The organism is Paenibacillus sp. alder61 (assembly GCF_020179875.1).
GTDB lineage: Bacteria > Bacillota > Bacilli > Paenibacillales > Paenibacillaceae > Fontibacillus > Fontibacillus faecis.
In genome coordinates, this window is record NZ_JAIUDG010000017.1 from 1 (window position 1) to 114,788 (window position 114,788).

Sequence of the window (114,788 nt, forward strand, 5' to 3'; positions counted from 1 at the left end):
TAGATGCATGGGTGACGCTCCTCTCATGAATTGGATTAACTTACCTTTTTGACAAAAGAGTTATAAACCCTTTTTTATAGAAAAAAAAACTTCCCGCACTTAAGCAGGAAGTCCTAAGTAGTAACCAAATCTGCAGGAATTTTCGGCGAAACCGGCTTGTTTCTCTAAAATCGCTAGAAAAACCTGCAGATTTGCATCTTTTTTCGCATACGCTCGTGAACCGGCTTAAATACCTGCAGATCTGCAGGAACTACACGGTGTAAGAGGAGCAAAGGAGATGATCATCACAAAAACCCCCGTCCCTCGGATTTGCTCCGGTAGACAAGGGGCTTTTTCAGCGGAATCAGCGGAAAAGTGGAACCGTGGACTCCCTGACAACCAGCTCCGCAGGGAAGGTTTTATGGGCATGCGTCGTCTTTTTATGGATCAGATCGAACAGGATTTTGATCGTCTCTTCGGCGATTTCTTCGACCGGCTGGCGGATCGTGGTGATCGACGGATTATAGTAATAGGCGATATCCAGCCCGTCGAAGCCGGCTACCGAATAATCACCGGGAACCGATTTGCCGCTCTCGAAGATCGCCTTGCAGGCGCCCACGGCCAAGCTGTCCGACACGGCAAACAGCGCGGTGAAATCCTCCCCGGAGGCAAGCAGTTCCTTGGTAACGACGTAACCGTTCTCCATGGAATAGCTTTCGATGTCTTCTTTCATAGAAAACACCAGCTTGTCATTCACTTGCAGACCGTGATCCTCCAACGCCTTCTTGTATCCTTCATACCGGAGTTTTCCGATGCTCACGTCATCCATGGACGCCGTAAGGATGGCGATTTGCCGGTGTCCCAGCTTGCACAGATAATCCACCATCTTATAGCTTTCTTTGAAGTCATCGACCGAAACGGAGGAATATTCGTGCGGATCGTACTCCGCGGCCATACCAATCGTGCTCAGCACGAAAGGAACCGTCAACTGCTCCAGCTTCTCCTTCGCATGCGAAAAATTACCGCCGAGAAAGACGATCCCTTTTAACCGCTTCTCCTTCTCCAACTCAATCGCCACATCGATCTCATCCTGGTTTTCGTCTACCCGTTGAAGGATGAAAGAGTACTTCTTGCGCTGAATTTCTTTCTCAAACACCTGAATCATCCGGTTGAAAAAAGGGTTGGTAATCCCCTTGATCAGCACGGCGATCGTCTTGGAAGCGGAACGCTTCAAATTCCGGGCGCTGTTGTTCGGAACGTAATGATTCTCTTTGATGACCTTCATAATCATCGCTTTCGTCTCTTCGCTGATATCGGGATGATTATTTATGGCCCGGGAAACCGTCGTCACGCCAACCCCACACATCTTCGCGATATCGATAATTGTCATTGAAGCCATATCCGATCTTCCCTTACTCCGTAATCTGTCTTCTAAAAATATATCAATACCGGTAACTGAAGACAAGAGGATCTATATAGAGTAAGGTTTTTAAATGAAATATAAAATAATATCATAATTCGAGGATTTTTAATATGCTAAAAATGTTTAAAAATCAGGAAGCAGGGGGGGAATAGGAACGTTACAAGCTTTTGAGGCCTTGGGACTCATCAACAAGGTTTACAACCGCTACAAGGGGAAATACGTCTACCGTCAGCTTCAGCTGTTTGTATGGCAGGATGAGGGCGTGTCGATGAACCACAAGAAGGTGATGCGTCTATGCAAACTCTCGGACTTCTAGCTAGAATTCGCCGGAGAAGCCGGTTTAACATGCAGTATAAGGCTGAAGAGCGTGTGGCTGAGAATCTCCTAAAACGCGACTTTAAAACTCAATATCGGGTAGGCAAGCGCTGGCTATATCTTTCTGCCGTAAAAGACTTTATTCAATAATGAAATTTTCGCTTACCAGTTCGGTGAGCGTAATGACAATGAACTTGTTCTGCAGACATTCGCAAAGACTTTTGCCAAACATAAAGATGTGACGGACTCGTCGTTCACAGTGACCAGGGATTCCAGTACACGTCTCATGCATACCACGACACGCGGCCAAAGGTTGGCGCCCAAATCAGCATGTCTCGTCAAGAAAATTGTCTAAATAACGCCTCAATGGAGAGCTTCTTCTCGCATCTCAAGACGGAAGCGCTCTAATCTTATGATATCCGAAGGTCTTCTGAAGCACAAAGCCGAATCGAAGTATATATACAATTTTATAACCAACGACGACCACAGCATGAATTAAATAAACTGACGCTGGTAGAGTACCGGCGTCAGTTTATAGCCTAGGTGTTTTTTTCAGTGTCTACTAAATTGGGGCTTGACCAAATTACAGCAATTACAGGAGTTCTTTTTAAAAATATATTATACAAGCTCATGGTAGGAATGAGTAAGTTTGGTATCCGACATCAATGCCTAGGTTATTATAGTTTACTTTAACAACTACAACATCCCCGGTGGCTTTAGTAATTTCGCAATTACCACGATAATAATCACGTGTAAAAACAACTGAAGCTTGTACAACATCAAATTGTGGTCGACCGCTAGCATTTGTAAACTTTGTATATGTCAGGTCTACATAACCTATTAATTCACCTGTTATTTTGCTATAAACTTCTTTAGATTGAATATATGAAGAACTACTTGTTGCCGCTGCTATCTTAGGAGTAGAGTAATCAGAATTAGATGCAAATGCTGCTGTCCCCATCGAGCAAACAAAAATTACAGTTATTAAGGCTGAAATAAATAATTTGCTTTTTTTCATAATATATACCTCCTCTAAAAATAAGTAATAGTATAAGACTTTTTATGACTCTACTTTAAAAAACCATAGAATGCCCCCCTTTTTAATAGTTATATAGATATATCATCGAAAACATTACCGGTATCATTTTCGGTAACGTTTTCGATTATAGAATACCATGTAACTCCTCGTAAGTAAATATTTTCTATTTGTAAAAAAATAATTTAAATTTTCAATTTACTGTTTCTGAAAGATTAACTACATTGAATGTTTTTGAAAAGAACAATTAAATCTCCCCCACTAAGAAGGTATCTATAAATGTAAGACGCTCTCTCAATATTTTCACATCTATGAATCTACCATATCCACTAACCAAAAATAATCCGAGAGAAGAGATGTCGTTGAGAAACCAAAACTATTTCGCAAACTACCTGACCTTATCTGGCTGTTGATTTAGTTCGGGTGGGTTGTCAAGGTTACTACCGCTACAAGCCCATGCCATTCTTACCCTGATCGAGCATCCTATTCTTAGGGTAAAGTCTTCTGGAAATCTGGCTCCTGACAAGTAGTAGCCAGAGTAGAAAACCGAGCATTTTACCGCTGATTAACACAATATCCATCCCAATGTGCGTGTCATCCTTCAGTTGGAAGGTCAACCCGAAACGTCGGAAAATACGTCAAAAGAATAAGTAACTCTGCCTTGGCTACCGAAGCCAGCGAAACCCCAGTGAAGTAAAAAAACAGAAGATATTCCTATCCAAGTCTCTATTGAACCTTAAGGTCAATTGCCAGTGCAATAAGGTATTGAATGGCTTCAAAATCATATTTCCCGCATATCAATATAAAATTTGTTTGAGCTTTCAAAAATATTAAAAAAGCAGATTCCCTGCACTGTCAGAGAATCTGCTTGAGAGACTGCTTTAAATATAATAACTACACGCCCAACCAACGTTTGAACATATGCTTGGTCGTCGCTTTGTTCATTTCGGCGATGGAGGTCGTCAACGGGATGCCCTTCGGACAAGCGCGTACGCAGTTCTGCGAGTTGCCGCAGCCTTCGATGCCCCCGTCCTCCATCAGCGCCTCCAGCCGTTCCTCGGCGTTCATTTCGCCGGTTGGGTGCGCGTTGAACAAGCGCACCTGGGAAATCGCGGCCGGGCCGATAAAATCGGTCTTCTCGTTGACGTTCGGGCACGCCTCCAGGCAGACCCCGCAGGTCATGCACTTGGACAGCTCGTAAGCCCACTGGCGTTTCTTCTCCGCCATACGCGGCCCCGGCCCCAGATCGTACGTGCCGTCGATGGGAATCCAGGCCTTCACGCGCTTCAGCGCATTGAACATCCGGCTACGGTCAATGACCAGGTCGCGAACGACCGGGAAGGTCCGCATCGGTTCGACCCGGATCGGCTGCTCCAGGTTGTCGACCAGCGCGGCGCATGCCTGCCGCGGCTTGCCGTTGATCACCATGGAGCAGGCTCCGCACACTTCTTCCAGACAGTTGGACTCCCAGCAGACGGGAGCGGTCGATTCTCCCTTCACGTTGACCGGGTTCCGCTGAATTTCCATCAAAGCGCTGATCACGTTCATGCCGGGACGGTAATCCAGTTCGAATTCTTCCGTATAAGATGCGGAGTTCGGGTCATCCTGGCGTGTAATGATGAACTTGACTCTTTTCGCTGTTAATTTCGGTTCCGCTGTAGCCATGGTTTCTCCCCTCCTATTTATCCTTCGAGTAATCGCGAATCCGCGGCGGAATCAGCGAGACGTCCACTTCTTCATAGGAAATCTGCGGTCCGTCCGGCGTCCAAGCCGCCTTGGTCGTCTTGAGAAACTCCTCGTCATTCCGCGTCGGGAAATCCGGCTTGTAGTGCGCGCCGCGGCTTTCGTTGCGCAGCAGCGCCCCCAGCGTCATCGCTTCGGCCAGCTCCAGCATGTTCCACAGCTGACGGGTAAATGAGGCGCCGGTATTGTTCCAACGGGACGTATCGTTGATGTTGATGTTTTTGTAACGCTGCTTCAGTTCCTTGATTTTGCCGATCGTCGCTTCCAGTTTGCTATTGTAGCGGACCACCGTCATATTGTCGGTCATCCACTCGCCAAGCTCTTTGTGAAGCACGTACGGATTCTCCGTGCCGTTCATGGCCAGCAGCCCCTCGTACTTCTCCTCCTGTTGTTTGCGGTAGCGGTCGTAAACCGCCGGATTGATGTCTTCCGCCGACTTCTTCAGGCCGCGGATGTATTCCACCGCCTTCGGTCCGGCCACCATCCCGCCGTAAATGGCGGACACCAGGGAGTTGGCGCCGAGCCGGTTCGCCCCGTGGTACTGATACTCGCATTCCCCCGCCGCAAACAGGCCGGGAATGTTGGTCATCTGGTTATAATCCACCCACATGCCGCCCATGGAATAATGGACCGCCGGGAAAATTTTCATCGGAATTTTGCGCGGATCGTCGCCCATGAATTTTTCATAGATTTCAATGATGCCGCCGAGCTTCACGTCCAGCTCCTTCGGGTCTTTGTGGGAAAGGTCGAGATATACCATGTTCTCCCCGTTGATCCCCAGCTTCATATCGACGCACACGTGGAAAATTTCCCGCGTGGCGATATCGCGCGGCACCAGATTGCCGTAAGCCGGGTATTTTTCCTCGAGGAAGTACCAAGGCTTCCCGTCCTTGTACGTCCAGATTCGGCCGCCTTCCCCGCGCGCGGATTCGGACATCAGCCGGAGCTTGTCGTCCCCCGGAATCGCCGTCGGGTGAATTTGGATAAACTCGCCGTTCGCGTAATGGACGCCCTGTTGGTATACGGCGCTGGCCGCCGTTCCCGTATTGATAACCGAGTTGGTCGTTTTGCCGAAAATGATCCCGGGGCCGCCCGTCGCCAAAATCACCGCGTCGGAAGCGAACGTGACGACTTCCATGGAGCGCAGGTTTTGGGCGCAAATGCCGCGGCAAGCTCCTTCGTCGTCCAGCACCGCGGACAAGAACTCCCAGTTCTCGTACTTGGTCACGAGACCTTCGGCTTCATAGCGCCGTACCTGTTCGTCCAGCGCGTACAGGAGCTGCTGCCCCGTCGTCGCTCCCGCGAACGCGGTCCGGTGATGCTTCGTTCCTCCGAAACGGCGGAAGTCCAGCAGACCCTCCGGCGTCCGGTTAAACATGACTCCCATGCGGTCCATGAGGTGGATGATGCCCGGGGCCGCCTCGCACATCGCTTTGACCGGCGGCTGGTTGGCGAGAAAATCGCCCCCGTAGACCGTATCGTCGAAGTGCTCCCAAGGGGAGTCGCCTTCGCCTTTGGTGTTGACGGCTCCGTTAATCCCGCCTTGGGCGCAAACGGAGTGGGATCTTTTGACCGGAACGAGCGAGAACAGTTGAACCTGTACTCCGGCTTCGGCCGCCTTGATCGTGGCCATGAGCCCCGCCAGACCGCCGCCGACGATAATGATGCTTTGTTTAGCCATCTCTATTTCAACTCCTAAACGTAGTGTATAGCGTGATTTTTTTAGCCGATCAAGATTCTGAACGTTTCCAGCAGCGCGGTGCCTTCAGCCTGGAACTCCGACCCGCGGAACGCAAACATCGACCAGGTGAACAACACGGCCGTGATGACGAACAACCCCATGCAGATATAGGAGGAGACCCGCTGTGCCCGCGGTCCGACCGTAATTCCCCAGCTGACCATGAACGACCACAATCCGTTCGCGAAATGGAATGCCGAGGCGATGACGCCGATCAAATACAGTACGAAAAACACCGGGGTGGTCAAAATATGATGCATGACGCCGCCCAGTTCCTCGTGTGTCACATTGCCGAGCGCCACCTGAACCCGGGTTTCGTACAGATGCCAAATCACGAAGACAAACACGATAACCCCCGTCACCCGCTGAAGCAGGTAGCGCAGGTTCCGTTCATTCGGGAACCGCTTGTTGTTCGGCTTCGCCTGAAACGCGATGTACATGCCGTACACCCCGTGATACAGAAGGGGAAGCCAAATCCCGAAGGTTTCCAATACGATCACCAGCGGCAAGCCGTTCAAGAAAGCGACCGAATCCTTAAACCCTTGCGGCCCGCCCTCTACGGCGGAAAAGTTCGTCAGCATGTGTTCCAGAATAAAAAAGCCGAGCGGAATGACACCCAGAAGCGAGTGCAGTTTTCTGGAATAAAACCCTTTCATAAGTCCATATACCCCTTTCCCGTTTCCAACGTTCCTCAATTCTCATTCAATTTCGTCATGCTTCGACTGCTGGACGTATATGATAAATTACACGTTATTGCAGCCGATTCCCCTTGTTACAAAAGTAACATGTGAACAACTTGTGTCACTTTTCATGTTACTCCTTTTTATCTTATAATGGAATTGCAATATACTTATTAATTGTTATAACTTTTTCGCATAAGAGGAGGAAAGCGGCAATGCTGGAAGATTTGCTGGTTTTCACAACGGTCGTCGAACAATCCAGCCTGAACAAAGCGTCCAAACTGCTGAATTTGTCTCAGCCCGCCCTGTCCCGAAAAATCACCAAACTGGAGGAAGAATGGGGCGTATCCTTGTTTACGCGAAAAGGAAAACGGCTCGAGTTGACCCGCGTCGGGCACGAGGCATACATCTATGCCCTGGAGCAGCGTCAGCGACATCAAAATTTCCTCCGGTCCGTCTCCCGCTTCAAGGCTTCCGAACGCAGCGTCGTTACGCTCGGGGCGAGTCTGACGACCATCCAAACGACGCTTCCGCCGCTCGTCAAAGCCCTGATGGAGAAGTTTCCCGACATCGAGCTTAAGCTTGTAACCGGCAAGACGCATGAGATTGTGGCTCACATCCGCGACCGCAAGGTCGATTTGGGCGTGGTCGCCTCCTCCATCAGCGAAGCGGGCCTCCGCTGCATCCCGCTGTTTCAGGATCATCTGGAGCTCGTCGTCCCCCGGGGACACGAATTGGCCGAAAACCGCCACCCCGGCATGGAGGATCTGAACGGACGGTCCATGATCGTCTTTTCGAAGGGGACCTGGTACCGGAAACTGATCGACGATTTGTTCGGCCGCTACGGGATCATCCCCGACATCCGCATGGAAATCGACTCGTTCGAAGCGATCGTCCGGCTGCTGCCTACCTGCAAGGCCGCGGCGTTGCTGCCCAAATCGTATCTCCGCAAGCAGATGCTGCAGGATAACGGGCTCGTCTCGCTTCAAATGAAAGAATTGGACCAGACCCGGCGGGAAACCTGCCTGGTATACGGCGACAAATCCGAGCTAAGCATGGAAACGCAAGAGTGGATTTCGAAGATCAAAGAAAGCGTCGTGGAAACCCTCGCCTTGTAGTCGCATGCGTGAGTGCTGTGTGGCGTGCGCTGTGTGCGTGCGCTGTATGGCGTGCGATGTGTGCGTGGGCTGTATGGGTGCGCTGTATGGCGTGCGTTGTGTCGTGTGGGTTGTGGCATAGGCTGTATGGCGTGCGCTGTGGGGCGTGACCACTTGATGTGCGGCTTTGCGTGGATAAGCCGAGAGATTAACGGAGCGGGAGAAAAGCCGAAGAAAGCAAGCATGGCCGATAGGAAGCCTGCGGGGCTGGTCCCCCGTCAGACAACCTTGATAATCTAGAATTCCTGCAAATATGCATGTTTTTTTCTTGTTCGGGGTCAAAATTTCAAAATACCTGCGATTCTGCAGGAATTTTCGACGGAATCGGCTCGTCTCTCTTCAATCACGAGAAATTCCTGCAGATTTGCATCTTTTTTGCGCGTCCCCTCGTGGATCGGCCGAAATACCTGCAAATTTGCATCTTTTTGGAGTTGAAAGTGTTGGAAGGGTTGAAAGTGTTGGAAGTACGCTAGGCTCCTTAATCACCGTGGGCTAAATACGATTGGTATATAACGGGAAAGGCTCCGGGTAATTGCCCAGCAAACGCTCATCCCCCTGTTTTAGCCCTTCGGGGCCCGGTTCGCATCCTTCCGGCTACCCCCGAGTCGAGTACGGTATGGCCGCGGCTTCCTCCCGGACCTCCAATCCCAGCTTTCGCGCCACCCATGCGGTCGTGCTGGCTTGAACGACGATGGTCAGGACGATCGCCATGAACGTTATCGCCGATATAATTCCGGCATGCGGCAACCCCATGCCGACGATCATCCCGGACAGCGCGGCCGGAATGACGCCGGTCTCGCGGACCCAGCACATAAACAGCAGCTCCCGCCAACTCCATCGTACGCCCCGATCCGGCAGGGCACAGAGCAGCACCGTTAGCGGCCGGGCCACAAACATGAGCACCAGAACGGCCCCGAGGCTTGGCCAGAAATAATGGCCGAGCGTTCCGAAATCAACCTGACTCCCCAGCAGTACGAAAATTAGCATACGCATCATGACGGTCGTATTTTCGGCAAATGACCCGACCTCCAGCTGTTTATCGCTCATGGATAAGCGGAACAGTTCGGAGTTCCCCCAGATCAACCCGGCGACAAATGTAGCCATAAATCCGCTGACATGCAAAAGGTCGGCTACAAGGTAGCTGGACAAGGCGCAGACGATCATTACGATCGTCGTGTACTCCCTGACAAGGCCATATTTCACATGTGCCGTAAAAAAAGTCAGCACACCGGAGACCACCAGTCCGACGGCGATCCCGCCGAGTGAGGTCGTTAGAAACGCCCCGGCCATCCCGGCAAAATCCAGAGTGCCGGTTCCTGCGGCCGCGGCCAGCAAAGCAAACGTGACGATCGAGCCCGTCGCATCATTAAAGGCTGACTCGCTCTCCACCGTTTCCCGCACGCGCTCCTTGATCTTGACCTGCTTGAACACGGGGATGATCGAAGCCGGATCCGTGGAGGCGATGACCGCCGCCGCCAAGAAGGCGAGGGTCCAATCGACGCCGAACAGAACGTGAACGCCCAGGCCGACGACAAGGACGGAAATCAGCACACCCAGTACGCTCAGCATAGTCAGAGTGATCCAAACCTTTCGCAGTCCGCCCAGATTCAGATTTCTCCCGCCATCGAACAAGATCAGCACGGAACCGACCGTCAAAATAAGCTGATTGATCAGCGAGCCGCTGGATTCGTGAATCAAACCGAAACCGGGCCCCATGAGCATACCGGCCGCGATAAACACGGCGACGTCGGGCAGCTTGAGCAGGGAGGCCAGCTTCCCCGCCGCCATCCCTATACTGATTACAACTATGACTAAGATAAGAAAATGCCGGATCGCTTCCGTCGCCGCCGATTCCATGCCAATTCACACTCCAGATTATGCGTAATCTCTGTACCTTATAAAAAAGGAATTAGTCGTTAATGACAGCTTCGAATTCCTCGATGTTCTTGTTGGCACCGATAATGACCATAATATCGCCGGCGGCCAAATAATCCATCGCCGTCGGGGCGATGATGATGCCGCTTTCCCGGTGGATCGCCACGATGCTGCAGCCGAACTTAGCACGCGGATTCAACTCGCCCACATTTTTTCCATTCAGACACTCGGGCACTTTCAATTCCACGATGCTGAACTCCTTGGACAGCTCGAGATAATCGAGCAGGTTGGGGGTCACAAGTTGATGGGCTACGCGAATCCCCATATCGCGCTCCGGAAAAATCACCCGGTCCACCCCCAGTTTTTCCAAGGCCCGGCCGTGCAATACCGAAATTGCTTTGGCTACGACCGTTTTGATGCCAAGATCCTTCAGAAGAATCGCGCTCAATATACTCATCTGAATGTCGTTGCCAATGGCGACGATCCCGCAGTCAAAGTTGCGTACGCCGAGGGATTTCAACACTTCCTCATCGGTGGCGTCGGCAACCACGGCATGCGTCAACAGATGGCTCCATTCTTCGACGACGTCTTCATTCCGGTCTATGCCCAATACCTCGTACCCGAGTTCCATCAGCTCCAGCGCCAGACTGGAGCCGAAGCGTCCCAATCCGATCACGACAAACTGCTGTGTCTTCATCTTTTCTTTCCCCTTATCCGATAATCATTTTGCCTTCAGGGTGTCTGTATAGTTCTTTACCCTTCTTCGGCCCCAGTGCATAAGCCAAGGTCAGCGGTCCGAGCCGACCGGCGAACATCGTAAAACTGATGAGAATCTTACCCAGGACGGTAAGTTTTCCGGTCAGGCCCATCGTCAGACCTACCGTGCTGAATGCCGAAGTCGTCTCAAACAGGATGCTCAGAAAGCTCGCGTCCTCCGTGGTAGACAACACCATGGCCACCGCGATGACCAGAAACAGCGCCAGCATCGTGATCGTCACGGCCTTAAAAATACGCTCTTGGGCCAGCCGATACCGGAACAGCACGAGATCCGAACGACCGCGGATCATGGAGATCACCGCGCCCACAAGAATCGTGAACGTCGTCGTCTTGATGCCGCCCCCCGTCGAACTCGGAGACGCGCCGATAAACATGAGAATAATGATAAAAAACTGGGTGGCCTGCCGCAGCGCGCCGATATCCAGCGTATTGGCCCCCGCCGTTCTCGGCGTCACCGACTGGAAGAAGGAGGCCCAGAACTTCCCTCCCCACCCCAACGGCTCGAGCGTTCTCGGGTTGGTAAATTCGAACACGAATATCACCACAGCCCCGATCACGATCAAAGCGCCGGTCATCGAGAGCACGACTTTGGTATGCAGTGAGAATTTGCGGCGGCTTCGAAACTCGATCAAGTCCGACAGCACAATAAAGCCGATCCCTCCCGATACGATCAGAAACATCGCCACGAAGTTGACGATCGGGTCGTTAACGTACTGGGTGAGGCTCCGGTATTCCCCGAACAGATCGAACCCGGCGTTGTTGAACATGGAGACGCCATGGAAAATTCCGTAATAAATCGCCCGTCCGAGCGGCATATCGAAAGCCCAGCGAATCGCGAAAACGAGGGCGGCGCCGGACTCGATAATCAGCGAGTACAACAGAACTTTGCGAATTAGCCGGACGATGCCTTCCATCGTGTTCTGGTTCATCGCCTCCTGAAGCAGCAGCCGGTCCTTCAGCGAGATTTTACGTTTGAACACTAAGGAGAATAATGTGGCCATCGTCATGAACCCCAGCCCCCCCACCTGAATCAGCAGCATGATGACCACCTGTCCGAACGTGGAGAAATAAGCGCCCGTGTCCACGACCACTAGCCCGGTCACACAGGTTGCCGAAGTCGCCGTAAAAAATGCATCAATCCAGGGGAGCGTTTGCCCGGTCACACTGGAAATCGGCAGCATCAGCAGAAAAGACCCGAACAGGATGATGGCCGCGAAGCCCAGCACCAGAATCTGCGGCGGTGAAAACTTAAACCAGTTGGAACGCAAAGGCGGTTCACCTCGTTTGTGTATTGGCCAAAAATGAAAAAAAGAAAAAAGCACTGGAAATCCAATGCCTTTTGATTGGTCCCTGCAGCAAAGGCCTACGAGGTTAGCTGACGGATTCGGGCTTGCTAGGTCTGCCCTATTCGCCTTTCGCACCAAGCGGTCCGCTTGCTGCCGGCGAAATTCACCCCTAAAGATCGGTTCCCCCGTTTTCAATTGAAATTCGGCCAACATATTAGTTTCATTATTTTTCATTTCATTTTCGTCAAATGGATTATAAGCCTTATTCGAGCGTACTACAAAGTGATAATTGGATGAAATAATGCGATAAACCCTCAAAAGGGAGGAAACAGGCTTCCGGGTGTCGTCTTATCTAAGCCTTGCTTTTCTTTGCCGTCGTTATTGCGGTTTCTCATGTTTTCCCCCGCTTCTGTGGCGAAGAACCGCCCCCTGTGTTATCTTTTACAGTGACAATCGATTTGTTCTGTCATACGGATTCAAAAAAATCAAAAAGGAGTTTTGACATGTATTCCGACCCAAAACCGCAGCGCCGGATGAAGACCGGAACCTTGTGGGGACTTGCCGCTCTGGGATTAGTCTTGTTTGTCCTGCTCCAAATCCTCCCCTCAACGGCTTCCGAAACCCTGCAGTTGGAACAATCGGCACAAGTGCTCACCAAGGAGCAGGCCAAGGCGGCGGCCTTTAAGTTTGCGGAGGACGAACTGGGGCTTTCTCCCGGACCAGACGCTGTCGTCACTTATCAAACCCAATCCGACGTATACGGATATTTGGCCAAAGAAAAATTAACGGACGATTATCTCCAAAAATATGAAAAGCAATTTCCTTATGATGTGTTCCGCGTTTACTTCAGCCTGTCAGAAGAAGGATGGGACGGGGTCACCATCGACGTACATATGACGACGGGGAAGGCGGTCGGCTTCAAAAAAATCCCGGCGACCGATTTGCTTGTCCCGCCGGATGAATTGCTGAGCAGCCAAGGGCTCGCGCTCAACCTGGACGAGAAAATCAAGCTGGCCGAGCCCTATCTTAAAGCTCTCGGCTATGGAGAGCAAGGTTCCCCTGCCGTCAAGGAAACCGCCTCCGGCCTCCGGTTAACGTTTCAAGAATACAACATCGGCGATGCCGGAGCCCGGTTGGATATCCGTTACAAAGACGGGCAGGTTGCCGAGATCGTCGGCTCTTTTGAGGTGCCGCAAAGCTATACGGATTACGTGAAGCGGCAGAAAACGATCGCCAATTGGCTGACCTATGCGGGGTATGCCTTGTTCACGTTCGTGCTCGGGATTCTGGCCATTGTATACAGCGCCCTTACGCGGGCCTTTACTTCCTTTAAACGCGGGATCGCGCTCGCTGCCGTCTATTTTCTGATTTCGATGGGCTCGGCTTTGAATATGCTGCCGTATCTGGAATCGGAAGGGGTTAACGGCACGCTCCTGATGTTCGGATTCGTTGTTCAGGGACTCGTCACGCTGATCCTGGCCTCGTCGATCTACTTCTCGCTCGTCGGCGGCGACGGACTCTGGCGCAAGCAGGGGATCAATCTGTGGGCAAGAGCCAAAGAGCGCGGATACGGGCGGCATGTGCTGTCATCCATGGCGGACGGCTACGCCTGGGCCTTGATCCTGCTCGGTGTGCAATCGGTCATCTTCTTCATCCTGGAACGCACGATTCATACGTGGTCCACCACCGATGCTACCCAGTCGCCTTATAATATGCTTTATCCGGCCCTGCTCCCGCTGCTGGCTTGGGTGGCCGGCATCGGCGAGGAAGCGGTTTACCGGTTGTTCGGCATCCCGATGCTGAAGAAAATGTTCCGCAGCACGCTTGCCGCCAGCATCATCACCACGTTGATCTGGGCCTTCGGCCATACGCTGTATCCGATCTATCCGGTGATTTCCCGGCCGATCGAGCTGTTGTTCATCGGCTTGCTGTTCAGCTATATTTTCCTGAGATACGGTTTTATCGCCGTCATGTTCGCCCATGTCGTCTTCGACAGCATTCTCATGTCGCTCAGCGTCATGTTTATGGGCGGAACTTTAAACATGGTGTCCGGTTTGTTCTTTATTGTTCTCCCGGCCCTCGTGGCTTATGTGGTTTATCTGTTCAACCCTCCGGGCAAAGAGCGGCCTTCCGCTCCTGCAACCATAAAAGAGGAGCCGCTATAGCGACTCCTCATCCCGAAGGGCTTGAATGATTTGATGGGCGAGCTTGTCGCCGATGGAAAGAGGCCGGAAGTCTTCGACGGAGGCCTCTTTTATTTTTTTGAGCGAACCGAAGTGCTTAAGCAGCGCTTTCCGCCGCTTCTCCCCGATGCCGGGAATGGCGTCCAGCTTCGAGACGACCATCGATTTGCCGCGCTGCTCCCGATGGAACGAGATCGCGAAGCGATGGACCTCGTCCTGAATCCGCTGCAGCAGATAGAACTCCTGGCTGTCGCGCGGCAGATGGACCGGCTCGGGCGGCTCGCCCACCATGAGCTGGGCCGTCCGGTGCTTGGCGTCCTTAACCAGACCGCCCACCGGAATAAACAGGCCGAGCTCGTTCTCCAGCACGTCGATCGCCGCGGAAATCTGCCCTCTGCCGCCGTCCACGATAATGAGGTCGGGCTGGGGCAGATTTTCCTTCAGGACGCGCTCGTACCGGCGGCGAATAACCTCGCGCATCGTTTCATAATCGTCCGGACCCTGAACGGTCCGGATTTTGTATTTCCGGTATTCCTTTTTGGCCGGTTTCCCGTCGATAAAAACCACCATGGCGGATACCGGGTTCGTCCCCTGGATATTCGAGTTATCGAACGCCTCGATCCGCGACAGCCGCTCTAGACCGACCGCCTGGCCGAGGTTCATGGCCGCTCCCATGGTGCGCTCCTCGTCCCGCTCGATCAGGCGGAACTTCTCTTCCAGCGCCACGCGCGCGTTCTCTTCCGCCATCGTCACCATCTGACGCTTGAGCCCGCGCTGCGGAACGAGCGTCTTCACGCCGAGCCATTCCTGCAGGGCGGTGGCCCCGCTGGCCGCATCCAACAGCGTTTCCGCGCCGCCTTCGCCATCGTCCGGGGCGCTTCTCCGCGTCCCGGTTTCCTCTCCGGCGTCCGCGGACTCCGCCTTGTCGGGAAGCAGAATTTCTTTGGGCAGCGCCGGGTTATCGCTGTAATACTGCGTCACGTAGGACAGAAAATCGCTGTACGCCTCCCCGTAAAAAGGAAACACCGACGCATGGCGCTCGATCATTTTCCCCTGGCGCATATAAAGAATTTGCACGCACATCCAGCCTTTGTCCACCGCATATCCGAATACGTCGCGGTCCTTGGCGTCGGCCGTGGTGATCTTCTGCTTTTCCATCAGGGCGTCGATATTCTGAATCTGGTCCCGCAATTCCTTGGCCCGTTCAAAATACAGTTCCTCCGCGGCCTCATGCATTTTCCGCTCCAAGTCTTTGCGGATTTCCTCATGACCGCCGCTTAAGAACGAAGTGATCTCTTGCGTCATCTTCTCATATTCCGATTGCGGAACTTCTTTTTCACAGGGCGCCAGACACTGGCCCATATGGTAATACAGGCAAACTTCCTTCGGCATGACGTTGCATTTGCGCAGCGGATACATCCGGTCAAGCAGCTTCTTGGTTTGTTGGGCCGCATAAGCGTTCGGATACGGGCCGAAGTATTTGGCTTTATCTTTAACCACCCGGCGGGTGACTTCCAGACGCGGATGGGTTTCATTCGTTATTTTGATATAAGGAAACGTCTTGTCGTCTTTTAGCAGTACGTTATAACGCGGATAATGGGTTTTGATCAGGTTGCACTCCAGAATGAGCGCCTCCATGTTGCTGCCGGTCACAATGTATTCAAAGTCCCGGATTTCGGAAACCAGACGCTGGGTCTTGCCGTCATGGCTCCCGGTAAAATAGGAACGGACCCGGTTCTTCAGCACCTTCGCCTTGCCGACATAGATAATCTTCCCGTCTTTGTTCTTCATCAAGTAACAGCCGGGCAAATCCGGCAGCAAAGCGAGCTTATGGCGGATGTTCTCCATCGCCTTCTCCCTGTCCTGTTCCCGCTCCTTCTCCTGCTCCGGAGCCTCATTCGATACGGAATCCATGCTTTAAAGCCTCCTCCCCCACATGGAACAAATTGCCTACTTCTACGCAGAAAGCGCCCCCGGGACATGCCGGAGGCGCAGACCAAGCGTTCAAGGATGAATTCTTCTTGACCTTATTGATGTTTGGCGATCAGATTCTTCAGCGTGTCCTTCGGATTCAAGCCCACGACTTTATCCACGGGTTGACCGTCCTTGAAGAGAATCAAGGTAGGAATGCTCATCACGCCGAAACGGGAAGCGGACTCGGGATTTTCGTCCACATTGACCTTGGCGATTTTAACGGAATCGCCTACTTCCCCGTCCAATTCCTCTAGGATCGGAGCGATCATTTTGCAAGGACCGCACCAAGGAGCCCAGAAGTCCACCAATACGACGCCTTGCCCTTCGACTTCGTTATTGAAAGTTTGATCGGATACGTTAACAATTGCCATTTGCAATCTCCTCCTTATATTTGTGTCCGGTAGTCACAGCGGCTTCCGAACAAATTTGTCAGAATGGTTAGCACAATAAAATCTCCGCACCAAACAGGCGTGCGTGTTGTCAATTATACCACATTTTTTTAGTAAAAGAAAAATCGTAATGAAGACGCCTTCTTTACAAATTTCAAGGCGATTGGTTATACTAATAATAACCCAAAAACGGATTGTCTATGATGTTTATTATTGACAACGAGTTTATTTTGCGAGGAGGCCTCGTCGCCATGGATGCAAATACGCATGTGAACGATCCCCGGGAGCATATCAATGAAGAACCCCGCAACGATCTTTTCGATCTGATGAACGGTTTCTTCGGCATGCTCACGTTTATGGCCGTCGTGTTCTTCGGTATGGTCATCGTGAAATTTATTGCCGGCTAACAGCGCGTAAGAACGAACAGAGCCGGGTTCTCCTTTGGATGGAGAGCCCGGCTCTTCGTTATATAGTTAATCGCGACCGCGTTTATTCGTTCCTCTGACGGTGACGACGTCCACAAACGGGGCGATCCGGTCCATCAGCCGCTGACCCTTGTGCAGCTCCTCGCCGTCTTTGCTGGTGAAGCTAAGATGTTTCTCGAGTACGCTTAAGGAATAGTTCGAGGTGTAGAACGTGGGCTTGCGGTTCATCCGATAATTCAAAATCGAGCCCATCACATGGTCCCGCACCCAGGGATTCAAATTTTCCGCTCCGATATCGTCAAATATCAGCAAATCCGCCTGCTTCATCACTTCGGTCGTCTCTTTCAACTTCTGGCTGTCCTGCAGCATGGACTTCAAATCCTCCACGAATTCGGGCATATAGACGATCACGCCGGAATAGCCTTCCTTCGCCAGTTCATGCAGCAAATAACACATCAAAAAGGTCTTGCCCGTACCGAAATGACCTTCCAGGTACAGCCCTCTCGTTTTCAGGCCCGACTCTTTCGTCTCGTTGATATATTTAAACACCTGGCTCACGGCCGGAGCCCGCATACTGTCTTTGGCCATAATCTCGACTTCGTCGTACCCTTGCTGCAGAGCTCTCTCATCGACATAAAAACTGTGAATCCGTTTCTTGACGGAAACTTCATGCTCGTGACGAAGCTGTTTCGGGCAGGGGACCTGATGGTCCACCAGCTGGGGGCCGGCCCCGATCCGCTCGACGGTTAGTTTGGTGAAATGTCCGGGAAAATCGTTCGGGCAGCGCTCCAGCCCCGGGCAATTCGCACACCGCCGGCTGTCGTTCACATATTGATACAGCTTGGCCATCCCGCGAATCAGGTCTTCTTCCTGCAGTTCGGGATGACGGATGCATAAATCCCGCACCAAAGGTTCGTTCAGCATCCTTGCGTTTAATTCCTCCGACCGGCGCCGCAACTGCGGATTTTTGATCTGCGACAGCAATTCCCCGAGGGATTCCATGGTTGTTCACCTTCTTCCTTCCGTGAGTTTTAAACACATACAGCTCCCGCGATAATAAACGAGGGGAGTCTGGTACACTATCAGCCATTGTAGCAGGAGAAAACTATCATTTGGAGTGAGATTCTCGATAAGTACGCTGTCTCATGTCCGCAGACATCCGAATCGTATTGGGCACAGGGGCTTTCAATGTGCCTAGTGCACTTGCACTTCCAACATTTCGGAATTCTTCCGGCTCCAAAAGATGCAAATCTGCAGGTTTTTAGACCGATTTCCGAGGAATGCGAAAAAAAGATGCAAATCTGCAGGCTTTTCTAGCGATTTTAGAGAAACGAGCCGGTTTCGCCGGAAATTCATGCAGATTTGCAGGAATTTTGAAATTTGTGTTCCGAACAAGAAAAAAACATGCAGATTTGCAGGAATTCGATGATTCGATGTTATCAAGCTTGTCTGGTGAGACAACCGATAACCTGGCGCGATTACCCCTTCTTCTTGCTCGCCTTCATTTGTTCGGCCATTTTCAATAGCTCGGCAAATTCCTCTTCCGATACGGCCTGTTCCGCCCCCGTACTCTGGACGATGGGAATGTCCGGCTTCGGCTTGCCTCCGCGGCTTCCATAAGCTCTTCCGCGGCCTCCGGCGGCTGCGGCGGACGAAGCGGCGGCTTTATCCTTCACCTTCGCCTGATCGCGAATATACTGCACCGCTTTCTCGTAGGTGTCGATTTGTTTCAACAACATATTCGAGGCGATCGCATCGACAAAATTGCGGTTGATCCGCTGTTCTCCTCCCGACGTCAGCAGGGACATCAGATAATGGATCAGCACGTTGATGACTTCGCCCGGCAGCTTGTAGTTCAAATCGATTTTCTCGAAAATATCGAGCAGGTTATCGGGAACCGCCCCGGGGAAAAAGGTCTTCAGCAGGCGGGTGTAAGGCTCGTTCCTCAGCATCATATTGTACTGATGCACATCGCATTTGCTCTGAAACTGCGGCGGAACTTCCACATAGTACTCCATCTGCACGGCGACTTCCTCCTGGGCGTGCACCGCTTCGGAGCCTTTCAGCTCTTCGCCGCGCAGGCTTACCACCTTGGCGAAGGCCACCTCCCGTTCCTCCCGGCGGCGTTTGCCTTGCCGGAAATGCAGGTTGGCCTTATGCTGAAGCTCATCCAGCAGCAAATTGCCGCTCACGGGGTCGAAGACCCCGTCTTCATCCAGCAGGCGGGACAAATCCTGCACGCTGAGGTCGTATTTGTGGGCGACGTAATTGACGACGCCCATCCCCTCGGGATCAAACCGAAGCTTCTCCACATAGGCGCGGTTGATGGACTCCCGCGGAAAACGCAGGATGATATCGGCGTAATTGATCGCCGCTTCCTCCTCGACGGCCTTAAGGCCGGGCTGTCTCGCGATGGACGTCTCCGCGATCGCCTGCTCCAGTTCATAATCTATCGAATGGGCGTTCAGTTCAAAAATTTCATAGAACGGAACGGAAATATTTTCTTTGTTGTAAGTCAGGCCGTACATGTCGCCGGGCTCCATGCGGAAGAAACGCTCCCGTAGGGACAACACCGCGAACTTGCCGATTTTGTCGCGCAGCAGCAGCGTCAGGTGCTGGGTCCGGAAAAATTCGGCCGGGGACAGCGGAGCCTGAAGCTCGTATTCATACAGATAATCGTCGCTGTCCGGTATGTACAGACGGCTTGTTTGCAGCAATCCGACCGCTTCCAGCTTGGAAGCCTGCTCGATCAAACACGCGCGCCCTTTATCACCGGGTTCCAGGCCCATCGTCAAAAAAAGGCCCCTCTGCTGCTCCACCGCAGAGTACCCCACTTGATCGATCGGAACCTGCTCCGCCAGCAGCCGGTAGAACGCGATGGCCAGCGCTCCGACCATCGGCTGGTAAATCAATCCGAGCATTTTATCATCCACGGGACTGAGAGAGAAGTCACGGTAAACGCAATATCGGTGATTTTCGGTAAAATGCAGCATGTTGTTCATGCGCACGGCTTCATCGCTCCTTCCCTGTTCTCGTACTTTGAGACTTTTTCTATTCTATCATAAATCGGGACGACCCGAATCGTTAAAACTTTACAAAAAACGCGAAAAAATCCCCTCCTTCACCTCGGCAGGCGGGCATGCTTTCTTTTTGGCTAATTCTAGCGAATTGTCCATCGAACCAAAAAAGCTCCGGGCCGAAGCCCGGAGCCTACTTGCGGTCCAATTCCGCAAGAATGGACTTAAAACATTTTATATCCGCCCAAACGCAGCTTGCGGATCGTCCACCCGCTCAAAATCGCGCCCGCCAATCCCGCCAAGGCGGTCAGATAATCGACGAGCCGGAAGGAGGCCAGATACGCCCCGAAGGTCTGATCATGCTCCCAAAGGCTGTACACCACGATCGGCAGAATGACTAGAATGAAGATATATGCAGGAAACCAGGTTGTTTTCATTAGCATATTTAAAATAAATCCGATGCCGAACATCATAACAAAGAACAGAACCATCAGCACCAATACAATGAGCCAACCCACCTATGTTCCCACCCTTTCAGAATCGCACTATAATTTAGATCACATCTTTAAGAACTAGTAGATAGTTTACTAAAAAATATGTTGCGAATCAATGAACTTTCCCTAAAACCACACGGAATTCGTTTGCCCCGCTCCTCCACGTTAGGATACAATAAAGAAAGTGCATCCGGTTTTTTAGATGATGAACAATTTGACGATACAGGAGTGATCCCATATGAATGAAGCCGCCTTGACTTTGGAGGGATGGTACGCCTTACACGATTTTCGTTCCATCGATTGGTCGGCCTGGAAAGCGGCGGATGACGAGGAACGGGCGGGTGCGCTGGAGGACCTGCACCAATTCCTTCAGGATTGGAATGCTTTTGAACAAGAGGGGAAAGGCAGCACGGCGGTGTATTCCATCGTCGGTCAGAAAGCCGATTTCGTCTTTATGCATCTGCGCGAGACGTTGGAGGAATTGAACGCGCTGGAGAACGCTTTTAACAAGACGACGTTCGCCCAGTATACGACGAAAGCCTATTCTTACGTCAGCATCGTGGAGTTGAGCAATTACATGGGTTCGGGGGACGGCGATCCGAAAGCAAATCCGGAGGTAATGGCCCGTCTGCAGCCGATCTTGCCGAAATCGAAGCATATCTGCTTCTACCCGATGAACAAGAAGCGCGACCTGAGCGATAACTGGTACATGTTGTCCATGGAAGAGCGGCGGAGCATGATGCGCAGCCACGGAATGATCGGACGCGGGTACGCCGGTAAAGTCAAACAAATCATTACCGGCTCCGTCGGACTGGATGATTGGGAGTGGGGCGTCACCTTGTTCTCTGACGATGCCCTGCATTTCAAGAAACTGGTTTATGAAATGCGTTTCGACGAAGTCAGCGCCCGATTCGGCGAATTCGGCTCTTTCTATGTCGGCAATCTGTTGAACGAGCAGCGGTTTGAAGAGATGCTGAAACTGTAATTTAACACGAAGAAGCGCGAGCCGCGGGATCTCCCGCCCGGCTCGCGCTTTTTAACGTTAACCTCTACTCGTCGTCATCATCCTGCTGCTTCCGCAGGGACTCCAGAAACTCCGCCGTGGCCCGGTCCCGGTCCCGGCTCTTCTCCTTCAACCGCTCGATCGCCGGAAGAATCAAAATATCCACTTCCCGCTGTACGGTATAGGCCAGATCATATTTCCCCTGGGATTCCAGGTAAGAACCTACCTCCATCAGGGCGTTATACCGCTCGAGCTCGTCCCGCGTCAGCAAGCCCCTGACTTGTACGCTGCAGTGGCGCATGTTACAGGAATCTGCCTTTCTTCAGAACGAGGGGGATGCCCCCGATCGTGAACAGATAGCGGATATCCACCAGCTTCTTGAGCTGCGCGGCCACCCAGCCTTTGTACTTCTTACCGAAAGCGGAGGCGATGGCCTCGCCTTTACCCAAAGAAGCTACCGTTCCTTTGTTGCTGAAGACGAATTTCTTCATCTCCTTGCCGCGAATCGCCGAGACGACGTTCTGCGCGCAGGTGACTCCCTGCTGCATGGCGATTTGGGCTGTCGGCGGATAAGGGCGGCCCTCCGGGTTAAACATCAGCGAATTGTCGCCGATAATAAAGACATTATCGTAACCGGGGGCACGCAGATAATCGTCTACCTTGACCCGGCCTCTCGCCGTTTCGAATCCGGCGGCTTCCACCAGCCGGTTTCCGCGGATGCCTCCGGTCCAGATGACCGTGGCGGATTTGATTTCTTCGCCGGTGGCCAGCAATACGCCGTCCGGCGTGCATTCCTTGATGGCGACGCCGATCTTGAACTGTACGCCCTTCTTGCGCAGCACATCCATCGCATAGTCGACCAGTTCCGGATCAAATCCCGGGAGGACGGTAGGCGCCGCTTCCACGTTATACACGTTCACCATATTCGGGTCGACGTCATATTCCTTGCACAGCTTAGGGATCCGGTCCGCCAGTTCGGCCACGAACTCGATGCCGCTGAATCCGGCGCCGCCGACCACGAAGTTCAAGCGGTCCGTGCGGCTTTCGTCCGCTTTAAACAGCGCGAACTGGTACTCGATATGCTGCCGGATGAGACGTACGGAGTTGATGCTCCGGATCGTCATGGCGTATTCGGACAGTCCCGGAATGCCGAAGGACTCCGGCTCGCCGCCAAGAGCGATCACCAAATAATCATAGGACAGGGTCCCGTCCTGGAGAACAACCTTTTTGTCCGACAAACGAATTTCCTGAACATTCGATTTGACAAGGTCGATCTTGAATTCGTCGATCAGCTTGGAGATCGAAACGCGCGTATGCTCGATCGAATCCGTCCCCGCGGCAGGCATATGTAGATGGGTCGTGAAGTAATGGTAATCATGCCGGTTGACGAGAGTGACGTCGGCCTCATTGTAATTTAGTTCTTTCTGCAGCCTCTGTGCTGTCAAAATGCCGCCATAACCCGCTCCAAGTATGACGATCTTAGGTATGGTACTCATCTGGCTTGTTCTCCTTCCAGGGTTAAAGCTCTATATTTAGTATTAACACCAAAAACTTCAATGTGAAAATATACACATAAAAAAATAGTCTCTGGTAAAAATAACATATTTAAAAGCGGTTTGCGATTGTGCGATATTTGTCACAGTTATTTTAAACCGAACCTGAATATTTATCAAAAATAATACACAGGATCTACACTAGTTCATCATAAATGTACCGGTTTCGTCACAAATTCGGGTACATACATTTGAATAATATCGGCTTTTGTATAAAAGATCAAGTCTTATTTTACGCCACTTTCCGCGGTTTTACAGGGGTTTTCAGGGTTCGACATCCCCCGTCCGCTTCAACTTTGCAAGACGGAAAGTGAGGGCTATAATAAAGTAGAAATGACAATATAAGCTTGTTTGAAATTATTCGGAGGTGTTTGCCAGTGTCATCCCAAACTGCAAGCGGCGAGTTTACCGACCTGCTCATTATCGGAGGCGGGCCGGCTGGCATGTTTGCCGCTTTTTACGGCGGAATGCGGAAAGCGTCCGTTAAATTAATCGAAAGTATGCCTCAGCTGGGAGGACAGGTTGCCGCCCTTTACCCAGAGAAATATATTTACGATATCGCCGGATTTCCCAAGATTACGGGCCAGGAATTGGTCCACAACCTGAATGAGCAACTGAAACGGTTCGATCCGGACATACGTCTTGAAGAAAAAGTACTGCGTATCGAGAAGAAGGATGAGCGTCATTTTGTCGTCACCACCGACAAGGAAGTCCACTACGCACGGGCCCTGATCATTACGGCGGGGGTCGGCGCTTTTGAACCACGGCGGCTTGAGCTGGAGAACGCGGCCAAATTCGAGAAGAGCAACCTGCACTATTTCGTCAGCGATCTCAGCCGCTTCCAAGGCCGCCGGGTCTTGATCAGCGGCGGAGGCGATTCCGCGGTGGACTGGGCGCTCATGCTGGAGCCGATCGCCGAGCAGGTCACGCTGATTCACCGCCGCGACAAGTTCCGCGCCCATGAGCACAGCGTCGAGAACCTGATGGCCTCCAGCGTGCAGGTCATCACCCCGACGGAAATTACCGCCCTGCACGGCGACGACCGGATCGAGCGCGTCACGCTTTCGCACACGAAGACGAAGGAGACCCAAGACATCGAGGTCGACGACGTGATCGTCAATTTCGGCTTCGTCTCCTCGCTCGGCCCGATCGCGGAATGGGGGCTTGAGATCGAGTCCAACTCGATCGTCGTCGACTCCCGCATGGAGAGCTCGATTCCCGGCATCTTCGCGGCCGGAGACATCACGACCTATCCCGGCAAGCTCGATTTGATTGCCGTCGGCTTCGGGGAAGCGCCGACCGCGGTCAATAACGCCAAGGTGTATATCGATCCGGAAGCCAAGCTGTCCCCGGGACACAGCAGTAATCTTAAGCTTTAATTACATGAGTTGACACAAAAAGGGGTATCTTAACTTTACGCAGGAAACCTTGCTGTAAAGGAGAGATACCCCTTGTCCTATATTTGTCCGTTATGCAACGGTATAGCTCCGTTGACCGCAACATGTCCCGATTGCGGGCATGTCCTTGAAAATGCCGGTAAGAAACAGGACTACGTCGGTCCTTACAGCCCTTACGGGTCGGCCGATCAGTACACCTCTGCATCCACGGCTCAAGCTCCTTCCGGCTGTGAACATGTCGTCCTGTGTCCGCACTGTCACGAAGCTTATATTTATCATGTCAACGCTTGGAAAGCGCCTTAACTTCATCGACATCAGCTTGTCCATCCTTCAGCGACAACTCGTTCCCTAATGTAAAATCGGCGAGTCGGTTATCAGATCTCGTCTATGGATCTCTGCCAACAGCAATGCGATGAAATCCCGGTCCAAGTCGAGCATAGTGGCCAAGTGATAGGATTCAAGCAGCATCTCGTCTGTCAACATCGCCATTAATAACACATCCCTTCTATTTTTTTCCTCATCATAACAAGAAACCCTAATCAGAACAAGCGTTCCTCTTATCCACAAAACACTGTGGAAATCCTGTGAATAACGTGTTAGCAAAACCTGGAACACATTGTAGAATATCATTGGATAATGTGGATAAAAGTTATTCACAGGATGGTAAGCCCCATTTTTTGACGAAATTTTTTTTTACTTGCGCTTAAAAGACTGGTTATAAATTCATTAACCTGTAAAACACTGGAATAAACCGCCTGACTTTGGTTATTGCGGGCGGGTATTTACCTCGAATATCCACAGCTTTCCGCTTTGGTCGATCCCATAGTCAAATCCAAGCTGGTCGATCCCCGGGAAAGCCGCCTCCATAATCGCGATGCACGTATTCGTAAGATTCCGCATCTCCTTGCGTTTCTTGATCCCGGCTCCGCGGCGGCGAAGCGAAAGCTCCAGTCCCTTGCGGGCCGTCAGTTGGGTTCCCCCTTTGCAAAGATTGGTAACGAACAAACCGGGTCTGGCCAGACGTCCGACCATGGAACGGTACACCCAACCCCCGTCCTGCTTGACTACCTTGACTCTGTAGTCGATCGGACGCCCGCCGATCCGGGCCAAATGAATCCCCTGCTGGATCATGTACCGACGGCCGACTTTGGCACGGTTTAAAGCCCTGAACATGGCCTCGAAGCTGGAGAATGATCTTTTGGAGGACATATAGGTAAAGGAGTAGATCCCCCTTGCGCAGGATACCTTGATCACTCCGTACCCGCCCCCGCCCCGCAGCGGCTTGATCACCACCATGCCAAACTGGTGCAGCATGCTCCTTAACGACTCCGCACTGAACATTCGGGTTTGCGGTATGTGGGCGGCCACGTCCGCGTTTCTGAGTAGCGCTTCCGTTTTCAGCCATTTATTGGCCAGTTGTCTTCCCGCCATGACACCATCCCCTTTCCGTTATACGATATTCATACTCAATCGGCAGAAGGGGTTCTTGTATGTTTGTCCGAGGCGTGAGCCTCTTTTCCTCTTCTCGCATTTTTGTTCAAATATGCTAAACTAACGTTAGTATGGGCTAGCAAGATTTTTAGTGAAGGAGGATTCCTTTGGAAACCGAAGCCGCTTTATTCGAAATCCTGTATTGGATCGCCATGATCGCCATGTCTCTGGTGCTTGCCGGTATTACTGTGCTTTTGTTCATCACCGGCCTTAAATTCGCCAAAGGCTCGCGTAAAGGGCTTGGCGCGGGCTGCATCCTCTTCTCGCTGGTGGCGGCCGGCATGGTCGTGCTTATGGTCGACCGGCAGTTTTTTTGAACCCGCGATCGGGCCGGGATTCATACGCTTCGCACTTCGAAGCGGCATGAATCCTTTTGTTTTTTGAAAATGTCTGAAACCAAATGGATTTTTTACGTAATATAACTATAGTAAAAATTTGATTCATCGACAGGAGGTTCATTGCTTTCATGGGGGGCACGCACATCTGGAGTGAACGATTCAAAAAGTTTTTCCTTGGCAACCGCTTTGTCATTTTTCTGCTGATTTTGCTGCTGATCGGACTTAATATTTTTGTGCTGGACAAAATATCTTTTATCTTTACCCCGGTCGCGGTCCTATTAAAAACGGTACTGCTTCCGATCCTGCTGACGGGCGCGATCTACTACCTGCTTAACCCGCTGGTGGACTGGCTTGAGCGCAAAGGGATTCCTCGGGTCTACACGATCGTCGCGCTCTACCTGCTCATCGTCGGTCTGATAACGATCGTCATCCTGTCTATCGTACCGGTAGTTCGGGAGCAGATTATGAGCTTGATCGAGAACTTTCCGAAATACAGCTATGAAGTGCAGCTGCAGTTCGAAGGCTTGATCGGCAGCGACTTCTTTCATCAGATTCAGGAATCGACGGGCTTTAATCCGACTCAGCTCGCGCAGACCGTCTCGGAGAGAGCGACCTCGCTTTTGGAGAACGCCTGGTCGGGCCTCGGTGGATTTTTGGGCGCCTTGAAGGACATTATTCTGGCGATCGTTACGGTGCCGTTCATTCTGTTCTATTTGCTGAAAGACGGGAAGAAGCTTCCTAACTTTATTTTGCGTTACGTCCCTATCCGTTTCCGTACCCAAACCAATCGGGTGATGTCGGAAATGAACGGACAGATCAGCTCCTATATCCGGGGGCAGATTATCGTCAGCTTTTGCATTGGGGTATTGCTGTACATCGGGTTTCTGATTATCGGGATGGATTACTCCCTCATTCTGGCCATTATCGCCGCATGTACGAGCATCGTGCCGTACCTGGGCCCGGCTATCGCCATTACGCCGGCTTTGATCATCGCCATCGTCACCTCGCCGCTCATGCTGCTGAAATTGATCGTCGTCTGGACCGTCGTTCAATTGGTGGAGGGGAAATTTATCTCCCCGCAAATCATGGGCAAATCCCTGCGGATTCATCCGATCACGATCATCTTCGTGATTCTTACCGCCGGGAACCTGTTCGGCGTCCTGGGCATCATTCTCGCCGTTCCGGGATACGCCGTGCTCAAAGTCATCTTCACGCACCTGTTCAAATGGTTCGAAAATCGTTCCAAGCTGTATGAACCGGTGGCCGCGGAATCGGCGGCGCCGGAACATGACGCGGAGCGCTTGGACGGGGACAGCAAGTAATCGAGTAAACGGGCCGCTCCGTAAGGAGTGGCCCGTTTGTGGTTGGGCGGGGGCTCAATCTACTTTACGGAGCGTAAACAGCCGCGAAGCAAAATCGCCTTTATCCATCACATTGTAGCTCACGCCTTCCTTCCAGGGCGGGGTCAACAGCAAGCCCACATGCATCAATTCGCCGCCCGAGTAGGATTGCCCCAACTCCTCGACATGGTAGACAGCCTCCGGGATCAGCCCTTTTAGTTTAAGGCGCTTATAGGCTTCGTTCGGGACGGACAGCACCTGATACCAACCGACGATCGCTTCGCCTCTCTCGGCATTCACCGTCATCCAGGCGGTTTCGTTCTCCTCAAACGGACTTTGCAAGCGGAAGAAGTCCCCTCCGGTCAGAAGCTTTCTGTACCGTTTGTAAAAACGGATTTGCGTCTTGATCGCCTCCCGCTCCTCCGCCGTCAATGCGACGGGGTCCAATTCGTAACCGAACACGCCGAAGTAAGCGGTGTTCGCCCGGGTGTGCAGCGGTGTTATCCGGCCTACCTGGTGATTGGGAACACTGGATACATGGGCCCCCATACTGCTTAACGGATAAGCCATCGACGTGCCGTACTGGATTTTTAGCCGTTCCACGGCGTCGCTGTCGTCGCTGGTCCAGGTTTGCGGGGCATAGTACAGCATGCCGGGATCAAAACGCCCTCCTCCCGAGGCGCAGGACTCAAACAAGATATGCGGGTATTGGCGGACCAGCTTGTCATAGAGGCGGTACACCCCTATGATATAGCGGTGAAAAAACTCCCCCTGACGGTCGCTTCCCAAGCTGAGCGAATAGGCTTCGGAAATGTTGCGGTTCATATCCCATTTCACGTATTCGATATTGGCCGACGACAGCACCCGGTCCATTTGTTCAAAAATACCTTCCACCACCTCGGGCCGGGAAAAATCGAGCACATACTGGTGGCGTCCCTGTTTCCGCTTCCGGTTCGGCGTGCCGACGACCCAGTCGGGATGGGCTTGCATCAACCGCGAAGCCTCATTCACCATCTCGGGTTCGAACCATAAACCGAATTTCATGCCGAGCTTGTTGATCTCCCCAGCCAAGTACTTCAGCCCGTTGGGAAGCTTGTCCCCGTTCACGAACCAATCCCCCAGCGAGGTGGTGTCGTCGTTGCGCGTTCCGAACCAGCCATCGTCCAGAACCAGCAGTTCTATGCCGAGTTCCGCGGCCGCTTTGGCGATGGCGAGTATTTTCTCCTCATTAAAGTCAAAATAAGTCCCTTCCCAATTGTTCAACAACACAGGCCGTTCCTTTCGGGCCGCCTCGCCGCGGATCAGATGGTTGTTATACAGTTTGTGGTAAGTCTGGCTCATGGCGTTCAGCCCGCTTGAAGAGTACACCATCACGGCTTCAGGGGCGTGGAAGGTTTCTCCTGGATGGAGCAGCCAACAAAATTTGTCGGGATGGATTCCGATCATAAACCGGGAAGTTCCGTAGTTATCCACTTCAACTTGCGCCAAAAAATTACCGCTGTATACGAGATTCAGGCTGTACACCTCCCCCCCGTGCTCCGTCGTGTCCGGCTTGGCCAGCATCACCATCGGATTGTGAAAATGGCCGCTGGCCCCCCGGGTGCTTCCGACCGCCTGAACGCCGGGGCGAAGCGGGGTCCGGTAAAGATGGCGCTCTCTTCCCCACGCGCCCGACAGTTGAATAAACTCAAAGAGGTCCTCCGGCAGATCGAAGCTGGCGCTCATCAACCGGTTGATCTTCAAGCCTTGATCGCCGCCGTTCGTAACCGCCACCGAGCGGGTGATCACTGGCAGGTCCCGGTAAATCGTATACTTTAGGGCCGCTTCAGCCTGTGTCAGGCGATCGACCAGCTTAACGATTAAAGTCTCCGCTTCCCCGGGATCGGTAACGAACGTGGCGGGAAGCTCGGGAAGCGGCGGTTTGCCGCTCTGAATTTCATAGCCCGCATACTGAAATTCCATAATATGTGAACCGTCCCCCTGCAAAATTTCGAGGGCCGCTTCCCGAAAATCGCCGCTCCCGGAGGAGGGAAATTCCTGTTTGATGCTGTCCAGCGAGGTAACGAGGTCGCCGGTAAACTCGCCTACCGACACCGGCCGGTAGCTGCGTTCAACGAAACGGCCCGCGTTTCCAAGATAGCGGAGGGCCGGCCCGTAATATAAGTGTTCCAACTGACCGTTCTCCATCACGCGAAACAAGTAACTGATCGCTTCGTTGCGCAAATGAAAAGTTCGTTCCTGCTCGTTAATCTGAATCTCTGCCTTGGCTTGTCTGTATGAATTCAATGCGTATGTCTCCTTTGTCTCAAATCGTGGTTTCGGCGTTTTTCGAGATCAGAATACCATGTCCGGCGGCCGATCTACATGCTATTTTCCCAGCGTTATATAGCAAAACTTAATATGATTCAGACAAGGTCTTCAAAAAAACGAAAGAATGCGTTCATTTGTGCCGCCCCTTTGTTTTCGCTATATTGAAGTCAAGGGAAGGAGCGATGAAATGAATGGCCAGATGATTCAATATGTAGATACGACGACCAGCATTCAGCATAAAAATACCGCCGATTTGATTTTATACAACTGCGGAACCGAGAACTGCGCGCCCGGCCATGCGTTCGGCCCGATTGCGCGGGAATTTAACCTGATCCATTTTGTCATCGGCGGGCGGGGCCGTTTGGAAATTCGGCAAAAGGAATTTGGGATCGGTCCCGGCCAGGCCTTCCTGATCCCGGCGAACGAAGTCGCCTACTATCAGGCCGACCGGACCGATCCCTGGGAATACTGCTGGGTCGGCTTTATGGGGATTCGATCCCAGACGTACCTGAGGAGTATGTTCCCGAGCCGGGATCAGCCTTTCGTTCTCGACGTCGAGGATATCTCCTATTTTCAAGCGACCATTCTGGAAATGCTGCGGATCGGAGACCATCGACTGACGTCCTCCCTCGCCATCCAGGGATATTTGTACCACATGCTTGCCAGACTGGTGAAAGATTCCGGGGATGTCCGGGAGGGAGACCGGCGAGTCCCTTATTCGACCCAGGCGATGAACTATATCGAGAAAAACTACAACAGCGGCCTGCAGATTCACGACGTGGCCAGCTATCTTGGGCTGCACCCGAACTATCTGTCCGCCGTATTCAAACAGGAAACCGGAAAAACCCCAAAACAATACATGATGGAACTACGGATTCGGAAAGCTTCCGAACTGCTCCGGCAAACGGATTATCCGATTCTGGTCATTTCCAAATCGGTGGGCTATGCCGATCAACTGACCTTTTCGCGCGCCTTCAAAAGCATGACGGGGATGTCCCCAACGGACTACAGACAGCAATTCCTTTGATTTTGCCATAAAGATCATAAACCCGGCTCTATTTGACCCCGCTCCGATCTGTTATCGTTTTGCTGTTACATAGTCAAGATCTATAGGATTTTGACAGAAACAGAAAACCGCAACGAGAGAGAGGGGTTTATTCAACATGTGGATTGCTTTTGTTTCGGCTTTGGGCTGGGGCGTTATGCCCATTCTGGCCCAATGGACGAAAGCCGGACCGCGGGAGCAGCTTTTGGGCACGTCCGCCGGCGCCGTGCTGTTCGCAGCCGGGCTGTACGCGGCCTCGCCGACGGTCTTCTCCCCCGGCCCCTACATGATCAGCCTTATATCCGGGATTCTGTGGGCGGTCGGCCAATGGCTGCAATTCGAAGCGTTTCAACGGATTCGCGTATCCGTCGCTATTCCTTTTATCTGCGGGCTGCAGTTGACCGGCACCACCTTATTTGCCGCCCTGGCCTTGGGCGAATGGTCCACCCGGTTCCAGTTGCTCTTAGGAACCGCCGCGCTGGCGCTTGTATTGGCCGGTGTGCTCCTGACCAGCCTGCAGGAACGGAGCGCGGGGACGAAACATGGGCTAACGCCGGGGCAGCTGTCCATTCTTCTCTGCTCCGCCTTGGCCTTAACCGGCTATGTCGTGATCAATCAGTGGTTCGACATCAGCGGCCTGGCGGTCATCCTCCCGCAATCGGCCGGCATGTTCCTTGCGGCCATCACCATTGGCCTGTTGGCCGGAAAGCGGCCGAGCCCCCGGATGGTTATTCGGAATCTCGCCACCGGACTCGCCTGGAGCGTCGCCAATCTGGCGTTGTTTGTCGCGAACGGCCGCATCGGCGTAGCGGCCTCGTTCCCGGTTTCCCAGGTCAGCATCGTGATCGCCACTGTCGGAAGCATTCTGATCTTTAAAGAGAAGAAAAGCGCTGCGGTATGGATGCGAGTGCTGCTGGGCAGCACGGTGCTTATGGCGGGCGTGTTCCTGATCGGACTCACCAAATCTTAGATTGCATCACAAAAGCCGCTGACCTTCGGTTCAGCGGCTTTTGTGCGGCATGCGGCCATGCTTGAGCCGCTCCGCCATCAAATTAACAGGCTTTTTTCCAGTTCACGAAACGCTCGCTTCGTTACCGGTGACACAAAGAACCCTCCACGACGATTCTCGCGGAGGGTTCTTTTTTACGCGTACAAGTTTGCTCCGATTTCGGACTCTATCCTTTTACGGCCGAGCCTACCGTCATCGCATTTTCCACCTGTTCGCTGAAGAAGAGATAGATGATCACGAGCGGCAAGCTGGCGATCGTCATCACCGCTCCCATCCCGCCCCAGTCGGTGCTGTATTGTCCTTGGAAGAACAGGAGACCGAGCGGCAGGGTTTTCATCGTTTCGTCCGAGATCAGAATATAGGCAAGCATGAATTCGTTCCAGTTGTTCAAAAATTGGAAAATGGCAACCGTCGCGATGGCCGGGGTCACGATCGGTACGATAATCTGGAGAAACATCCGGTAAATGTTGGCTCCGTCCATGCAAGCCGATTCTTCCAGCTCGCCGGGAATGCCCTTCATAAATCCGTAAAAAACCAGACAGGAAAAGGGAAGTCCGATCGCGACGTACGGAACGATCAGCGCGCCGTACGTATTGGTCAAGTGAAAGTCCCGAACCAGGATCGCGAGCGGGATCATGATGACCTGAAGGGGCATAAACATCCCCACCGTCATATACAACCGGGCACTTTCCCGGAACTTCCAGCGCATGCGGGCGATCGCAAACGAGAACATCAGCGACAACACCAGAATCAGCAGCGTGGAAATCGAGGACACGACCAGACTGTTCAAGAAATATTTGGGGATATTGAACTGGGACCAAGCGGCGATATAGTTCTCGATGCGAAAATGGGTCGGTAAGCCGAACGGGTTGGTCACGAAAATTTCTTCATTATTTTTAAGCGAATAAGAGATCATCCACACTAACGGATAGACGGAAATCACAAAATAGATCCATAATGGCAACTGCAGCAATGCCGTTTTGATTTGCTTCATCCTTTAAGCACTCCTTCTTACCGCGACCGGCCTTGGCTTACGCTTCATTCCGGTCAAACGTCTTATTAATAACGATCGTCGCCAGCAGCGATAAGCTCACCAGCACGACGGATACGGCGCAAGCGTAGCCATAATTGCTCTCCAGGAAAGCATATCTGTAGATCATGAAGGTCAGCGTATAGTTGCTTGTGCCGGGACCGCCGTTGGTCATAATCAGCATCTGGACGAAGGCCCCGATTCCCGAGGTAATCGCAACGATGAAACAGAACTTGTAGGTTTCCTTCATTAAAGGAAGCGTTACCTTGAGATGGGCCATCCACTTGGAGCAGCCGTCAATGGTGGCCGCCTCCATATATTGCTCGGGAATCGATTTGACGCCGGCATACAGCAAGCTGAACTGGTATCCCATAAACTGCCAGGCGTTGACGAAAGCGATCGCGATAATGGAGGCGGTCGGGGAGGTCAGCCAGTTTTGCTGATAGGGAATGTGCAGGAGGCTGAACAACCGGTTGATCAACCCGTTCGTCGGGTCATACATGGCGATCCAAAGCTGACAGACGACCGTAACGGAAAGAACTACGGGGATGAAGTAAGCTGTTTTCAGCAATTTCCGGGCCTTGATTCGCGGGTCCGCGCAGGCGAGCGCCAGAATCGTCCCCAGCCCGATCTGAAAGACAACGAGTACCACGGCAAAAATAAGGCCGTTGCGTAAGGACGTGATCAACAGCGGATCGTGAAACAAATCCAGATAGTTGGCGATGCCGTTCCAGGTAGCCGCGCTGAGGCCGTCCCAATTGAAAAAACTGCGGTAAAACGTTTGAAGCACCGGATAAATGATCACCACGCTGTATATAAGCAGCGCCGGCAGCAAGAACAGGATGATGGCTTTTTTATTGCTCAGGTATCTGTTCATAGGTTCAATCCACTCCTTTGGGTGAAAGGATACCGACCCGCGGGAGGTCGGTATCTTTCGGCTGCTAACTCATCTATTTGTTTTCTCTTGCCATAACGCGATTGATATTGTCGACGAACTGCTGAACCGTATATCCTTTGACCAGCATGTTCTGCGTGCTGTCGTCGATCGCGTTCTTGATCTGCACATTATTGATAGGCGTCATATACTGCGTCGCGTTCGGAAGAACCTCTTCCGCGATCCGCTTCATCATTGGCGGAACCTCTACCGTTATCGGTTTGTCTACTTTAATCGCAGTAATCGGGCTTCCCAGCTGAGTGTACTTGTATTCGCCGTATTTTTGCGCCAGGAAACTCGCGACTTTGACCGCAACATCTTTATGCTTGCTGCTAGGCGAAACCGCAAATCCGCCGGGAGCACCCGAGCCGTTGATGAAGCCTTTCCCGCTCTCGTAAGCGGCCTCATCCTTAGCCGGCCAGTACATCCAGTCCACCTTGTCGCCCAGCTTTTCGGTGCTGCTGTAGATCTCCCACTGTCCGTTCACGAACATCGCCGCTTTGCCGGAGTAGAATTGGGCCGAAGCCTGATCGTAGTTCGTATTCGTGGCGTTGGCGTCGAACAGGTTGGCCTCCTTCAGCTTGTACATCTCTTCGGCCGCCCGCACAAAGGGATCGGGCATGGCGGTCGTGCCTTTGGCCTCCAAGTCGCCGTAGCCCGTTGTCCCCTGCTCGCGAGTCACAAGCCCGGCGTAGAATGCCGTTGTGATCCATTTTTCCTTGGCGAAAATCGCCATTGGAATATACCCCGCCGCGGAGAGCTTGTTGGAAGCCTCGATCATCTGGTCGTACGTTTTGATCGGCGTTTGAATCCCTACTTTTTCGAAAATCTCTTTGTTGTAATAAATCAGCTGGAATTCGATGCCCGGATAAGGAAAGGCGTACACGTGCCCATCGGGAGCGACCAGTTTGGATTCCACCCCTTTGTTCAGCTTCGCTTTAAATTCGGCGGTTTCCGGATAGTCGTCGAGTACCTCAACATTTTGCGCCTTGGCAAAGGTCTGCAGCGTCGCCCAGTCGGTATCGTAAATATCCGGCATATTTCCGGTGGCTGCATACGTTTTCAATTTTTGATATCCGTCCTGTACCGCCTCGTCGAGAATGATCTCCACATTCGGCATCTCTTTCTTCAACTCAGCGACCGCGTAATCGAAGGGCTTGGCCGTATCTTCATCAAAATGCTGGGCGTACACCTTCAGCTGAATCTTCTCTTCTCCGCCGGAGGCTCCGGTATTTCCGGATTTCGGAGCCTTGTCACTCCCTCCGCCTCCGCATCCCGCGAGAGAAAGCGCCAGGACCGTCGCCGTCAGCAGACTCAATGCCTTTCGATAATTTTTCCCCATGATAGATCCCCTTTCTTTGTATGAAACGAACCTTAGGATTCACTTCCCGCGCTCATTGACAGCGTTTTCAGAAGTGGTGTTTTTATTATAAAAAAAGCCCGCCACGACCGGTTAGGGCTAAAGCGGGCATGATCGGTAATATTCGGGACAAATGAAGGGGCGGCCTAACGGCGGGTGCTGCGGACCCGGATCTCCCGCTGTTCAAATTCGGAAGGCGGCATGCCGTAGTATTTTTTGAAGCACTTGCCAAAATAACCCGGATCGGTATACCCCACCTTTTCCGCGATGTCCGCCAGCTTAACGTTCCCTTCGGCCAATAACTCCTTGGCGCGCCTCATTCGGGTATACATAATGTAGTCCAGCACGGAAATATCCCCTTCTTTGCGGAATACCTTCCGCAAGTAACTGGCGTCCACAAACATCCCCCCGGCCACCCGCTCGACCGTCAAATCGGGGTCGGAATAATGTTGATGGATGTACCGCTTCGCCGCAAAGTATAAGTTATAGGATTTGGACGGACGGCGATCTTCCTTGTATTCGATGACTTGTTCATACAGGCTGATCAACCATGCCTCGACCTCCTTCCAGGAGGACAGTTGGCGTAAATAATCCTCCGGCGAACCCGCCGGTTTCCATAAGGATTCAGGGTTCATCCCCCGCTTGCTTGCATAGGACAGACAGAGGGAGACATATCCCATCAATACGGTAAAAGCGAAACGCCCCCCGGTCCGATGCGGGCTGAATAGCGCCACGGTGCGCCGGATTTCAGTCTGGGCCGCTTCGGGATCGCGCATTTTCAAGGCCGAAAGCAGCATTTCGTGCGCCCCGGGATGCAGTTCATACGAAACCGGCGCTTCATTTGGATCACGTCCTTGAGCTTCGGCCGGCTCGGCGAACAGCCCGGCTCCGTCCAAGCTCCCTGCCGGTTTGTTCGCGCCGTCCTGCCGGGTTAGGTCCCTGACGTTCGGATGGAGCATCCCCACCTCTTTTTTCCCGAGCTCCAGCTTCTTCTTCACTTTGGTCAACACCGCGGCGAACTCTTCCTGATTAAAGGGCTTGAGCAAATAGTCGAACACGCCGAGCCGAAGCGCCGCCTGGGCATATTCGAATTCGTTGTGACCGGTGACAAAAACGACGACCATCCCCGGCAGATTCAGATTCAGCTTCTCGGTCAACTCAAGCCCGTTGAGATAAGGCATGCTGATATCCACCATCGCCAGATCGGGATGGCTGCGTTTCGCTTCCTCCAGCGCCTCCGCGCCATTGGCCGCCTCGCCGCAGATGGTAAAACCGTGGCTGCTCCAGTCCAGCTTCGTACGCATATAATAACGGAAAAGCGGTTCATCATCGACGATAAGCACTTTATACATCGTTGTCATCTCCCTCCTTGCCGGGTACTTTCATCTCGATGGCGGTGCCCTCTCCGAGGCAGCTTCGGACCGTCAGACCGTAAGCTTCGCCGAAATAAAGCTTGATTCGCTCGTGAACGTTATAGAGGCCAATCGACGTCTGCCGCCCCTTTCCGGATAGGGATGCTTCCACACGCTGAAGCTGTTCTTCGGACATCCCAACGCCGTTATCTTCCACCGTGATCATTACATTCTTATCCGACCTTGCCGCCCGGATCGATACACTCCCCTGCTCCCCTTTGGTCTTTAACCCGTGATAGATCGCGTTCTCGACCAGGGGTTGAAGCGATAATTTCGGTACGTTCACCGACGCCAGCTCCTCCGGAATTTCGATGGAATAGCGCAGAACATCGGGGTTACGGACCTGCATAATGTTCAAATAATCACGTACATTGCTGATTTCCGCCCCCAAGGGAATGATCTCGCTTCCTTTGCTGAGCACCGCCCGGTAAAAATCCGCGAGCGCTTTGGTAGTGTCCCTCGCCTCCTCGTTCATCCCCAAATCATTGAGCACATAGATCGTATCGAGCGTATTGTACAAAAAATGAGGCTTGATCTGGGCATGCATCAACGCCAATTCATAAGCCCTCTTGCGGGCCTGGTCCTCGGTCACGGTACGAAGCAGTTCCTTAATTTGTCTGACCATGGAGTTGAATACCGAGGAGATCAATCCGACTTCATCCTCCGTGGCCACGTTGGACGTTGCATCCAAGTCCCCTTCCTTTACCCGGCGCATCGCTTTGGTAACTTGAAGCAGCGGGCCGACGATAATCTGCGCCAGTTTTCGGGTCAACAGCAGGGCCAGAAGCAAACCGAGAAACCCTACCGTAAACGTAAGCACAAAATTGCGATAAATGATGCCGTTCAGTTCCTTCAAAGAAACGATACTGACCAGTTTCCAGCCCAACTTGTCATATGGCGTAAGAGTGGTGAGTTGTGTCTGCTTGCCCCGGCCGATGATGTCGGAAACGGTCCCCTTCCGCTCCAGCAGCCGAGGCGAAGACAGATCGGAAAAGGGGGTCAGCAGCCGCTCCGAAACAGGGCTGGACACAATTTGACCCCGGCTGTCCACGATGTAATACTCCTTGGAAAAAGAGTTCTCCGGCGTCATCTGCAAAAATGAGGCGAAGGTCGTTTCTTTTACATTTACAAACAGCGTCCCCAGCGTCTTGCCTGTGTCCAGGTCGAACACCATTTTCCCGAGGGTGAGTACGGGAACCGCGGGATCCGTCACCATAAAGTTCCGCCGTTCCATCGGAAACCAGCGGTTGACCCCGTAACTGCCCTGGGACTGCACCATTTCGGGCATGGGGCTGTTCAGCACTTCCCGATCCCGTTCCCCCTTCTGGGGATACGAGGAATAGATCCTGCCCGAAACATCCAAAAACACGGCGGAGTCTACGTCGGGGAACATTAACAAGTCGATGGAAAGCCGGCTCTCCATTAAATTTTGGAATCTCTTGTCGTCCACATCCGTAACCCTTGCCGAGTACTCTTTATATAATTCATGGATATCCGCCGTCATGATATTAGTGCAGCTCTCCGTATTCTGGATGATGCTGTCCAGTTGTGAAAGAATGAGCCGCGACTCGTCCCGGATATTGATCTTCTCTTTTTCCACTACGGTATCGCCGAACATCTTACTGGAAATCAAGCCAAGCGCGATAAGCGGAATTAGGCTGAGCGGCAAAAAAGTGTACATAATTTTGCTATGAATCTGCAGTCGTCCGAACCAACTTTTGAAACTTCGGGTTATCCGCAACCGGGGCAGCCTCCTCTCGCCGTAATTCTCCATCGCCGGACTTTTACTATTGCTCAACAGACAACGTTGATCACATTGAATTCCTGCATATCTGCATACTTTTTTCTTGTACGGAATAAAAATTTCAAAATGCCTGCAATTCTGCAGGAATTTTCGACGAGATCGGCTCGTTTCTCTTAAATCGCCAGAAAAACCTGCAGATTTGCATCTTTTTTCGCATCCCCTCGGAAATCAGCCTAAAATACTTGCAGATTTGCATCTTTTGGAGATGGAAGGGGTGGAAAGTGTAGCAGGCACCTTGATCGCCGTGGGCCCCATAACTTGCCTTAACGTTGATCATAGATGTAAACGCTGTATTCTGACAAGCCATAAATCCCAAAATCCACGATTTTACAGGCGGTCATGCGAGGGAGGCAAGCAAAAAGCCACCCTCTTTCGGGTGGCTTTGGCAGGGGAGCCGAACCTTTTACGGCTCAAGCAGCAGATCAAATTTCACTTCGGGATAGGCGGGACTCGGCCCGTTTAGCAGCTTCGGTCGGCTGCCTTTCAAATACGTATCGAAGAAATCCAGCACGTAGGCATTTACGATTTCCGCACCGCGAGCCCCGTCCAGTTCCCCCGTCAATCCGGTCAGCTTCACCAGGGGAGAGTAGAATTGCAAATCCGTAAAATTGTAGTGCTCACTCCGCTCCACATACAGCGCCTTTCCGTGATGCTTCGCGGCGGCTTCCATTAGAGCGAGCTCATTGGAGACGATGCGCCGCCCCACTTCGCTTTGGATTTCCCCTTGTCTGAGCTTGTCGGCGGATGCTTTGAAATCCGCCGACTCCAGAAACAGAAACGGCTTCTTCATCACGGTCTTCGCGTCAAACTTATCGAACTGGGTACCATCCATGTTGATTCCCGCCTTAATCCGCTCTTCCGTCAAAACAGCGTGGTAAGCGGTAGCCCCGCCGAACGAGTGCCCCATCATCCCGATCCGATCCAGATCCAGTTTCCCCTGAAACGCGCTCCTCTCTTGTCCGGCATTTATCGCTTCCAGCCAATCGATGACCTCCGAAACATCACCCGACCAAATTTTTCCCGTGCGCGGCGCCGCCATGAAGAAGTCTTCTTCCCCATTCGGTTCGCTCACCAGTCCGGTCATTTTCCCGTCCGGAAATACGGTCGCCGTCGTGTTATACGTATGGTCGATCGTCACAACCACATAACCGTGGCTGGCCAGATGCTCGGCTTGGGAGACATGCAGCATCCGGCTTGTCCCCATACCGTGGCTCAGGAGAATGACCGGGTAAGGCGTGCCGGATGCCAGCACATCCGCGTTTTCAAAGCTGTTGCCCCGGAAGTCTTTCCAGTAGTCCAGCGCAAACGAAGGAAGGCGGAAAGTCTGGGCAAAAGCCCGGGTAAAAGGGGCCGCCATGTCGGATTGCCCCGCAACCGGAACTACCTCTGCTAGACTCCGCCCTTCGGTGTTGTCCGCCGGGTACCATATTTGAACCATCAATTCCCGGGTGTCCTGCGGATCTTTCGTGAACGGCTCCGGACGGTCCGTACCGGAAATCCGTGCGGTTTGCGTTCCCACCGCATAAACCCCATCCGGCTCAGGGAGCCGAACGACCGGCAGCAGAACGGACAGGGCCGCCGAAACGGCAACCCCGGCCGCCATGATCAGAAGCAGCATCCCCTTCCCGGCTATTCGCCGCCAGCTTCGGGACGGGCTTCCCTTGGGCTTTTTCAAGAGGCTCCAAAGAACAAGCCCCCCGGTAGCGACGCAAGCCGGAAGCAACTGCCAGCGGTAATCCCCGGCCAGCAGACAGCCGGCTACGCCCCCTGCGCCGATAAGCGCCGCAACTCCATTCCCCGTTCTGCCAAGCTTTCGCCCGGTCAACACGTAAATCCATAAAGCCGTTCCCGCCAAAATCAAAAATAGTTCGCTAACTCTCATACTAGTCTTCGTTCTCCCTTCGCTAAAAACAAACCGGTTTATGCTAACAGCATAAACCGGCCAGTTTAAAACCCGGGGGGGTGCGTGTTTAAAAAGGGGTTAATTTTAATTCGTAACTATAACGCTAACGATTACGTCTTTCTTCACGTCTTCCGCTCCTTAGTCCGACTAATCCGCGCCATAGCTTAGTCAATCTGCGCCTGGTTTGCCAGTCTTGAGACTCTTCTTCTGCGATTCTTCGTCCAAAGGACATCTCACTCAAAATCTGGCGCTTAGTAATCATAGTTCCCTCCTAGTATGAACCGTCCACTCTCAACATTAATTGACTCTAATGACCTATATTCAATTTACGATCTTATCGACCGATACACCTAAATTTTACCATATTATGATTCGTGACTATTTTACTAGATATTTGACCAACAACAAAATCAATAGACACGCTTATCAACACGTGTTTTTCTTATTTACACGTATTTTAATACGTGTTAAAATGTTAATGTAAGGACGGTGGCGCCATGAAGGGTGTATCTTCGCGGGAAGTGATAAAAATAATCGAGGCCGACGGATGGTACTACATAAGAGCAACTGGCGACCGCTACCAATTCAAACACCCCCGCCGAAGGAGGCTTATATATGAAAGATCGTTATATATATCCGGCTATTTTCGACTATGTAGACGACGGCATCTCCGTAGAGTTTCCGGACCTTCCCGGCGCATTAACCAGCGGCGACTCCGATGAAGAGGCGCTGCATATGGCGAAAGACTGTCTCGCGCTGCATTTATACGGAATGGAACAGGACGGCGATTCGATTCCCGACCCCACTCCTATTTCGGAACTGCCGCAAATGCCAAAGAAAGTAGTCGTCTTAATCGACGTGTGGATGCCGCCTTTTCGCGACAATATGGCGCAACGCGCCGTTAAAAAGACGCTGACTATTCCGAAGTGGCTCGACGATATTGCCGCGGAGAACAAAGTTAACTACTCGCATATCCTGCAGGATGCCTTAAAGGATTATCTCGGCGTCAGCGAGCGGAAGAAATTAAGATGAGGGTACCACCAGCCCTCCTTTTGACCATTCTTCTTCATTAAACGAAAAAGAACCCCTCATCATAGTCTTTAAGACCTGACGAGGGGTTCCGTTGTTTTGCCCTATTCTGTTAAGCGAACGTCTCGCCTTCGCTTCTGTACAACAGACCCTATCGTTGCCCTCGAGGTCGTGATCCTCACCCGCAAACGGCGTTTTAAGGGTAACTCAATCGCAGACTTCCGGCCGGCCCTCTTCGTCGCGCATACGGAACGATTGGCCGCAGCCGCAGGAAGCGATCGCGTTCGGGTTATGGATCGTAAAACCGCCGGACATGCCGGATTCCTGGAAGTCGATCTCCAGTCCGTTGAGATAGCGTACGCTATCTTTTCCGACGACCACTTTAATTCCCTTCACGTCCAGGTAGACATCCTCTTCGCTTTCCTGATCGTCCAGTCCCATACTATATGAAAAGCCGCTGCATCCGCCGGGGTTTACGCCTAGGCGGAGAAACATATTCGGGGTTTCCTCCCCGGCAATCATGTCCTTGATTCGCTTAGCAGCACTATCCGAGATTTCAATCATAATCAACCCTCCTTATATACAAAAAGTATACTCCACATCGAAGTTCCCCTCAAGCGGTGTGATTTTTATAGCAGCAAACTTGGAAGATCCCCGTTCCGCTTGTTGTCCCTTTCTCCATCGAGGTTTATAATAGGGAAGGTGGTTAATCAGCCTGCCGGGATGAATGCGGTTCGGATTCTCCCCAGGGAAACGGAGGTATTATCATGTTCACTGCAGTAACGCCAAGCACGGATAAAAGAATGGCCGAAATCGTAGAGAAGGTAAGACAAGGTGAGCGCTTAACCCTCGAAGACGGGGTGTATCTATATGAAAGCGACGATTTGTTGACCATTGGTCAGTTGGCGAACGAAGTCAACTTGCGCAAGAATGGCAAGAAGGTTTATTTCATAGAAAATATGAGCTTGTATTTTACCAATGTGTGCGAATCCCACTGCGCCTTCTGCAATTTCCGCAAGGATCAGGGGGAGGAAGGGGCCTACACGCTGTCGGGCGAAGAAATGGTCGCCTATGTCGAGCAGCATATTACCCCTGGCGTCCGGGAATTTCATATTGTCGGCGGACATAACCAGCATGTTCCTTTCCAGTATTATGTCGACTCCCTCAAAGCCCTGAACGAGAGATTCCCCGACATTACGCTGAAAGCCTACACGGCGGCGGAAATCGAGTTCTTCACCCGAATCAGCGGGCTCAGTACCAAAGAAGTACTGACGGAACTGCAAAAAGCAGGCTTAAAAACGCTGACCGGCGGCGGAGCGGAAATTTTGTCCGATCAATACCGGCAAAAAATGAAAGTGGAAAAAGCCAATGTCGACCAGTACCTGGATGTTCACCGGACAGCGCACCAACTGGGAATGAAAACGCATACAACCATGCTTTACGGATCGATCGAATCGCATGAGGACCGGATTCGCCACATGCTGCAAATCCGCGGACTTCAGGACGAAACGAACGGCTTCATGGTGTTCATCCCGCTGTCCATGCAGCCGCGGAACAAGAACGCCGGCATTATGCGCCGGAACTCGGCGTACGAAGACTTGAAGACGATCGCGATCAGCCGGCTGATGCTGGACAACATTCAGCATATCAAGGCTTATTTTATCAATATCGGGGTACAGTTGACCCAGGTCGCTTTAACTTTCGGAGCGTCCGATGTGCACGGCACGATTCTGAAGGAGCAAATCAGCCACGCCGCGGGGGCGCTTACGCCGGATGGCTTGACCCGGAAAGAGTTAATCTGGCTCGTGAAGGGAGCGGGGCGCATCCCGGTTGAACGGGACACGTTCTATAACGAAATCGAAGTTTACGAATAAGAAGCCTCATACGAGGTTCAGTTATTTAAAAAAGGCTTTACGGCGGGCGGCAAGCCCCCTGGCAGAAGGGGAACGATAGCGATGAGACAACTTGTCATTCTGGGTGGCGGCTATGGTGGAACAATGATTGTGCACGAGCTCTTCAAAGGAGGGATTCCGGCGGATGTCCGAGTCGTCCTGGTGGATCGGCTCCCGTTCCAAAGCTTAAAGACCGAATATTACGCGCTGGCGGCCGGAACGGCATCGGATTATGAACTTCGCGTTCCCTACCCCCACCATGAAGGACTGACGATGAAATACGGGGAGGCCGCTTCGATCGACCTGGATCGGCGGATCCTATATTTTGCGGACGAGGCGGAGGAACCGCTGTTTTACGATCAGCTCGTCATCGCTCTGGGCTGCACCGACAACTATCACAATATCCCGGGCGCTAAGGAGTTCTCCTGCAGCATCCAGTCTTTTGCCTCGGTACGGGAATCCTACATGCTTTTGAACAATGCGAAGCCCTACAGCAAAATCAACATCGTCGGCGGGGGACTCAGCGGGGTCGAGCTCGCCGCCGAACTGCGGGAAAGCCGCCCCGATCTGAATATCGCCCTCATCGACCGGGGGGCGCGTCTGCTGTCGGCCTTCCCGCAAAAAGTGTCCGCCTATGTGACCAACTGGTTCCACGAACATGAGGTCGAGACCCGCTCTCATATTTCGATTACTTCTCTGGAGCAGGGCGTGATTCATTACGAAGGCGGAGACATTGCGTCCGATGTCACCGTCTGGACCGCGGGAATCCGCCCGGTGGAGCTCGTTCAGAACTTGAACGTGCCCAAGGACCGGCAGGGCCGGGTCGTCATCAACCCGTACCATCAGATTCCCGATTACCCGGAGGTATTCGTCTGCGGCGACTGCGCCAGCCTCCCGTTCGCTCCCAGCGCTCAGGCGGCCGGAAGCCAGGGGCACCAGATCGCGGAAGTCCTCACCGCGCTTTGGCGCGGCGAGACGCCGAAACTGCAGCCAATTAAGCTGCGGGGCACGCTCGGCTCGCTCGGCAAGAAGGCCGGATTCGGCCTGATGGGCAAAACCCAGGTGACCGGCCGGGTGCCGCGGCTGTTGAAGAGCGGCGTGCTCTGGAAATCGAAGCATCATTGGGGCTGAGGCTGATGAATAGGCTGATGATTGGGTTGATTATCGGGGCGGCTCATTCCGCGTTCCCATCCATCTCGGCGATGAGTTCTATGATTCGCCGATACAGCCCTTCGGCCGTCTCCGCTTCAACGGTTTCCCCGTCGAGCAGACAGTATGGGGACATATAACACATGCCGCACCCCGTAAGGCAGCCGTATTCATAAACTTCACAGTGCTGCTCCTCCTTCAGCCGGTTCATGATTTGATCGGTGCCGAAGGCGGCGTTGTTCGCACAAAATTCAACAATATGTTTCAAGCTGGTCCTCCCCGTCAGCGAAGCATTTAAATTTAAAGTTTTTTGTAATATAATATATAGGAAAGGAAAGGAGTTGAAAACCATGAGTGAGAACGTACAAGATAAATTGTATGACGAAGTTCTGGAAGTTTTGGATAAACTGCGCCCCTTCCTGCAGCGCGACGGCGGTGACGTCGAACTGGTTGACGTGGAAGACGGTATCGTGAAGCTGAAACTGATGGGGGCCTGCGGCAGCTGCCCAAGCTCTACCATTACCCTCAAAGCAGGGATCGAACGCGCCCTGTTTGAAGAAGTGGAAGGCGTGCAAGAGGTCGTACAAGTATTTTAATGATATACAACGCAAACATAAAACACGGTCCCCCGGAGTATCCGGCGAGACCGTGTTTTTTTTATGGTATATGGAAGGGGTGTCAGGAGGGCTTCACCCAAGGCCGAATCGGGTCCAGGCCCCCGGAGATGTCCATAATGTTGCCGGTAATGAAATCGGAGTCATGATGGCAGAGAAACGAGATCACCCGCGCGATATCCTCGCCGCTCCCCGGGCGGCCCAGCGGGGTTTCCCCGTCGGATAATCCGCGCGCTTCCCGGATGGAAATCTCCTTGTTCCGGCCCCGGATGTCCCCGGGACAGACCATATTCACCGTAATGCCGAACGAAGCCTCTTCCACCGCCAGCGTCTTGGTGAAGGAGACCAGCCCGGTTTTGGCGGCGGCGTAGACCGCACGATGCGGCCAAGCCCGCGATTCCGCGGCGTGACCGAAGCCGAAATGAATGATCCGCCCCCAGCCTTTTCTCCGCATGTCCGGCAGCACGAGATGGTCCAGCAGCATCGTGCCGACCAGATTGCCGTCGATCATGGCCAGAATCTCCTGCTGGCTATAGTCCGCAAACAGCTTGCGCTCCCGGATAAACGGCCCGGCGTTATTCACCAGAATATCGACCGGACCCAGCGAGCCGCGGATTTCTTCCACCAGCGCCTCGATCTCCTCCCGCCGGGAGACATCGGCCCTCACGGCAATACAGCGCACTCCCGTCGCTGCGATTTCGGTACGAAGCGCTTCCGCCTCCGCCTCGCTATGTACATAGTTCAGCGCGATATGGCATCCCTGCTCTGCCAGCATCAGGGCGGTCTTCTTCCCCAGCCCTTTCGCACTGCCCGTAATCAGGGCGACTTTTCCCACCAACGTCGTTTCCTCCTCACGTAAGGCCTTCCATTTCAGTATAAAAGATTTGCACCGTTCCCACAAACCGGGGAATGTGACCTGAACCGGCACTAGCGGTGCATTAAAACTGATATGGGTGCTAACATTGCCGGCCTTAATGGGATTTATTCGCCGATTTCAGCGGCGGCGTGACGAACTGGGTCTGATACCCGCAGCTTCTAGCTTTTCCAGCCGCCCGCCGAATAACGGCCTTTTGGGCCGCTATTTCGCCCCGATTTGCGTTTTCGGGAAAAATAGCGGCCAAAAAGGGCCTTATTTCATTGATGGGGGTCCCAAAATCAGGTTTCGGCCCGACTTTCTCTAAAATAAGGCCCCAAAAGACCGCTATTTCACGCCAAAGAGCCAAATTCGACAAAATAGCGCCTCAAAACGCCGCTATCGCACTGGTCGGCCCGCCCCCCAAAGCTCAGCTGCAACAAAAAATCCGCTGCCGGATGGCAGCGGGACGAAGCTAAAGCTTTTTTATTAGAATACAGGAACCAAAGCGCCTTTATAGGTGTCTTCGATAAATTTCTTCACATCCGGCGAAGTCAGCGCCTTGGCCAATTTTTGGATGGCTTCGGAATCTTTGTTGTCCGGACGGGATACCAGAATGTTGGTGTACGGCGAATCTTTGTCCTCGATGAAGAGCGCGTCGGTCATCGGGTTAAGCCCGGCTTCAAGCGCATAGTTCGTGTTGATCAGCGCCAGGTCCACTTCTTCCAGTTGGCGAGGCAGCATAGCCGCATCCGCTTCCTGGAACTTCAGGTTCTTCGGATTTTCCACGATATCCGCTTTCGTCGCCGTGATGCCCGCTTCTTCTTTCAGCTTGATCAAGCCTTGCTTTTGAAGCAGCAGCAGCGCGCGTCCGCCGTTCGTCGGGTCGTTCGGGATCGCCACTTTGGCGCCGTCCTTGATTTCGTCGGCCGATTTCAGCGTTTTGGAGTAAGCGCCGAAAGGTTCAACGTGAACGCCTACGACCGGAACGAGGTTAAAGTTGTTTTGTTTGTTTTGCTCGTCCAGGTACGGCTGATGTTGGAAATAGTTCGCATCCAGCTGCTTCTCGAAAACTTGCACGTTCGGTTGCACATAGTCGGTGAATTCTCTGACTTCGAGCTCAACGCCTTCTTCTTTCAGCTTAGGCGCGACGAATTTCAGAATGTCGGCATGAGGCACGGTAGCGCCAACCACCAGTTTGACCGGCTCGGAAGCCGCCGGAGTGTTCTCCGCCCCTTTGTCCGCCGCGGGTGCGTTGCCCCCGTTGCCGGCAGCGGCGTCGTTCTTGGCCGCGTTGTTTCCGCAGGCTGCCAAAACCAGCACCAAAGCCAGCGTCAGCAGCGAAAATGTCCATTTCTTCATCACAGTATGACCTCCCAAAATGTTTTTGAATAAGGATGAATCTATATTTAATGTTCCTTATTTCCGGGTAAAATAAATCACCAGCCGGTCGCCCAGCATTTGCAGCACCTGCACCAGGACGACCATGAAAATTACGGAGACGATCATGACTTCCTTCTCGTAGCGGTAATAACCGTATCGGATCGCCAGGTCACCGAGCCCCCCGCCGCCGACCATCCCGGACATCGCCGTGTAGGATACGAGCGTCACCGCGGTAATCGTCATCCCGGCGATCAGGCCGGGCAGCGATTCCGGCAGCAGGACCTTGCGGATCACCTGGAAGCTCGTCGCGCCCATGGCATGCGAGGCTTCGATTACCCCGCGGTCCACCTCGCGGAGCGCCGTCTCCACCAGCCGGGCGAAGAACGGAGCGGCTCCGATCACGAGCGGCGGAATCGTGCCTTCCACCCCGGAGGAAACGCCCATGATCGCCCGCGTCAGCGGAATCAGTGCGACGATCAGGATGATGAACGGCACCGAGCGGATAATGTTCACGATGAGCGACAGAATCCGGTACACCCAGCCGAGAACCGGCGAAGCCGATCGCGAAAAACTGTACAACAGCACCCCGAGCGGCAGCCCGATCAGGAACGTGAACAGGGTGGCGTAACCCATCATTTGCAGCGTGTCCGTGGACGCCGTGCCCATTTCGGACCAGTCGATTTTGGAAAAGTCCAAGCCCCACATTACCCGATCACCTCCACATCAAGATCCCGTTCTTTAAGCAGGGACAGCGTACGTTCCACCTGCCCGTCGTCCCCCTCGAAGGAAACGGTGAGCTTGCCGTACGGCACATCTTTGATCGTCGAGATCGTTCCCTGCAAAATCGCGAAGTTGACCCCGGTTTCCCGGACCACCTGCGACAGCACCGATTCGTACGTCTTCGCGCCGAGGAAGGTGATCTTCACCAGCTTCGACCAGGCCGGATGAGGAACGGAGCCGGCGAGCTTCAATCCTTCCTCGCCCTCGCCGCCGGTTGCGTCCCGGTTGATAAACTCCCGGGTTACAAAATGCCGCGGCTTGAGGAACACTTCGGTCACCGGCCCTTCCTCGACGATACCGCCCTGGTGGATGACCGCCACCCGGTCGCAGATGCTTTGAATAACATGCATCTCATGCGTAATGAGCAGGATGGTGAGCCCGAATTTCCGATTGATGTCCAGCAGCAGGCGCAGGATCGAGTCCGTAGTCTGCGGGTCCAGCGCGGAGGTCGCCTCGTCGCAGAGCAGAACATCCGGATCGCTGGCCAGAGCCCGGGCGATACCGACACGCTGCTTCTGTCCGCCGGACAGCTGGGCGGGGTATTTCCCCCGGTGCGCCTCCAACCCGACCAAAGCAAGCAGCTCATCCACTTTTTTCTGGATCTCCGCCTTCGGCGTCCCGATCAGCGTGAGCGGAAAAGCGACATTGTCGTAAACCGTGGCGGAAGACAGCAGGTTGAAATGCTGAAAGATCATTCCGATTTTACGGCGCTTCTGCTGCAATTCCCGCTTGCCCAGCTTGGTCAGGTCGACACCGCCGACCCAGACCTCGCCTTCCGTCGGCCGTTCGAGCAAATTGATGCAGCGGATGAGCGTACTCTTACCCGCCCCGGAGTGCCCGATGACCCCGAAGATTTCCCCCTTGTTCACCTTCAGGTTCAAGCCGGACAAGGCGGTGGTCGTCTTTCTCTTGGTGCCGTATATTTTAGTCAACTGTTTGAGTTCGATCAAACCGATTAGCCTCCCGCTCTCGAAGTTTCATAATAAAAAGATAAAAAATAAAAGAGCCCGACAGATTCCGAGGGCTCTCTTTACGTAAAGACAATGCCTTCTCATCTGCCAAAACCGTCTCATGCATATCATGCACGGTTTTGAAGGATTTAGCACCATGACACTCGCCCGCGGCTGCGCTAAGGATGCGTCTTACTGCCGGGTACGAATCGGTTGCTGGGCTTCATCGGGCCTTTCCCTCCGCCTCTCTCGATAAGAAAAATATGAAATTAAGGATGAACATTTGCTGTAAGATCCTGAAACTATTTTTGAGTATAGAAGCTTTCCGTACTTTTGTCAAAGGAAAAATAGAAAAAAGATTTTCCAGCCTTCCCGCTACTTGGCCGAGACTTTTTTCCAGCGCTCATTGGTGTAGTTGAACACCGTTTCCAGCGTCTCGCACACCATAAGGTACCCGTTCTCCAAATCGCGGAGATGCCGGTCCAGGTCTTCAAGCTCGATTTTGCCGTGAAGGGCCTGGTGCCGCTGCCATAGATCATCCTGCATTTCCGAGTTCATATAGTGAATCTCCGTGTTTCTGCGCTTTCTCAGCACGGCCATGGCTTCCTTATGCCTTTCTTTAATGGCGACCAGCCGGTTGCCGAGGTCGGGATGCACCTTTAAATATCGGAACTGCCGCAGCACCGTGAAATAGGAAAAATGCGCCTTCACCTTGGACGTTTTCAGGTCATACAGCTCGTTCAGCACCGTTCCCAGCTTGTCCAAAGTGGAAAACACGCGAATAAATCCGTCTTTATAAAAGAAAACATATCGCGCGTAGTCGCTCCGTTCGGCGGGATCCATGTCCTCCACAAAGTTATGCCGTACTTTGCGGCGGAAAAAACCGGCCGCGTGCAAGCACTGCTCCAGCTCATCCAGAGAAGAGATCAGCCCCAGCGTCCAGATTTCCAGCTTCCGAAAGTCATGCGTCGGATCTTTGGAAAGCTCCGTCTGTTTTTGCAGCAGCTTCGTCGTCTGCAGCATGGCGTTCATCGTATTGGCGAGCAATCCCTCATTTTCCCTTGGTGGTTCGCCCAGCAAGCTTCGCAGCATTCATAATCCCCCGCTTCTATCGTTGTTCCCGAGCATGTCCAGAGAAAACATGAGGTTCTCTTGACCTGTAGATTATATCTTTTCCCTCCCCCGCAACCGTTCATCCCAAGCGGAAGATGAATTACGGGGCATTCCGGTGGACTGTTGAGGCCGAGCCCAAATCGTTGTTCGGATCCCCGGCTTCCCTGGTCTTTCGGCTGCCGGCCAGTTGCCACGTTCGGACGCTCATATAGCTGAGCACCCCGAAAAGCGCGGCCAAAACGAGGATATGGGCCAGCGAAGTGAACAAATAGACCTCGTAATTGGTCAACGTAAACACGATGCTTGCCCCGGTCAGCACCTGCACCACGACCAGCACGGCCGCCGCAATGCCGAGCGAACGCATTTCCCTGTTGCCGGGATGCTTCCAGAAGGCGATATGGCCCAGCGCGGCGACCATCACCAGCAGCACGGCCGCGGCCACCCGGTGAATGAAGGCGATTCCAACACCGCCCGAGAGCTCGGGAATCAACGCGCCGTTACAGAGGGGCCAACCCGAGCAGCCCCCGGCCGAATCGGTATGGCTGACATAGGCGCCGATATACACCACGATATACGTGTAGGCGGTGGTGAACCACGTAAAATTGCGGAACCGCCGCGACACGGTATAGTTTGGCGCCGATTTTCCCTGCTTCTCCCGCGTTTCGTCCTCGCGGATCCCCAGCACGAGCATCACGGAGCTGGCGAACGCGATCAGCGAAAAGCCGAAATGCAGGGCCATCACGGGCGAAGAGGTCGGATAAATTACCGCCATCGCTCCCATAAACGCCTGCACCATAACAAAGACGAGCGCGAGGAAGGCGTAAAACTGCAAATCCCGCCGCTGTTTACGGTAAAGCCAGAAAGCCACGAATGCGGCTACGGACAAGAGACCCGCCGCCCCGCTCACCGCGCGGTGCGAGTATTCGATCAGCGAAGCGATCGTATGGGCCGGGACAAACTTACCGTGACATAAAGGCCATTCGTTGCCGCAGCCCAGCCCCGATTCCGTCTTGGTCACGACGCTTCCGCCCAGGGTGGCCAGAAACATCACCAGGCAGGAGATGTAGCTGAGCCATTTCAATTGTTTCGTATTCAAGGCTTCTCACCCGCTAGATCGTATTGGAGTTAAACACAAGCGAACACACTTTAGACTTCCGTGTACAAATCATACCCATTATACCCGAAAGGGCGGGTGGAATCATAGAGGTCTGTTACAGATTGTTCACCAAACAAGCAAACCCCCGGTTATTTTCCCGGGGGTTTGTGATATTCCGCATTTCATTTAAGTCGCTTATTCTTCTTTTCGTTCCGCCGTATCGTTCAGGGTACGGTAGACATCGATCGCCTTGTTCAGGAAATCTTCGATTTCTTCCCGCGATTTGCGCAGCTTGTTGACGAAGCGGACCAATTCCCGACCGTCCGCGTAGGCCACGAAGCTGGGAATGCCCAGAATGTTCTGTTCCTGACTGACATCTCCCACCTTGTCCACATCGACTTCGATCAAAGTCAAACGGTCCTTGTACTTCTCCTCCACGTCCGGCATAAACGGATCGATAAACTTGCAATCCCCGCACCAGTCGGCTTTAAATACCGCCACGACCAGATTTCTCGATTGAATGCTCACCTGAAATTCGGCAGCACTTTGCACCTGTTTCATGCTTCTTCCCTCCTGGTTCAATTCAAAATGGATTTTTCGCGTTCTATGTAAAGTCAACCAAAAGCGCGAGTGGAAGTCAAATTTCATGGCCATACTGGAAACAGAGCTTTTTTAAGGTACGTGAACAAGAAAGCGAGGAGTCCCATGAAGCAACTGCCTGGAGACCCGGACAGACCGTTCAAGGCCCCGGGGATCATGGAGTTTATCCGCCGGCTGCCGTCGGCGATCGGCGAGGCGGTCAAAGGCAAAGCGGCCGGGATTGCCGACTCCAGCCGGATGCGGGAAGAGCGGATTCCGCTCGGCTGGAACGAAATCGCGGCCCGGACCGTCGCCGGGGAGATCGAGGAGCTGCTGCGCCGCGGACCGGCCGACCGGGCCGGGCAGGAGAGCGAATGGAGCGAAGCGGACCGGGCGCTCGCGGAGGAGATCGCTCAGGAGACCGGACGGGCCGGCATCAGCAATATCACCCGCACCGAAGCTTACCTTGCCTGCTATCAGGCCTATCCGGAGCTGCATTGGGCGTTTCTCGCCCATATGGTATCCCGGAATGCCGGCTGGAATATGACGGATTTGCGAGGGCGTGCGGCCGATCTGTTGGACGAGCAGCGGAAGCGGTCCTATTACCGTTTCTTGGAGCGGAGCAATGCGTTGATTTTTCAGGATGCCTATCCGCAGCTCCTGCTCTATATGAAAAGCCGGGAGCTGGGGGCCAGCCATTTTCACCTGCTTCCTTATTTTCATGTATCCCGGTTTATGCGGCCGTTCTGGGAACGGTTCTGGATCGACCGGGGGAGCGCGCTCTTGACGGTCGGTCTGATTGTCAACGAGCAGAATTACATTGAGAAACGGGTCATCCGCCATCCGTTCTACCGCAAGCATGTCACCGGGCAGCCGGCCTTCCATGTGAACAGTCTGGCCGGGTTGAACCAGGTCGTCTTCCCGCTCCTGGAAGAAGACGACGGGGAGGGCCGCCGGGAGATGGGAGCGGAAGCGGTGCGCCGGCTGGCCGGGCGCGTCGTGTCCGACTTCAGCGGCCTCGCGGACCGCATCGCGTTAGGCAAAAGCCTGTACGCGATGCTGATGGGCCTGCGCGCCGTGCGCCGCGGCGCGGAGCGCTTCGCCGCGCGCGTGCCGCACAGCGGCTCGCGCGCGGACTATTGGCCGGAATGCTTCACGGCCAATAGAGAAGAAGCGCTGACCTCCGCGGCGCAGGGGTCAGCGCTTCTGGCCGGCGGGGCGCTGCCGCCCGGCCGGCGTCTTTACAGCCCCAAGCTGCTCGACGCTTGGGGCGACACGCCCTATGAGCCAATTTCCCGTGAGGATTGGCTCAGGGACACGAGCGCGCTGAACGCCATCAGCGCGCCGCAGCCGCCGTTTCTGTGCGACATCAGTCGCGAACATCGCGGCGGCATTCTCAAGGTCGCCCTCGCGCATGACGCGGCGGGCGACCCGAACGAAAGGCCGCACTAGCCAAACGGCTGTGCGGCCCCCCGCCCCCGCCCGTCCGCGGATGCTTAGTCCGCGGACCCGGCGCGCCCTTGGCGCTGCAGCCGCATCAGCGGCGACAGCAGCTTGCGCAGCGGGCCGGGATAGCTGGACAGCTCGTCCCGGCGGACCACCCGCAGCAGCACCAGCATGACCGGATACAGCGCCACTACGGCGAGACCGACGATCGCGCAGGTCAGGAAGAAGGCCACCCGGTCGGGCAGGATCGAAACCATTTGTATGCCGGCCTGGTTCAGCCCGTAGCCGACGGCCGCCAGCACGACCAGGGTCGGCAGGAAGCCCGTCCAGCGGCTGCCCATAATGGAGAACGGCACGATCTTCTTCATCGCCCGGACATTCAAGAGCGTAATCAGGAAGAAGCCGAGTCCCGTGGCAAGGATGATGCCGTAAATACCCCAGAATGGAGCCAGCGCATAGCTGGCGGCGAGTTTTACGGCAATCCCGATCATGACATGAACCATCGACAGGTTCGCTTTGCTGATGCCGAGCAGAATCGAGTTACTGGTCATCATCGTAATCTGGAAGATGGTCATCAATGTCAGCAGCGCCACGATGCTGCTGCCGTCCCGCGTACTGAACAGCAGGCCGTTGACGGAATAAGCGGCGGTGCTGAGGGCCAGGATAATCGGCATCCCCGTCAGGATAGACACGCGCATCGCCAGCGTCACCTGTCTTTTCAAGTGCTCGCTGTCTCCGCGGGCATACGCCGCCGAGATGATCGGCACAAGGGACTGGCTCAGCGCGATGGCCAGGATCGGCGGAATGCCCGCGATCATTTGCGCCCGCGCGCTGAGGATGGCGAGAACATTCGTCGCTTCTTCCGCACCCAGTTGACCGTTCAGCAAAGGCTTAAGAATCGAGGTGTCGATAAAGTTCACGGCCGGCACGGCCAGCGCCGTCAGTACGATCGGAATCGACAGCTTGAAAATCTCTTTGTAGATCCGGGACAGCGGCAGCCGATTCTCCCGCGCTTCCTTGGAAACGAGGCGTTCCGCGCGGTCGCTCTTCCGCACCTTCGCGTTGAAATAGATCATGACGATCAGGGCGGCAACTCCGCCGAGAACCGCGCCAAACGTCGCGCCGGCGGCGATTTTCTCCCCGGAAAAGCCCCAATGGTAGAACAAGAACGCCAGAAGAATCCCTGTGATGACGCGGACGATCTGCTCGATAACCTGGGATACCCCGCCCGCGATCATAATGTTGCGGCCCTGCAAATAACCCCGGATAATCGCGATCAGCGGGAAAAGCAGGAGCGCCGGCGCCAAGGCGCGAATCGCCACGGCCGATTCCGGCAATTTCGTCAAGGCGGCATAATAAGGTGCCATCACATACAGTAGAGTAAACATCACTACACCGGCAAATGCGGCGAAAATCAGGGCCGCCTGATAGACCCGGCCGGCTTCTTCGGGACGGTCCAGCGCATGGCGTTCGGACACCATTTTACTGAGGGTGCTGGGAATGCCCGCCGTCGCCAGGGTAAGCAGCATAAAGTAAGCCGTGTTAGCCTGACCATAAACGGCATTCCCGACATCGCCCAGAATATGCTCCAGCGGAACGCGCTGAAACAGCCCGAGCAGCCTGGCGATCAGGGCGGCCCCGGCCAGAATCAGCGTGCCTTTTATAAAAGACTCTTTCTTCGACAACCAAAACGCCTTCTTTCTAGAACGAAATGACCCAGATAAAGAAAATGATGATCATGGCCAATTGGAGCACGATTTTGACGACGATGCTGCTGAACAGGCCGACGACGGAGCCCACCCCGACTTTAAAAGCCTGCTTGGGCGACTCCCCTCTGATCAGCTCCCCGATCATGGCGCCCAGCAAAGGCCCCAGAATCAGCCCGAACGCGGGAATCAGAAACGGGCCGACGATAATGCCGATCGTGCTAAGCCAGACGGAAAGCTTGCTGCCGCCGAACTTTTTGACGCCCCAGGCCCCGACCGCATAGTCCGCGATCAGCAGCGCCACGACGATCAGGGTTTGGATGGTCCAGAACAGCCAGCCGAACGGCTCGAACGAGAAGAACCACCCGTAGACGAAAAAAGCAAAGTATACGGCGAGGACCCCCGGCAATACGGGATACACCGCCCCGGCCATGCCGATGACAAACAGGGCGATGACCAAAATCCAACCGAGCACAGCCATCCTTTACGCTCACTCCTCCGTCAAAATATAGTCGCGGATAATCCAGGCGATGCCATCGTCATTATTCGAAGCGGTGACGACGTCCGCGTTCTCCTTGACCGCAAGCTGCGCGTTGCCCATCGCTACGCCGAGCCCGGCCGCCTGAATGGCCGCCAGGTCGTTCAGGCTGTCGCCGATCGCCACGGTCTCCGACATCTCCAGTCCCAGCAGATCGCATACGATCCGAATGCCGGTGGCTTTATTCACTCCGGCCGGATTGATCTCCAAATTGTACGGGGAGGAGTTGGTAATTTCCAATCCGCCCAGGTCCTGCAACCGCACGATAATGTCGTGGCGAATCGCGTCGTCTTCCGTATGGTACCCGAATTTCATCCACTGGTTGAGATCCAGCAGCGCCGGGTCCCAATTTTTCTCGTTATAGCTGCCTTCCACGGCATAAGCCCAGAACCACACGCCATACTCCACCGCGATCGCGTGCATGTTGGCGATCAGCGCTTTATCTAGCAGCTCCCGACGATATAATTCGGTCGGCGATTTCCAGACTTCGCTCCCGTTCACCGTGATCATCGGCGTATTGAGACCCAACTGCTTGCCGAACGGCGCGGCTTCGTCGTAACCTCTCCCCGTGGAGAAACAAACATGAACCCCGGCTTCCGCCGCACGATGAATCCATTTTTCCGTCTCCGGCGAAATTTGGTGGTTATCGTTCAACAGCGTTCCGTCCATATCCAGCGCCAGCAATTTATACTTCAACTTCAACAGTACTCCTCCATTCCGCTTTTACGACTCTGTTCTTTTTATTTATCGGTTCTCATAGCATAACGCCATTTTATCACAAACGGCAGGACCCAACAAAGACGGTAGCGCGGCGGAAGGGTGGTATTGGCACATTCGCGGCGTTGGTGGCGTTGGTGGCGTTGGTGGCATCCGTGGCATTGGCCGCATCCGTGGCATCCGTGGCATTCGCTACATTCGCGGCATTGGCGCATCCGTGGCATTAAGACATTTGGTGCATACTGACGAATCAGGCAATAAGCAGCTGTAGGGGCGTGATTTTGTCGAAAAAGACGACTTTCCGCGAATTAACGGACGTATGGGACTTTATTTTACGAAGCTGACGTTAGAATAGCGGCCCGAACTACACTAGGGGTTGCATTAAACCTGACACCATCCCGCCGATCCGCGATCTCGCTTGCCCCCCGTTATAATAACGGCCTTTTGGGCCGTTATTTCGCCCCGATTTGCGTTTTCGGGGAAAATAGCGGCCAAAAAGGGCCTTATTTCACTGATACGGGTCCCAAAATCAGGTTTCGGACCGATTTTTCCTAAAATAAGGCCTCAAATGACCGCTATTTCTCACCGAAGGGACAAATTCGACAAAATAGCGCCGCAAATGGCCCTTATCCACCCGCCCGGCTTCAAAGGGAGGCGATTACGGCGGGAGGGAAATGAAATGGGTATAATAAAGACAACAACCATGTAGAAAAGGAAGTTTGTTAACGATGACGCATGACGTATTTGATCAAATTTTCGCCATCATGGAGGCTTCTTTTCCGGAAAGCGAACGAAGAACCTATGCCGGGCAAAAGAACTTGCTGGCCGATCCGCATTACCGCCTCATCACGGAAAGGACTGAACAAAACCGAATCATCGCCTTCATGGCCGTCTGGGAGTTCTCGTCGTTTCGCTTTGTGGAGCATATCGCCGTGGATTCGGCCATCCGGGGAGGCGGCCTGGGTCGAAAATTAATGGAGGCCTATATCGGAGAGTCTCCCAAACCGATCCTGCTGGAAGTGGAGCCGCCCGACACGGAGCTGGCGCAGCGGAGAATCGGCTTTTACGAGCGGTTGGGCTTTTGCCTCAATCCGTTTGAATACGTACAGCCCCCGCTTCAGGAGGGGCAACCCGATTTGCCGCTTCAAATCATGAGCTACCCGGAACCGCTCACAGAGGCGGCGTTTAGTTTGTATAAAGAAGTCCTATATGAAAAGGTTTATAAACTGGCGAAGCGGGCGTAAAGCCCACGGCTATCAAGGTGACGAGCGCGCGTACTTTCAACATTCCCGCACTATCCAACACTTCCAACTCCAAAAAGATGCAAATCTACAGGTATTTTTGACCGATTTAGGAGCGTATGCGAAAAAAGATGCAAATCTGCAGGTATTTCTAGCGATTTCCGAGATATGAGCCTATTTCGTCGAAAATTCCTGCAGATTTGCAGGAATTTTGAAATTTCCGTTCCGGGCAGGAAAAAAACCTGCAGATTTGCAGGAATTCTAAGTAGGGGGGGATTTCCTTACTTCCTAAAGCCCGCAAGTTCCTCTTCCCAGAATCCCCCCTCTATTAAACACGCTTGATCCACTTGACGAAGACGATCGCAAACCCAATCCAGGCTTTCTTTAGGGGCATTTTTGTCAAGGTAGGCGCCCCTTCCGTTGATGGTATTTACTTTATTGATAAATTCCACGTACACCAATAACGATTCCGCGAGCTGCGGAATGGAGCTGTTCATAAATACCCTCGCATTCTCATTATCCCCATCTATAAAAACAACCTCGCCATTGGATTCATCGATACACACCGGGGAGCCGCTCCCCGTAAATCCCAGATAGATGTACCGCTCGTAAGCCTCGTCCAATTGGTCATTATATTGTGTTAACCGGACTCCCCCTCCCTCGGCCGATGACTCGAACGTGAGAAACGGCGGAGCCGATTCGGGCAAACCGGCTTGAAGCAGAAAATTCCGGGTCTCCTCAGGTAAAATGAACGGCTGCAAACTAGATTCGTCATATTGAACCAACCCGTAAATCTCACTGTTCCACTTGTCCAAAAACGCTTGCGGTGAAATCATCCGTCTCTCTCCATTCCTAAATTAAATTCATTGCCCCGTCCAATCACAGTCTAAAAGCCATGATCAAATTCGATCTCATAAAGATCTACCCAATTTACATGAGGAGGCGCTTCCTTTTCCCGGGCAAAATAAAGCAATATCTCGTAAGCCTCGGCTCTCCCGACATAACAACAGCTGGGGATTCGCATCGGCTCCCCGCCCACCCGGTGCTCCACAACCTCAAAGTCGCCGCATTCACGATAAGGGACCAGGTAATCGGGATGACGCAGGATCAGAAAGCCAAACGGTTCATCGTAAAAAAAGATCATACGTTCATCCATTCCATCGATTTCAAGACACGAATCCCCGCTTCCCCGCAACCAGTAGTCGGGTGATGAGCGCAGGATGATCTCTTTTAAGAATTCATCATCGGGGTTTACCGTCCGTTCATCGATAGGCCCATGATAGATTACCAAGCTCATTCCGTCACCTCCCAACAGGTGTGATAGGATCCGCGACAAAGTTCGTATTTTTTGCGCCTAAGAAGTAGTATACTAAATTTCCCAATAAGGAGCGTACGAATGATGAAAAAGTTGCGGGCGGTTTTATGCTTGCTGGCAAAGCGGACTGGGACCCGAAGACGAAAACCGTAAGCGTAACGAATACCTCCTCCAAGGACTTCGACAGGGTCAAATTAACTCCGATTGAAGGAGAGAAGCGTATAGACTAGAGGGACATCCTTTTATTTCAACCCGCCATGTCGATGGAACGAGGCAGGTTTTAATTTGCGCCAAATTTGATAAAGGCTAAGGAGGGTTATGGAAAGCTTGCTTGACATTAACAGAAGGGGATGTTATTTTTTATGTAAAGTTAACTTTCCATTGAAAATGTTCTAGAGGTGATCGCCCTGAAAAACAAACTGGAAGAAATACGTAAACAGCGTGGAATTAAGCAGGAAGAACTCGCTGAAGCGCTCAGGGTATCGCGGCAGACGATCGGCTCGCTGGAAAACGGGAGGTACAATCCGTCGATCATGCTGGCCTTCAAAATCGCCCGTTACTTTGGAATGAGCATAGAGGAGATCTTCATTTACGAGGAGGAGTCATCATGAAAAGAAACACACCGATATATATAGCCGCCCTGATCGCAGGCATTTGCTGCATTGCGGCCAGCTTCTTTTTCAAAAGTGAGGAAGTGAAAACCGTCTCCGGGGTACTGCTCGGGGTTGGGGCCGGGTTGTTCGGGATGGGCGTAGCTCAGCTCTATATGAAACGGTTTGAATTTAAACACCCCGAACATGCGAAGCAGACGGAAATCGAACTCAAAGACGAGCGGAACACGATGATACGCTATCGGGCCAAAGCAAAAGCCGGCGACATCACCCAATGGCTCATTATGGGCATTGCTTACTTGTCGATCATCATTTCGGCCCCTTTATGGGTCACGTTGGCGATTGTCGCCGTTTTTCTGGCCCATACCGTCATCGGGCTTTATTATATGAACAAGTATCAGAACGAAATGTGAGCCGTAAGGCACGACACCTGACTTATGCCGAGTAAAGAGCGGGAACGGAACCACCGGAAACTGAAGAAGCCCCGCACCGGCACTATGGTACGGGACTTCCTCCACAAGCGGATTTATGCGAGTCCGATCGCTTAGCGATCCTTCCAGCGCTGCACGGTAGCCGTAACCGATTCTCCACCGCCGGCGGTGGTCTTCGTGCGGTTGCCGATGTCGCTGCCGTTACTGTTCGCTTCGACGGAAGCCCAGCTTCCGCGTGTGAACTTGTACGAAATCGTCGTGCCCGCCGCCAAATCAAGCTTGATCGTATAGGTTCCATCCGCTTGGCGAGTGAGCTGGTAGGCCGGGTCCGCCGGATTCCACCCGTTGAAATCCCCTGCGATATATACCGTATCGCTTTCCGTGGTGTCGGATGGGACATTGACGGTAAAGGTCAGGCCGTCCGTCTGCGGCTCGCCTTCGGCAATATTGCCGTTCACCAACGTCCAAGTGCCCGTGGAGAAACGATAATTGTTGCCGCTATTGTTGTCCCAGGTTCCGCTGCCGTTATTGAAGGCGGCCGTTATTCCGGTTGACGTTCCCACGGGCAGACTGACCGTATAGTAGCCGGGCTGGGCCGCCGGTGTCATCGCCACGCCCGGTAATGTCGTCCAATCGTTCTGTCCGTCTATTTTGAAGTGAATATAGGGGGTTGCGAACGAGGTTTTGTAATAGATCGTTACGGTACTCCCCTGCGGTGTCGTTACGGTGGCCGGATCGCTCGGCCCGGATACATTCCCCGCTGCATCCTTGGCCTTTACGGTATAGGCGTAAGTCGTATTCGGCTGCAAGTTCGTGTCCTGATAGGATGTTGTCGTTACTGTTGTCAATAAAACATCATCTCTATAAACCTCATACCCGGTTACCCCTACGTTATCCGTCGAGGCGGTCCAACTGATCTGAGCCCCCGTGGAGCCCACCAATGCGGCCGTTACATTTCCCGGAACAGTCGGGGCTTCCGTATCCGGAATTCCGCCAGGCGTCGTGATTGTCGCCGCATTGCTGAATGAAGAGGCATTTCCGGCCGCATCCTTTGCTTTGACCGTGTAGGTATACGTCGTATTGGGCTGCAATCCCGTATCGCTGTATGAGGTTCCCGTTACCGTCGCAATCTTGGCCCCATTCCGATAAACCTCATAGCCCGTAACCCCCACATTATCCGTCGAGGCGGTCCAAGTGACATCCGCTCCCGTAGTTCCGTTCAACACGGCCTTCACATTCCCCGGAACGGTCGGGGCTTCCGTATCCCCAGCCGTCTTCTTCACCGCGTAAATTTTATTGGAATTGCCGTTGACGGTGATGGTGATTTGCTTGCCGCTGACTCCTCCCGCCTGGACCGTGATCGTCTCCGAAGGATTCATCAGATTCGTTAATGTCGTTCCGACGGTCAGTGCGCTTTCCGCACGAAGCGGAATGGTCTGGGTCATCGAATTCCCCGAGTTGTTGAAGGCGGCGATGACTTCATCACCCGCATGGGCACCGGAATCGATCTTCCGCGAGAAGGCATAGAGGTTGGCAGCCGACCACATCTCCCTCTGTTTGCCGGTGCGGAGCGCCGGATAATCCTGACGAAGCTTATTCAGCTTGGCTACAAGCTGGTACGTGTCCGTATTCGGATTAAAATAATCGGTGATCACGTTTCCGTTGCCGTCGCGCTTCACCATAGACCAGCGGTTCCACGTATCGGCGATGCCGCCCGTGATGATGGCACCGTTGCCGTTGCCTTTGTTCTGCTCCGTGCCTTGGAATACGACCGGCACGCCGCGAACGGTGAATATAAAAGTCAACGCATTCTGCAGCTTCTGCACGTTTCCGCCGACTTCCGTCAAGAAACGGTTGCGGTCATGGTTATCGATGAAGGTAACCATATGATTCTCGTTTCCTTTGTACAGGTGATCCTGGGCCAACGTGGGCTTGAGGGTGGTGTCGAAGGACTGGCCGTAAGCAAAGCTGTTCAGGATCTGGAAGAACAGCGGGAAATCCAGCATCCCCCATTCGCCGTTGCTGCCTACCCACCGGGATACAAACTCCGCGTTACCGTCGAAATTTTCGCCAAAAGAGTTCACCCCGACATATTGCTCCAATTCGCGAATGACCGAAGGCTTGATCAGCTTCGCGGCATCCACGCGCATCCCGTCCGCTCCCGTATAGTCAAACCAGTCTTTTATCGACTTGAAAATGGCGTTCTTGGCGGCCGCATTATCGTGGTCGATATCGTCCAGGCCCGCCAGGTCATGATTTTCGATATAATCCTGAGCCCATTGCGTGTAGTTGCCGTCCACCAAGGACCAGTCGATATCGCCGTTGTGGTGATACCAGGAAGGGTTGTTGAAAGGCGCGGCCGGCTCCAGGCCGGGAATATCATAGTAATTGTTGGTTCCGTACATGTAGTCGCCGATATGATTGGGAACGACGTCGATAACGACTTTAATCCCGAGATCGTGGGCGCTGTCGACCAACTCCTTCAGCTTCTCCTTTGTGCCGAAATAAGGATTGGCCTTATTGGGGTCCTTCACGTTAAAACCATGATAGGCCGTATTCCGTCCCGTCCCGTTGTTGTCGCGGCTCGTCACCTGCGGCTCGGCCACGGGGGAAATCCAAATGGCGGTATAACCCATCCCCTTGATATAAGGCAGCTTGTCGATCACGCCCTGCCAGTCGCCGCCCTTCATGTAGCGGAAATCTTCTTCCGAGTTCTCCGCATAGCGAATCATCGCCCCGGTCGCATTATTGGACTTGTCGCCATCGTGAAAACGGTCGACCATAATTTGATAGATGGTGTCGTTCTCGTCAAAACCGAGTCTAGCGGCTTCGGCTTTCCCGGCAGGTCCCGCAATTCCCCAGAACAATGACGCCGTTAGGGCAAATGCCGCAATCAGGCTGATCCCTTTTCTCATCATCTTGAACTTCAACTACTATCCCTCCCAATTCGATCAGAATCGCTATCTTAGAATGAGGAAGCCCAATAAATCATTTTTCACACTAAAATGTTAACGCTTACAGTTTGATTCTATTCAACTCTTCCCTCCCCCCATAGGAATGAATATTGTCCTTTAAAATCAACGTTTCTCCTTGCAACCAAACTGGAGTCTCATGTATGATTGGCCTTTTTGTGTTTCCAATTGGAGGAACCGGTTTCCTAAAATAAAAATAGCATCTGTTCGTTTGGGGGTCAATCTAAATTTTCATATTTTTTCAATATTTTGAAAAATGATTTCTCCGGCAGGTGCGGTTTTCCGTTTCGGTCCTATTCCCGAGATAAAAATAAGCCCTTCGAACCACCCAGGCTCGTCGAGCTTCTTTTTTATCATAACGCGCTTCCGGGTTTTACGCTGGATTCTCTCACGATCAAGTGAGGCTCAATCCAAGTCTGGCGACTCTTCGCCGCCTCTTCCGGCGCCGTATCCTCATCTTGAATAAGTCCCATCAGCAGTTCGGCCGCTTTCGCGCCGAGTCCGAAAGTATCCGTGTGAAGGCTGGATAAAGGCGGGGAGGTGTAGGGCGCCAGTGGCTCGTTGTCAAAAGTGACCATGCCCACCTCATCGGGAACGGAAATTCCCCGATCCCTCAGGCATCGAAGAGCGCCATAAGCGACATAATTGTTCATACATAGGATCGCATCGGGAACAATGGGGAGCCTGAGCATCTTCTCCACCGCGGCGTAACCGCTCGCTTCGGTACTCCCTTCGGGAAAGCTCCATAAAGGATTGACGCCGCAGCCCCGCCGACGCAGCGCCTCGGAATAGCCGGCGAACCGCTGCGAGAATAAGTGCTCCTTCTTCCGGCCGCCGATGAAGGCGATGCGCCGGTAGCCCTGCGCAAGCAAATGCTCCGTTATTTTTACCGCGCCCAATCGGTTATCGATGTCTACACAAGGAAATTTGCGTTCCTCTCCCCAAGCCCCAAGCACCACAAAGGGGGAGTTTGCCTCGAGCAAATCGGATGCGGCGGTTTTCTCCAGGATTGAAGTATCGATAATCAGTCCGTCCGCCTTCTGGCTTAACGCGTACCGATGGAGAAAGTCCCGGCTGTCCTCTTGAGGCACGTTGCAGATCGTCAAATCGTATCCCTTGGAGCCGACTACGCTCTCGATCCCGCCGATAATGTTATAGAAAAATTGATTTAAGAAATCGTTCCGGCGCGAAAGATCGATCATCACCGCCACATTGTTGCATTTCCGTTTGGCCAAGCCGGTTGCCATGCTGCTGGGGATATAATTCATGTCCCTCATAATGGCCCGGATGCGTTCCTTCGTAGCTAGCGGGATGCTGGGCGAATCGTTCAGCACCTTGGAAACGGTCGATTTCGCTACGTTTGCGGCTTTGGCTATGTCGTTTATGGTTACTTTCACAGGTATGCATACCCCTTTGCCTTCATATTGAGGATAGAATCACTCAATCCGACATGATTTTGCGGTTCAGGCCCTTCGCTACTTCTAAATTAAAATAAAGAGGCTGCATATCGCAACCTCTTCTGAAAATTTTAATGAAGCACTTTTGCGCTAGCGAAAGATCAATACGGCAGCCTCGTCGTCCAACCATCCAATTCACGAATAAGCCTGACCCATCCATCTTCAAGATCAACGGGTACGAGATCGAGATACTTTTTACCGAACGCGTAGTCCATGAGAAAATGATCGAAGCTGCCGAAACATTCCTCCGGCCAGTCCACAGGTTCGTCCCCGTAGAACATGTATACCTTTCCATCGGTTTTGTTGATGACCAGAGGCTCGTACAGAATGTGTCCTATAAAGAGCCACGTTTCCGTTCCTCCGGCCAAGGTCTCCACATAAAACTGATTGCGGGAAAGCTCACGAACAGGAAAAAGAATGATCTCCCCAAAAGACGCCCCGTCACACTCCTGCAAAAATTGAGTATATTCCGCCAAGGCTCCGTTCTTGTCCTCCATCTCCGGCTGGGGATTCCCATCATGAATTTGGCCGATGAGGATGCTGTCCGGGTTAGAGGCGAGTTGTGTTTTTAACTTATTTATATTTCTTTTCAGGCTTTCATTCATCGTAGTCAGCCCCCCTCGTTCAATAACATTAACGGGAAAACCTCCCGGTAATTTATCGCGCTTGGCCCGTGGATATGATTTAGCTGGAAAAGCTCCAGCTATTTCGGGGGTCAACCGCCTATATTCGCAATTTCAGGCAAATTAACGGGGGATATTCCAGGTATTTCGTCTCTCCTGCTGCTTTGGCATCCTATTAGCGGGAGAAAATCCCGTTAATGGGCGGATGGGATCCGGACAAGGCAAAACGAAATCCATCCAATCGGGTACTCAGATAGATGTTATTCATAGTACTGAATGTACCGGGCTTCGAGCGGCAGCCATTCGTCGTCCTCGATCTCGACTTCCAGCAATTTAGGCTTATGCTCCAGCTTGGCGATGAACAGGGCGCAGAAATCGCCGCCGGTAGGATAAGAGAACAAGCCGTATCCTTTTGGAGAAATCAGCTTGTTGACTTCTTTGATCTTTTCCGGGACGTACTCGTATTCGAATTTTCCCAGTTCCTCGAGCTCCTCCTCGGATGCCAAATCAAGGTGGTGGGCAAATTCATAGTCCAGAATAAAATTCACAATCTCTTGATCCTCTTCCCCGCGATGGTCGAGATAAAGGAACTGCTTCGTTTGAAACCCGTAATCCACCAGATCGGTGTAGTCGTACAGGATATCCGGGTTGCTTAATAGCTCCTGATTCCCTTCAAAAATGAGCGGGATGATGGCTTGTAATGACATATGTATGTCCTCCTTGGAAAATGAATGTAGGATTTATAATTATGACGATTGAAACAGTTCCCCATGTTGGTTCGGAATATATTCGGGGTAATGCCGGCGATAAAAATTGTCGATCATACGCAGCATGGGGTCCCGCTCCGGGTAAGGCTCGGGACTGGCAAACTCCATTTTGGCTTCCGGGGTATTCATTAAAAAATCGTCACCCTGCGCAGGAACCGGCAGGCCTCGTTTGGTTCTGACATGTCTGAGGAATAAAATTTCATAAGGATAGAAGCCGTATCGATAATCGCCAAATTCGTGGAACTCCCCGATCTCGGAAGCCTGTATCGAGTGGAATAATGCCATGCCGTTGATTAACGGCGCTATCTCTGCCGGGTCAGACGACAACCACCGATCCAGTGCCTGCCGGTACACCTCCAGATCATCCGGGATCGAGTCATGCGGCAGCCCCGCTTCTTTCAACTGTTGCCTCACAGCGAGATGTACGTTCCGGTCGGTTCCCGCGACGGTCTTGTTCCTGTACTGTAAGTACAACTCCAGCAAAAACCAGACGTGTTTGTTCTCCTCGTTAACGTCCAATATGTTGCTGCCCAAGCGGTTTACTATGAAATCAAAGAGAATATCTTCTTCCTTCGCCCACCCAAACATCGCAAAATGAATTAAAGCTACGATAACGCCACGAAAATTGTAATTCTTTATCATTTTGGGATACCTGACTTTATAAAGATCCTGTGCCATACACTGATAGAAGACGACCACCTGCATCTGCTTGAGGCCGTCCAGCCGGTTTCCTCCAGTAATCAGCACGTCGCTTTTCCATTGGGATAAGTAATAGGAGGCGATGGAATTCAAATCAATCAGTAAAATATGATCTTTTTCCGTTTGGTTCGAATCGACGATTTCAATCACTTCTTTATGATTCTCTTGATATCGTCTTTGAACTGTCTCAAACTTAATTCCATCCCCGAAGTTTTTGCTGTATCTTCTGAACGACATATCGAGCTTCTTGGGGTTGAGCATGTTATTAACCATTAAAGTATTCCTCCTCCGTGACCATCATGCCAATAATCAGGGAATCCATCCAGTACAATCCGCTCCAATTCTACTAGATTCTGCAAAACCCGTTCAGAACCCGTCGGAGCTTTGAGAGACTAAAACTACAGATCAACCCCAACCCGATACTCCATCCGCAAATCAGCCGTACTTTTTCTAAACACATCGATGAGCTTCAGGGCATTTTCGGTAGGAGCATATTTGAATTTCAGCTCAAAAATAAATCCGTCAACGGACTTCGCATCCGGGTATACCGCGTAAACCTGCCCGCTTTCAATAAATGAGAGATATGCATTCATTTTGTCCTGCAGCAGGGTTAGATGCTGAAGCTCGTCGCTCCAATCCAGGTGATCCGCCAGCAGTAACGCTATTTTATTCTCCGTGTTGCTCTTACCGATCCCATCTACTTGGTTCTTGTCCAAGATCGACATATGTAGTCTCCTTTTCCTAATCCGGATCTGATAGTTTTAACAGTTCCCCCAGATTGCTTAATTCTCTCAATTTAGTTATTCTATTAACTCCCCAACAACACCTTAACAAACCCCTTAGAAATATTAAAAACTCAATATTTCTAAGGTTCGCTCCGAAAATCTATTCACGCTACCTCCTTCAAGGTGCCTTCCAACCCCCCTTCCAACTCCAAAAAGATGCAAATCTGCAGGTATTTAAGCCGATTTCCGAGGGAATGTGAAAAAAGATGCAAATCTGCAAGTATTTCTAGCGATTTTAGAGAAAGGGGGCGGTTTCGTCAAAAATTCCTGCAGAATCGCAGGGATTTACATTTTTTCGTTCCAAACAAGAAAAAAACATGCAAATATGCAGGAATTCTATGTTATGAAGGCTGTCTGATGGAGCACTACCCCGATATCTCGCTCCTGACCGCTATTCTCCCAGTGCCAAAATGCTCCCGAAAAAAGCGGGGATCAAATAAGCGTCCGGGAGAACTTGTATAGGTATGTACTGATTTAGCGGAGCGGGCCCGATTCGTTCTGCTGCTATTCATAAAGTCGTAAGGAATCGTTTCATCGAGGTTAAAGGTTAAGGTGATTCGTGGCCTGCTCTCGGCTACAATCCTGATCGAGGCGTAGCAATCCTCCAGGAAAGATAGCCTCCCCCCGGAGATACATACCACATCTCCTTTCCGCAGGGTGTATGGCCAGCTATGGTACCGCCGACGCCCCGTATGAAAGCCGCCTTCAACCATTTCGAAATCAGCCCCCTTCACGCCTTCGATCCGCACGTGGATGGTTCCAAATACAAACAGCGAATCCTCCTCCGAACGAACCCCGAGACGCTCCAGTTGATCTTTAACATCAAAAATATTTATTACGGTGTTCATTAGTTCAAATTCATAAGACCCGCTTATATCCCTGGGAAAATTCAGAAAAATCACCGGCGAAAATTCTCCGTCATTCGCTACAATTCCATCGAACTCTTCGTGGCTTATATCCAGCGTAATGATCATAAGCTTTCTCCCGTCTCCATCTCTATCATTTCGATGAACTTCCAAATATCTCATGCATTTTCCTTACAAAATGACCGCAGATCCTCAGCGGAAATATAGTTCTGTATCGTTACTTCATTTAGAATTTGAATATGTTCCATGCTATCTCTCCAGTTCAAGGGACTTCTTCCGGTTTTCTGAACAGACAAAGCGTCTCCAGGGCTTCATAAATACTGTCTCCGAATTTGTATAAGGAAGCTCCATTCTTTCCAAATACCTTGCCTGATTTCGAGATGAGCAAAATAAAATGACCGCGGTATGCCTCTCCAACGACAATAAGCGGCTCTTTCACACGCTCCTCAAATTCCGCGAAGTCTTCTTTTTCGTAATAATCCCCTACAGTCTCTTCAGGACTAAAATGAAAGGCTTCCCAACTCCCATCCGGATGCGCAAACTTAACCTCCCTCCCGCCAAATAGGCTTAATGTCTCAAGCACAGCATCGAATACTTCATAACCCATTGCTTCCAAAAATTTCACGGTCGGAGTTATATCGATACTAGTGTCTGGATTCCAGCCTGACTGGTGAAGCATCTCTTTGGTTTTGATCGATATATTATCCATAAAGTCACTCTTAAAAGCTTCCTGTCGCTTGCTCATCTTGCCTCCTGAAATAAGAGAATTTCAAATCTGTTAAATAAGATATAATAAACTTATGTACATATAGCCGCTGAATCTATTTAAAATACAAAAAGGTGATTTCAATGAAACCAAAAACCATACATCCCTGGGAACTAAATGAAGAAGAAGCTGTTTCCCTACAGCGGGAACTGGCCAAAAAGGTCATCCAACAGGATCAATCCCACGATATAACCTATGTGGCTGGTGTGGATGTAGCGTATTCGAAACAAAGCGATGTGTTGATTGCCGCCGTAGTTATTTTGGAGGCGGCTTCACTAAAGCTTGTGGAATCCGTAACCGTGGAAGATCGGGTCCATTTCCCTTATATTCCCGGACTGTTTTCCTTCAGGGAACTGCCCCCGGTCATAAAGGCGTTCGAGCAGATCAAGATCCAGCCCGACCTGGTCATCTGCGACGGTCAAGGCATCGCGCATCCCCGCCGATTTGGTCTGGCGAGTCATTTAGGTGTTCTTTTGGATATTCCGACGATCGGCTGCGGAAAAACGAGATTACTCGGAACCTATGATGAACCCGGGGATTCTCGCGGGAGCCATTCCCCTCTCATCGACAACGATGAGGTTGTCGGCCATGTCCTAAGAACGCAGGACCATATTAAGCCTATATTTGTTTCTATTGGGCACAAAATCTCGTTGAATGCCGCGTCAGCATGGATCTTGAAACTTTCGCCGCAATACCGTCTGCCCGAAACAACCCGTCAAGCGGATCACCTTGTAAAAATCGCCCTAAGCAGGCTTAATCCTTCCTAGGGACGGAGCCTGCCAGCAGGCTGCTGTTTATTTTTTCTTAGTCAGGAGATAGCTCTGTTTAATCATCTCGTGTATTTCTTCTTCCGGGACGCTGCCGTCCAGAATAATGGAATTCCAATGGTCCTTATTCAGATGAAAAGCCGGAACCACCGAAGGGTAGGCCTGACGCCAGAACTCCAAGGCACCCGGTTCACATTTTACATTGACCCAAATATGGCCGTCCTTTTCAAAGATCCACGCAAACACTTTATTCGTTTTCATGTGCCGCACTACGGTCCAATTTTTATCGCGAAAAGGAGTATCTTCATAGGCAGTTCCCAAACTCAAACAATAATCAATGGCTTCTCGTCTAGTTTTCAAGCAAAGTCCCACCTCCTATCCCCTTTCTTAAAACATTCCCCACGGCATAAACCCATGCCCGCTTATCAAGTGATCCCAAGCTTCCATAGCGGAGTCGCCCAACTTCCCGGTACTGCAGTACACCTTTCCGCTCTCCGAAACAAACAGCAACAAGTTATCGCTGTCGATCATCCCCACAGGAACTAATTTCTCTCCCGCATATTGTTCCTCCGATTTGAAACTACCGTGTCTATAATAGTCCGTGAACCGGATACTTGTATTATGCGTTTCTTCGTTTACCGTATCCTCGATCACCAAATCGCCGAATTCTCTCATGAAATCCTCGACCGTCGGAAAAACAACATAACCCCGTTGTTCGAGATCTTCTTTTATTTCGGTTATATCGATTTTCCTTCCTGCATACCATCCGGAGTCTCTTAGTATTTTCAGTGTTTCTTTGGTCGGTATATCCCCAGTCTTCATGTATCGGTCCCCTTAACGTGCTCCATCCTTTGTTATGCTTTCGATTTGAAACCCATCGCTATCCGACCTCACCCGGTACAGCTCATCAAAGCCTTCCTGATAAGAAGGGGGCTGAAGCTTTTTCAAGGTACTCCGGATTCCCACCTCCGCCACCTTTTCCTTCCCCTGCCTCCGCTCGTTTCGCTCCACAGACAACTCATAATTAGGTTCAAAATAATAGCCCACGATCTTGAATTTATACTTTTGCGCCAATTCGATATACTTTTTCCGGTCCTCCATGGTCGGATTCGTGTTATCCACGACAAACGGGAGACTGGTTCGCAGCGAGGCCTCCAGAAACACGCCCTCCCGATGCCTGGACCTCAACATGTCGAGGTTGATTCTCATATGGGTTTTAAAGAACTTTTCCTTGTAAAAGGTGGATTTCCCGGAAGCCTGGATTCCGATAAAAATAACGCATTCCATCACTATTCATCCTTCGCCAAATAGACGTATTGGTTGATGTACTCCCGATCCTGGCTAAAAATCGGCGTATCGAGATCCACTTCCCACCTGCTGCGCACCGCTTCTCCCTTTTGGTACGATTGCTTTGTAATGCATGCTCCCCGCTTTTGCCAGACGGGCAGGTCGTTCCAGTTGATGCCTTTCTCCAGGAACAGCTTGTCCTGAAGTTTTTTCCCGTCCAGCCCTTGCAATTCCTCATGCGGAAAATGGGCCTGAGCCACCATCGAAATGCTGTTTTTGGTCGCGTCCTGCTGTCTCCAGAGAAAATAGTTCGCCACTTCATCATGGGGCAGCACCCAAGCCCGGCTGTCAAAGGTAGCCAGCGGTTTGTCCGGGTAAGCTGGTTTAATCACCTCATTGAACTTGGCGGTAGCCATGGAGGCTGAAACGGAGACGATCTTTTGCAAATTATTTTCGAACCAGGACTGTGTGGTCAGCTTATCGTAATTGGTCAACAGGATGGAAATTTCGTCGCTTTGGTGGTAAACCAGCTTGCAGCCCATGATGTTCTGGGCCAGATATTTGCACGTCTCCCAAAACGCTTGAATTAATAACTCGTCAAACGGCTTCTTCATTTCCCGGGTAAAGGTGTGAAAATGAGAACCGTCGATCCGAATGATCACCGGGAGCCGCTGGGGCAGCGTTTGCCGGAAAATATTTTCGTACCCCTTCATGCGATTGCCAAAGTCGTCTTTTTTCATAATGTCCGCCTTACTCTCCTTAATTCAATTTACTCCTACCGGCTTCCCGCAAACAACATGGCGGCGAACCGATTGTCCGTCGTTAATTCCCCTCAGTAGATTCGCAAAGCTCCAATACGTCCGTAAACACCGCATCACCTAACGTCAACCTTCTGTTAAACGGCCTAAGCTCACTTAGTTTATCTCATTCATAAACCGTGTCATAAAAATCATACAGATAGCTCAGTTCGGTGTAACCATGCGCGGACATCATCTTGTGTATTTGGTTGGATCCTTGAATGAGTTCCAGCGATTCGGGCGTACCTGTCATTTCGTATGTACCTTCAATAAGGTGATGCCTGAGCGAATAACTACAATCCATAATGTAGACCGGCAGCAGCTTCGAAACTTTTAGACTGATTTGCTCTTGTAAGTAAAAACCCTCTCCACCTCTACGCGGCTTCAAAAACAGATGGATATCGAACGAAGGATACATTCGGTTTCTTAATTCCACGTTCTTAAACGGCTCCAGACAGTAGAGCTTCTCCGGTACTTTTGCTTCCTCCGCGCACTTTTCCATGTACCAATCATCCAACTCTCTGTGGATCAGTAAACGCTCGAAAAAATCCCCAACATCCGGATGTTCCTCGATAAAAAGCTTTCCATGCTCCATGTTCCCAACTTCCTAACTCAAAAGATAGAAATGCTAACTCATAAATCGACCGCTAAATCGACGCTGCCATGAGCAGTGCTTAAAACAAAAGATGTTCCTCTAAAAATTGGTACCAATCGTCATCTTTGGAACCCATCGTGCTTACACTCTCGCCGGATTCGACAAATTTCCGTCCGATCTCCGCGTAAGACTCCCCCAAAAAATATCGCAGTATAAAGTGACGGAAGTCCCCATAGTTCTCCAGGACATAGGATTGATCCAACGGGCCTCCGAATAAACAAGCTACATGACCATCGCCTTTGTTAAGGAACAGGGGGTACTTATCAATTTTCCCTATGCAAATCCACTCACCGATACCCCCTTGCATTTCCTCCGCATAAAACTGGAGATCGCCGACTTTTCGCTGTCCAAAAATCGTGATGACGCCTCCGTTCAATATCTCATAACGATTTGTAATTACATAGTAATCTTTCAAAACACTATTTTCGAGGTTGGCAACTTGCTCCTCAGTAGGAGCTCTAACCATCTCGGCAAAAGTTAAACTAAGCGGATCTTCACTTAAGATCTCTAAGATGTTGTCGATTGTGTTGATGATCGATTCGAGCATGTCTGTCTCTTCACCTTTCTGTTGGATTAATAAGGCCTTTACTACAGTTCCAACCGTATTTTTTCGTATTTAATATGTATTCTCTTACCGGTACAAAAAACGATTCGTTAAATTCCAAACTCACCTTGGCCTGCGTAGCTACAGACAAATCGCATCTCCCCCTAACCATTGGTAAAAGTATCAAAAATTTCTTTATAGATTCCGATTATATTATAGAGACAGCTCTAACAACCTAAATATTGGAAAACCAGAAAGGTGGAATGATATGTATTCCAAGTTAATAACCTCACTCGTACTGTTTGCCCTTTTGGCAGGCTGCAGTTCTTCTCCGGCTTTGACCCGCAACCGTGACTCATCCGATCTGGCTGCGACCGGGAAATCTACGGCTTCTGCAGCTACGGAACAAAAGATTTCGATCACAAAGGGGAAATATGTAACTGCCCCGGGAACCTCCTTAAGTTTTACTCTTCCAACGGATTTCCAACCTGCGAGCGGTTTTGCAGGTTATGAGAGTCTGAAGCACCAAGCCAGTATCCTGATCCTTGAACTTCCCGTACCCGATGGATCGCAGGCTATCTCCCATCTAGACGAAATGTACACCGCCGACCTGCTAAAAAACAAAGGTTTAGAGCTAGTTTCAAAAGAAACCTTAACGACTTCCCATCAAAACCAGGCTCTCCTCCTCAAATGCAGTGTCGCTAAGGACGGGATCACTTATACCCAATGGATTTATCTCTTGGAAGGTAAAGGGCAAAAAATGGGGCAAATTCAGGTAAGCGCTCCGGAAAAACAATTCAAACTCATTGAGGAGCAAATCACGGATATGCTCTCCACCTTCCAATGGGAAAGTAAATCCTTGGAATCGGAAACTTACTATGCACTCGATTTACCGACGGATTGGAAACTTGCGAAACAATTTGGTGTTATGGAACTGTACAGTAAAGGCGGCATGTTTCCCATCCCCGAAGGTGAGTCCTCCCTCGGCGTGACGAACCTGCAACAAACCGTTCCCGCCAAAAAGAGACAGGCGTACATAGAAAAGATGAATTTGAAACGAAATTACTATACCGACCTGGAAGTCATCGATTCCAAGGATGTTGAAATCCATGGATACCCCGCTAATATCTCCTATGTTTCCGGGATCGAAACAGAGACATCAAAGCCGGTGGTCAAGCAGTATTGTTACATATTTCTGGATCAAACCGTTATTTTTATTGAAGCCGATCAAACGAAAGACCTTGACGAATCGGAATTTGAAAAGATTGCGACCTCCTGGAAATTAAAATAATTCACAAGGCTCATTCCCTTTCCTCATTCATGTGGAATGAGCCTCTCATGGGAACAAGGCTCACTCCATTACCGCCAATACTTCATCACCTGGCTTTATCTTCGTAAAATCCTCGGAATCATAAATAATAAGTCCAATATTTATACCTCCCCAGATCGAGGTGGAGATATCCATTTTTTTCACTTTAAATATCAACTCTTCAGTGGCGGTTCTTACTATAATATACTTATCGACAAGATAAGGTATTTTTAAATGGTTTAAGGTAATCTCCGGACCCAATCCCCCTGAGATCAGAGAACCCAGTTTTGTATCCATGATAGCCATCCCGACCCGCATGATGTGTTTATATGCCGGAGGCTTAGAGCGGATGTATACCACCGACCCTAATGGTATATCTGAGGGGGTTATTGATGTACCGAGACAGATGCCCACCCTTTTTTTATCAGTCGGTGAATTAGAAACCTGAACCGAAACCACTTTCAATTCTAACCCCGTATGGTCCGGTGTCTGAAGAATGATCAAGTCGCCAATCCCATTTATCGATGCCGGAACAGGGTGGTTTCCGACTATAATAGTTCCGTATTCATTGGATTCAAACACATCATCGACATCCATTAACTTTTGCATTCCTTACCTTCCTTCCACTTGCTTTTCGTGTTACATGAACAAAGAAGGAACATTCAAAATTTGGAGGTTGCTAAATGAAAAATCTCAAGTTACCTTTTTCACTAGCCCTCATTTTGATTGTACTTGTGTGTGGTCTCGTTGGTTTATTTGCAAAGGGTCGTGACGTTTCTAACAGCACCAATTATACCAAAAATGGGGAAATTGAACTTAAAAAAAGCGACTTCAGCAAAGTTTTTGAGGGTGACGTGCCTGTTTACTTGGGGGACGGATTGTGGGTTGAAGAACTCTCCTATGAGGAATTAATTCACCAGATTGCTGCAAATCGGAATGAATCTACAGAGAAGATCAGGAACATTTTTAGCAAAAGTGGATCATCCGGAGCAGTTGATGAGATTTTTTATGTTCATTTTTATCAGCCATTTGAAGTTGGAAATACCGGTTATCTACTGGGTCATAAATGGCGACTTTTATGATAATGGTACTACCCAAACATCTTTTAGTGGGGCGGTTGGAATGGACGATGACGCTACGCTAAGCTTTTCGGTTGAAAATCAAAAGGGGCACTTCGGGTATGTTTATAAAACGGGCTATATGGACAACCGATAAATTCCTGCATATCTGCATGCTTTTTTCTTGTTTAGAACAAAAATTTCAAAATTCCTGCAAATCTGCAGGAATTTTTGACGAAACCGGCTCATTTCTCTAAAATCGCTGGAAATACCTGCAGATTTGCATCTTTTTTCGCATTCCCTTGGGAATCGGCCTAAAATACCTGCAGATTTGCATCTTTTTGGAGTTGGACGTTTGGAAGCACACTTGGCGCCTCTTTGTATGTGACATATCACTTCCATTAGCGATTAAGCCACCTTTTCCTTTCGTTATACATAGTAGCTTGAACACTCCTATGATAACGAACCCATCAGGTGTTTCGCATGCTTCGCGTTCTCAACTGGCTAAAGCCCCAAATAAAAAAGGGACTCTTAGCCGCCGGCTGTGGAATCCCTTTTTTACAATACCAGCTTTAATAGCTGCTTTATTCTACATTTTCGAACTGCAGGCCGCCGTTATTAAGCACGAATCCGTACGCGTTCCCCAATTCCTGCAACTCGCTTTCACTCACTTCAACAATCTTGCTGATGTTGTTGTTCTCATCCCGGACAACTTGAAAATCGGTCGCTCCGCCCCCGTCATAATAAAATTTGGCGAACTTCCCTTTCTCTTTGGGGTCCTGATCCAGGAACAGGCGAATATGCTTGCCATTGTACAGATATCCGTCTTTGGCTTTATCGTACTTCAGGCCATAGGCTGTATAGTCTTTTAACGCATCGTAATTAAAATCGGCTATGGCTTCTCCCTGCTCCGAGGAGGCCGAGGAAGGCGCAGATTGCCCTCCGGCATCACCCCCGTTTTCCACGGCGTTCATTTCTACCGCGGTTCCTGCGAAACTGCTGCTTTCTTCTCCGCTTGATTGTTCCGCAAATGCTGACACGGCCCCCAACACTAAAATGAGCGAAATGGCCGCTGTCACGATCGTCACTTTTTTCAATTTCATAATGGACACGATCCTTTCCCGGGTCGCATTTTTGCTAAACCCCTGATATAAGGGAGTGTATCTCCCTTTGTGCTCCGCTATCGACAAGAGGCATAACGCATAGTCCGCTTTGTGCTTGGTGCCGAGATGGTTGATCACTCTTGAATCGCAGACCATTTCGATCTCCCGGTTCAGATAGAAGTACATCAGCCAAACCAGCGGATTGAACCAGTGCAGGCACAGGGCCGCAACCGCAGCCATTTTCCATACCGCGTCGAAGTGTCTGATATGCATGTATTCGTGGGTAAGAATATACTCCATTGCGGACTCGTTCCCCGTATCCAAGGATTTGGGCAAAATAATCTTCGGACGCCATATTCCGCAGGTCAGCGGTGTATCAATCCGGTCATAGGTCAAGATGGAGAGCTTCCGCCGCAGGGGGTGCTTTTCCAGCCAAGCTTCAATCACAGGGTGATCTCCCCGCAAAGGCAGCGCGGTCCGCAGTTCCCTGCTGCTCCTAAAATAAATAACCAAAACCGCCATAACCATCAGCCCCGCGCCCCCAAGCCAAATGGCCGTAAGATGCTCCGGCTTTAGCCGCCAATCGGAATCCGTCAAGGCTGCACGATCCGCTTTAAGCTTTCCGTTCTGCTCTACGGTATGCCCGGAAGTTGGACCGGGGCCCGGGAACACCACGGCTGAGCCTGTATTTGCGTCATAACCGGAATCATGGAATTCAACCGGCACAGGCAGCTGCGGAAGGATGGGAAGGGATACGGGAACAAGCAGTCTGGCAAGCACGATTCCCCAAAGAACGAGAAATAACAATCTGGGTAATCTGTGGATAGCCACAGACCGCAGCAGGGCAACAAGAATAATCAGAGCACTCGCCGACAAACTCATCCGGAGAATATCCATCATCGCCGCCTCAGCTTAAGTTTTCCACAATTTTTTTCAATTTGTCGATCTCTTCTTTACTCAGGTTCTTCTCGTTGATAAACGCGGAAAAAAACATCTCCGCCGAGCCGTCGAACATTTTATTGATCAATTCCTTGGTCTCGTGCGACTGCACCTGCTCTTTGGGAATAAGCGCTTCGCAGACAAAGCCCGGGTCGGTTCGCCGGATGGCTCCTTTGTCGATCAGCCTTTTGATGACCGTGTAGGTTGTATTCCTGTTCCAGCCCGTTTCCCGTTTTAAAACAGCCGCCAGTTCGCCCGCCGCCAGCATCCCATCCCTCCATAAAATTTCCATTACTCTTAATTCGGAATCAAACAGTTTAATTTCCGTTCACCTCTTTCCATATGAATGACTACTGTTGTAGTCATCAATCATACTACTCCAGTAGTCACCTTTTTGTCAAATATATCCTTCAGTTAGGCATATAAACAACTTTGTGCCGTGCGCAGACCGGCCTGTTTCCGTTCCAAAGCCCGGGGAGCCGACAGCAGTGAAAAGCCGGAGCAGCGTATAATACGCGCCCCGGCTTGTTTGTGAGTTAGTAATTACCGTGATCCCTTCCTCTTCCTAAGTCCCAATTTGTCTAAAATATCAACCCTCTGAACTTCCAAAAGAACAGTATAATCATGATTCGGACAAATAATGGATGGATGCTTTCCTGTATCTGGACCTTGATAGATAAGGATTTCACCGCATGTTGGGCACGGTACTTTTTCACCCTTTAAAACCCTGTTGTCAATATCCTTGAATACGTCGTATTCATGGGGATTCATATCTATTACACGTTTGAATTTCATGATTTCAATCAAGAGCTCCGTATTTACGTTGTCGAGGGAAAGATTTAAAATCTCCTCAAAATCCGCTTTCCTTTTTGGATTTACCAGCCATTCATCGAGTTCGACATCTTTTAATCCGGGAGGCAAATGCTCGAAATCGTCCCACCATTTATTCATAGCCTGAAGTAACCAACCGTATTGTCTAGGGTTCTCCGAAACTTTTCTATCCAATGCGATAAAAATGTGTTTTAACGCATCTCCTAGCTGGGCATCTTGAATATACTGTGTATTGTCTCGATAACGGATTGCGCTTTGGGCCACTTTAGATCGCCTTCTTTATTAAGTCTTGGATGGATCAAGCAAACAAAGTCAATAGCTTGAGTTTACTTGACACGATTTATGGATATATCCTCATCGGGCAGTGCTAACCTTATTTTCAACAGCAACATCTCTTGAAAGGTACCCGCTATTAAAGTACCCGGTATTTTTTTACATAGATCAGATACCTTTTGTAGAGTAAGGCTTAATGCATCACGTAATTTTCTTAAAAAACGAGATTTATTCTCCCCATGCTTCAAAATGACTAATTCCCATTCTCCCTCTTGTTCTAGAATTGCTTTTCTTACTTCATTTGGAGTCTGGTCTCCCCAATCATCACTTACAACCTCATTCCCGCAATTGACACAACTGTAAGCCTCGCTCCAAGCTATTGCATTGTTTACTATGTACTGTTTTACCTGTAATACCACATTCTCACCACAACGAGCACATCTAACTTTCATTACAGCCATTTCATTTATCAAGTCCTTTCATCTGAGCTGTGCCCGGTAGGACAAGAGAGGCGGCAGAACGATCTCCTTGCTATCAGTAAAGATTTCATATTACCGTCCTCAGTTTTTCTTTCGTAACTCATTAACATAATGATCAATCTTTTCTTTATGATCTTCTAAATAATCAGGTAGTGAATTCAGCTTATTCAACGAGATTTCGTTGCAGTTTTCCCACCACTCAGGTACTTGTACAGTACCATGTGAGAAGCTTTTACAACCACTGCACCAAATCCACATTCCTCCTTTAGGGGACTTTTCATTCCACTTGTGAAAATAGAAATGTACCTGTTTTCTCCCGCAAACCGGACAAATTAACGGAACATCTCCTGCTTTCTTATCCATAATACGGTCGAATACTTGTTCAAGTGTATCGTCTCTATCATTCCACATTTCATCGGCCTCCATTTAATATAAACCGAAATGCCAATTAACCAATTTTAAAATTTGGATGATGATTAGGGAATCTATCCTGTTTCAACATCGGGTCTGTAATTCCAATACTCCTTACTCACCAAGTCATGGCATTCACATTCAACTGTTTTTTGAAAAAGAGGACGCATCGCCCTAACAATAGTCGGACTATCGTATTGTAATTTTCCATTCAACAATATAGCTTCGCCGGCTCCATTATTTATGTGGAACCAGCCTTTACCCTTAAGTTCGTCCTTTTGATAAAACCTTACGGATATCCAGTAACCATTTACTGAATCGGGCCAATTCATTACTTTTATATCGTTTATTGATAGCAACTCAACAGTACTGGCCTCATTGGAAGGTACGAAAATATCCCCATTTGTAGCACTTGATCCAGATTCGTCTAAGGTTGCAGGAATTACTTCTGATAAATAAAACGCATCTTTAGCTTCGGGAGTGGGGATGATATGCCCGCCGAAATTCAGAGCACTGACCCTTTTGCCGCTTCTGATTCCCGTGTATTCCGTAATTCTCAGTTGTTCTACATCCAGTGGGATTATAGTTGATGGAGTGACTTTTTTATCTCGAAGTTTCAAAGGACGTAAGGAATGTTCTAATAAGATAAACAGACTTAATATCTCCTTTCGATATTTAATTGGGGTTTAAATAGGACCCCGCCCATATATCTGTAAAAATCATGCAGCAATTCTTCTACTCAGGGCCAATACTACAATCTATTGATAATAGAACGTTTAAAAACCATCTTCCTCGTAAGGGTAATTCAATAGCGCTAAATTTTCTTTTGTCATATACCATATTCGATACTCATCTAAATTACTGTTATCAAATCTCCAATTCTTCCAAATCTGATTAATGTATTGCATTTATTTTTATCTACTTCACCAATGATATTTGTTACTTCTCTCCTCATTAATTTTCAGGCCTTCAATAATACAAAAAAAGCCAGCAAATTAGCGGCTTCTAATGGAATGATGTTCGTGTCCTTCGACACCTCGGTTCAGTAAATTCCAAAATTGTTCAACCATGACCGATGGGGGATATGGCATCGAACGGATTATCCACCATTCCAATATACCCACTGTTGCTGAAGTTAAAAACTGTACCGTAATGTCCCTGTTTATTTCCTTATCGAGATTGATTGAATCCAGATACTCACTCAGATTTTCCCCGAACATGGTCTCCATTTGATTTCGAAATACAGTGCTTCCCTTACTCTTCAGCATTAAGGAGTAGAAAGAAGCATGTTGTTCCAAATGTTCAAAACTGTGAAGTAATGCGGTTTTGGAAGGGAGATGAACCAGGTCATCTCCAGACATACAATGTCGAAGTAACTGGTTAATTTGAGCTGCTATACATTGCTCGCGCAGATCGTGCTTGTCATTGAAATGCAAATACACCGTTCCTCGATTGACATTTGCTTCTATCGCAATTTGATTGATCGTTATGCTCTCGAATTCCTTTTCAGACATAACCTCATAAAAGCATCCATAATCGCTTGTCTCGATTTTTGAATACGCCTGGCCATATCCTTCTCCCCTTTATCCTATCCCCAAAATGATCACTTCGAAGCCCGCTGTTGAAAAATCAACAACCGAGCTCGTTTTAACCATTGAGCCCCATTTATCACCCTGATACATTCACTATATAAAACATATTTTGATAATTCAACATGTGTTCAAATCAAGAGGAGGGTATGATCGTGAAACTTACAGGAAACACGATTTTCATTACCGGTGGCGGTTCGGGGATTGGACGTGCGTTAGCAGAAGCACTCCACCATCTTGGAAATAAAGTTATTATCTCTGGCCGAAGTAAAGAGCGTTTGGAGGAGACAATCAAAGGGAATCCCGGCATGTCCGCAATGGAATTAAATGTACAAGACCCTGCCAGTATAGAGGGGGCAGCCAAGCAATTAATCGAAGAATTCCCGGATTTGAATGTCTTGATTAACAACGCAGGCATCATTCAACCCGATAACGCAGCGGGTGTGATCAATGAGGATGTTTTGGTTTCGACAGTCGCCACAAACTTGCTAGGTTCGATTCGGTTGACTTCTGCGTTAATCGAACATCTGAAGTCCAAGGAAGAAGCCGTTGTCATTAACACAACTTCGATACTTGGATTTGTTCCGTTAGCGGCAACTGCTGTATACTCCGCGACGAAGGCAGCACTTCATACCTATACACTTTCCCAAAGATACCTGCTTAAAGACACATCGGTAAAAGTAATAGAGATGGTGCCGCCATGGGTTCAAAGCAACAACAATGAACCGCGTGCCATGCCACTTGCGGCATACATTGAAGCAACGATAAAGATACTTGGTACGGAAACAGATGAAGTTGTGGTCGAAGAAGCGAAAATGTTTCGAAATAACCCTGGCCCGAACGAGGGGGTTTTTGTGACCCAGCTTAACGATACGATGAAGTCTGAACCTCCAAAGATTCATTAATCCAGCCCAGCCTCGGGGAGTCTTCTCCGTTCACGAAGCCTCTATCTTCCGTGGGATATGACGAGGATTTTAGTCTAGGGTGTGTACGCAAACTGTAAATTAAGGAAACAAGTTTGCGTACAGTCCCTAGCTCGCATTGTGGAATTATTCGATCATACTGTTGTGAACAGACCTCCACTAATTCTCGATAAATTCCATACATATTATTTATGAGTTTATTTTTTATCCAAACCCAAATTTTCAATCACGTTGTTCCCTTTATAGTCAATCATTACTTTGAAATCGTTATTTGGACAAAAAACAGAAGGATGTTTCCCACTTCCCAATTTATTTATAATAAGCAGTTCACCACACTTTGGACAGTACACTTCTTCTCCAGCCATAGCTCTATCAGCAATTTGTTGTAAAACTCTAATCTCCTTTATAAATTCATTTTCATTCATATCTTTCTTTACTCCTTTCTGTATGGTAGCTCCGGATAAAGTCTATCCACCTGATTGATGATATTCCGAATCTCCCCAAATGATAAATTCGGATTTAGGTGTTTCGCCTCTCGAATATGCGCTATTACTTCTTCCCTACGAGTATAAGTTGCCGAGTTGATTCTATTGTGGGTAACTTCATGTATAATTATTTGTGCCGTCTTTTGTACCGATTGTGTATTTGCCACATAAACAATAGATTTATCAGCTCCAAACGCCTGTCCATATACTCCTTGTTTTTTACTGTAATCTAATAGGATTCTAATTTTATTTTCTACAATTAAGTCAAGTGTTTCTCTTCCAATCTCCGACTTTCTAAGTTCACGATGCAAATTTTTAGGCGCAATCCGCTGACCATCTAACGCAAAGTCGTTTATAAACATTTCACTTGGTCTAGCTTCTTTCGTCCCCTCAATCCCCTTCCCCTCTACCTTATCCAACTCCGTAGTCGTGTTAACCTTAAACGCTCCACTACTTTTATTCAAATCGGGAATGGAAGGCTTGGTGGGTTTCATTTTAACCGGACTTGTAAGCATAGCCGCCAGGCCGATGCTGTTTAGCCAATGCTCCTTGGAATAGGCTTCTTCCGGATTAACGGCACCTACAAACGTTTGATGCACCCCGGATAATACCCCTGAAGATAACCAATCTATATAGTCATAAGTTGATTCGTTCCGCTTCTCCCCTCGAGCTACATAGCCATCGTAAATCCCCTTGGGAATGCCCATGGTCAGGTAGTTCAAAAAATCGCCCGGCGAATCAAACGCCTTCTGAAACCGCGCATCGGAGGCGGCCAGCATATCGGAGCCGATTTCCTTGAAGCTGTCGATGGACTTTTCAAATCCGTTTCTCGTGTCTTTGGATTTTCCCAACATGTCCGGAATATAGCACATATTAAAAAGATTAGGGGTCTGCTCGATGAGTCCCTTTTCCAAATAAATCAGGTTCAGCAGCTTGTAGTCTATTTTACCATCAACCCCAAAGCTGTGTTGCAGTTCCTTCGCAAGCTCGCTGCTGTTGAACTCCGCTTGAAAGGCCTCGATCGCTTGCAGCAGTTCGGGAGTATACTCCCCCGTAATCTCACCGTGAAAAAGCCCCTTCTCAGCTAAATGCTGCTGCACATACTCGATGTTCGGTTTCGGTATGGCTTCGTTATACTGTGCCATTTTCAGGGCGATTTCCTTGCGTTTGGCCTCCGCCGCGATCGCACCCGCCTCGATCTGGTCATAACGTTCCCGCGCCCAGGCTTGATACTTGCTATGGGTCATCCCCAAAGCGATAGCAAATCGCTGCTCGCTTATGGTCGGCATCACCGAGCCGTCGGTCTTGTACGGATCATATCTCAAGGCATCCAAAGGCGACCCGGAATAAAGCGCCCTTAAATCGACCTCCGCGGCGTACCACTTCTCCGACACCCCTAACTCTTTTAGCTGGGCCCGGGCCTCAACCGCCAATTGATGCACTTCCTCCATATACTTGGCATTCCCGAATTTGCCATAGACCGCATATTCCATCTGACACCGGGCGATTCGGTCAAAAGCGTTCACGATCAGCGTAAGCTGTTGTTCCGCCAATCGCTGTTCTTCCAACGTTCCATGCTGGAGCATCTCCAAGTACGCCTTGATTTGCTCATCTTCCCTAAACCGGCTCAGTTTCGCTTGAAGCGTGAGTTCCTTGGCTTGCTGCAGGGCTAGTTTGACCAGGTCGAATGGACTATATCGTTTCACTAAGTCAAAAAAGCGCTGAGATAGCTGCTTGGGTCCTATAACGAATTTCAGCAGGCTCTTCTTCACAAGATCCTGGCTCTTACGCTCGACTTCTATGTACTCTTCCGCCGCCGTTTTAAGTGCATGGCCCTTACTATGTAAACGATCATGTAATTGCCTGGCGTGGTTTCGAGTGTCCGTCAGCACGGCTTCGACCTCAGCAAGCGCCGATTGCACGCCATACTCCGGATAACCCGCCCTCACTTGAGAGGCGACATTCCTCAACTCCGACTCCAGCTTCGTTACCCGTTCCTCCAAAATTTGTTCCAGACGCCTCATATCGTTAGATAACTGAAGCAGCCGATCCGGATCGACACTTTGCTTCAAGCTCATTTCCTTCACCCGCTTTACCCGTTACATTTATTTACAAATGCTAAGACCAGAATAGCAGGGTTGGAAAATTTTATCATGATGCAGATGAACTAGCTCCTTTACTTCAAAGGGAAGTTAAGATAAGCTGAACACAACTGAAATTAGCAGTACGTACTTCTTTGGTAGGTATTACCCGAAAGGATAGTGTAGATATGGGGATGACGGACTATAAAGGAAAGGTTAGGCGGATCGAGGACACCCCTTTTGGCTATACCCTTTCCGTGATTGGCGGCAAGTGGAAAATGGTGATCATCTATCTTTTGGCAGAGAATCAACCGGTTCGTTTCAATGATCTGAAACGCCAAATCGGGGCGATTACCTATAAAACCTTGAGTGCGCAGCTCAAAGAACTGGAAGCGGACGGCCTGGTCCTGAGAAAAGAATACCCTCAAGTTCCCCCGAAGGTGGAGTACCGCCTCACCGAAAAGGCGGAAACTTTATTGCCCGTGCTGGAAGGATTATGTGAGTGGGGAGCGAAGAATCAACATACTTAAAAAAGTTCTTCCTTTGCGGCGCATACTTCCATCATTATCAACGTTCCCAGCTGAAACCCGTGCACAAATGAGGCGGTGGCATACATCGACTCCGACTGACCGCGTAAATCGAGCAGCTTTTCTAGCTGGTTAAAATCGTCGGGAGACAGTTTTTCCTTCCAGAAGCACATAGCATCGGATATGCTATTGTTTATGTTGCGGTACTCGGGATTTTGGGGAAGGATGTTTTCCTCTGGACGGAGGTTACCGTAAAAGAGTGCTTCCAGGACACTTTTCACTTTATCATCTCCCTTTTATTAATGAACTTCAGTGTCAGTGACTCAAGTCTTGATAAATGCTATGTAACGGTATTCCGTACCACATTTTCATTCTATCACGCTCCTCCGTTACAAACAAGAGGGCATTAGGGATTTTTTTTAGAAAAAAATGGAGGGTCAAAACCGTTAGAAAGGTGGATTTCAATGCCGATTCGGCTTCGTTTGAAGGAGATTTTAGAAGAACGGGGAATGAGCCAACGGGAACTCGCACGTAGGATGAACATCCGACCAAGCACGATTAGTCATCTTTGCTCCGATAAAGTCAATGCCGCCTATTTTGATACCCTGGAACAAATCTGCAAAACGCTTAACATTGGCTTGCATGAACTTCTGATAATGGAAGAAGTGGAAGAAGATTAAGATGGCTGAAAGCAAAAAAGGCTTATTCCTCTATCATGTAATGGGAATAGGCCTTTTTATATTTACACAATCTATCTAAGGGCAAGTCCCCCATCCGCAATCTCAAAAATCGATATGGGATATGACCCTTCCATCCATCGTTTTTTGAGTAATGCCAATCAACTCTTTTTGATCGTCATATTCATAATATTCAACCATTGTCGGTTCATAGTTGTTCTTGGAGTATAACGATACCTCCTTAACTATATCGCCCAGCGAATCGTAGTACGTTTCACGAACAAAAAGCAATTTCCCATTTTCAAACAGATGCCCGCGTTTCTTATATCCTTCGTTTGTCGTTTCCTGCACTGCTAAAAAGTCTGCGGTTACATTCCCATACTCTTTTAAATGCACTGCTAAAAGTTCCGCAAAGTTTGTTCCACAATTTTCGTATCTAACTACGAGCACAGCACCTTTTTTAATTAATTCCGTTTTAATTAATTCATCTTTTGCAGAGTAAAATTCTTTACTGTATTCCTCATCATTAGTTATGCATTCCTCATTAATAAACTCTCCAAACTCTCCAAGATTATTTTTAAATCTAATTATATGTACCATTTTGCATCACCTGTTCCTTCAGTTTATCTTTTCCCAGCCACTCTCGCTTTTCTTCTCGTATGTAATAACCTCCTCAGCCGGAAACCTGTTCCCCAGCATTTCACTGACTTGGGACTTCCTAAAATCAATGGATTCATGCCTCTTACATATATGCCAGCGACACCGCCATCAACCTGCTCAAGGAAAAACACATGATCTAACCTCTCGTTATCCTCCTCATCATGTAAATAAATCATATTTAAAATTTCCTTTTGATCGAAGTAAGGATCGAACTTTCTTGTGAAAGATAATATATAAGGATTCATATTCAACCCCTCATTCCAAGCCCTATTCTTATAACAACTTGAATTTTCTCCACATACGCTCAATGCTTTGCCGGTCAGCAGTCCTAGATTGGGGAATTTTATCTAATAAATTTGGATAGAAATCATTTAGAAACCCAAAAATAACTTTTTTAAATTCACCTAACGGGAGACGCACGCTGCCATCTGCTTGACTAAAAATAACCTGACTATCTCTATAGATAGAATTATCCCACACTATTTCAATTTCCCGCTCGACACGTCTAAAATATATATTAGGTAAATAGGAGCCTCCTCTACTTGAAAACCAATTATGCCGCATTGTCCACGAACTCTTTGCATGGTACCAATAGTACTCCTCGTCATCTTCTTCCGGAACGTGTCTCTCACTATTTAAAATCAACTCTTGCACGCTATCTCCCTTCACCGGGAGTGGATAAGGGTCATAACCCAAAACATAAATTAAATTACTACTGAACCAACCGACAATATTGTCCAAATACCAAACATATTTATAGGTTTCATTTTCGACCTCATGTTCACAAATATTTTTACCATCAACGATTAGTGCAAAGTTTCCCCATGACTCCTTTAAATATCCACTATCATCAATAGGATTATCCAAAAGGGAATACTCAATAGAGAAAAGTTGGGGATTGCCAAATCTCTTGACTTCTATCTTCTTCTCCCCCTTTATTGTTTGATCCTCGTTCCCACTATTCATTCGCAAAGTTCACTTCTCGAAATGAGTAATTCAGAATTTTTTTAAATTCTCCCTAGTAATATACTTAATTCGATACTCATCCAAGTTAGTGTTAACCAGCGTGATACTATTTTTTCTTTTCATTACCGAAAAAGAACAGTCATCCAATAAGAGTATATCTCCAGCGATAGCCTTCAATAAGCGACCAATCAACTCGAGCAATTTCAACCACCCAATTTCAAATGTTTTTGAAAGCAATTGAACACTAATATGAATATTTGTATCGACGTAATGATATCTGGCATTCATCTCACGATACTCTTCTCTGTCTTCATCATCTAACTCAATATGTATTGTAAAATACTTACCATTAACATATAAATAATGATATCCTAGCTCACTCCGTACCTTTACACACTTTATTTCCTCGTTCAATATACCACTCAGCATTTTACTTAATAGATCCCCTAAACTCATAACATCTAGCTTAGTATTAAGAAATAAATCGTAGTCCATTCCAATCCACCTCCATAAATGGCTTGCAAAGTTCCCTGAAGATAAGGATAAGCCCCCCCATTCTATCAGGAACTTAATTTTGGATGTCTATAGCACCAGTTACCATCGTAAGGTTGTTTCTTTATTTTTTCCAAGTCCTCGAGTGTATAGAACCAATCTTCTTCTACCCATACTTTGGCACGTGGATAAACTTTCAGAATACCGTAAACGAATCGCAATAGCAGATCTTCATTCTCCCAAAAATCATCGGATTCCATGGCCTTGAAATATTCCTCACCTGTATCATCCCATTTGAAACTAACGGTTTGATATTCATAAGGTTCATCAAACAGGCTAAAACAAAGCGGTCTCGAACACTCCTCTGTGAATGGAAAATCGCTGATATAAACACGACAGTATTTAAGATCCCCGTTAATCGTATATTTTTCTTCCTCCGTATCAAAGTAAAGGTGATCACGTATGCAAAGGTTATTAATGCTCCACAGGAGGTCGTTTGCCGCAATACTTTTTCCACATTCGAACAATAAAAACGTTGAAATTCCCATTTTCGATCCAGTTCCCCCTACCAAAGATCAAAAGAATCAGGTTTATAAATCCATCTTCCGGCAACGCCTTCGTGAAATTGACCCACATTTTGAAACTTATTCTTGATAACTACTTCTCCAAGATAATTTAAATAACCCTATTTTCCACCAGTCTTCAATCGAAAACCCGCAAGTCCCTCTGAAATCCCTGACCTTCCTTCAAAACAATACAAGAGAAATGTTGGTTGTTTCTTACCGCCTGTTTAACCTCGGCTTTATGATCGGCTCGAAACCAAGTTTCAATTTTCCACAATAAATCAAACCGCTCGAGGATATAGTAGTTGCGAACCTTTTTTTAAGATCGACCGAGTATTCATTCCTTACTCCTTTCCCTGCAACGAAAAAATAACCTCAAATGGATCTTTGCCTTCGAAAAAATCATCATATAACTTCCTTACTTCCGGCGAATCCAAATCCTTTTTCTGCGTATTAATTAACTCGTCGAGCCTCTCCAGAATACGTATTTCCTTTATTGACAGCACGTTTGCCGCAATCAGGGTTTCCTTTCTATTCGGAAGCAAACCTCTGGGCCAACAGTCCGCGTATACCCCCGCATAGGAGTCATACAAGAATGTTATCTGGCTGACTTCCGCATATTTCCGAACATGAGGATGCACCAATAATAAGAACTGGGCAATAATTCCGGAACGCCAGCTTATACTAGACAATTCCTTTGCCTCAGCTAACCATTCCGATCGATCCTTTGACACATTCACCGAATCATCGATTTCTAACCGTGAGAGTATTCGCAATAAATACTCTTTGCTGTCCAGATTTTCAACTAACTTTACGACAGCCTCACTTTTGCTAATCCCGGCATGAAAAAAACCATACAAACATTGAATAATGTCATCGATATTGGCAGCATATTCACGCACACATAGCATATATTCATCAAGGAGTTCCAGACAGTATGACTTATCGACTGCTTCACAACTGTAGAAACACTGGACAAGCGTCTCGATTAATAGCGCCCTATCATACTTATCCTCAATTTTAGGCAGAAGTTCTATGAGGTACTGAACGAATTCTTCTCCATAAAAATCAAGTAAAGGAGGGATATTCTTCATCTTTTCGAGTAGAGTAAAAAAAGTGAGATACTCCTCTGTTTCATGATCCTGCGTTAAATAACGGAATACTTCATTCACAGCACTGACTCTTTCAGCTAGGCTTGCTTCTCTCTTCCACCTCATGGTACTTAAGCTCCTATGATTTGTATATTTAAAGACATACAGGTGATATCGGAAAATCCACCTAGATTATTTAGCAAATATTAACTTTCGCGTTTAAACCAAAAAAGCCCACTCCTAACTCATAGATCAAGTTGGAATGAGCCTGTACTTTTCACGAAATTCAGACTAAGAATGCCCTTTATACTGCTGATTGTCTATTTACATTAAAGGGGTCGACGTTGTTTTCCTCCAATAAGTCCTCAAATTTTTCTGCTCCGTATTTAGCAAAATAATCAAATTCTGATTGAGAGATATAGAAGACCGATAGTATTCTGCCAACCTCATCGTTAGTATGAGTACGAACAACACTATATTCTTCCGGAAAAGCGTAGGGTTCAGTAAAATATATTGCGCTTTTATTGTATTTTTGAACAAACGTGGGATCCAGGTTTTCAATGCCCCGTATCGCTAACCCAGTACCTATTTGCATTTTGTTACCGATACAATAAAATAAAGTGCTTGCTAGAAGATATCCCGTACTCCTAAAAGCCCCATCAACTACCATGGATACCTCAACGTTGGCCCCTACGATTTCCTCATACTTACTTAGTCCAAGTGAATTGTATACCAAACACTGCTCAAAAACATTTTCATATCGGAGAATCTGTATACTTGGCATTTCATTAGTACTTTTAAACACCTCCCGGCCAATAGGCTCCCTTAAAAAATCGCTATAATGGTCATAATAAAGTTCTCCATAGTTAATCATGTTTTTATTCCTTTATAATAAGATTTTGTAGACTGCCTTGTTCAATGGAGAAGCTTCCAAGATCATCTACTATTTCTCGCATTTGTGGTGTTACTGCAAAACAATCCTCTAAATCTATCTCATCATCCAGCAGCGCCCAATAGATAATTGTATTCCAGTGGATCATAGCATCATTTGTAAGAAAGTATCTAATTTTCTGCCACGCCGCATTTTGTTCTTCGCCGTCAGATATTGCATCGTTATATGAACCGACAATCACGATCATGAGGGCGAATTTTTCTTCAACACTTAGCTCTAGACTTTCATAATATGAAATGAATTCCGATAATCTTGTCGGATCGGCCACAATATACTCCCAGTCCTGAAAAGGAATATCATCTGGAAATTCTATTTTACTGCGGAGGTTTTTTATAGCCTCTCCGGTAACAAATTCAGGAAACGAATGTTCCATCTTTATCTTACACCCACTTTTATATACTGTTGATATATATATTTGCGGTAAATGCCCCTCATTTATTCCTCGCGATAATAAAATTTCATTTTTCAGGACTAATAACTCCCTTACGTCGTACTCTTTCCTTAGTGCACTTTTTTCAAAATCGCTCCAGCGATCAAAAGTGAATTATATTACTACATTATATTTATGAATTGTTGTAATAAAGAGAGCCGCTTTATAAGTATTTACCTATATAGAGGCTCTCTTATTTATTAGTGAATTACAATAGCCTATCTAGTCACACTTTTCATAGATCATCCATTACACATAAATCATAATCCAGTTTCATAATCTTCCACCAAATGCGACCAATATCCTTCTTGATCTTCCATAGCTACGTAATCATTCTCATTATATACTTTTTTTAATTCCAGAGCATAATCAAATGAATTGAATTTATTCCTTTCTATCATATTTATTGCTATCTTATTTTTAATGAGATGGAACAAAAAAAATGTCTCTATATTTTTGTTCATTATATATATTTCAGGCTCATGATAGGACGAGCTAGCAAAAAGTTCATCCTCATTTTCTTTTAGAAATAACCCATGCTCACCAAAAGAGAATTGGCCAATTTTTATTATATTGGTATTTTTAAAGGTAATTTTCTCGAATTTTTCGAATTCAAAAAATATAAAATCAGAAAAAACTTTTGGTAATCCGCTACTACTAATAAAGTTTGCATTTTCACGACTTATTCCCACGTTAAGCAAATCATTTAATTTATATTGCCATACATCTTCTCCATAGTATTTAATAATTTCTTTAATATCAAAATCCATATATTTACTCCTTTATTTTTTCTATTTCTTTAGCTAATTCAGCGTTTCCTCGGTCTCTTGAGGCTTTATCGCCATACTCAACACTATAGGTTACTTCAGCATCAGGAAATTCTTCAGCGAGTAACTCTTTGCAATTATGTCCACCAAGAATGCACGGCTCTCTTTCAGTATATACTCTGTAAACTTTATATGTTTTTCCATTTAACTCAGCAGCCTTTTTTTCTTCTACTAAAACTTTTTCGGAATGTACCTTTTTAAATTCTATAGTTCCATCTTTTTTGATAACTGGCCGCGATGTACTTTCTACAATTTTCAAGGTACGAACACCGTCTATTTCAACCTCTGCTACTACGAGATTTCTTAAGTCAAATGCTTTATTCTCAATACGATAATTCTTCGCCAAAGCGCTTAAATCAGACTCACCATATTGAACTTGTATAAGGGGGGGTGAATTAAGAAATCTATTATTTGGCTTATTTTTATCATTCTCCCATATAACGTTTTTATCACCATATTTCCCCCTAAAATAATCATACCATTCATTACCGAATATTGGATTCTTAGGGTTTACCGACTTATATTTTCCTTCCTCATTTGTTACCCATTCAACATTATTTTTTCCATACTTTATCTTGAAGTCCTCGTACCAGTCCTTCCCAAACATAGGACTCTTAGGATTACGGTTGTTTTTCGGTTTGTTTGGGGTAAAACCTGGTGTAAAGACTTCCTCTACTCTATCTACAGACGCCGTTCCCCTGCCTATAGCATAGAAATCATTCGACATTTCTGTGGCGAAAATTTGTTGTTCTAATGACATGGTTGCAAATTGCGCTGATAGTACTTGTTCTAATTGAGTCTTCTCTTCCGGCTCCTCTCCCGTTACCCAGTATATTAATTTATCAACTAACTTATCAATAGGATCCTTCTTTGCTGGTTCAAACCACCATTCAGGTATTTCCTCGTCTCCTCTGAGGCTAACACTCACATTCATTTCCCGCTTCAATCGCTCAACAAACTCTTCAGCCGTCATATCGCTTTTTACGCCGCGGGCAGCCATAAACATCTTCCCCATGAGTCCCGCACCCGCCAGTTCAAACCCAAGCCGTTGCATTGCATCGATCTGCTCTTGAAACGGATTATGCGAAGCTGCTAGAGACCTGCCTAAATTCGCTGCCCGGATCGCCCCCCCTACAAAAGGAAGGCTTGATGCAACAGACATGGCAATGCTGCTTATTTGAGCCACTCCTAAGCCAGCTCTTGCCCCTGTTGCAGCTGCACCCACCCTAGGAAACATGCCGGCCACTTGCAAACCTAACTGCGCCATCCCCAAGATCCCGACTGGTCCACTTGCTTTATCTGTATTTCCCGCCTCTGAGGCAACTTCATCGACAAACGGCACCTCGGGTACGGGAGGCAAGTCTTCTATGTACACTGGTGATTTTTTTAGTCCTTCCACCTGTAAGCTCCCGGCCTTGATGTCCGTTTCCCCATCCAGAATCATGCTGCTGGATTTGCAATGTACATAGATGCCTTCTCCAGCGTTGACTCGGAGGCTGCTTACGGAAGCTAAAATATCTGCATGGCTCTTGAGAATCAGGTCATGCTCACTTTGGAAGGTTAATCCGCTTTTGTCGTCAATTTTCAGGAATACTCTCTCTTGCCTTGCGCTTACGGTAATATCACTACGCTGAAACCGCATCTCCTTCCCGAAAGGAGTGGCCCATACTTTCGTTGCCGGATCTGAAGCTCTATTAGGCAGAGGCGCCCTTCTAAACGAACTTGTGACGATCGCCGATTCTTCTCTGACCGATGGAAAATAGACACGAACAGCGTCACCGGACTCCGGCATACTATACCATCCGCCCCCATGCCCTTCAGCCGCATAAGGAGTTTCATAGGCCAGCCAATGTCTCACCTCTCTTTCACCGTCGAGGGTCAGATGGACCTGAATTTCGCTCCCTTTTACCTCGACCACCGTACCGTCCAGGGAACTGCCTATTAAGGGCGAATTGTATAAAGGTTTTTGCAAGTTTTTTTCACTAGGTGTGAATTGGTACTCATACACGAGCCGGCCTGCTTTAAATTGCCCAGTAAACCCGACAACGGTAAACTCCTTCTCCAAGAATTGTATTTTGTCGCCCAATTTATATAATTGCTCTGTCTCCACCGTGTAAATTTGTTCATCGATTTCGCCTTCCTGGTGGATCGTTTGCTTCCTTATTTCTTCCTCCCGAGCCAGATCCCGATGCAACACATATGGTTGAAGCGCCAACTCCCAATAACGCCCCTCCGGAATTCCTAGAAATAGTTTGGGAGAAGCTGCGGTGACTTCCGGAAATACGGCCGCCCCGAACTGCGAAGCAATCCGACGGATAAATGCCCAATCCGTTTCTTTATACTGTAACACCATTCCCGCCGGTCGCTGATTGTTCAGGATATTATCAAGCTTGTCAGCCCCGTCGTAAGCAGCCAGAACTGTATCCACAATGTCTCGATAAGTCCCTTCCTCCCCCGAAAAAGAACGACTTCTCGGCTCCAAATCCATCAGCATCGAGTAAGTTACGGCACTTAATTCCAAATAATAAACGCCCTGAATGGCACTGATGCTGACCTCTTGTACCAATCCTTGAAACAGAACCCGTCCCGGTTCTCCCTGGTCGTCCACTTCCTGAACGGCTATCGTTTGATGACTAACGGGAAGTTGTATGTAGGTATCTTGTTTGTTATCGGGAATGATTCCCCGTACGAGTAATTGCCCATGTTCATTCAAATTCTGCTCGATCCGCAAATCCGTTAAGGTATGTATCTCATAAGGTGATATAAGCCGGACTTGTCCGTATCCGGCGTAGGCCTGTCCCGTCCCCATAAGCTCCCTCCTCGGCAACCCTCACAACTCTACTCTTCCTCGTGCAATTTCAAATCCCGTTGCTTCAACTCCTGAAGATATTGATTGAAAGCCAGTTCCTCCATGTCTTGGTATCCCGTAAAAAACACTTGATCGACTTGCTCATGATTAAATAAATACAATTGATTCGGATCCAGCCCCTCCGGATACAAACAGGCGATATAATCCCATACTTTTCCTGTGTCCGCTTGGGTCTGCATCCGGCCAAAAATCATGATTTTCTTGTTTCCGCCTTTTAGTTGGACGATAGAACCATTGGGTAAGAAGTGCATAGGAAATAGTCCTTTCATTTTTCCACTTTCTTGATTTTGAAAAAAGACATCTTATCGACTCACTTATTTTTTTCTATCCAGTACCTTTCGTTGGAATGAGCAATCTCTATTAATTCATGAAGTATCTTTTGCCACTGCACTGCAACATCTCGCCGAATATGGATTAAATCAATCATCTGATGCTGGTTTATATATTCCTCAAAAGTTTGGTACTCATCTTCGTCATCCGGATAATCACTATCCCATTTATAAAACGGGCTAATTTCGAGGTATATTTCTCCATCAATATTGTAAATGTATGTCTCAATGCCAACTTCTGTAGGTGTCGACCAGACTATTATTTTCTCGGCTGGATCATAAATATCTCTATTATCGGTTGTAAATAGCTCATGCAAGTAAATATTGTGGTAATAGCCAACCCCTTTATCAACAAATTCCTTGTTAAGTTGAAGCTCATTATTCATTGCTCGTGTAAGCAAATTATAAAGTTGCTTTACTGCCTCATTAATAAAATCATTAACAAATAAATCGTATTCAACATTTCCACCACGCCAATATTTCAAAAATACATCGGTAGTAGGAACAATGTCCTTCTTTTCACAAGGTAAATATAAAAGAATTGCCTGCGACTTCGATATGTCAAGTCTAATTGTATCGACCATTTTTCCCCCGCCTTTATTTGCTTTCAAATTCTTTGATAAGGTCAATTGCTTTTTGAGTTAATTTGCCCTTCCCGCCAACTACTCTCACATAACCTTCATCTGTGAGAGCCGATTTCATAGGTTGGGTTAGTGGTTTTAGATTAGGATCGCTACTTTTCCAAGGTCTTACATGGCCATGGTATACGCCATCAACTGTTTTATCCAATACGACAAAATTACCGTTCGAATCTATCCCTACCCTCCTATCTGTTGTACTTTTTATTTCAAGCGAGTTATCTAATGCGAATTGTCCATCTTGAGGTGCTTTACTTTTTACCGAATTCCCTGTGCTTCCGTGATAACCAGCATTTTCGAATTTCCCATTTTTATACGAGTATTTGGGTTTTGAAGCCCCTCCCCCACCCTTAATCATACTATACAAATCGCTGGCGCTGCTTCCGATATTCTTCGCACCTTGTACGGTTACACTAGAGCCATAGGCAACCCCCGCGGCGGCTGCTACTGCGGCCGGGACCCCGACAGGCGCTGCCACACCTGTTGCGGATATTGCTACCGAACCGCCAAGTCCTACACCAGCCAATATGGTTTCCACAGCCCCGACAACTGTGGTGGCGGTGTGACCGACAATTTCACCTGTTTTCCGGGCAATCGGATGATCCGTCTGAGGTTCGTTGACTAGGATCCCTAGAGTAGTATCCGTTAATGCCGCGTCCCCCGCTCCATAAAGAAACTCCAGAAATACATTTGAATCTGAACCTTCCTCTTCTTCCTTACCTGGAACCTTGCATTCCCCAACATCAACATTCTCACTAAAAACAGGTGCCAAATTCTGCCCGTCATCCAGGATTTTGATCATGCCGCAATATAAACACATATTCGTCGACTCTTTGGTCAATGCCGCATATCCATCAACGATTTTATCTTCCTTACCGTTAAGCCACTCTTTCGTTAATACGGGGACACATGGCGCCTTACGAACACCAAGGATATCGATTCTCCCATTAGCCACTGCCGGGTTTAAAGAGCTTGTACAGTACCCGAAAGGCATCACATTTTGAAAAGGCTCATAATCATTTACGTTCATAAGGGCCTTATCCTTGGTATACACTCCGTGACATAAAGGGAGTTTCAAACGGCCAAGCTGTGTTCCGTAGCTGCAGTGTACGATCGCTCCCGCAACAGCATAGGGAATATGATCTCCTTCAGGTCGTGTCACTCCTTTAGTATGCATTTACACCCCTCCCTAACAAGACTCTTACACACCTTTTCCTGGTGGAATATGCCTTGACTCTTTTAGCGATCTTCCTGTTCCACCGAAATCAGTTTCAGCCCCGTAAAATCTCTTCGCAGTATGCTCTCCGCCAACATCAGATTTACGATGATGTAATGCTCACGAGAACCTTGCAACTGAAAAATAGGATGATTGCCTGCTTTAAAGCTATCAATGACGATTCGCTTCAAAGTTCCATTCGGATGAAACTCACTCTCCGCGGACAAACAAGCTACTTGAGGAAAAGAAGCAAGCCAGTACCAGTACTGCTCCCTTTTTTCAAGATTCATCAAACCGACAGGAGCAAATTTCATTCTTGGGCAAAATTTTTCAGCAAGCTGTTTAAGACGATTGGAGATCAACGGAAGCGGTCTTTCAATGAAATCCACCTCCACTACTTTCTCCGCCTTTTGAATCGGAAATTGCAAATGGATGGACTTATCATTCGCTTCTTCCGGTCGCAAGTCCACTCTCCCCAAAGGCTTTAAAGCCCCATCAATTCGCTGGTCCTGTGTCAACATATAAAAGTCCAAGTTCATTGATCAGTTGTTCCCTTCAGGCTCGGTTCTACTTTCAAACACTTTTTCGCTCCAGTCCATGTATCCCCCAACACGAATTTCAAAGGTATCCTCTTTATCAACTGCAGCATATTCCTGCGTTTCTACCGCTACAGGCAGAGCCGCGCGAATTAGAGCAGAAACAACTTCATGAATGATTCGCGCTTCTTGTAGGCGGAATTTTTCAAAATCGACAGGAGTGACTTTTCCGGCATAAATATGGCTTTGCTCTTTTAGTCTTTGAGCCCAGATCTCCTCCATCCAAAACAAAGGCTTCATCACCCAATTCACTTCATAGATGGATTTAATCGGCGTTCGATCCAACAACCACGTAGCATCCGTTGCCTCTACCAGAAACAAACCCTGATCCTGCTGCAGTTGCGTCCGCAGCAAGGAGTATGTAAAATGAGCGATTTTCCCTTTCGCCCCCCGCTTCTGCTCGTCTGCAATTTGAACACAAAACCGGCAGAAATGACTTATAAACTCGTTCAGCCATTCATTTTTGTTAGATTTAATATGCTCATTGAATAACTTCACGGCTTCCATACGAGCAGGGTTAATAACTTCTGCAATAAATTTCAACCTGGCCTCGCCCATGATCTCCTCCGATGTTAATTGGTCCTCAACTCCGTGCCGACAATTTTCGTATTTCCATTTAATAAGATTTGGCTTTCTTTACAGGACATTCGAATTTCTTCTTTGGCGGAAAATACGATCGACTGATCCGCGTTCATAACCAAATCTTGTGGAGTATTCAACTGAATCGGCAAGCTGCTGGAGATTTCGATGCCATCTTTTTCGCTCAAACGGATAAAAATCTCACCGTCTTTCCCTGTAATTACAATTTCTTCCGGACTGAACATGAGTTCTTTCCCGGACGGTGTACGGAAATACTTAATATTCGGGTTACCTAGTTTATCGCTCCCACTCTCGCCCGCTTGAGTTCTCATTGAACTTGTCGCAAAACCATCTTCCTCTTTATTTCCTGGAAAATAGATTCGCACATGATCCCCTTTCTCGGGCATGCAGTACCATCCGGTGTTTCCTTCTGCCGTATACATCGAAGAGTAGCGGAACCAATGCGCTTCTTCAGGTTTTTGCGAAGCATCCATATCCAAATGCAGTTTTACTTTATCTTTGGTTACATCGATCACTTTTCCTTGAATCGAGGCCCCTATAATCTGGTCATTAAAATAAGTGGGTTGTCTAAGCCCCTCTCTTGTACTCAAAATATATCGATGCGTAAGTAAACCGTTCTTCATCACGGTATATGCTTCAAATACATAAAGCTGCTTCCCTTTGAATTCAATGGCGTTCCCCAAATCGAATACCTTAGGAGACTCAACCTCGTAATATACAAAATCATCTTCCGCCACTTTTAAATTAGGCTTATGAAGGGCTAAACGATAGGCATCCATTCGCTTGCGGACTTTATAATTAAAATTAGAAAGTTCTCCTTTAGAGCTGCCATCCAGCAATCCAAAACAAACCTTGGGCGTGTCAAATCCAGCTGCCGGCATTAAACCCGTCCGAAATCTTGAGACGATTCTTCGCAAAAACTGCCAATCGGTCTCCTCATATTGAAGCGTGAAATGACCTAATGGGGTCTTTCCATCCGTGGCAGCATCCAAAATGTCAAGGTTTGGGTACTCAGATGTCATAGTCTCTAGCAACTGGGTGTAGGTCATTTTTTTATTCTGGAAGGACCTGCGCTTTTTCTCTAAATCAAGCAGATAGGTGTAGGAGATCCCCTCCACATTCAGATAATAAATATCGCGAACCGAGCTTATCGATATCTTTTGAATCAGGCCGCAGAATAACGGGGCACTCTGCCCTTCCTCATCCATCTGGCTAATCACGACGGGTGTATCGGATCTGCTCATGGAAACGTAACTATCCTTTAGCTCTTCGGGGATCATTCCTTTAAATGTGAAATAGGCATGTTCATTGAACTTTTTCGTTATCGTCAATTCTTGTAAATTGACCAATTCAAAAGGACTGATTTTCAGTTGGTGATAGGTCAGAGCACTATCGTTCCCCATCAGCTTACCCCTCCTTTACAAAGCGAATAGAGTCCAGCATACTTTTTGCAACAGGTCTCCAAGCCTCTTTTTCCTGATTCAAGCAATTGAAGGTTACCAAAAGCAAAGTGCCTTCCAACTCCGCAAAAAAGAACAGATTGTATAAATTGGCGTTTATCACGGGGGTGACAAATTCGAAATATCCCACCTTCTTCTCCCCCAACTCCCGCACCCCTTGTTCGATCCATTCGATAATTTTTTGGGTCTGCTTGAGGATCTTGGACATCTCTTCCATCAAACCGTCAAATTCATCCGCCTTAATGGTGTCGGCAGTATGATTGAAAGACAGGTTGACCGTGTTCTCCCCGTTGGTCAGAATCAGCTTTGGCCGATGCTCCGAAGGATACTTTTGAGAAGCCATTTCGGGAGTCATTTCATGAAAGGTCTTCGGTACAGTCACGATAAGCCGATCATCAAGTATGGATCTTTCTCCAAAAGGAACCCGCTCTCCATTGATAACTATAAGCGGCTGATTTAGGTCGGGTTGTTCCGAAGTCTCCGGTCGTATTTCTTCCTTCAAACCTTCTCCCACCGGTTCCTCAGCATCCAACCTTTCATTCATAGCAGAAATGATTTTTGTATCCCAATACTGTTCCACTGTGATTCCCCTCCCCTAATCCACAATCATGCGCAAGCTCCCGCCCGCGCTCATCCCCAGCCGCTGGCCGCCGCCGCGGGTGTTGTCGAGGATGCGCGACAGGTACTTGTGGATTTCGATATTGCTGTAATCCTTGTACGCGGTGCCGAGGCGGTTTGCGATGTAATGCAAAATGACATTCCGCCGGATCGCCCCCTCGTTCAAGCACATCATGGCAAAAGAGAAGTCCTGCGCTTCTCCGCCCCCCCGCCGCATCATCTCCTCCCCAAACATCCGCAGGATCACCGGGGAAACCGTGCTCTCTCCATCCGCCGCGAAGCGTACGTGCAGCAGGTTAACGGTGTTGTACTCCGTGGCGAGGTCGCGGAAGTTCTGGTAATCCTGGCGCAGCCGGGCCCCTTCCTTCAGCTTGAAGCGGCACAGTTCAAGCTCGGGAGACCCGGACTCTCCGGGTTCGGTCAGCACGATTTCGCTGGGGTGACTCACCCAGTCACTGTCCTGCTTGCCTTCCCCAAACCGCACCTTGACCGCCATTTCCCGCCCGGTGGCCCGGTACGCGATCTCGACCGGATGGTTCAACAGATACAGCCGGTCCTGGTGCTTGAGTATGCCTGGGGCAATCGTCAGCGTGTCGCGCTCGACCCGGATCGTCGCCCCGGTAATAATGCCGTCCGCATAGTCCTGGTAGGCGATATCCAGGGCCTCGCGCGGGAAGTCGCGCAGGTTTTCCAGCATCGCGGTTTTCAGGATCCGCCCTTTTTCAAACTTCGGGAATAGATGGTTAAACAACGGCTTCGCCTCCTTTCGCGATTTTATATAAGTTGAACTATTGATTTGCATGTAAGGCAGCCGTGTGAAATGTTCTTCCGATCGCTGTTCACAAAGGCGAGCGCAGCCGATGCTTCCGAAGCAGCTTTCTTTGCAGAAAGCTTGTAGCTTCTCCAGAATCATTTCACACTCTTGCCTAATTGCTGTTTCCTTAATTCAACTTATTTAGCTACTCGCGCCCGCACCAGTTCCTCATAAGCCTGGAACCAGGCGCTATCCGGGTGGGGGGCTGGGCTGGTCCCCCTCCTCACGCTATTTTCGTAACCCCGTCCATATTCTTCTCCGTCTCGGCCAGATAAGCGGCGAGCCGCTCCTTATCCACGACATACGCCTTGGCCATCTTATCGTGGAGCCCTTGCCGATGTTCCGTGAAGATCACCATTAGGTAGCCGATGCAGAGAACCAACGAAGAAATGATTTTGCCAAAATACCGCCCGCTCGCCTTCCCGAACGAAATCCGTTCATTCATCTCACCGACCACGATGCTGCCGATGGCCAGCTTGCCTACCGTCGCCTGCAGCTTGGATGATTCCATCGCGGCATAATAGAGCCAGGAGAGGATTACGCTCAACACAACCGCAAATTTGAAAAAAAACCCACTCTCAAAAAAAATTCCGCCGATCGCCTCTAAATCGACATCCATCCTTTCGCTTTGGTTTAGAAGGAAGTCGTAGTACAGCGAACGAAAATTCAGAAACCCGATTAGAAATACTTGCAAAATAAACTGGATCACCAGCACATCAATGAGCCAGGCGATTACTCTTTTTCCAAAACTAATCCCCCTGAAAAGTAACAAAAAAGCCTGTTCCTACTAAACAGAGTAGAAACAAGCTTTTGGTAAATCGCGCACTATCTAAGTTCATGTTACTGTAAATTACCCCAATCCATTAAGGAGTTCTTCCTTAGCCGCATATATCTCTATCATCATTAACGCCCCAAGCTGAAATCCATTTATGAAGGTAGATGTGGCATGCATCGACTCCGACTGGCTGCGTAACTCGAGCATCGCTTCAAGCTGGTTAAAATCATCATTAGATAGTTTCTCTTTCCACATTCCCATGGCCTCGGATACTCTTCTGCTTATTTCACGGTACTCAGGATTCGTAGGAACGATATTTTCTTCTGGACGAATTTCACCATAATATAGTGCCTCCAACATACTTTTCATTTTTCATCTTCTCCTCGTATCGATTGCACCGCCTGAAAAAGAAAACTTATACATTGATAGTTTAAATGTGCGAACTGCCTCTCAGAAATTGCCGGGAGAAAACGGAACTCCATTGGTAGGGTCGCTGCTTCCTTTTCATAGTTCGATTAAACCTCGTTTTTTCGTAAAAGTAATATTGGCATAACTCGGTGGTTTCACTGTGCCTGGTCCAGCCCTCCGTTATACATTTCGTTTCGGATTATTGGAAGGGACCCAAGCTTCTTTATTTTTTCACCTCCCGAATTTATAATCGATCCAAGGAAAACTATATATAATTGGGTACTCTTATAACTACAGCATCAATTAACATTGAGGCTTGATATGATAACTTATCCCTGTAATGATAATTGGACTTATCCATTTATATATATCATTTTCGATGTTACGATATAACGTTATTAAGTAATTTCATTTATATTATAATTACGTTATTTCGTAATGTCAATATCGCATGATTGCGTCATATATCGATTTATTCTATGATTAATTTTTAGAGGGGGAGTCCTATGCATCTGATTATTCGGTTGAGTGATATTTTAAAGGAACGTGGAATGACACAAAAGCAACTTTCAGAACTCACAGGTATCCGACCTGCGGCAATTAGCGAAATCTGTAACAACCAGAGAACCTCAATAAATCGTGAACATATCGAAAAAATTGCTGATTGCCTCGGCATACACGATGTTGGAGATATTATCCGTCTTGAAAAATAAACTACTGCTTTAATTATCACGTTGCTCGGATATAAGCATCTGTATGGGGCGTAGAGTCAAAGGCAATTCTTATGCACATACTCTAGAAAGCCTAAAACCTTGCGTTCTCAGAACTATAAAGTGACCAGGACGGTGGGGGCGCGTACGACTAAGCTAAGACAACAAAAAAAGGTCAATCATGCTGGTATCTGGCCATGATTGACCTTTGATATGTAACAAAATACCGCTATTAAGTTTAAATTTTATTATGCCGTCACGTTAATGAACTAGATTAATATGGGCTAACAAATAAAGCAAATAACCCCTATAGTTGTAATCTTTAGTTATTATTATTTTCAAATTCCTTCATTTTATCAATTTTAATCCTATCACTTTCGTCTTGCGGAATATTATTCAGGTACTTACTTTCCCAATACTCCAACCTATCTGAGGGGCCAAAGTTAGACTCTCCCCATTTTGTATAATCGTATTCAATCTTTAGTTTTCCTTCAGATGTCAGTTTCATAGTTACTGAGAACCAAGGCTCTTGTCCATTTTCTAAAAATACATTCTTTAGATCGTTTGTAACTTTTAATAACTTTCTCATCGATTTTTTATATACTTCTGAATTAATATGATATTTCTTTAAAATATCTCGACAATAAATATAATCATGCTTGTTTTTTGGTTTGAAGAAAAAGAAAACTCCTCCTTCTCCATTTTCCACCTCACCATTAAAATAAAAATCTTCCCAGTCCTCTGGTATCAATTCATTTATTGTTTCCGCTATCTCTCTATATAGAACATTCATCTGCTGTTCCATCCCACTAACCTCCCGCTTGATTTAGTATTGTTATAGTAACTTCCTTTTTATTTCCAATTTGGTAGGTTACTTCAAATAAATCCGGTCTCAACGAATCCCCTGAATAGACTGGTTCAATTTTTACTGTAACCCTTTTAGGTGGCACTTCTTTTAGAGCATTTGCCCACTCTGTTTCCATTTCAAACCAATTACCACCACTTCGATTAATCTGACTATTCTGAGGAACAAGATTATCAATATCTTTTGGTCCTTTAAACTACGCTCCTATTAAGTTGACCCCATCATCTTCTTTTTTCTATAGCATCTTGTTACACTATGATAGTTAACAAAAAAGGTCAACCTTGGTGATATCTGACCATAATTGACCCGTTGGGTGTAAAGGAAAAACGTTAGTATAGATTTAAAATTCAAGCATTTGATATAACTAAAAACAAAAAGAAGAATTTTCACAAGAATTACATGGGCTATATGTAATTTTTGTTGAGTGGATGGGTTATTCCGTACTGGTAGTTTAACCAAAAAATTTTGCAGTATCATCCTGCTTTTTATCCAACAAATCAAAATCAATATACTTCTTTACTAATTCATCATATTTACTCTCAGAAATCATTACAACATAGCCTGGACTAATGGTGTAGCGAGCTTCAAACCCTACATCGGCTGGCTGTTTCTGCTCCAGCATAGCGGCTAATTGGATGCGTTGCTCTTCTGTGAGCTTAGGTGGTTGTCCAGGGGAGGAGTGTCCCATTTCCAGTCCGGACAGACTCTGGGTTTGATAACTTTGCCAATAGTTATTGATGATTTGACGAATGTCAGAGTAAATTACCGATCTCTGCAAAGGTATGACCCTCTAATCGCAGTCGTACGGCTAGGTACCTTTCGCAAAACCGTTTATCAGATGTTTCTTTCATGGCTAAGTTTAAGCACTCGATTTCTTCGTTTTATTTTTTTTATCGCCACCTTGGGTTGATCTTACTGTTAATTACCCGATTTGGTGGTTGAAGTATAAAAGTTCATTTTTTAATTGCGCTCTATAAGGCTATCGAAATTCAAAATTATATATCGTTAATATCAAATGGTTCGTTTTGTGAACGGCTTAACCAGTTACGAACTGGAAAAGATCCTACATTAGTAACATCAATAAAACCTGACCTAACTATAAAATGTACGCCCTTCTCGAATAATCTTATTATTGGATCATAAATATCTAAATACTTGTGAACTTCTTTAATTTCATCTGATATTACTGATAATTTTAAATATGATTTAATCAAATAATATGCATACATGTTATTATTCACATATTCAAGCATTTCTCTAGAATAAAACTTCTCTGTATCTATGTTGTTTTGAAAACCCAATTCATTGGCAATATCAATGACAAAAGGATTTTGAGGCATTACGTTATGGGATACAGAAAAAATAGCCATTCTTCTCAAAAACTCTGCCATTAGTTTCGAATCTTCTCGTGTACCTGCTGTACCAAGAGTTGTCAAATTTACTTTATTTATTCTTTCTATTGCTATTTTACTATACATAATCTTAACCACCCGACTTATTTTGTATTAGTAGCCATTTGAGTCTTTTAAAGCTCTGTTAAAGCTGAATTCCGGATCATTCATAATCCCTGGAAAAGAACCTGGCTGTGCTGGTGCTGCGAAATGAGCGCTCTTGCTGGGATCAGGAAGATAATCGCCTGAAATAGGATCATATGTGGACACATCTCTTAATGGCCATCCTTGATCCATTAATACTTTCTCCCCCAATTCATGATCAGCCATTTTTCTGAACCACTCTTTCTGAGCAACAGTTAATTCTTGCTTTTGAGCGGTTTTCCATGCACACGCTAAATCAACATCTGCTTGGAAATAGCTTGTCGAATAACTCTTACCATCAAAAGATACTTTATCATGTAAATCCAGAAAAACATGCTTTTTCATATTAATAACTTCTTGTTCTGTTAATCCTGTATTCTTTGCAACAGTAACAACATCATCTAAACCAACTTTTCTTATTTCAAAATAATTTTCTAACAATGCTTGGTATCCATGGCCTGGTGCTGGTTCAGGTATATATTTTCTCATTCCATCAGTATAAGGAGTAAATTCACCCGTCCCCTCAGGAGGATCTTTAGGTGGAGATGGTGGATCTACTTCATGAGGCTTAGGTTTAGGCGGAGTACCACCATCTCCGCTCTTACTAAGCTGAATAAACGGTTTATCTCCCTTACGCTCAATCAAGTAATATTTTCCAAACATGTTATCCAGTTACTTTTTGAACAACCGCCTCTTGCATGCTTGTATTGTTTAGTTTATTGCGGCGAAAATAAATAAACCACAACACGGCGGTGAAGCTCGCATTGTGGCGTTGTTGTACAATTTTACCCTTACATAGTGATCGGATTTACATTTTTTATAAATTGCAACAACTTTAACTATACGCTATGTTCAATCTGCACTAGATAACTACCAAGATTTTTTCTTCATGACTAGGTATCAAATGAGTTCCAGCGATTTTTATCTACAAGAGCTTGAATGTTACAAAAATCATAAACTTCTATCATACGCTTTGTTATGAGAAAGCCATCACCTTCGTCAATCTCTTCCTGAGTATATTCCTCTTCTTTTAATGACCAAGTAATTATAGTCTCCACATGAATTTCCAAATCAGTTATTAGGATACTACGAATCTCATTCCAAATAGTTTCTTCTTCCCTTTTTTTTTAAGTGCTTCTTCATATGAAGCCACAATAATAGCCATAAGAGCGTACTTTTCATCTACACTCCAATTATTAGATCTATAACCATGAATAAATTCTTGAAGTCTAGAAGGATCTGCAACTATAATTTCCCAGTCAATGTAATGTGCATCTGATAAATCAAATTTTTCGATAAGATTAATTCTTGCCTCTGGTGTAATTCCTATCGGATATTTGTTCATTTTATCACCTTTCTGGCTTTGTAGGATGGCTACTATTGTATGGATATGCACTTGTTATACTGTTGTCCTCTCTAACAATAATTGCTCTATCTGCTGGAACCTTTTCTCTTGTTCTCAGGAATGATATCCCTCCAACATTACTGGACAATTCTATGTGATAAACTCCCGGTCCTTGTTTTCCAACTTCTGATATTTGTAGAGTATGCATGACCAAATGTGGGCAGACTCTTTGGTACATCCCATTTCCAATTTGAATATAAATTAGGGAATATAACATTCTGAGTTGTTATCTTAAATAGGCTAATAAAAAGATGATAGCCGTTTTACCAACTATCACCCTGTCTTCAATATTCAATTCGATTTAGTTTGAAGCTAATGCTTTGTATTTGTCACATTCATTTGGAACTTACTGATTTGCAATAAATAACCCATCAATAAATTCAGTAAAACTACTTGCAATAAATCTTATAAACTCTGATTCTAGTTCAATTCCCTTTTTAATATAATCATCATATCCCAAATCAAAATGGAAAACAGACCCTTTATTCTCACCCTTTACCGCCATACATACGATATTTTTTCTTGGAGTCTCTCCAATTGGTAAGAATAAATTTTTAATGACATTACTTTTTGTATATAGTAGATAGATATTCTCGAGATTAGATGTTGTTTCATCTGTAAGTGGAAAGAAGAATAGAATCGATGACTCTACTTCACCTTCTTTTGTGGGATCATTAGTAAGAAATCTTCTTTTAGGCCCTGTTTTTCCACCATTGTTTATTAATAAAAATTGTTTATAATCATCCGGTAAAATCAAATCATACTTCTTCTCAAACTTTACTAATTTTTCTGCAGTAGTTGATGAAAAAGTACTTTCAATTTCAAATTTCCCCATTAATGATCACCTTTTTTATATTATTTATTAATTTCTTCATCGACTAATGTAAACTATCCAAAAGCTCAGAAAATGAATCACATATTTCTATTATACTATATTCATCAACTTCCTCATGATCATAAAAAACAATCGTTGGCTTCTCTTTATTTTTTCTAAAATCAAAACAAATCTGATTACCAAAAGGATCAGTTGCAAATGGAAATATTCCTAATGGTATTTCATCTCGAATAAATTCATAAATAACAACAATATTAGGATCACTAGTAAAACTTAGCAAGTGGTCTATAACCCCCTCGCCGCCATCTTTATAATAAAAGATATTTGGTGAAGGGTGACCTCCATTATTTTGAAAAACACATTCCTTAAAATCTTTCGGAAATGCAATATTATAAGTTTTTTCTACTTTTCCAATAACCGCATCATTAATTTGTCCCACCACTCGTTTCCATGTTACTCCCAATTCAGTCTCTCCTTTAATTCACTTATTATTTGTCTTTTTAGTTTCCCACTTCTTGCTTCTTTGCCTCCACCCCAGTAAGCTCTTCCTCCAGTATGTGAAGCCAAGTGTTCAGTATAATCAACTAATTGCATTTTTCCAGGATCTTGATGGTGATGCCAAGTAAATCTATCTGGTTTTTCACCTTTTCTAAAAAGTTCAAGTTCCGCTTCTGTGAATTTTTTCTTTAATTCTGGATCCTTCATTGCTTTTTCATAAAGTTGTTTTGATAAATAGCTAAACTGCTCGGAATCTCCAGCTAAATAGAGGCTTTTAGGTAGAGTTGTATCGAATTGAGAGTTGAAAATCGCATGTCCATCTTGGTCATATTTTACCTTTATTTCTTTACCACCTTTGTCAATGATATATGTGACTGTTCCGTCATCATTTTCTATTTTCTTCTTATATTTTTTAGGTTCTACAGGCTTCCTAGTGTAAGGCGGTAACCTGTCAACTGCATCTTCCATTGCCTTGTCAACAGCTTTATCAAACTCCGATTTTGTAAAATTACTCGTCCCCCCACTCCCACTACTAAACCAAACCTGCGGCCCATCGACAAGCTGGCTGGTAACACGACCGCCTGTCCCGGCTAATTCTAGGCCGCTTCGTCCAAAATTGGCTGGGTTGAAGCTTGACTTCATGTCGTCCATAATACTATGGGCCTGTTCCAGCTTTGTGCCCACCTTGTCCAAGCCTGCTCTGACTGCTGGATTCTTGATATTTCGCAACATTTCGTTTCTTGTTGATTCCACCGTTAGGTTCATTACGTGCCGTCCTACTGACTTCGCTATAAATGCAAGGTCAATGACCGCTAAAGCGTCCCCTGTCGTATCCAAAAGTTTCTGGGCTCTATCCAGACCTGGTGTGTTATATTCCCCGTTTTCCAATTCCTGCAACTTCATGGAGCTGACGGCCATTTGACCGATCCCCCAAGCCCCGTTCAAAACTACAAACAGGTAAATTGATGTGCCTCCTGAGGGAATAGCTGTTATAAGCACCGCAATTGCTCCAAAGACCATGTTCCATTTCGCTTCTGTCTTCTGCGGACTAATGATGAACTGCTCGATGAAATAGCGGGAATAATAAATCGGCTTGCTCTGGTCTTTACTTAAATAATCCGGTTTTTTGGGAACCACATACTCCAGATTATACCAGTCCGACATGGCTGTCATCAATTGCTCGCCAAGGCTTGCCGTACCGGATTTCATTTCTGCTTGTCTCTCTGCGATTCTCTCCGCTTGTCTTTCTCGCTCTCGTCCAATGGCTCGCAGCATCGACGTTTCTTCCTGTAACGCTTGAATTGAGTTCTGATTAGTCAGGCCCTCCATCCATTCCGGATCATTGATTCGTGCCTGTTGCTCCACAATTCGTGCCTGTTGCTCCACAATTTGGGTCTGTTGCTCCACATAGGATTTGTAAAAGTCATCATAATCTTCCCGCTCTTTTTCCTTTTCTTTCTTTGACTTTTTCTTTTCCTCCACGGGTTTCTCCCGATGAATCACCTCATAGTGAAAAGATAAGGCCTCTTTACTTTGCTTGGCTACCCAAGTGGTGGAGGTCTCTCTGCTTCCCGGCTCTTGACGGATTCGCTGCCTTATCCGTTCCCTTACCCCATCTACTTCCTCTTGACTTGGCTCAGGTTCAGGAGGCTCCGGCATACCTAATGCGTAATCGATTAATCCCGGAACGTACTCAAAGACTTCTTTGGCTACCGTCCATCCGTTTCTCTCCTTTTCCTTTTTCTCCTCCATATATCGTTTCAGTTCATCTGACATCAGCGAGTCAACATACAAATCTTCAATATCCTGTTCATTCAGCATATCAAGCAGGCTCATTGGAGTGATATTCATATTAATTTCCGGGGCCCGGATCTTGGTCTTATGCTCCATTACCTCAATCATTTGGTTACCTGCATAAACTGAAATGATAGAGTCCGCGCACATTTTAATATAATCCGGCATCCTATCCTTACTGCCGAGCTCCAGGTCATTGGCCGCCACGATTAATATGTTCTCATCCGATTCCAGGGTAATATCATCGGCATTCAAATGAAGTCGTACCGTATTCTTTTCGAACAATACGCCATCTTCTCCGAGTTCCATCTTGGCATTGCCCGGTACATGGAACACTTTTGTGGTGGGCTTTTGAAATACAGTGCGTCCTTTCATTTCCTCGTGGCGTCCTCGGACTGCATTAATCGCAATCGCCTTCTTCTCTTCGCCGCCGGGAAAATAGACGTTAATCCGTGCGCCTTCCTCCGGTAAGGCGTGAAACATATTGTTCCCCTCTGATGAATACGGAAACCACCAGTTCCCACCGTTATCATGTTCTTCGTCGATATCCAGATGGACCTTCACCATATTGTTGGCGCGGCTAATGACTTTTCCACCTAAAGATACCCCTTGTATACGATGGTTTTGCTGGACCCGGCTGCGTATTCCCGACCGTTGTACAAGTTTGTACGCATACGTCACAATGCCTTGGTCATAACGCATATCCGCACTATAAACTACCCACATTTGGCCTTTAAAAGAAACGTTATCTCCGACCTGGACATATTGACGGCTCGTTACTTCGTAGCTGACGTAATCGGCGGAATTGGTTCGTGTATCACTGTAACCCACGTGGGTCTGTAAATAAAGCTCCCGATCCTGGGTCATGGTGTATCGGTACACATGGAGCTGCTTCCCCCACGAAAAGTCGGGGACGCCAAAATATACCCTGGGAGCGTCCAATACCACGTCCGGAAGAATGACCGTACCTACCAAGGAAGCCACACGCTTCATAAACTGCCAGTCGGTTTCCTGGTACTGGACAAGGAGCTTTCCGATCGTTGCATCAGGTTCGGTAGCCTCGTTCATCGCATCCCCGTCTTTATAAGGAGCAACGAGTTGTTTGATCAAGGAGGTATACGTTAAATTTTTATTTTGATAGGATCGACTCATCCGTTGATGGTCCATATCATATGTACGTGAAATTGCCCTAACGGAAACATGCCATATCCCATCTTCCACATCCATATCGACTGCCGCTATTCCACCCGAGAACCAATACTCGGTCCCCTCCGGGGTTTCTCTGCGAATATGAACCGTATCCCGCATGCTCCCCTTTTCCAAACACGCCATCGCATGTTCTTCAGTCATAACAATGGATAAATTGCATTGGGTGTGCTCATTAAATTGGCGATCTACGTGAAGATTGCGGACTGCCGTAATGGGATAGGGAAATTGGATATGAAATCCGGCCCCTTGATACACTTCTTGTTCAGCTTGGGACATAGGTATTCACCCTCTTTCTTCTCCTTGATCCTTAACCCCGCTGGTCCATTAATTCGCCAGGTACAGGTTCCATCCCGTTGCTCAACAATTTGATTTCGCCCCCATAGAGGCATCTTAGGCAGGACTTGCTTGTCAATGCGGGCACGCCATTGATTTTTATTTTCTCGTGTCCGTTCTCCCATTCTCCTCCCGCAATATCTAAGCCAAACGGGCTAAAAAATATCTTTGGCATAATGATAGGAACGCACGGATATAACCGATTTTCGTCTCCTTCCTTAGTCACACCGGTGTCGGGGTCATAGTCCTGCATTTTCGGTTTATACGGTACCCCTACATTTCCGACTTTTAAGGGATGAAATTCCGACCGGCAATACCCGAAGGAGTGCAAATTTCCCTCTACTTCCGGCTTTGGTTCACGATAAGGGACTCCAGCAAGCTCCTCACTCTCCGATGGCGAAACCTTGCAATCTTTCACTGTCATGATGGGGTTTCCATTCAAAAACACCCCGTTTTTTTCAGTTTGATTCAGGATATCCTCGTGAGTTCCTTTCGAACAGTAGATATACGCCCCTCGACTTACAAGTGTGGTTTTTCGCCACGCCGCATTCATTAATTCATCCACCACGGACTGCTTCAGAAAATTACGGTTCGTTATTTTGGCTTTATCTGCCATGATTTAATCACACTCCTTAAGTTGAAGTCGTTTCACCGCTACCCCGTACAAGCCCGCTCTTAAAACATGCTCGGCCACATCCAACCGAACGACAAGATACCTTTTACGGTGATAGGTCACTCCAAAAAAGGGATAGTCAGAAATATCGCCCCTCCGAAGGCTAAACCCCAATGCTGCATTACTTCGTTTCAAGTCATCTGGAGGAATGGGGGCCATAACCTCCACTTCCCGCATGTTGAGCAAGAAGTAATTTAACTGCAAACCGTTCAAGGTTTTATCCATGATGGAGACTGTTTTGTAAGCCATTTGGGAGTCATATTTCGTCAACAACCTACGCAATTCATTGGCTACCAGCAAGGTTGGCTGCTCAAGCATACACCCATAATCCCTGACTCCTTCGCCATGCACCTCAACCAGTTCATTATCCTCAGCAGCCTCGTAGCCCTGCTCCAGACGTGGGGAACAAACGAGTCCCACGGCCAAATGATCCAACCGTTTATCGCGCTCTAACACGAAAAATTCCATAGCCTCTCCTTCCTGGCAGGTAAGATTCCCCTCCGTATCAAGACCATATAATGGACGAATACTGTTCTTCTGAAAGATGAACCCTTGATTCATCCTCTTTTAGCATGCGGCTGCCCGTAAGATTGGCGCCTTGAAAATCAACCCCATCCAAAATAGCCCCACGAAAATCCCCGGCAATGTAAGCACTGCGAAAACTTGCATTTGTCAGATCCGCCCCTGTGAACTTAACAGGATAAAGCCCAAAATATACGGCATCTTCTTCATTCACGATATTTACGGGAGCTATGACTTCATCGAACCGGGCACCGGACAACATTGAATTTGTAAAATCCGCGTCAAACATCGCACTGCCGGTAAAATCGGCATTCCGAGCCTCACAAGCATCAAGTCTACTTCCTAGCAAGGAGGCACGGGCTAGGTAGGTGTCTGTCAGATCAACCTGCTGTAACCAGGTATAATTGAGATTGATCCCTTCATAATTCATTTGTGACAAGTCGACCTTTGTTATATGTTCATGCACATAATCATGGGGAAGCTCTCGCGCCAACCAGGCTTTGATCGATTTTTCCGAACGTTCTATGGAATTGCAATAGTATACGGATTCTCCTATGGTATGATCTCCGTACTCACCGACCACCATTTCAAAACCCTCGCCTCGTTGAAGAGATTGAAAAGACGGTAGCACCATAATACGTGGAACAGCATATCGAACGGCATGTACCATATAATTGTGAAAAGAAAATAGCTGACTACTTCGCCAATTTTCAAAGAACCATGGCTTCAGTAAGCCCATATAAACCCGTAGTTGGTCTTCACAGTTCCTATTCCAAGCTTCATAGAATTTATAAATCCAAGTCGCTTGGTATCTGAAGGGCGTCATGCGGAAGATAGGTATAGAATGTTCGTCCACAGCTTCACACATATACTCAAATACTCCTTCAAGCAATGAGGTCCTGAGCAGGGAGACACGAATCATGGTACAGGCTTGCATTTTACCGGCTGCTTGTTGCTTCACAGCATCCTGACATACTTCATCGATCTGCACCGCTATTTCGGCGGCGATTTCCTCAATAGCTTGGCCATAATAGGTATGTAGTGCCGTCACTTGATCTAATCGTGATGGGATGACCGTAGTTTTTAGAAAGTGATCCCATGCTTCTTTTTTATCCATATCGACCCTCCGTTCTGCCAAAACACCTACTCTTCCATAACTACTTCCACACCTTTGATCTGGATTTGCCCCTGATCCAGCTTAATCCCCGAAGGCCCGTCTTTCGTAGACATCTCAATCTGATTGCCCAGCAGTACGATGGAATTCGCGGCCATTTCAATCTGCTTGCCTGTATGCAGCGAGATTTTGTTGTTACTGTTTAAAACTAAGGTGCCTTCATTCATTAGTGAAATCCAAGCCCCTCCTCCTGCCCCAATAATTGTAATTTTGTCCTTCTCAAACTTAATCTGCTGTCCATAAGGCGTCATGATAAACTTCGTATCCGGGTTTGCCATTAAATCTTCCTTCAAATCCTTGTCATAGTGCACAATAGGCTGAAGCTGCTCGGTTTTCACAACAGTATTCGTCACCGTTTTTGTGTTGGATCCTACACCAGCACCCGCACCAGTCCCCGAAGCAGCCCCCATTGCCTCGGCCGGCAACTTTTTGCGCACCGTACTAAGTGCGATGCCTTCGGCTTCTTTGGCCCCAGGGAAATAGATCCGCACATCATCGCCTTTCTCCGGCATGCAGTACCAGCCCGTCTGATCCTCAGAGGCGTACATAGTGGAATATGGGAACAAGTAAGCGGTCTTCGTATCCCAATCTTGATCGTATTCGAGCTGTACCTTGACTTCATCCCGTACAACATCCTTGACCTTCCCCTGAATGGAAGCGCCAATAATTCGGCGATTATAGGATTTGCGCTGATAGGCCGCTCTCTTGGACCGCAAGGTATAGGTGTGTGTTAATATACTCCGATGCATTTCCGTCAGGACTTCACTTACGTGCAGTTTCTTCCCCTTGAAGGTCACCATGTCCCCAAGCTCCAGCACCTGGTCTGTCACGATTTCATAGCAGATGAAGTCCTGCTCTGTCAGGGAAGCCTGCTCGTTATCGACAATATTTTTGTAGGCGAGAATGTCCTTATACACCCGATAATGAGTTGCCTGAATTTCCCCCACATCCTGATGTTCCGGCACTCCCAAATAAACACAAATTCTGCTTTGGGCTACTGAGGGTACGAGAGGTGCGTGATAATGCGAGGCCAACCGTTTGAGAAATTCCCAATCCGTCTCTTGATATTGCAGGGTAAAGCCGCCCAGTTTTTTTTGCTCTGTAAAAGTATTGAGCAGGCTCGCTCTTTCGTAGGTTTTAAAAATATGCTCCATGACTTCCGGAATCTTCATCGCGGCGTTTTGATACGAACGATACTGAGGTTTGATATCCATCCCATACGTATGCGATACCGCCTCCGCTTCCAGCCAATACGCATCCCGGTCTACGCGGACATGCAGCTTCAAAATCAAGCCATGGAACAACGTATGTACTTTGCCCTTGTGATCGGTGTAGTACATTTCAACCGGAAGCTGTTCGCTTGCCATCTTGACATACTTCTCTTCCATTTCCTCCGCG

Annotated in this window: 120 protein-coding genes, 4 pseudogenes and 2 riboswitches (1 of these 126 running past the window's edge); of the genes and pseudogenes, 27 read left to right on the plus strand and 97 right to left on the minus strand. The window is 48.6% G+C overall.

The window, feature by feature from the left end; translation table 11 throughout:
* Window positions 1-343 precede the first annotated feature (343 nt).
* A complete protein-coding gene (locus LBW89_RS17905; protein WP_148456882.1) occupies window positions 344-1,378 on the minus strand; it encodes a LacI family DNA-binding transcriptional regulator in 1,035 nt (344 codons plus the stop codon).
* Window positions 1,379-2,176: 798 nt separating this feature from the next.
* Here LBW89_RS17905 and LBW89_RS27945 point away from each other — a divergent pair.
* A complete protein-coding gene (locus LBW89_RS27945; protein ID WP_412067010.1) occupies window positions 2,177-2,260 on the plus strand; it encodes a hypothetical protein in 84 nt (27 codons plus the stop codon).
* A gap of 85 nt (window positions 2,261-2,345) precedes the next feature.
* On the opposite strand, the gene LBW89_RS17915 is transcribed toward LBW89_RS27945, so the two are convergent.
* The 4 genes from LBW89_RS17915 to LBW89_RS17930 all read right to left on the minus strand — a co-directional run bounded on the left by LBW89_RS17915 (window position 2,346) and on the right by LBW89_RS17930 (window position 6,890).
* Window positions 2,346-2,735: a hypothetical protein gene (locus LBW89_RS17915; protein ID WP_148456879.1), complete on the minus strand. Its 390-nt coding sequence runs from the start codon at window positions 2,733-2,735 to the stop codon at window positions 2,346-2,348.
* Window positions 2,736-3,647: 912 nt separating this feature from the next.
* Window positions 3,648-4,418: a succinate dehydrogenase iron-sulfur subunit gene (gene sdhB, locus LBW89_RS17920; RefSeq protein ID WP_148456878.1), complete on the minus strand. Its 771-nt coding sequence runs from the start codon at window positions 4,416-4,418 to the stop codon at window positions 3,648-3,650.
* A 13-nt stretch (window positions 4,419-4,431) separates the two neighbouring features.
* Window positions 4,432-6,177: a succinate dehydrogenase flavoprotein subunit gene (gene sdhA, locus LBW89_RS17925; protein ID WP_148456877.1), complete on the minus strand. Its 1,746-nt coding sequence runs from the start codon at window positions 6,175-6,177 to the stop codon at window positions 4,432-4,434.
* 41 nt (window positions 6,178-6,218) lie between these two features.
* Window positions 6,219-6,890: a succinate dehydrogenase cytochrome b558 subunit gene (locus tag LBW89_RS17930; protein ID WP_148456876.1), complete on the minus strand. Its 672-nt coding sequence runs from the start codon at window positions 6,888-6,890 to the stop codon at window positions 6,219-6,221.
* Between the two features lie 239 nt (window positions 6,891-7,129).
* Between LBW89_RS17930 and LBW89_RS17935 the strand changes: the two genes are divergently transcribed.
* Window positions 7,130-8,032 carry a LysR family transcriptional regulator gene (locus LBW89_RS17935; protein ID WP_148456874.1) on the plus strand — a complete coding sequence of 301 codons (903 nt, stop codon included), beginning with the start codon at window positions 7,130-7,132 and terminating at the stop codon, window positions 8,030-8,032.
* Between the two features lie 633 nt (window positions 8,033-8,665).
* Here the strand turns inward: LBW89_RS17935 and LBW89_RS17940 are convergent.
* From LBW89_RS17940 to LBW89_RS17950, 3 genes are read right to left on the minus strand one after another with little or no spacing between them, the layout of a single operon-like run.
* Window positions 8,666-9,928, minus strand: a complete 1,263-nt coding sequence (locus LBW89_RS17940; protein ID WP_225039768.1) for a cation:proton antiporter — start codon at window positions 9,926-9,928, stop codon at window positions 8,666-8,668.
* Between the two features lie 52 nt (window positions 9,929-9,980).
* Window positions 9,981-10,643, minus strand: a complete 663-nt coding sequence (locus tag LBW89_RS17945) for a potassium channel family protein (protein WP_148456870.1) — start codon at window positions 10,641-10,643, stop codon at window positions 9,981-9,983.
* A 13-nt stretch (window positions 10,644-10,656) separates the two neighbouring features.
* Entirely contained in the window at window positions 10,657-11,991 is a 1,335-nt protein-coding gene (locus LBW89_RS17950; RefSeq protein WP_225039770.1) for a TrkH family potassium uptake protein, read from the minus strand.
* Window positions 11,992-12,067: 76 nt separating this feature from the next.
* Window positions 12,068-12,227, minus strand: a riboswitch (cyclic di-AMP (ydaO/yuaA leader).
* Window positions 12,228-12,512: 285 nt separating this feature from the next.
* On the opposite strand from LBW89_RS17950, the gene LBW89_RS17955 reads away from it, so the two are divergent.
* Window positions 12,513-14,174 (plus strand): CPBP family intramembrane glutamic endopeptidase, encoded by a 1,662-nt coding sequence (locus tag LBW89_RS17955; protein WP_225039771.1) that lies wholly within the window; start codon window positions 12,513-12,515, stop codon window positions 14,172-14,174.
* Here the strand turns inward: LBW89_RS17955 and uvrC are convergent.
* Window positions 14,169-16,106 (minus strand): excinuclease ABC subunit UvrC, encoded by a 1,938-nt coding sequence (gene uvrC, locus LBW89_RS17960; RefSeq protein WP_318249407.1) that lies wholly within the window; start codon window positions 16,104-16,106, stop codon window positions 14,169-14,171. The genes LBW89_RS17955 and uvrC overlap by 6 nt on opposite strands.
* A gap of 113 nt (window positions 16,107-16,219) precedes the next feature.
* Window positions 16,220-16,537, minus strand: coding sequence for a thioredoxin (trxA, locus tag LBW89_RS17965; RefSeq protein ID WP_148456861.1), 318 nt, complete (start codon window positions 16,535-16,537; stop codon window positions 16,220-16,222).
* 269 nt (window positions 16,538-16,806) lie between these two features.
* Between trxA and LBW89_RS17970 the strand changes: the two genes are divergently transcribed.
* Complete coding sequence (locus LBW89_RS17970; RefSeq protein WP_148456859.1) at window positions 16,807-16,962, plus strand: YqzM family protein; 156 nt, start codon at window positions 16,807-16,809, stop codon at window positions 16,960-16,962.
* A 66-nt stretch (window positions 16,963-17,028) separates the two neighbouring features.
* On the opposite strand, the gene dnaI is transcribed toward LBW89_RS17970, so the two are convergent.
* The 3 genes from dnaI to LBW89_RS17985 form a co-directional block, all read right to left on the minus strand.
* The gene (gene dnaI / locus LBW89_RS17975; protein WP_148456857.1) at window positions 17,029-17,982 is read right to left on the minus strand and encodes a primosomal protein DnaI; all 954 of its coding nucleotides are present in this window, start codon (window positions 17,980-17,982) and stop codon (window positions 17,029-17,031) included.
* 476 nt (window positions 17,983-18,458) lie between these two features.
* Window positions 18,459-19,988: a DnaD domain protein gene (locus tag LBW89_RS17980; protein WP_148456855.1), complete on the minus strand. Its 1,530-nt coding sequence runs from the start codon at window positions 19,986-19,988 to the stop codon at window positions 18,459-18,461.
* A 233-nt stretch (window positions 19,989-20,221) separates the two neighbouring features.
* Window positions 20,222-20,515 (minus strand): YuiB family protein, encoded by a 294-nt coding sequence (locus LBW89_RS17985; RefSeq protein ID WP_148456853.1) that lies wholly within the window; start codon window positions 20,513-20,515, stop codon window positions 20,222-20,224.
* 214 nt (window positions 20,516-20,729) lie between these two features.
* Here LBW89_RS17985 and hemQ point away from each other — a divergent pair, with 214 nt between their 5' ends.
* Window positions 20,730-21,476, plus strand: coding sequence for a hydrogen peroxide-dependent heme synthase (hemQ, locus tag LBW89_RS17990; RefSeq protein WP_148456851.1), 747 nt, complete (start codon window positions 20,730-20,732; stop codon window positions 21,474-21,476).
* 64 nt (window positions 21,477-21,540) lie between these two features.
* On the opposite strand, the gene LBW89_RS17995 is transcribed toward hemQ, so the two are convergent.
* On the minus strand, window positions 21,541-21,795 hold the full coding sequence (locus LBW89_RS17995) for a hypothetical protein (RefSeq protein WP_148456849.1): 255 nt from the start codon (window positions 21,793-21,795) through the stop codon (window positions 21,541-21,543).
* A gap of 1 nt (window position 21,796) precedes the next feature.
* The gene (locus LBW89_RS18000; RefSeq protein WP_148456847.1) at window positions 21,797-22,990 is read right to left on the minus strand and encodes an NAD(P)/FAD-dependent oxidoreductase; all 1,194 of its coding nucleotides are present in this window, start codon (window positions 22,988-22,990) and stop codon (window positions 21,797-21,799) included.
* 434 nt (window positions 22,991-23,424) lie between these two features.
* On the opposite strand from LBW89_RS18000, the gene LBW89_RS18005 reads away from it, so the two are divergent.
* Together LBW89_RS18005 and LBW89_RS18010 are read left to right on the plus strand one after the other, a co-directional pair.
* Complete coding sequence (locus LBW89_RS18005; RefSeq protein ID WP_148456845.1) at window positions 23,425-24,426, plus strand: NAD(P)/FAD-dependent oxidoreductase; 1,002 nt, start codon at window positions 23,425-23,427, stop codon at window positions 24,424-24,426.
* 72 nt (window positions 24,427-24,498) lie between these two features.
* Window positions 24,499-24,747, plus strand: a complete 249-nt coding sequence (locus tag LBW89_RS18010) for a hypothetical protein (RefSeq protein WP_148456843.1) — start codon at window positions 24,499-24,501, stop codon at window positions 24,745-24,747.
* A gap of 45 nt (window positions 24,748-24,792) precedes the next feature.
* Here the strand turns inward: LBW89_RS18010 and sda are convergent, their stop codons facing one another.
* Both sda and LBW89_RS18020 read right to left on the minus strand, forming a co-directional pair.
* Complete coding sequence (gene sda / locus LBW89_RS18015) at window positions 24,793-24,933, minus strand: sporulation histidine kinase inhibitor Sda (protein WP_148456841.1); 141 nt, start codon at window positions 24,931-24,933, stop codon at window positions 24,793-24,795.
* 276 nt (window positions 24,934-25,209) lie between these two features.
* Window positions 25,210-25,875 (minus strand): YheC/YheD family protein, encoded by a 666-nt coding sequence (locus tag LBW89_RS18020; protein ID WP_148456839.1) that lies wholly within the window; start codon window positions 25,873-25,875, stop codon window positions 25,210-25,212.
* A gap of 167 nt (window positions 25,876-26,042) precedes the next feature.
* Here LBW89_RS18020 and LBW89_RS18025 point away from each other — a divergent pair, with 167 nt between their 5' ends.
* Window positions 26,043-26,252 (plus strand): hypothetical protein, encoded by a 210-nt coding sequence (locus LBW89_RS18025; RefSeq protein ID WP_148456837.1) that lies wholly within the window; start codon window positions 26,043-26,045, stop codon window positions 26,250-26,252.
* Window positions 26,253-26,401: 149 nt separating this feature from the next.
* Complete coding sequence (locus LBW89_RS18030) at window positions 26,402-27,595, plus strand: AI-2E family transporter (protein ID WP_225039773.1); 1,194 nt, start codon at window positions 26,402-26,404, stop codon at window positions 27,593-27,595.
* Window positions 27,596-27,649: 54 nt separating this feature from the next.
* Here the strand turns inward: LBW89_RS18030 and LBW89_RS18035 are convergent, their stop codons facing one another.
* Window positions 27,650-29,800, minus strand: coding sequence for an alpha-galactosidase (locus LBW89_RS18035; protein WP_412067011.1), 2,151 nt, complete (start codon window positions 29,798-29,800; stop codon window positions 27,650-27,652).
* 310 nt (window positions 29,801-30,110) lie between these two features.
* Between LBW89_RS18035 and LBW89_RS18040 the strand changes: the two genes are divergently transcribed.
* Window positions 30,111-30,950, plus strand: coding sequence for an AraC family transcriptional regulator (locus LBW89_RS18040; RefSeq protein ID WP_213507834.1), 840 nt, complete (start codon window positions 30,111-30,113; stop codon window positions 30,948-30,950).
* 136 nt (window positions 30,951-31,086) lie between these two features.
* On the plus strand, window positions 31,087-31,938 hold the full coding sequence (locus LBW89_RS18045) for a GRP family sugar transporter (protein ID WP_225039776.1): 852 nt from the start codon (window positions 31,087-31,089) through the stop codon (window positions 31,936-31,938).
* Between the two features lie 205 nt (window positions 31,939-32,143).
* Here LBW89_RS18045 and LBW89_RS18050 read toward each other — a convergent pair whose 3' ends face one another.
* The 6 genes from LBW89_RS18050 to LBW89_RS18075 all read right to left on the minus strand — a co-directional run bounded on the left by LBW89_RS18050 (window position 32,144) and on the right by LBW89_RS18075 (window position 40,399).
* Entirely contained in the window at window positions 32,144-32,971 is an 828-nt protein-coding gene (locus LBW89_RS18050; RefSeq protein WP_148456829.1) for a carbohydrate ABC transporter permease, read from the minus strand.
* Window positions 32,972-33,008: 37 nt separating this feature from the next.
* Window positions 33,009-33,884, minus strand: a complete 876-nt coding sequence (locus tag LBW89_RS18055; protein ID WP_213507836.1) for a carbohydrate ABC transporter permease — start codon at window positions 33,882-33,884, stop codon at window positions 33,009-33,011.
* A gap of 73 nt (window positions 33,885-33,957) precedes the next feature.
* Window positions 33,958-35,283 carry an ABC transporter substrate-binding protein gene (locus tag LBW89_RS18060; RefSeq protein ID WP_225039777.1) on the minus strand — a complete coding sequence of 442 codons (1,326 nt, stop codon included), beginning with the start codon at window positions 35,281-35,283 and terminating at the stop codon, window positions 33,958-33,960.
* A gap of 164 nt (window positions 35,284-35,447) precedes the next feature.
* Window positions 35,448-36,653 carry a response regulator transcription factor gene (locus LBW89_RS18065; protein ID WP_225039779.1) on the minus strand — a complete coding sequence of 402 codons (1,206 nt, stop codon included), beginning with the start codon at window positions 36,651-36,653 and terminating at the stop codon, window positions 35,448-35,450.
* On the minus strand, window positions 36,646-38,454 hold the full coding sequence (locus LBW89_RS18070) for a sensor histidine kinase (RefSeq protein WP_225039780.1): 1,809 nt from the start codon (window positions 38,452-38,454) through the stop codon (window positions 36,646-36,648). Before LBW89_RS18070 ends, LBW89_RS18065 begins: the two co-directional genes overlap by 8 nt.
* A gap of 466 nt (window positions 38,455-38,920) precedes the next feature.
* On the minus strand, window positions 38,921-40,399 hold the full coding sequence (locus tag LBW89_RS18075; RefSeq protein WP_225039782.1) for an alpha/beta hydrolase family protein: 1,479 nt from the start codon (window positions 40,397-40,399) through the stop codon (window positions 38,921-38,923).
* A gap of 518 nt (window positions 40,400-40,917) precedes the next feature.
* On the opposite strand from LBW89_RS18075, the gene LBW89_RS18080 reads away from it, so the two are divergent.
* Window positions 40,918-41,142, plus strand: a complete 225-nt coding sequence (locus LBW89_RS18080) for a type II toxin-antitoxin system HicA family toxin (protein WP_225039784.1) — start codon at window positions 40,918-40,920, stop codon at window positions 41,140-41,142.
* Window positions 41,036-41,452 carry a type II toxin-antitoxin system HicB family antitoxin gene (locus LBW89_RS18085; RefSeq protein ID WP_225039785.1) on the plus strand — a complete coding sequence of 139 codons (417 nt, stop codon included), beginning with the start codon at window positions 41,036-41,038 and terminating at the stop codon, window positions 41,450-41,452. Before LBW89_RS18080 ends, LBW89_RS18085 begins: the two co-directional genes overlap by 107 nt.
* 204 nt (window positions 41,453-41,656) lie before the next feature.
* Here LBW89_RS18085 and LBW89_RS18090 read toward each other — a convergent pair whose 3' ends face one another.
* Window positions 41,657-42,013, minus strand: coding sequence for a HesB/IscA family protein (locus LBW89_RS18090; RefSeq protein ID WP_148456813.1), 357 nt, complete (start codon window positions 42,011-42,013; stop codon window positions 41,657-41,659).
* 203 nt (window positions 42,014-42,216) lie between these two features.
* On the opposite strand from LBW89_RS18090, the gene mqnE reads away from it, so the two are divergent.
* The gene (gene mqnE / locus LBW89_RS18095) at window positions 42,217-43,323 is read left to right on the plus strand and encodes an aminofutalosine synthase MqnE (RefSeq protein ID WP_148456812.1); all 1,107 of its coding nucleotides are present in this window, start codon (window positions 42,217-42,219) and stop codon (window positions 43,321-43,323) included.
* Window positions 43,324-43,404: 81 nt separating this feature from the next.
* On the plus strand, window positions 43,405-44,472 hold the full coding sequence (locus LBW89_RS18100) for an NAD(P)/FAD-dependent oxidoreductase (RefSeq protein ID WP_225039787.1): 1,068 nt from the start codon (window positions 43,405-43,407) through the stop codon (window positions 44,470-44,472).
* A 43-nt stretch (window positions 44,473-44,515) separates the two neighbouring features.
* On the opposite strand, the gene LBW89_RS18105 is transcribed toward LBW89_RS18100, so the two are convergent.
* Window positions 44,516-44,758, minus strand: a complete 243-nt coding sequence (locus LBW89_RS18105) for a DUF1450 domain-containing protein (protein WP_148456808.1) — start codon at window positions 44,756-44,758, stop codon at window positions 44,516-44,518.
* An 82-nt stretch (window positions 44,759-44,840) separates the two neighbouring features.
* Between LBW89_RS18105 and LBW89_RS18110 the strand changes: the two genes are divergently transcribed.
* On the plus strand, window positions 44,841-45,086 hold the full coding sequence (locus LBW89_RS18110; protein WP_114496928.1) for a NifU family protein: 246 nt from the start codon (window positions 44,841-44,843) through the stop codon (window positions 45,084-45,086).
* Window positions 45,087-45,168: 82 nt separating this feature from the next.
* Here LBW89_RS18110 and LBW89_RS18115 read toward each other — a convergent pair whose 3' ends face one another.
* The 7 genes from LBW89_RS18115 to LBW89_RS18145 form a co-directional block, all read right to left on the minus strand.
* Window positions 45,169-45,942: an SDR family oxidoreductase gene (locus LBW89_RS18115; protein ID WP_225039789.1), complete on the minus strand. Its 774-nt coding sequence runs from the start codon at window positions 45,940-45,942 to the stop codon at window positions 45,169-45,171.
* Between the two features lie 504 nt (window positions 45,943-46,446).
* Window positions 46,447-47,319 carry a MetQ/NlpA family ABC transporter substrate-binding protein gene (locus tag LBW89_RS18120; RefSeq protein WP_213507843.1) on the minus strand — a complete coding sequence of 291 codons (873 nt, stop codon included), beginning with the start codon at window positions 47,317-47,319 and terminating at the stop codon, window positions 46,447-46,449.
* A 57-nt stretch (window positions 47,320-47,376) separates the two neighbouring features.
* The gene (locus tag LBW89_RS18125) at window positions 47,377-48,045 is read right to left on the minus strand and encodes a methionine ABC transporter permease (protein ID WP_213507844.1); all 669 of its coding nucleotides are present in this window, start codon (window positions 48,043-48,045) and stop codon (window positions 47,377-47,379) included.
* Window positions 48,045-49,070 carry a methionine ABC transporter ATP-binding protein gene (locus LBW89_RS18130; protein WP_225039791.1) on the minus strand — a complete coding sequence of 342 codons (1,026 nt, stop codon included), beginning with the start codon at window positions 49,068-49,070 and terminating at the stop codon, window positions 48,045-48,047. Before LBW89_RS18130 ends, LBW89_RS18125 begins: the two co-directional genes overlap by 1 nt.
* A 98-nt stretch (window positions 49,071-49,168) precedes the next feature.
* Window positions 49,169-49,329: riboswitch (SAM riboswitch) on the minus strand.
* Window positions 49,330-49,445: 116 nt separating this feature from the next.
* Window positions 49,446-50,162 carry a Cthe_2314 family HEPN domain-containing protein gene (locus tag LBW89_RS18135; protein ID WP_148456796.1) on the minus strand — a complete coding sequence of 239 codons (717 nt, stop codon included), beginning with the start codon at window positions 50,160-50,162 and terminating at the stop codon, window positions 49,446-49,448.
* Between the two features lie 121 nt (window positions 50,163-50,283).
* Window positions 50,284-51,279: a COX15/CtaA family protein gene (locus LBW89_RS18140; RefSeq protein WP_225039793.1), complete on the minus strand. Its 996-nt coding sequence runs from the start codon at window positions 51,277-51,279 to the stop codon at window positions 50,284-50,286.
* 195 nt (window positions 51,280-51,474) lie between these two features.
* Complete coding sequence (locus tag LBW89_RS18145; protein WP_148456792.1) at window positions 51,475-51,840, minus strand: thioredoxin family protein; 366 nt, start codon at window positions 51,838-51,840, stop codon at window positions 51,475-51,477.
* A 144-nt stretch (window positions 51,841-51,984) separates the two neighbouring features.
* Here LBW89_RS18145 and LBW89_RS18150 point away from each other — a divergent pair, with 144 nt between their 5' ends.
* Entirely contained in the window at window positions 51,985-53,310 is a 1,326-nt protein-coding gene (locus LBW89_RS18150; protein ID WP_225039794.1) for a DUF2515 family protein, read from the plus strand.
* A gap of 44 nt (window positions 53,311-53,354) precedes the next feature.
* Here LBW89_RS18150 and LBW89_RS18155 read toward each other — a convergent pair whose 3' ends face one another.
* The 3 genes from LBW89_RS18155 to LBW89_RS18165 are packed head-to-tail and all read right to left on the minus strand — an operon-like array spanning window position 53,355 to window position 56,244.
* Complete coding sequence (locus tag LBW89_RS18155) at window positions 53,355-54,989, minus strand: polysaccharide biosynthesis protein (RefSeq protein ID WP_148456787.1); 1,635 nt, start codon at window positions 54,987-54,989, stop codon at window positions 53,355-53,357.
* Window positions 54,990-55,005: 16 nt separating this feature from the next.
* A complete protein-coding gene (locus LBW89_RS18160) occupies window positions 55,006-55,491 on the minus strand; it encodes a DUF456 domain-containing protein (protein WP_148456785.1) in 486 nt (161 codons plus the stop codon).
* Window positions 55,492-55,500: 9 nt separating this feature from the next.
* Window positions 55,501-56,244 (minus strand): Cof-type HAD-IIB family hydrolase, encoded by a 744-nt coding sequence (locus tag LBW89_RS18165; protein ID WP_225039823.1) that lies wholly within the window; start codon window positions 56,242-56,244, stop codon window positions 55,501-55,503.
* Window positions 56,245-56,993: 749 nt separating this feature from the next.
* Between LBW89_RS18165 and LBW89_RS18170 the strand changes: the two genes are divergently transcribed.
* Complete coding sequence (locus LBW89_RS18170) at window positions 56,994-57,509, plus strand: GNAT family N-acetyltransferase (RefSeq protein WP_148456781.1); 516 nt, start codon at window positions 56,994-56,996, stop codon at window positions 57,507-57,509.
* A 278-nt stretch (window positions 57,510-57,787) separates the two neighbouring features.
* Here the strand turns inward: LBW89_RS18170 and LBW89_RS18175 are convergent, their stop codons facing one another.
* Window positions 57,788-58,342, minus strand: coding sequence for an SUKH-4 family immunity protein (locus tag LBW89_RS18175; protein WP_148456779.1), 555 nt, complete (start codon window positions 58,340-58,342; stop codon window positions 57,788-57,790).
* 50 nt (window positions 58,343-58,392) lie between these two features.
* Window positions 58,393-58,803 (minus strand): hypothetical protein, encoded by a 411-nt coding sequence (locus LBW89_RS18180; protein WP_225039796.1) that lies wholly within the window; start codon window positions 58,801-58,803, stop codon window positions 58,393-58,395.
* A gap of 425 nt (window positions 58,804-59,228) precedes the next feature.
* Between LBW89_RS18180 and LBW89_RS18185 the strand changes: the two genes are divergently transcribed.
* The gene (locus LBW89_RS18185) at window positions 59,229-59,432 is read left to right on the plus strand and encodes a helix-turn-helix transcriptional regulator (RefSeq protein ID WP_148457388.1); all 204 of its coding nucleotides are present in this window, start codon (window positions 59,229-59,231) and stop codon (window positions 59,430-59,432) included.
* The gene (locus tag LBW89_RS18190; RefSeq protein WP_148456777.1) at window positions 59,429-59,845 is read left to right on the plus strand and encodes a hypothetical protein; all 417 of its coding nucleotides are present in this window, start codon (window positions 59,429-59,431) and stop codon (window positions 59,843-59,845) included. Before LBW89_RS18185 ends, LBW89_RS18190 begins: the two co-directional genes overlap by 4 nt.
* 131 nt (window positions 59,846-59,976) lie before the next feature.
* On the opposite strand, the gene LBW89_RS18195 is transcribed toward LBW89_RS18190, so the two are convergent.
* From LBW89_RS18195 to LBW89_RS18230, 8 genes are all read right to left on the minus strand, one after another.
* Window positions 59,977-62,793 (minus strand): alpha-amylase family glycosyl hydrolase, encoded by a 2,817-nt coding sequence (locus LBW89_RS18195; RefSeq protein WP_225039798.1) that lies wholly within the window; start codon window positions 62,791-62,793, stop codon window positions 59,977-59,979.
* 395 nt (window positions 62,794-63,188) lie between these two features.
* On the minus strand, window positions 63,189-64,232 hold the full coding sequence (locus LBW89_RS18200; RefSeq protein WP_148456775.1) for a LacI family DNA-binding transcriptional regulator: 1,044 nt from the start codon (window positions 64,230-64,232) through the stop codon (window positions 63,189-63,191).
* A 161-nt stretch (window positions 64,233-64,393) separates the two neighbouring features.
* Window positions 64,394-64,897 (minus strand): hypothetical protein, encoded by a 504-nt coding sequence (locus tag LBW89_RS18205; RefSeq protein WP_148456773.1) that lies wholly within the window; start codon window positions 64,895-64,897, stop codon window positions 64,394-64,396.
* Window positions 64,898-65,175: 278 nt separating this feature from the next.
* Complete coding sequence (locus LBW89_RS18210; protein ID WP_148456771.1) at window positions 65,176-65,622, minus strand: hypothetical protein; 447 nt, start codon at window positions 65,620-65,622, stop codon at window positions 65,176-65,178.
* Window positions 65,623-65,661: 39 nt separating this feature from the next.
* Complete coding sequence (locus tag LBW89_RS18215) at window positions 65,662-66,642, minus strand: hypothetical protein (RefSeq protein ID WP_148457384.1); 981 nt, start codon at window positions 66,640-66,642, stop codon at window positions 65,662-65,664.
* 137 nt (window positions 66,643-66,779) lie between these two features.
* Entirely contained in the window at window positions 66,780-67,106 is a 327-nt protein-coding gene (locus tag LBW89_RS18220) for a DUF6572 domain-containing protein (protein ID WP_148456769.1), read from the minus strand.
* A gap of 425 nt (window positions 67,107-67,531) precedes the next feature.
* A complete protein-coding gene (locus LBW89_RS18225) occupies window positions 67,532-68,140 on the minus strand; it encodes a hypothetical protein (RefSeq protein WP_148456766.1) in 609 nt (202 codons plus the stop codon).
* Window positions 68,141-68,294: 154 nt separating this feature from the next.
* Window positions 68,295-68,777, minus strand: coding sequence for an SUKH-3 domain-containing protein (locus LBW89_RS18230; protein WP_148456764.1), 483 nt, complete (start codon window positions 68,775-68,777; stop codon window positions 68,295-68,297).
* Window positions 68,778-68,881: 104 nt separating this feature from the next.
* On the opposite strand from LBW89_RS18230, the gene nfi reads away from it, so the two are divergent.
* Window positions 68,882-69,565: a deoxyribonuclease V gene (gene nfi, locus LBW89_RS18235; protein ID WP_148456762.1), complete on the plus strand. Its 684-nt coding sequence runs from the start codon at window positions 68,882-68,884 to the stop codon at window positions 69,563-69,565.
* A gap of 27 nt (window positions 69,566-69,592) precedes the next feature.
* On the opposite strand, the gene LBW89_RS18240 is transcribed toward nfi, so the two are convergent.
* The 6 genes from LBW89_RS18240 to LBW89_RS18265 form a co-directional block, all read right to left on the minus strand.
* On the minus strand, window positions 69,593-69,925 hold the full coding sequence (locus tag LBW89_RS18240) for an MmcQ/YjbR family DNA-binding protein (RefSeq protein WP_148456760.1): 333 nt from the start codon (window positions 69,923-69,925) through the stop codon (window positions 69,593-69,595).
* 27 nt (window positions 69,926-69,952) lie between these two features.
* Window positions 69,953-70,387: an SUKH-3 domain-containing protein gene (locus tag LBW89_RS18245; RefSeq protein ID WP_148456758.1), complete on the minus strand. Its 435-nt coding sequence runs from the start codon at window positions 70,385-70,387 to the stop codon at window positions 69,953-69,955.
* Between the two features lie 12 nt (window positions 70,388-70,399).
* Window positions 70,400-70,852 carry an ATP-binding protein gene (locus LBW89_RS18250; protein WP_148456756.1) on the minus strand — a complete coding sequence of 151 codons (453 nt, stop codon included), beginning with the start codon at window positions 70,850-70,852 and terminating at the stop codon, window positions 70,400-70,402.
* 2 nt (window positions 70,853-70,854) lie between these two features.
* Window positions 70,855-71,592: a tRNA(His) guanylyltransferase Thg1 family protein gene (locus LBW89_RS18255; protein WP_148456754.1), complete on the minus strand. Its 738-nt coding sequence runs from the start codon at window positions 71,590-71,592 to the stop codon at window positions 70,855-70,857.
* 184 nt (window positions 71,593-71,776) lie between these two features.
* Window positions 71,777-72,244 carry a hypothetical protein gene (locus LBW89_RS18260; protein WP_318249409.1) on the minus strand — a complete coding sequence of 156 codons (468 nt, stop codon included), beginning with the start codon at window positions 72,242-72,244 and terminating at the stop codon, window positions 71,777-71,779.
* A gap of 79 nt (window positions 72,245-72,323) precedes the next feature.
* Entirely contained in the window at window positions 72,324-72,851 is a 528-nt protein-coding gene (locus LBW89_RS18265) for a hypothetical protein (RefSeq protein WP_148456752.1), read from the minus strand.
* Between the two features lie 265 nt (window positions 72,852-73,116).
* Between LBW89_RS18265 and LBW89_RS18270 the strand changes: the two genes are divergently transcribed.
* Entirely contained in the window at window positions 73,117-74,139 is a 1,023-nt protein-coding gene (locus tag LBW89_RS18270; protein WP_148456750.1) for a hypothetical protein, read from the plus strand.
* Window positions 74,140-74,199: 60 nt separating this feature from the next.
* Here LBW89_RS18270 and LBW89_RS18275 read toward each other — a convergent pair whose 3' ends face one another.
* Window positions 74,200-74,766 carry a hypothetical protein gene (locus LBW89_RS18275; RefSeq protein WP_148456748.1) on the minus strand — a complete coding sequence of 189 codons (567 nt, stop codon included), beginning with the start codon at window positions 74,764-74,766 and terminating at the stop codon, window positions 74,200-74,202.
* Window positions 74,767-74,840: 74 nt separating this feature from the next.
* Between LBW89_RS18275 and LBW89_RS18280 the strand changes: the two genes are divergently transcribed.
* Window positions 74,841-75,239, plus strand: coding sequence for a hypothetical protein (locus LBW89_RS18280; protein WP_148456746.1), 399 nt, complete (start codon window positions 74,841-74,843; stop codon window positions 75,237-75,239).
* A 560-nt stretch (window positions 75,240-75,799) separates the two neighbouring features.
* Here the strand turns inward: LBW89_RS18280 and LBW89_RS18285 are convergent.
* The 7 genes and pseudogenes from LBW89_RS18285 to LBW89_RS18315 form a co-directional block, all read right to left on the minus strand.
* Entirely contained in the window at window positions 75,800-77,218 is a 1,419-nt protein-coding gene (locus LBW89_RS18285) for a M56 family metallopeptidase (protein ID WP_148456744.1), read from the minus strand.
* A gap of 7 nt (window positions 77,219-77,225) precedes the next feature.
* A complete protein-coding gene (locus LBW89_RS18290; RefSeq protein ID WP_225039825.1) occupies window positions 77,226-77,579 on the minus strand; it encodes a BlaI/MecI/CopY family transcriptional regulator in 354 nt (117 codons plus the stop codon).
* Window positions 77,580-77,800: 221 nt separating this feature from the next.
* Window positions 77,801-78,352 (minus strand): hypothetical protein, encoded by a 552-nt coding sequence (locus LBW89_RS18295; RefSeq protein ID WP_148456740.1) that lies wholly within the window; start codon window positions 78,350-78,352, stop codon window positions 77,801-77,803.
* Between the two features lie 62 nt (window positions 78,353-78,414).
* Window positions 78,415-78,822: a hypothetical protein gene (locus LBW89_RS18300; RefSeq protein WP_148456738.1), complete on the minus strand. Its 408-nt coding sequence runs from the start codon at window positions 78,820-78,822 to the stop codon at window positions 78,415-78,417.
* A gap of 99 nt (window positions 78,823-78,921) precedes the next feature.
* Window positions 78,922-79,251 (minus strand): hypothetical protein, encoded by a 330-nt coding sequence (locus LBW89_RS18305; RefSeq protein WP_148456735.1) that lies wholly within the window; start codon window positions 79,249-79,251, stop codon window positions 78,922-78,924.
* A gap of 74 nt (window positions 79,252-79,325) precedes the next feature.
* The gene (locus LBW89_RS18310) at window positions 79,326-79,871 is read right to left on the minus strand and encodes a hypothetical protein (protein WP_148456733.1); all 546 of its coding nucleotides are present in this window, start codon (window positions 79,869-79,871) and stop codon (window positions 79,326-79,328) included.
* A 375-nt stretch (window positions 79,872-80,246) separates the two neighbouring features.
* A pseudogene (locus LBW89_RS18315) lies at window positions 80,247-80,821 on the minus strand (TetR/AcrR family transcriptional regulator C-terminal domain-containing protein).
* A 174-nt stretch (window positions 80,822-80,995) separates the two neighbouring features.
* On the opposite strand from LBW89_RS18315, the gene LBW89_RS18320 reads away from it, so the two are divergent.
* Complete coding sequence (locus tag LBW89_RS18320) at window positions 80,996-81,745, plus strand: SDR family oxidoreductase (protein WP_148456731.1); 750 nt, start codon at window positions 80,996-80,998, stop codon at window positions 81,743-81,745.
* Window positions 81,746-81,960: 215 nt separating this feature from the next.
* Here LBW89_RS18320 and LBW89_RS18325 read toward each other — a convergent pair whose 3' ends face one another.
* Window positions 81,961-82,188: a hypothetical protein gene (locus LBW89_RS18325; RefSeq protein WP_148456729.1), complete on the minus strand. Its 228-nt coding sequence runs from the start codon at window positions 82,186-82,188 to the stop codon at window positions 81,961-81,963.
* An 8-nt stretch (window positions 82,189-82,196) separates the two neighbouring features.
* A complete protein-coding gene (locus tag LBW89_RS18330) occupies window positions 82,197-84,326 on the minus strand; it encodes a peptidoglycan-binding domain-containing protein (protein ID WP_225039802.1) in 2,130 nt (709 codons plus the stop codon).
* Between the two features lie 191 nt (window positions 84,327-84,517).
* On the opposite strand from LBW89_RS18330, the gene LBW89_RS18335 reads away from it, so the two are divergent.
* On the plus strand, window positions 84,518-84,859 hold the full coding sequence (locus LBW89_RS18335; RefSeq protein WP_148456725.1) for a winged helix-turn-helix transcriptional regulator: 342 nt from the start codon (window positions 84,518-84,520) through the stop codon (window positions 84,857-84,859).
* Here the strand turns inward: LBW89_RS18335 and LBW89_RS18340 are convergent.
* The gene (locus LBW89_RS18340) at window positions 84,856-85,137 is read right to left on the minus strand and encodes a DUF6809 family protein (protein ID WP_148456723.1); all 282 of its coding nucleotides are present in this window, start codon (window positions 85,135-85,137) and stop codon (window positions 84,856-84,858) included. The genes LBW89_RS18335 and LBW89_RS18340 overlap by 4 nt on opposite strands.
* A 183-nt stretch (window positions 85,138-85,320) precedes the next feature.
* Here LBW89_RS18340 and LBW89_RS18345 point away from each other — a divergent pair, with 183 nt between their 5' ends.
* Window positions 85,321-85,536, plus strand: coding sequence for a helix-turn-helix domain-containing protein (locus LBW89_RS18345; protein ID WP_148456721.1), 216 nt, complete (start codon window positions 85,321-85,323; stop codon window positions 85,534-85,536).
* 102 nt (window positions 85,537-85,638) lie between these two features.
* Here LBW89_RS18345 and LBW89_RS18350 read toward each other — a convergent pair whose 3' ends face one another.
* From LBW89_RS18350 to LBW89_RS18445, 21 genes and pseudogenes are all read right to left on the minus strand, one after another.
* Window positions 85,639-86,133: a hypothetical protein gene (locus LBW89_RS18350; RefSeq protein WP_148456719.1), complete on the minus strand. Its 495-nt coding sequence runs from the start codon at window positions 86,131-86,133 to the stop codon at window positions 85,639-85,641.
* A 23-nt stretch (window positions 86,134-86,156) separates the two neighbouring features.
* Window positions 86,157-86,438 carry a hypothetical protein gene (locus LBW89_RS18355; protein WP_225039804.1) on the minus strand — a complete coding sequence of 94 codons (282 nt, stop codon included), beginning with the start codon at window positions 86,436-86,438 and terminating at the stop codon, window positions 86,157-86,159.
* A gap of 28 nt (window positions 86,439-86,466) precedes the next feature.
* Entirely contained in the window at window positions 86,467-87,159 is a 693-nt protein-coding gene (locus tag LBW89_RS18360; RefSeq protein WP_148456717.1) for a hypothetical protein, read from the minus strand.
* Between the two features lie 30 nt (window positions 87,160-87,189).
* Complete coding sequence (locus tag LBW89_RS18365) at window positions 87,190-87,654, minus strand: hypothetical protein (protein ID WP_148456715.1); 465 nt, start codon at window positions 87,652-87,654, stop codon at window positions 87,190-87,192.
* Window positions 87,655-87,719: 65 nt separating this feature from the next.
* Complete coding sequence (locus LBW89_RS18370; protein ID WP_148456713.1) at window positions 87,720-88,199, minus strand: hypothetical protein; 480 nt, start codon at window positions 88,197-88,199, stop codon at window positions 87,720-87,722.
* 17 nt (window positions 88,200-88,216) lie between these two features.
* Window positions 88,217-88,324 (minus strand): annotated as a pseudogene (locus LBW89_RS27950) (hypothetical protein); the annotation flags it as partial.
* A 234-nt stretch (window positions 88,325-88,558) separates the two neighbouring features.
* On the minus strand, window positions 88,559-89,431 hold the full coding sequence (locus tag LBW89_RS18375) for a hypothetical protein (RefSeq protein WP_148456711.1): 873 nt from the start codon (window positions 89,429-89,431) through the stop codon (window positions 88,559-88,561).
* Between the two features lie 178 nt (window positions 89,432-89,609).
* The gene (locus tag LBW89_RS18380; protein WP_148456709.1) at window positions 89,610-90,179 is read right to left on the minus strand and encodes a suppressor of fused domain protein; all 570 of its coding nucleotides are present in this window, start codon (window positions 90,177-90,179) and stop codon (window positions 89,610-89,612) included.
* 4 nt (window positions 90,180-90,183) lie between these two features.
* The gene (locus tag LBW89_RS18385) at window positions 90,184-90,630 is read right to left on the minus strand and encodes a hypothetical protein (protein WP_225039806.1); all 447 of its coding nucleotides are present in this window, start codon (window positions 90,628-90,630) and stop codon (window positions 90,184-90,186) included.
* A gap of 317 nt (window positions 90,631-90,947) precedes the next feature.
* The gene (locus tag LBW89_RS18390; protein ID WP_148456707.1) at window positions 90,948-91,457 is read right to left on the minus strand and encodes a hypothetical protein; all 510 of its coding nucleotides are present in this window, start codon (window positions 91,455-91,457) and stop codon (window positions 90,948-90,950) included.
* A gap of 4 nt (window positions 91,458-91,461) precedes the next feature.
* On the minus strand, window positions 91,462-94,323 hold the full coding sequence (locus LBW89_RS18395) for a nucleic acid/nucleotide deaminase domain-containing protein (protein WP_148456705.1): 2,862 nt from the start codon (window positions 94,321-94,323) through the stop codon (window positions 91,462-91,464).
* Between the two features lie 29 nt (window positions 94,324-94,352).
* Complete coding sequence (locus tag LBW89_RS18400; protein ID WP_148456703.1) at window positions 94,353-94,634, minus strand: DUF4176 domain-containing protein; 282 nt, start codon at window positions 94,632-94,634, stop codon at window positions 94,353-94,355.
* A gap of 59 nt (window positions 94,635-94,693) precedes the next feature.
* The gene (locus tag LBW89_RS18405) at window positions 94,694-95,296 is read right to left on the minus strand and encodes a hypothetical protein (RefSeq protein WP_148456701.1); all 603 of its coding nucleotides are present in this window, start codon (window positions 95,294-95,296) and stop codon (window positions 94,694-94,696) included.
* Between the two features lie 823 nt (window positions 95,297-96,119).
* A pseudogene (locus LBW89_RS18410) lies at window positions 96,120-96,527 on the minus strand (DUF4280 domain-containing protein); the annotation flags it as partial.
* A 62-nt stretch (window positions 96,528-96,589) separates the two neighbouring features.
* Entirely contained in the window at window positions 96,590-97,105 is a 516-nt protein-coding gene (locus LBW89_RS18415; protein WP_148456699.1) for a serine protease, read from the minus strand.
* Window positions 97,106-97,108: 3 nt separating this feature from the next.
* Window positions 97,109-97,720 carry a hypothetical protein gene (locus tag LBW89_RS18420; RefSeq protein WP_148456697.1) on the minus strand — a complete coding sequence of 204 codons (612 nt, stop codon included), beginning with the start codon at window positions 97,718-97,720 and terminating at the stop codon, window positions 97,109-97,111.
* 14 nt (window positions 97,721-97,734) lie between these two features.
* Complete coding sequence (locus LBW89_RS18425) at window positions 97,735-99,165, minus strand: contractile injection system protein, VgrG/Pvc8 family (RefSeq protein WP_148456695.1); 1,431 nt, start codon at window positions 99,163-99,165, stop codon at window positions 97,735-97,737.
* Between the two features lie 4 nt (window positions 99,166-99,169).
* The gene (locus tag LBW89_RS18430; RefSeq protein WP_148456693.1) at window positions 99,170-99,802 is read right to left on the minus strand and encodes a hypothetical protein; all 633 of its coding nucleotides are present in this window, start codon (window positions 99,800-99,802) and stop codon (window positions 99,170-99,172) included.
* A 15-nt stretch (window positions 99,803-99,817) separates the two neighbouring features.
* Window positions 99,818-100,591: a DNA and RNA helicase gene (locus tag LBW89_RS18435; protein WP_148456691.1), complete on the minus strand. Its 774-nt coding sequence runs from the start codon at window positions 100,589-100,591 to the stop codon at window positions 99,818-99,820.
* 286 nt (window positions 100,592-100,877) lie between these two features.
* A complete protein-coding gene (locus tag LBW89_RS18440) occupies window positions 100,878-101,426 on the minus strand; it encodes an RDD family protein (protein WP_211373353.1) in 549 nt (182 codons plus the stop codon).
* Window positions 101,427-101,504: 78 nt separating this feature from the next.
* The gene (locus tag LBW89_RS18445; protein WP_148456689.1) at window positions 101,505-101,798 is read right to left on the minus strand and encodes a DUF6809 family protein; all 294 of its coding nucleotides are present in this window, start codon (window positions 101,796-101,798) and stop codon (window positions 101,505-101,507) included.
* 545 nt (window positions 101,799-102,343) lie between these two features.
* Between LBW89_RS18445 and LBW89_RS18450 the strand changes: the two genes are divergently transcribed.
* Window positions 102,344-102,550 carry a helix-turn-helix domain-containing protein gene (locus tag LBW89_RS18450; RefSeq protein ID WP_148456687.1) on the plus strand — a complete coding sequence of 69 codons (207 nt, stop codon included), beginning with the start codon at window positions 102,344-102,346 and terminating at the stop codon, window positions 102,548-102,550.
* Window positions 102,551-102,869: 319 nt separating this feature from the next.
* Here LBW89_RS18450 and LBW89_RS18455 read toward each other — a convergent pair whose 3' ends face one another.
* From LBW89_RS18455 to LBW89_RS18515, 13 genes and pseudogenes are all read right to left on the minus strand, one after another.
* Entirely contained in the window at window positions 102,870-103,352 is a 483-nt protein-coding gene (locus tag LBW89_RS18455) for an immunity protein YezG family protein (RefSeq protein ID WP_148456685.1), read from the minus strand.
* Between the two features lie 4 nt (window positions 103,353-103,356).
* Window positions 103,357-103,596: pseudogene (locus LBW89_RS18460) on the minus strand (DNA/RNA non-specific endonuclease); the annotation flags it as partial.
* A 267-nt stretch (window positions 103,597-103,863) separates the two neighbouring features.
* Window positions 103,864-104,190 (minus strand): helix-turn-helix domain-containing protein, encoded by a 327-nt coding sequence (locus tag LBW89_RS18465; protein WP_211373352.1) that lies wholly within the window; start codon window positions 104,188-104,190, stop codon window positions 103,864-103,866.
* A gap of 217 nt (window positions 104,191-104,407) precedes the next feature.
* A complete protein-coding gene (locus LBW89_RS18470) occupies window positions 104,408-104,890 on the minus strand; it encodes a hypothetical protein (protein ID WP_148456683.1) in 483 nt (160 codons plus the stop codon).
* Between the two features lie 27 nt (window positions 104,891-104,917).
* On the minus strand, window positions 104,918-105,592 hold the full coding sequence (locus LBW89_RS18475) for a hypothetical protein (RefSeq protein ID WP_148456681.1): 675 nt from the start codon (window positions 105,590-105,592) through the stop codon (window positions 104,918-104,920).
* 433 nt (window positions 105,593-106,025) lie between these two features.
* Window positions 106,026-106,292, minus strand: a complete 267-nt coding sequence (locus LBW89_RS18480) for a hypothetical protein (protein ID WP_148456679.1) — start codon at window positions 106,290-106,292, stop codon at window positions 106,026-106,028.
* Between the two features lie 406 nt (window positions 106,293-106,698).
* On the minus strand, window positions 106,699-107,187 hold the full coding sequence (locus LBW89_RS18485) for an SMI1/KNR4 family protein (protein ID WP_148456677.1): 489 nt from the start codon (window positions 107,185-107,187) through the stop codon (window positions 106,699-106,701).
* Between the two features lie 43 nt (window positions 107,188-107,230).
* Window positions 107,231-107,650: an SMI1/KNR4 family protein gene (locus LBW89_RS18490; protein WP_148456675.1), complete on the minus strand. Its 420-nt coding sequence runs from the start codon at window positions 107,648-107,650 to the stop codon at window positions 107,231-107,233.
* Window positions 107,641-110,964, minus strand: coding sequence for an HNH endonuclease (locus tag LBW89_RS18495; protein ID WP_148456674.1), 3,324 nt, complete (start codon window positions 110,962-110,964; stop codon window positions 107,641-107,643). The genes LBW89_RS18490 and LBW89_RS18495 overlap by 10 nt, the downstream gene beginning before the upstream one ends.
* Window positions 110,965-110,995: 31 nt before the next feature.
* Window positions 110,996-111,637, minus strand: coding sequence for a DUF4280 domain-containing protein (locus LBW89_RS18500; protein ID WP_148456672.1), 642 nt, complete (start codon window positions 111,635-111,637; stop codon window positions 110,996-110,998).
* A 3-nt stretch (window positions 111,638-111,640) separates the two neighbouring features.
* Entirely contained in the window at window positions 111,641-112,162 is a 522-nt protein-coding gene (locus LBW89_RS18505) for a hypothetical protein (RefSeq protein WP_148456670.1), read from the minus strand.
* Window positions 112,163-112,199: 37 nt separating this feature from the next.
* Entirely contained in the window at window positions 112,200-113,333 is a 1,134-nt protein-coding gene (locus LBW89_RS18510; RefSeq protein ID WP_148456668.1) for a pentapeptide repeat-containing protein, read from the minus strand.
* Between the two features lie 26 nt (window positions 113,334-113,359).
* On the minus strand, window positions 113,360-114,788 hold the 3' portion of the coding sequence (locus LBW89_RS18515) for a contractile injection system protein, VgrG/Pvc8 family (protein ID WP_170287162.1). The gene runs 125 nt beyond the window's last position; only the last 1,429 of its 1,554 coding nucleotides appear in the window; the start codon falls outside the window, past its right edge; its stop codon occupies window positions 113,360-113,362.

Bases quoted from the DNA above. Each gene is read 5' to 3' on its own strand.
- LBW89_RS18060 (WP_225039777.1), bottom strand. From the start codon at position 35,283: ATGGGGAAAAATTATCGAAAGGCATTGAGTCTGCTGACGGCGACGGTC.
- LBW89_RS18090 (WP_148456813.1), bottom strand. From the start codon at position 42,013: ATGATTGAAATCTCGGATAGTGCTGCTAAGCGAATCAAGGACATGATT.
- LBW89_RS18280 (WP_148456746.1), top strand. From the start codon at position 74,841: ATGAAAAATCTCAAGTTACCTTTTTCACTAGCCCTCATTTTGATTGTA.
- LBW89_RS18335 (WP_148456725.1), top strand. From the start codon at position 84,518: ATGGGGATGACGGACTATAAAGGAAAGGTTAGGCGGATCGAGGACACC.
- LBW89_RS18500 (WP_148456672.1), bottom strand. From the start codon at position 111,637: ATGGCAGATAAAGCCAAAATAACGAACCGTAATTTTCTGAAGCAGTCC.
- LBW89_RS18450 (WP_148456687.1), top strand. From the start codon at position 102,344: ATGCATCTGATTATTCGGTTGAGTGATATTTTAAAGGAACGTGGAATG.
- LBW89_RS18360 (WP_148456717.1), bottom strand. From the start codon at position 87,159: ATGAATAGTGGGAACGAGGATCAAACAATAAAGGGGGAGAAGAAGATA.
- LBW89_RS18255 (WP_148456754.1), bottom strand. From the start codon at position 71,592: ATGAAAAAAGACGACTTTGGCAATCGCATGAAGGGGTACGAAAATATT.
- LBW89_RS18285 (WP_148456744.1), bottom strand. From the start codon at position 77,218: ATGATGGATATTCTCCGGATGAGTTTGTCGGCGAGTGCTCTGATTATT.
- LBW89_RS18265 (WP_148456752.1), bottom strand. From the start codon at position 72,851: ATGCTCGAATCGATCATCAACACAATCGACAACATCTTAGAGATCTTA.
- LBW89_RS18415 (WP_148456699.1), bottom strand. From the start codon at position 97,105: ATGAACTTGGACTTTTATATGTTGACACAGGACCAGCGAATTGATGGG.
- LBW89_RS18210 (WP_148456771.1), bottom strand. From the start codon at position 65,622: ATGTCATTACAAGCCATCATCCCGCTCATTTTTGAAGGGAATCAGGAG.
- nfi (WP_148456762.1), top strand. From the start codon at position 68,882: ATGAAACCAAAAACCATACATCCCTGGGAACTAAATGAAGAAGAAGCT.
- LBW89_RS18055 (WP_213507836.1), bottom strand. From the start codon at position 33,884: ATGAACAGATACCTGAGCAATAAAAAAGCCATCATCCTGTTCTTGCTG.
- uvrC (WP_318249407.1), bottom strand. From the start codon at position 16,106: ATGGATTCCGTATCGAATGAGGCTCCGGAGCAGGAGAAGGAGCGGGAA.
- LBW89_RS18245 (WP_148456758.1), bottom strand. From the start codon at position 70,387: ATGAAGACTGGGGATATACCGACCAAAGAAACACTGAAAATACTAAGA.
- LBW89_RS18220 (WP_148456769.1), bottom strand. From the start codon at position 67,106: ATGTCGATCTTGGACAAGAACCAAGTAGATGGGATCGGTAAGAGCAAC.
- LBW89_RS17940 (WP_225039768.1), bottom strand. From the start codon at position 9,928: ATGGAATCGGCGGCGACGGAAGCGATCCGGCATTTTCTTATCTTAGTC.
- LBW89_RS18250 (WP_148456756.1), bottom strand. From the start codon at position 70,852: ATGGAATGCGTTATTTTTATCGGAATCCAGGCTTCCGGGAAATCCACC.
- LBW89_RS18075 (WP_225039782.1), bottom strand. From the start codon at position 40,399: ATGAGAGTTAGCGAACTATTTTTGATTTTGGCGGGAACGGCTTTATGG.
- LBW89_RS18420 (WP_148456697.1), bottom strand. From the start codon at position 97,720: ATGGGCGAGGCCAGGTTGAAATTTATTGCAGAAGTTATTAACCCTGCT.
- LBW89_RS18390 (WP_148456707.1), bottom strand. From the start codon at position 91,457: ATGGATTTTGATATTAAAGAAATTATTAAATACTATGGAGAAGATGTA.
- LBW89_RS18405 (WP_148456701.1), bottom strand. From the start codon at position 95,296: ATGGTCGATACAATTAGACTTGACATATCGAAGTCGCAGGCAATTCTT.
- LBW89_RS18000 (WP_148456847.1), bottom strand. From the start codon at position 22,990: ATGAGTACCATACCTAAGATCGTCATACTTGGAGCGGGTTATGGCGGC.
- LBW89_RS18080 (WP_225039784.1), top strand. From the start codon at position 40,918: ATGAAGGGTGTATCTTCGCGGGAAGTGATAAAAATAATCGAGGCCGAC.
- LBW89_RS17955 (WP_225039771.1), top strand. From the start codon at position 12,513: ATGTATTCCGACCCAAAACCGCAGCGCCGGATGAAGACCGGAACCTTG.
- LBW89_RS18020 (WP_148456839.1), bottom strand. From the start codon at position 25,875: ATGGCGGGAAGACAACTGGCCAATAAATGGCTGAAAACGGAAGCGCTA.
- LBW89_RS18300 (WP_148456738.1), bottom strand. From the start codon at position 78,822: ATGGCTGTAATGAAAGTTAGATGTGCTCGTTGTGGTGAGAATGTGGTA.
- LBW89_RS18445 (WP_148456689.1), bottom strand. From the start codon at position 101,798: ATGAAAAGTATGTTGGAGGCACTATATTATGGTGAAATTCGTCCAGAA.
- LBW89_RS18050 (WP_148456829.1), bottom strand. From the start codon at position 32,971: ATGAAGCAAATCAAAACGGCATTGCTGCAGTTGCCATTATGGATCTAT.
- LBW89_RS18045 (WP_225039776.1), top strand. From the start codon at position 31,087: ATGTGGATTGCTTTTGTTTCGGCTTTGGGCTGGGGCGTTATGCCCATT.
- hemQ (WP_148456851.1), top strand. From the start codon at position 20,730: ATGAATGAAGCCGCCTTGACTTTGGAGGGATGGTACGCCTTACACGAT.
- LBW89_RS17995 (WP_148456849.1), bottom strand. From the start codon at position 21,795: ATGCGCCACTGCAGCGTACAAGTCAGGGGCTTGCTGACGCGGGACGAG.
- LBW89_RS17905 (WP_148456882.1), bottom strand. From the start codon at position 1,378: ATGGCTTCAATGACAATTATCGATATCGCGAAGATGTGTGGGGTTGGC.
- LBW89_RS17915 (WP_148456879.1), bottom strand. From the start codon at position 2,735: ATGAAAAAAAGCAAATTATTTATTTCAGCCTTAATAACTGTAATTTTT.
- LBW89_RS18030 (WP_225039773.1), top strand. From the start codon at position 26,402: ATGGGGGGCACGCACATCTGGAGTGAACGATTCAAAAAGTTTTTCCTT.
- LBW89_RS18345 (WP_148456721.1), top strand. From the start codon at position 85,321: ATGCCGATTCGGCTTCGTTTGAAGGAGATTTTAGAAGAACGGGGAATG.
- trxA (WP_148456861.1), bottom strand. From the start codon at position 16,537: ATGGCAATTGTTAACGTATCCGATCAAACTTTCAATAACGAAGTCGAA.
- LBW89_RS18325 (WP_148456729.1), bottom strand. From the start codon at position 82,188: ATGAATGAAAATGAATTTATAAAGGAGATTAGAGTTTTACAACAAATT.
- LBW89_RS18145 (WP_148456792.1), bottom strand. From the start codon at position 51,840: ATGAAACAGGTGCAAAGTGCTGCCGAATTTCAGGTGAGCATTCAATCG.
- LBW89_RS18230 (WP_148456764.1), bottom strand. From the start codon at position 68,777: ATGAGCAAGCGACAGGAAGCTTTTAAGAGTGACTTTATGGATAATATA.
- LBW89_RS18355 (WP_225039804.1), bottom strand. From the start codon at position 86,438: ATGAATCCTTATATATTATCTTTCACAAGAAAGTTCGATCCTTACTTC.
- LBW89_RS18150 (WP_225039794.1), top strand. From the start codon at position 51,985: ATGAAGCAACTGCCTGGAGACCCGGACAGACCGTTCAAGGCCCCGGGG.
- LBW89_RS18175 (WP_148456779.1), bottom strand. From the start codon at position 58,342: ATGATTTCACCGCAAGCGTTTTTGGACAAGTGGAACAGTGAGATTTAC.
- LBW89_RS18100 (WP_225039787.1), top strand. From the start codon at position 43,405: ATGAGACAACTTGTCATTCTGGGTGGCGGCTATGGTGGAACAATGATT.
- LBW89_RS17935 (WP_148456874.1), top strand. From the start codon at position 7,130: ATGCTGGAAGATTTGCTGGTTTTCACAACGGTCGTCGAACAATCCAGC.
- LBW89_RS18485 (WP_148456677.1), bottom strand. From the start codon at position 107,187: ATGGGGAAATTTGAAATTGAAAGTACTTTTTCATCAACTACTGCAGAA.
- LBW89_RS18380 (WP_148456709.1), bottom strand. From the start codon at position 90,179: ATGATTAACTATGGAGAACTTTATTATGACCATTATAGCGATTTTTTA.
- LBW89_RS18455 (WP_148456685.1), bottom strand. From the start codon at position 103,352: ATGGAACAGCAGATGAATGTTCTATATAGAGAGATAGCGGAAACAATA.
- LBW89_RS18425 (WP_148456695.1), bottom strand. From the start codon at position 99,165: ATGGGGAACGATAGTGCTCTGACCTATCACCAACTGAAAATCAGTCCT.
- LBW89_RS18275 (WP_148456748.1), bottom strand. From the start codon at position 74,766: ATGCAAAAGTTAATGGATGTCGATGATGTGTTTGAATCCAATGAATAC.
- LBW89_RS18205 (WP_148456773.1), bottom strand. From the start codon at position 64,897: ATGAATGAAAGCCTGAAAAGAAATATAAATAAGTTAAAAACACAACTC.
- mqnE (WP_148456812.1), top strand. From the start codon at position 42,217: ATGTTCACTGCAGTAACGCCAAGCACGGATAAAAGAATGGCCGAAATC.
- LBW89_RS18505 (WP_148456670.1), bottom strand. From the start codon at position 112,162: ATGGAATTTTTCGTGTTAGAGCGCGATAAACGGTTGGATCATTTGGCC.
- LBW89_RS18470 (WP_148456683.1), bottom strand. From the start codon at position 104,890: ATGTATAGTAAAATAGCAATAGAAAGAATAAATAAAGTAAATTTGACA.
- sda (WP_148456841.1), bottom strand. From the start codon at position 24,933: ATGGCGATGTTGACAGACGAGATGCTGCTTGAATCCTATCACTTGGCC.
- LBW89_RS18385 (WP_225039806.1), bottom strand. From the start codon at position 90,630: ATGGAACATTCGTTTCCTGAATTTGTTACCGGAGAGGCTATAAAAAAC.
- LBW89_RS18400 (WP_148456703.1), bottom strand. From the start codon at position 94,634: ATGCACTTCTTACCCAATGGTTCTATCGTCCAACTAAAAGGCGGAAAC.
- LBW89_RS18190 (WP_148456777.1), top strand. From the start codon at position 59,429: ATGAAAAGAAACACACCGATATATATAGCCGCCCTGATCGCAGGCATT.
- LBW89_RS18215 (WP_148457384.1), bottom strand. From the start codon at position 66,642: ATGCTCAACCCCAAGAAGCTCGATATGTCGTTCAGAAGATACAGCAAA.
- LBW89_RS18110 (WP_114496928.1), top strand. From the start codon at position 44,841: ATGAGTGAGAACGTACAAGATAAATTGTATGACGAAGTTCTGGAAGTT.
- LBW89_RS17945 (WP_148456870.1), bottom strand. From the start codon at position 10,643: ATGAAGACACAGCAGTTTGTCGTGATCGGATTGGGACGCTTCGGCTCC.
- LBW89_RS17970 (WP_148456859.1), top strand. From the start codon at position 16,807: ATGGATGCAAATACGCATGTGAACGATCCCCGGGAGCATATCAATGAA.
- sdhB (WP_148456878.1), bottom strand. From the start codon at position 4,418: ATGGCTACAGCGGAACCGAAATTAACAGCGAAAAGAGTCAAGTTCATC.
- LBW89_RS18040 (WP_213507834.1), top strand. From the start codon at position 30,111: ATGAATGGCCAGATGATTCAATATGTAGATACGACGACCAGCATTCAG.
- LBW89_RS17930 (WP_148456876.1), bottom strand. From the start codon at position 6,890: ATGAAAGGGTTTTATTCCAGAAAACTGCACTCGCTTCTGGGTGTCATT.
- LBW89_RS18065 (WP_225039779.1), bottom strand. From the start codon at position 36,653: ATGTATAAAGTGCTTATCGTCGATGATGAACCGCTTTTCCGTTATTAT.
- LBW89_RS18085 (WP_225039785.1), top strand. From the start codon at position 41,036: ATGAAAGATCGTTATATATATCCGGCTATTTTCGACTATGTAGACGAC.
- LBW89_RS18395 (WP_148456705.1), bottom strand. From the start codon at position 94,323: ATGGGGACGGGACAGGCCTACGCCGGATACGGACAAGTCCGGCTTATA.
- LBW89_RS18510 (WP_148456668.1), bottom strand. From the start codon at position 113,333: ATGGATAAAAAAGAAGCATGGGATCACTTTCTAAAAACTACGGTCATC.
- LBW89_RS18135 (WP_148456796.1), bottom strand. From the start codon at position 50,162: ATGCTGCGAAGCTTGCTGGGCGAACCACCAAGGGAAAATGAGGGATTG.
- LBW89_RS18365 (WP_148456715.1), bottom strand. From the start codon at position 87,654: ATGGACTACGATTTATTTCTTAATACTAAGCTAGATGTTATGAGTTTA.
- LBW89_RS18120 (WP_213507843.1), bottom strand. From the start codon at position 47,319: ATGAAGAAATGGACATTTTCGCTGCTGACGCTGGCTTTGGTGCTGGTT.
- LBW89_RS18495 (WP_148456674.1), bottom strand. From the start codon at position 110,964: ATGTCCCAAGCTGAACAAGAAGTGTATCAAGGGGCCGGATTTCATATC.
- LBW89_RS18035 (WP_412067011.1), bottom strand. From the start codon at position 29,800: ATGGAGAACGGTCAGTTGGAACACTTATATTACGGGCCGGCCCTCCGC.
- LBW89_RS18170 (WP_148456781.1), top strand. From the start codon at position 56,994: ATGACGCATGACGTATTTGATCAAATTTTCGCCATCATGGAGGCTTCT.
- LBW89_RS18125 (WP_213507844.1), bottom strand. From the start codon at position 48,045: ATGTGGGGCTTGGACTTTTCCAAAATCGACTGGTCCGAAATGGGCACG.
- LBW89_RS18350 (WP_148456719.1), bottom strand. From the start codon at position 86,133: ATGGTACATATAATTAGATTTAAAAATAATCTTGGAGAGTTTGGAGAG.
- LBW89_RS18160 (WP_148456785.1), bottom strand. From the start codon at position 55,491: ATGGCTGTGCTCGGTTGGATTTTGGTCATCGCCCTGTTTGTCATCGGC.
- LBW89_RS18330 (WP_225039802.1), bottom strand. From the start codon at position 84,326: ATGAGCTTGAAGCAAAGTGTCGATCCGGATCGGCTGCTTCAGTTATCT.
- LBW89_RS18375 (WP_148456711.1), bottom strand. From the start codon at position 89,431: ATGAGGTGGAAGAGAGAAGCAAGCCTAGCTGAAAGAGTCAGTGCTGTG.
- LBW89_RS18270 (WP_148456750.1), top strand. From the start codon at position 73,117: ATGTATTCCAAGTTAATAACCTCACTCGTACTGTTTGCCCTTTTGGCA.
- sdhA (WP_148456877.1), bottom strand. From the start codon at position 6,177: ATGGCTAAACAAAGCATCATTATCGTCGGCGGCGGTCTGGCGGGGCTC.
- LBW89_RS18305 (WP_148456735.1), bottom strand. From the start codon at position 79,251: ATGTGGAATGATAGAGACGATACACTTGAACAAGTATTCGACCGTATT.
- LBW89_RS18225 (WP_148456766.1), bottom strand. From the start codon at position 68,140: ATGATCATTACGCTGGATATAAGCCACGAAGAGTTCGATGGAATTGTA.
- dnaI (WP_148456857.1), bottom strand. From the start codon at position 17,982: ATGGAATCCCTCGGGGAATTGCTGTCGCAGATCAAAAATCCGCAGTTG.
- LBW89_RS18260 (WP_318249409.1), bottom strand. From the start codon at position 72,244: ATGGAGCATGGAAAGCTTTTTATCGAGGAACATCCGGATGTTGGGGAT.
- LBW89_RS18480 (WP_148456679.1), bottom strand. From the start codon at position 106,292: ATGAACAAATATCCGATAGGAATTACACCAGAGGCAAGAATTAATCTT.
- LBW89_RS18370 (WP_148456713.1), bottom strand. From the start codon at position 88,199: ATGGGAATTTCAACGTTTTTATTGTTCGAATGTGGAAAAAGTATTGCG.
- LBW89_RS18180 (WP_225039796.1), bottom strand. From the start codon at position 58,803: ATGAGCTTGGTAATCTATCATGGGCCTATCGATGAACGGACGGTAAAC.